The 115343-nt window shown below is 36.7% G+C and carries 93 protein-coding genes and 1 pseudogene (2 of these 94 cut by a window edge); 34 read left to right on the top strand and 60 right to left on the bottom strand.

What is annotated here, in order from left to right:
• From H4J56_RS09165 to H4J56_RS09150, 4 genes are all read left to right on the top strand, one after another.
• A protein-coding gene (locus tag H4J56_RS09165) for a putative selenate ABC transporter substrate-binding protein (protein ID WP_182214184.1) crosses the window boundary here: on the top strand, positions 1-67 show its 3' portion. Its footprint begins 800 nt before the window's first position; only the last 67 of its 867 coding nucleotides appear in the window; its start codon lies beyond the left edge, outside the window; it ends in the stop codon at positions 65-67.
• A complete protein-coding gene (locus H4J56_RS09160; RefSeq protein WP_182214182.1) occupies positions 67-765 on the top strand; it encodes an ATP-binding cassette domain-containing protein in 699 nt (232 codons plus the stop codon). Before H4J56_RS09165 ends, H4J56_RS09160 begins: the two co-directional genes overlap by 1 nt.
• A gap of 9 nt (positions 766-774) precedes the next feature.
• The gene (locus tag H4J56_RS09155) at positions 775-2274 is read left to right on the top strand and encodes an ABC transporter permease (protein WP_182259215.1); all 1500 of its coding nucleotides are present in this window, start codon (positions 775-777) and stop codon (positions 2272-2274) included.
• Positions 2275-2625: 351 nt separating this feature from the next.
• Positions 2626-5943 (top strand): DEAD/DEAH box helicase, encoded by a 3318-nt coding sequence (locus tag H4J56_RS09150; protein ID WP_182214179.1) that lies wholly within the window; start codon positions 2626-2628, stop codon positions 5941-5943.
• A gap of 201 nt (positions 5944-6144) precedes the next feature.
• Here the strand turns inward: H4J56_RS09150 and H4J56_RS09145 are convergent, their stop codons facing one another.
• Together H4J56_RS09145 and H4J56_RS09140 are read right to left on the bottom strand one after the other, a co-directional pair.
• Positions 6145-7248, bottom strand: coding sequence for a GGDEF domain-containing protein (locus H4J56_RS09145; RefSeq protein WP_182214177.1), 1104 nt, complete (start codon positions 7246-7248; stop codon positions 6145-6147).
• A gap of 159 nt (positions 7249-7407) precedes the next feature.
• The gene (locus H4J56_RS09140; protein WP_182214176.1) at positions 7408-8817 is read right to left on the bottom strand and encodes a CorA family divalent cation transporter; all 1410 of its coding nucleotides are present in this window, start codon (positions 8815-8817) and stop codon (positions 7408-7410) included.
• A gap of 402 nt (positions 8818-9219) precedes the next feature.
• Between H4J56_RS09140 and H4J56_RS09135 the strand changes: the two genes are divergently transcribed.
• Positions 9220-13590, top strand: coding sequence for a PAS domain S-box protein (locus H4J56_RS09135; protein ID WP_182214174.1), 4371 nt, complete (start codon positions 9220-9222; stop codon positions 13588-13590).
• A gap of 174 nt (positions 13591-13764) precedes the next feature.
• Here the strand turns inward: H4J56_RS09135 and H4J56_RS09130 are convergent, their stop codons facing one another.
• Entirely contained in the window at positions 13765-15003 is a 1239-nt protein-coding gene (locus H4J56_RS09130) for a response regulator (protein ID WP_182214172.1), read from the bottom strand.
• A gap of 248 nt (positions 15004-15251) precedes the next feature.
• A complete protein-coding gene (locus tag H4J56_RS09125) occupies positions 15252-15908 on the bottom strand; it encodes a PilZ domain-containing protein (RefSeq protein WP_182214170.1) in 657 nt (218 codons plus the stop codon).
• A gap of 423 nt (positions 15909-16331) precedes the next feature.
• Between H4J56_RS09125 and H4J56_RS09120 the strand changes: the two genes are divergently transcribed.
• Positions 16332-17912, top strand: coding sequence for an MCP four helix bundle domain-containing protein (locus tag H4J56_RS09120; RefSeq protein ID WP_182231314.1), 1581 nt, complete (start codon positions 16332-16334; stop codon positions 17910-17912).
• A gap of 98 nt (positions 17913-18010) precedes the next feature.
• Here the strand turns inward: H4J56_RS09120 and H4J56_RS09115 are convergent, their stop codons facing one another.
• The 6 genes from H4J56_RS09115 to H4J56_RS09090 all read right to left on the bottom strand — a co-directional run bounded on the left by H4J56_RS09115 (position 18011) and on the right by H4J56_RS09090 (position 24289).
• Positions 18011-19612: a diguanylate cyclase domain-containing protein gene (locus tag H4J56_RS09115; protein WP_182214167.1), complete on the bottom strand. Its 1602-nt coding sequence runs from the start codon at positions 19610-19612 to the stop codon at positions 18011-18013.
• Positions 19602-20033: a hypothetical protein gene (locus H4J56_RS09110; protein ID WP_259364614.1), complete on the bottom strand. Its 432-nt coding sequence runs from the start codon at positions 20031-20033 to the stop codon at positions 19602-19604. The genes H4J56_RS09115 and H4J56_RS09110 overlap by 11 nt, the downstream gene beginning before the upstream one ends.
• On the bottom strand, positions 20033-21292 hold the full coding sequence (locus tag H4J56_RS09105; protein ID WP_220465929.1) for a hypothetical protein: 1260 nt from the start codon (positions 21290-21292) through the stop codon (positions 20033-20035). Before H4J56_RS09105 ends, H4J56_RS09110 begins: the two co-directional genes overlap by 1 nt.
• Positions 21293-21660: 368 nt before the next feature.
• Entirely contained in the window at positions 21661-22512 is an 852-nt protein-coding gene (gene fghA / locus H4J56_RS09100) for an S-formylglutathione hydrolase (RefSeq protein ID WP_220465928.1), read from the bottom strand.
• A gap of 110 nt (positions 22513-22622) precedes the next feature.
• A complete protein-coding gene (locus H4J56_RS09095; protein WP_220465253.1) occupies positions 22623-23753 on the bottom strand; it encodes an S-(hydroxymethyl)glutathione dehydrogenase/class III alcohol dehydrogenase in 1131 nt (376 codons plus the stop codon).
• Positions 23754-23962: 209 nt separating this feature from the next.
• Entirely contained in the window at positions 23963-24289 is a 327-nt protein-coding gene (locus tag H4J56_RS09090) for a multidrug efflux SMR transporter (protein ID WP_146797193.1), read from the bottom strand.
• Between the two features lie 171 nt (positions 24290-24460).
• Between H4J56_RS09090 and H4J56_RS09085 the strand changes: the two genes are divergently transcribed.
• Positions 24461-25327, top strand: coding sequence for a LysR family transcriptional regulator (locus tag H4J56_RS09085; RefSeq protein WP_182214163.1), 867 nt, complete (start codon positions 24461-24463; stop codon positions 25325-25327).
• A gap of 183 nt (positions 25328-25510) precedes the next feature.
• On the opposite strand, the gene H4J56_RS09080 is transcribed toward H4J56_RS09085, so the two are convergent.
• Both H4J56_RS09080 and H4J56_RS09075 read right to left on the bottom strand, forming a co-directional pair.
• Positions 25511-26563: an NAD(P)/FAD-dependent oxidoreductase gene (locus H4J56_RS09080; RefSeq protein ID WP_070376554.1), complete on the bottom strand. Its 1053-nt coding sequence runs from the start codon at positions 26561-26563 to the stop codon at positions 25511-25513.
• A gap of 220 nt (positions 26564-26783) precedes the next feature.
• Positions 26784-28739 carry an FTR1 family protein gene (locus tag H4J56_RS09075; protein WP_220465927.1) on the bottom strand — a complete coding sequence of 652 codons (1956 nt, stop codon included), beginning with the start codon at positions 28737-28739 and terminating at the stop codon, positions 26784-26786.
• Between the two features lie 391 nt (positions 28740-29130).
• Between H4J56_RS09075 and H4J56_RS09070 the strand changes: the two genes are divergently transcribed.
• The gene (locus H4J56_RS09070; RefSeq protein WP_182214158.1) at positions 29131-29640 is read left to right on the top strand and encodes a regulatory protein RecX; all 510 of its coding nucleotides are present in this window, start codon (positions 29131-29133) and stop codon (positions 29638-29640) included.
• A 129-nt stretch (positions 29641-29769) separates the two neighbouring features.
• Here the strand turns inward: H4J56_RS09070 and H4J56_RS09065 are convergent, their stop codons facing one another.
• On the bottom strand, positions 29770-30537 hold the full coding sequence (locus H4J56_RS09065) for an ABC transporter substrate-binding protein (protein ID WP_182244964.1): 768 nt from the start codon (positions 30535-30537) through the stop codon (positions 29770-29772).
• A 461-nt stretch (positions 30538-30998) separates the two neighbouring features.
• Complete coding sequence (locus H4J56_RS09060) at positions 30999-31901, bottom strand: LysR substrate-binding domain-containing protein (RefSeq protein ID WP_310733697.1); 903 nt, start codon at positions 31899-31901, stop codon at positions 30999-31001.
• Positions 31902-32137: 236 nt separating this feature from the next.
• On the opposite strand from H4J56_RS09060, the gene H4J56_RS09055 reads away from it, so the two are divergent.
• Together H4J56_RS09055 and H4J56_RS09050 are read left to right on the top strand one after the other, a co-directional pair.
• Positions 32138-32833 (top strand): SDR family oxidoreductase, encoded by a 696-nt coding sequence (locus H4J56_RS09055; protein ID WP_182244963.1) that lies wholly within the window; start codon positions 32138-32140, stop codon positions 32831-32833.
• Positions 32834-32980: 147 nt separating this feature from the next.
• Positions 32981-33964: a Gfo/Idh/MocA family protein gene (locus H4J56_RS09050; protein ID WP_182244962.1), complete on the top strand. Its 984-nt coding sequence runs from the start codon at positions 32981-32983 to the stop codon at positions 33962-33964.
• Between the two features lie 183 nt (positions 33965-34147).
• Here H4J56_RS09050 and H4J56_RS09045 read toward each other — a convergent pair whose 3' ends face one another.
• Entirely contained in the window at positions 34148-34816 is a 669-nt protein-coding gene (locus tag H4J56_RS09045; RefSeq protein ID WP_070376549.1) for an OmpA family protein, read from the bottom strand.
• Between the two features lie 309 nt (positions 34817-35125).
• On the opposite strand from H4J56_RS09045, the gene H4J56_RS09040 reads away from it, so the two are divergent.
• Positions 35126-35443 (top strand): hypothetical protein, encoded by a 318-nt coding sequence (locus H4J56_RS09040; protein WP_182259214.1) that lies wholly within the window; start codon positions 35126-35128, stop codon positions 35441-35443.
• Between the two features lie 127 nt (positions 35444-35570).
• Here H4J56_RS09040 and H4J56_RS09035 read toward each other — a convergent pair whose 3' ends face one another.
• From H4J56_RS09035 to H4J56_RS09025, 3 genes are all read right to left on the bottom strand, one after another.
• The gene (locus tag H4J56_RS09035; protein ID WP_182221691.1) at positions 35571-36278 is read right to left on the bottom strand and encodes a pirin-like bicupin family protein; all 708 of its coding nucleotides are present in this window, start codon (positions 36276-36278) and stop codon (positions 35571-35573) included.
• Positions 36279-36342: 64 nt separating this feature from the next.
• On the bottom strand, positions 36343-37293 hold the full coding sequence (locus H4J56_RS09030; RefSeq protein WP_182259213.1) for a glutathione S-transferase family protein: 951 nt from the start codon (positions 37291-37293) through the stop codon (positions 36343-36345).
• 71 nt (positions 37294-37364) lie between these two features.
• Entirely contained in the window at positions 37365-37823 is a 459-nt protein-coding gene (locus H4J56_RS09025) for a DoxX family protein (protein ID WP_182221689.1), read from the bottom strand.
• A 129-nt stretch (positions 37824-37952) separates the two neighbouring features.
• On the opposite strand from H4J56_RS09025, the gene H4J56_RS09020 reads away from it, so the two are divergent.
• Positions 37953-38840 carry a LysR substrate-binding domain-containing protein gene (locus H4J56_RS09020; protein ID WP_182259212.1) on the top strand — a complete coding sequence of 296 codons (888 nt, stop codon included), beginning with the start codon at positions 37953-37955 and terminating at the stop codon, positions 38838-38840.
• 173 nt (positions 38841-39013) lie between these two features.
• A complete protein-coding gene (locus H4J56_RS09015; RefSeq protein ID WP_182216421.1) occupies positions 39014-39220 on the top strand; it encodes a hypothetical protein in 207 nt (68 codons plus the stop codon).
• A gap of 109 nt (positions 39221-39329) precedes the next feature.
• On the opposite strand, the gene H4J56_RS09010 is transcribed toward H4J56_RS09015, so the two are convergent.
• From H4J56_RS09010 to H4J56_RS09000, 3 genes are all read right to left on the bottom strand, one after another.
• On the bottom strand, positions 39330-40199 hold the full coding sequence (locus H4J56_RS09010; protein ID WP_182259211.1) for a toll/interleukin-1 receptor domain-containing protein: 870 nt from the start codon (positions 40197-40199) through the stop codon (positions 39330-39332).
• A gap of 66 nt (positions 40200-40265) precedes the next feature.
• Positions 40266-42638, bottom strand: a complete 2373-nt coding sequence (locus H4J56_RS09005) for a hypothetical protein (protein ID WP_182259210.1) — start codon at positions 42636-42638, stop codon at positions 40266-40268.
• Between the two features lie 35 nt (positions 42639-42673).
• Entirely contained in the window at positions 42674-44587 is a 1914-nt protein-coding gene (locus H4J56_RS09000; protein WP_182259209.1) for a hypothetical protein, read from the bottom strand.
• A 502-nt stretch (positions 44588-45089) separates the two neighbouring features.
• Between H4J56_RS09000 and radA the strand changes: the two genes are divergently transcribed.
• On the top strand, positions 45090-46466 hold the full coding sequence (gene radA, locus H4J56_RS08995; RefSeq protein WP_070376542.1) for a DNA repair protein RadA: 1377 nt from the start codon (positions 45090-45092) through the stop codon (positions 46464-46466).
• A 358-nt stretch (positions 46467-46824) separates the two neighbouring features.
• On the opposite strand, the gene H4J56_RS08990 is transcribed toward radA, so the two are convergent.
• Positions 46825-49728, bottom strand: a complete 2904-nt coding sequence (locus H4J56_RS08990; RefSeq protein ID WP_182259208.1) for a UvrD-helicase domain-containing protein — start codon at positions 49726-49728, stop codon at positions 46825-46827.
• 667 nt (positions 49729-50395) lie between these two features.
• Between H4J56_RS08990 and H4J56_RS08985 the strand changes: the two genes are divergently transcribed.
• The 4 genes from H4J56_RS08985 to H4J56_RS08970 all read left to right on the top strand — a co-directional run bounded on the left by H4J56_RS08985 (position 50396) and on the right by H4J56_RS08970 (position 56298).
• Complete coding sequence (locus H4J56_RS08985; protein ID WP_182216409.1) at positions 50396-50956, top strand: RNA polymerase sigma factor; 561 nt, start codon at positions 50396-50398, stop codon at positions 50954-50956.
• A gap of 30 nt (positions 50957-50986) precedes the next feature.
• Complete coding sequence (locus H4J56_RS08980) at positions 50987-52048, top strand: FecR family protein (RefSeq protein ID WP_182245097.1); 1062 nt, start codon at positions 50987-50989, stop codon at positions 52046-52048.
• A gap of 453 nt (positions 52049-52501) precedes the next feature.
• Positions 52502-55060: a TonB-dependent siderophore receptor gene (locus H4J56_RS08975; RefSeq protein ID WP_259366385.1), complete on the top strand. Its 2559-nt coding sequence runs from the start codon at positions 52502-52504 to the stop codon at positions 55058-55060.
• A 263-nt stretch (positions 55061-55323) separates the two neighbouring features.
• Positions 55324-56298, top strand: a complete 975-nt coding sequence (locus tag H4J56_RS08970; RefSeq protein ID WP_182259207.1) for a transposase — start codon at positions 55324-55326, stop codon at positions 56296-56298.
• Positions 56299-56971: 673 nt separating this feature from the next.
• Here the strand turns inward: H4J56_RS08970 and H4J56_RS08965 are convergent.
• The 12 genes from H4J56_RS08965 to H4J56_RS08910 form a co-directional block, all read right to left on the bottom strand.
• Positions 56972-58285 carry an OprO/OprP family phosphate-selective porin gene (locus tag H4J56_RS08965; RefSeq protein WP_182245035.1) on the bottom strand — a complete coding sequence of 438 codons (1314 nt, stop codon included), beginning with the start codon at positions 58283-58285 and terminating at the stop codon, positions 56972-56974.
• A gap of 62 nt (positions 58286-58347) precedes the next feature.
• Positions 58348-60951, bottom strand: coding sequence for a response regulator (locus H4J56_RS08960; RefSeq protein ID WP_182259206.1), 2604 nt, complete (start codon positions 60949-60951; stop codon positions 58348-58350).
• Between the two features lie 30 nt (positions 60952-60981).
• Positions 60982-61824 carry a phosphate/phosphite/phosphonate ABC transporter substrate-binding protein gene (locus tag H4J56_RS08955; RefSeq protein WP_182259205.1) on the bottom strand — a complete coding sequence of 281 codons (843 nt, stop codon included), beginning with the start codon at positions 61822-61824 and terminating at the stop codon, positions 60982-60984.
• A gap of 458 nt (positions 61825-62282) precedes the next feature.
• On the bottom strand, positions 62283-63689 hold the full coding sequence (locus tag H4J56_RS08950) for a sigma-54 dependent transcriptional regulator (RefSeq protein WP_182216399.1): 1407 nt from the start codon (positions 63687-63689) through the stop codon (positions 62283-62285).
• 12 nt (positions 63690-63701) lie between these two features.
• Positions 63702-64037 carry an Hpt domain-containing protein gene (locus H4J56_RS08945; RefSeq protein WP_182216398.1) on the bottom strand — a complete coding sequence of 112 codons (336 nt, stop codon included), beginning with the start codon at positions 64035-64037 and terminating at the stop codon, positions 63702-63704.
• 129 nt (positions 64038-64166) lie between these two features.
• Positions 64167-64988, bottom strand: coding sequence for an EAL domain-containing protein (locus tag H4J56_RS08940; RefSeq protein WP_259364963.1), 822 nt, complete (start codon positions 64986-64988; stop codon positions 64167-64169).
• Between the two features lie 264 nt (positions 64989-65252).
• On the bottom strand, positions 65253-66320 hold the full coding sequence (locus tag H4J56_RS08935) for a hypothetical protein (protein WP_182216396.1): 1068 nt from the start codon (positions 66318-66320) through the stop codon (positions 65253-65255).
• Between the two features lie 48 nt (positions 66321-66368).
• On the bottom strand, positions 66369-67184 hold the full coding sequence (locus H4J56_RS08930; protein ID WP_182216394.1) for a type II secretion system F family protein: 816 nt from the start codon (positions 67182-67184) through the stop codon (positions 66369-66371).
• Positions 67181-68050, bottom strand: coding sequence for a type II secretion system F family protein (locus H4J56_RS08925; protein ID WP_259364964.1), 870 nt, complete (start codon positions 68048-68050; stop codon positions 67181-67183). The genes H4J56_RS08930 and H4J56_RS08925 overlap by 4 nt, the downstream gene beginning before the upstream one ends.
• 2 nt (positions 68051-68052) lie before the next feature.
• Entirely contained in the window at positions 68053-69375 is a 1323-nt protein-coding gene (locus H4J56_RS08920; RefSeq protein ID WP_182216391.1) for a CpaF family protein, read from the bottom strand.
• Between the two features lie 37 nt (positions 69376-69412).
• Positions 69413-70174: an SAF domain-containing protein gene (locus H4J56_RS08915; RefSeq protein WP_182216389.1), complete on the bottom strand. Its 762-nt coding sequence runs from the start codon at positions 70172-70174 to the stop codon at positions 69413-69415.
• Between the two features lie 73 nt (positions 70175-70247).
• The gene (locus tag H4J56_RS08910; protein ID WP_182216387.1) at positions 70248-70634 is read right to left on the bottom strand and encodes a hypothetical protein; all 387 of its coding nucleotides are present in this window, start codon (positions 70632-70634) and stop codon (positions 70248-70250) included.
• Between the two features lie 839 nt (positions 70635-71473).
• On the opposite strand from H4J56_RS08910, the pseudogene H4J56_RS08905 reads away from it, so the two are divergent.
• A pseudogene (locus H4J56_RS08905) lies at positions 71474-72258 on the top strand (transposase).
• On the opposite strand, the gene H4J56_RS08900 reads toward H4J56_RS08905, so the two are convergent.
• The 9 genes from H4J56_RS08900 to H4J56_RS08860 form a co-directional block, all read right to left on the bottom strand.
• Positions 72251-72580, bottom strand: coding sequence for an SAF domain-containing protein (locus H4J56_RS08900; RefSeq protein ID WP_182216386.1), 330 nt, complete (start codon positions 72578-72580; stop codon positions 72251-72253). The pseudogene H4J56_RS08905 and the gene H4J56_RS08900 overlap by 8 nt on opposite strands.
• Positions 72581-72649: 69 nt before the next feature.
• Positions 72650-73039 (bottom strand): hypothetical protein, encoded by a 390-nt coding sequence (locus tag H4J56_RS08895; RefSeq protein WP_182216384.1) that lies wholly within the window; start codon positions 73037-73039, stop codon positions 72650-72652.
• Between the two features lie 591 nt (positions 73040-73630).
• Complete coding sequence (locus H4J56_RS08890; protein ID WP_182216382.1) at positions 73631-74392, bottom strand: SAF domain-containing protein; 762 nt, start codon at positions 74390-74392, stop codon at positions 73631-73633.
• A gap of 73 nt (positions 74393-74465) precedes the next feature.
• The gene (locus H4J56_RS08885; RefSeq protein WP_182216380.1) at positions 74466-74852 is read right to left on the bottom strand and encodes a hypothetical protein; all 387 of its coding nucleotides are present in this window, start codon (positions 74850-74852) and stop codon (positions 74466-74468) included.
• Positions 74853-75437: 585 nt separating this feature from the next.
• Positions 75438-76307 carry a M48 family metallopeptidase gene (locus H4J56_RS08880; RefSeq protein ID WP_182216379.1) on the bottom strand — a complete coding sequence of 290 codons (870 nt, stop codon included), beginning with the start codon at positions 76305-76307 and terminating at the stop codon, positions 75438-75440.
• Positions 76304-78271, bottom strand: coding sequence for a pilus assembly protein N-terminal domain-containing protein (locus H4J56_RS08875; protein ID WP_182216377.1), 1968 nt, complete (start codon positions 78269-78271; stop codon positions 76304-76306). Before H4J56_RS08875 ends, H4J56_RS08880 begins: the two co-directional genes overlap by 4 nt.
• A gap of 240 nt (positions 78272-78511) precedes the next feature.
• On the bottom strand, positions 78512-81334 hold the full coding sequence (locus H4J56_RS19900) for a PAS domain-containing protein (protein WP_182216376.1): 2823 nt from the start codon (positions 81332-81334) through the stop codon (positions 78512-78514).
• 14 nt (positions 81335-81348) lie between these two features.
• Positions 81349-81948, bottom strand: a complete 600-nt coding sequence (locus H4J56_RS08865) for a cysteine hydrolase family protein (protein ID WP_182216374.1) — start codon at positions 81946-81948, stop codon at positions 81349-81351.
• 3 nt (positions 81949-81951) lie between these two features.
• Positions 81952-82959, bottom strand: coding sequence for a response regulator (locus H4J56_RS08860; protein ID WP_182216373.1), 1008 nt, complete (start codon positions 82957-82959; stop codon positions 81952-81954).
• 680 nt (positions 82960-83639) lie between these two features.
• Here H4J56_RS08860 and H4J56_RS08855 point away from each other — a divergent pair.
• From H4J56_RS08855 to H4J56_RS08845, 3 genes are all read left to right on the top strand, one after another.
• Positions 83640-83888: a hypothetical protein gene (locus tag H4J56_RS08855; protein ID WP_182216371.1), complete on the top strand. Its 249-nt coding sequence runs from the start codon at positions 83640-83642 to the stop codon at positions 83886-83888.
• A 493-nt stretch (positions 83889-84381) separates the two neighbouring features.
• Positions 84382-85173 carry a formate dehydrogenase accessory sulfurtransferase FdhD gene (fdhD, locus tag H4J56_RS08850; RefSeq protein ID WP_182216370.1) on the top strand — a complete coding sequence of 264 codons (792 nt, stop codon included), beginning with the start codon at positions 84382-84384 and terminating at the stop codon, positions 85171-85173.
• Between the two features lie 12 nt (positions 85174-85185).
• Positions 85186-87477: an FdhF/YdeP family oxidoreductase gene (locus tag H4J56_RS08845; protein ID WP_182216368.1), complete on the top strand. Its 2292-nt coding sequence runs from the start codon at positions 85186-85188 to the stop codon at positions 87475-87477.
• Positions 87478-87853: 376 nt separating this feature from the next.
• Here the strand turns inward: H4J56_RS08845 and H4J56_RS08840 are convergent, their stop codons facing one another.
• The 12 genes from H4J56_RS08840 to H4J56_RS08785 form a co-directional block, all read right to left on the bottom strand.
• A complete protein-coding gene (locus H4J56_RS08840; RefSeq protein WP_182259204.1) occupies positions 87854-89311 on the bottom strand; it encodes a hypothetical protein in 1458 nt (485 codons plus the stop codon).
• 98 nt (positions 89312-89409) lie between these two features.
• Complete coding sequence (locus tag H4J56_RS08835) at positions 89410-89862, bottom strand: GIY-YIG nuclease family protein (protein ID WP_182216366.1); 453 nt, start codon at positions 89860-89862, stop codon at positions 89410-89412.
• Between the two features lie 128 nt (positions 89863-89990).
• Positions 89991-90959, bottom strand: a complete 969-nt coding sequence (locus tag H4J56_RS08830; RefSeq protein ID WP_182216364.1) for a hypothetical protein — start codon at positions 90957-90959, stop codon at positions 89991-89993.
• Complete coding sequence (locus H4J56_RS08825; protein ID WP_182216363.1) at positions 90952-92937, bottom strand: DUF2779 domain-containing protein; 1986 nt, start codon at positions 92935-92937, stop codon at positions 90952-90954. The genes H4J56_RS08830 and H4J56_RS08825 overlap by 8 nt, the downstream gene beginning before the upstream one ends.
• Before the next feature lie 78 nt (positions 92938-93015).
• Positions 93016-94176, bottom strand: a complete 1161-nt coding sequence (locus H4J56_RS08820) for a WYL domain-containing protein (RefSeq protein ID WP_182216361.1) — start codon at positions 94174-94176, stop codon at positions 93016-93018.
• Positions 94169-94489 carry a hypothetical protein gene (locus H4J56_RS08815; RefSeq protein WP_182216360.1) on the bottom strand — a complete coding sequence of 107 codons (321 nt, stop codon included), beginning with the start codon at positions 94487-94489 and terminating at the stop codon, positions 94169-94171. The genes H4J56_RS08820 and H4J56_RS08815 overlap by 8 nt, the downstream gene beginning before the upstream one ends.
• 85 nt (positions 94490-94574) lie before the next feature.
• A complete protein-coding gene (locus H4J56_RS08810; RefSeq protein WP_182216358.1) occupies positions 94575-94895 on the bottom strand; it encodes a hypothetical protein in 321 nt (106 codons plus the stop codon).
• Positions 94896-94907: 12 nt separating this feature from the next.
• Positions 94908-95660 (bottom strand): nucleotide pyrophosphohydrolase, encoded by a 753-nt coding sequence (locus H4J56_RS08805; protein ID WP_220465926.1) that lies wholly within the window; start codon positions 95658-95660, stop codon positions 94908-94910.
• Positions 95661-95814: 154 nt separating this feature from the next.
• On the bottom strand, positions 95815-96297 hold the full coding sequence (locus H4J56_RS08800) for a hypothetical protein (protein WP_182251689.1): 483 nt from the start codon (positions 96295-96297) through the stop codon (positions 95815-95817).
• A gap of 54 nt (positions 96298-96351) precedes the next feature.
• The gene (locus tag H4J56_RS08795) at positions 96352-96807 is read right to left on the bottom strand and encodes a hypothetical protein (protein WP_182216355.1); all 456 of its coding nucleotides are present in this window, start codon (positions 96805-96807) and stop codon (positions 96352-96354) included.
• Positions 96808-97067: 260 nt separating this feature from the next.
• Complete coding sequence (locus tag H4J56_RS19995) at positions 97068-97364, bottom strand: Arm DNA-binding domain-containing protein (protein WP_182216431.1); 297 nt, start codon at positions 97362-97364, stop codon at positions 97068-97070.
• 293 nt (positions 97365-97657) lie between these two features.
• Positions 97658-99868 carry a hypothetical protein gene (locus H4J56_RS08785; RefSeq protein WP_182259203.1) on the bottom strand — a complete coding sequence of 737 codons (2211 nt, stop codon included), beginning with the start codon at positions 99866-99868 and terminating at the stop codon, positions 97658-97660.
• Between the two features lie 169 nt (positions 99869-100037).
• On the opposite strand from H4J56_RS08785, the gene H4J56_RS08780 reads away from it, so the two are divergent.
• The 6 genes from H4J56_RS08780 (at position 100038) to H4J56_RS08755 (ending at position 103283) form a co-directional block, all read left to right on the top strand.
• Positions 100038-100685 (top strand): hypothetical protein, encoded by a 648-nt coding sequence (locus tag H4J56_RS08780; protein ID WP_182259202.1) that lies wholly within the window; start codon positions 100038-100040, stop codon positions 100683-100685.
• Positions 100685-101137 carry a hypothetical protein gene (locus H4J56_RS08775; protein ID WP_182259201.1) on the top strand — a complete coding sequence of 151 codons (453 nt, stop codon included), beginning with the start codon at positions 100685-100687 and terminating at the stop codon, positions 101135-101137. Before H4J56_RS08780 ends, H4J56_RS08775 begins: the two co-directional genes overlap by 1 nt.
• Complete coding sequence (locus H4J56_RS08770; RefSeq protein WP_182259200.1) at positions 101128-101877, top strand: hypothetical protein; 750 nt, start codon at positions 101128-101130, stop codon at positions 101875-101877. The genes H4J56_RS08775 and H4J56_RS08770 overlap by 10 nt, the downstream gene beginning before the upstream one ends.
• Positions 101878-101979: 102 nt before the next feature.
• The gene (locus H4J56_RS08765) at positions 101980-102876 is read left to right on the top strand and encodes a viperin family antiviral radical SAM protein (protein ID WP_182259199.1); all 897 of its coding nucleotides are present in this window, start codon (positions 101980-101982) and stop codon (positions 102874-102876) included.
• Complete coding sequence (locus tag H4J56_RS08760) at positions 102869-103123, top strand: hypothetical protein (protein WP_182259198.1); 255 nt, start codon at positions 102869-102871, stop codon at positions 103121-103123. The genes H4J56_RS08765 and H4J56_RS08760 overlap by 8 nt, the downstream gene beginning before the upstream one ends.
• Positions 103124-103145: 22 nt before the next feature.
• Complete coding sequence (locus H4J56_RS08755; RefSeq protein WP_182259197.1) at positions 103146-103283, top strand: hypothetical protein; 138 nt, start codon at positions 103146-103148, stop codon at positions 103281-103283.
• Positions 103284-103348: 65 nt separating this feature from the next.
• Here H4J56_RS08755 and H4J56_RS08750 read toward each other — a convergent pair whose 3' ends face one another.
• Positions 103349-103741, bottom strand: coding sequence for a DUF6979 family protein (locus H4J56_RS08750; protein ID WP_182259196.1), 393 nt, complete (start codon positions 103739-103741; stop codon positions 103349-103351).
• 464 nt (positions 103742-104205) lie between these two features.
• On the opposite strand from H4J56_RS08750, the gene H4J56_RS08745 reads away from it, so the two are divergent.
• The 6 genes from H4J56_RS08745 (at position 104206) to dndE (ending at position 112404) form a co-directional block, all read left to right on the top strand.
• Positions 104206-104403 carry a hypothetical protein gene (locus tag H4J56_RS08745; protein ID WP_182259195.1) on the top strand — a complete coding sequence of 66 codons (198 nt, stop codon included), beginning with the start codon at positions 104206-104208 and terminating at the stop codon, positions 104401-104403.
• A gap of 7 nt (positions 104404-104410) precedes the next feature.
• On the top strand, positions 104411-106495 hold the full coding sequence (locus tag H4J56_RS08740; RefSeq protein WP_182259194.1) for a DNA phosphorothioation-associated putative methyltransferase: 2085 nt from the start codon (positions 104411-104413) through the stop codon (positions 106493-106495).
• Between the two features lie 171 nt (positions 106496-106666).
• Positions 106667-107758, top strand: a complete 1092-nt coding sequence (gene dndB / locus H4J56_RS08735) for a DNA sulfur modification protein DndB (RefSeq protein WP_182259193.1) — start codon at positions 106667-106669, stop codon at positions 107756-107758.
• Entirely contained in the window at positions 107758-110028 is a 2271-nt protein-coding gene (locus H4J56_RS08730) for a DNA phosphorothioation system sulfurtransferase DndC (protein ID WP_259368176.1), read from the top strand. The genes dndB and H4J56_RS08730 overlap by 1 nt, the downstream gene beginning before the upstream one ends.
• A gap of 1 nt (position 110029) precedes the next feature.
• Positions 110030-112051: a DNA sulfur modification protein DndD gene (gene dndD / locus H4J56_RS08725; RefSeq protein WP_182259192.1), complete on the top strand. Its 2022-nt coding sequence runs from the start codon at positions 110030-110032 to the stop codon at positions 112049-112051.
• Positions 112051-112404, top strand: coding sequence for a DNA sulfur modification protein DndE (gene dndE / locus H4J56_RS08720; RefSeq protein ID WP_182259191.1), 354 nt, complete (start codon positions 112051-112053; stop codon positions 112402-112404). Before dndD ends, dndE begins: the two co-directional genes overlap by 1 nt.
• 64 nt (positions 112405-112468) lie before the next feature.
• Here dndE and H4J56_RS08715 read toward each other — a convergent pair whose 3' ends face one another.
• The 4 genes in view from H4J56_RS08715 to dptH are tightly spaced (at most 60 nt apart) and all read right to left on the bottom strand, a layout consistent with a single transcriptional unit that may run on beyond the window.
• Positions 112469-113689: a DGQHR domain-containing protein gene (locus H4J56_RS08715; protein WP_182259190.1), complete on the bottom strand. Its 1221-nt coding sequence runs from the start codon at positions 113687-113689 to the stop codon at positions 112469-112471.
• Positions 113682-114329, bottom strand: a complete 648-nt coding sequence (locus H4J56_RS08710) for a hypothetical protein (protein WP_182259189.1) — start codon at positions 114327-114329, stop codon at positions 113682-113684. The genes H4J56_RS08715 and H4J56_RS08710 overlap by 8 nt, the downstream gene beginning before the upstream one ends.
• 60 nt (positions 114330-114389) lie before the next feature.
• Positions 114390-115259: a phosphorothioated DNA-binding restriction endonuclease gene (locus H4J56_RS08705; RefSeq protein ID WP_182259188.1), complete on the bottom strand. Its 870-nt coding sequence runs from the start codon at positions 115257-115259 to the stop codon at positions 114390-114392.
• A protein-coding gene (gene dptH / locus H4J56_RS19660) for a DNA phosphorothioation-dependent restriction protein DptH (RefSeq protein WP_259368175.1) crosses the window boundary here: on the bottom strand, positions 115249-115343 show its end. The gene runs 6790 nt beyond the window's last position; 95 of the gene's 6885 nt are visible here — the last part of the coding sequence; its start codon lies off the right edge, out of view — the gene reads right to left on this strand; it ends in the stop codon at positions 115249-115251. The genes H4J56_RS08705 and dptH overlap by 11 nt, the downstream gene beginning before the upstream one ends.

Genomic DNA, 115343 nt, shown 5'->3' with positions numbered 1-115343 from the left:
CAATGCTGAAAATAAAGATTTTGAGCCAGTATTAACAGTGGCTAAAAAGATAGGACTTATCGATTAATGATAACCCTCGACTACCTAAACCTTTATCATCATAAAACAACCAGCAATAATACAGGTAAGCGTAAAGGGGCTGCTCAAGTCATCTTTGATCTAAGTCTGACGATAAATAAAGGTGAAAAAGTTGCGATTATTGGTCCCTCTGGTGCAGGAAAAACCTCGCTACTGCACCATTTTTATCAGTGTTTACAAACCAGCGCAGCGCTTTGTTCTCAGCGCCAAGGCTTAGTCGATAACTTAAGCATCTTCCACAATATATTTATGGGTGCTTTAGCTCGCCACCACTGGTTATTTAATCTTATTAACTTAATGAGACCTTTTAAACAAGACTTACACGATATTGGCCTACTTTGTCAGCAGTTAGAACTAGATGAGCCCTTAGACAAGTCAGTAGATAAACTTTCAGGTGGGCAAAGACAACGAGTCGCATTAGCAAGAGCTTTATATCAGCAGCAAGATATATTTCTTGGCGATGAACCTTTTTCAGCACTTGACCCATTAATGGCGTCAAGAATACTTGAAATAATATTAGCTCGCCACAAAACTGTCATTATGGTTGTACACGACCGTACCTTGGCAATGAACGCTTTCGATCGTGTTATCGCCTTAGATAAAGGTCGGTTGGTACTCGACAGCAAAAAACAGTCCATTAACCAACAGCAGATCAGCAAACTTTATCAAACTGACGCAGTCGCGTAGGTTTATTTTATGGCGTTGCGACAAAATACAGTTTACCCATTAGGATATTGGCAAAAAGTCACCTTATCAATAGGGTTTATCGCCTTAGTTATTATTCCTTTTGCTGATATAGAAATTGTTACTTTCGACCCTTTACTTGAGTTATCGCTTATGGCTCAAGGTTTTATTCACGCTGACTTTTTCGCCACTGAATACCTGTTTCAAGCGATAATTCAAACCCTTAACTTTGCCATTATTGGTGTATCTTTAGGACTGCTGCTCGGCGCTCCTCTCGCACTCATCTACCCACACCCTTTAGTATCTGGCTGCTGCGCTTTTTTACGCGCAATTCATGAGATTTTTTGGGCGCTGTTATTTTTACAAGTTTTTGGTCTTTCTCCAATAACAGGCATTTTAGCGATCACTATTCCCTTTGCCGCCACTTTTGCTCGGGTATTTCACGATATAATCAATCAATCGTCAGACAATCCATTAGAGAGTATTGACAGCAGAGCAGATATTATTAGCCGCTATACCTATGGCAAAATAGCTCAAGTTTTACCGCAACTTATCACCTACACACGCTACCGTTTTGAATGTGCGCTGCGCAGTAGCGCTGTGCTGGGATTTATTGGTATGCCAACACTGGGTTATTATTTAGAAACCGCTTTTAAACAAGGAAACTATAGCGAAGGCGCTGCATTACTGATGATATTTATTGCGCTTATTGGCACGATTCGTTATTGGTGCCCTCCTAAGTTATTAGGGGTTTACCTTATTATTGCTTGTATAACATTGGTAGAAATTCCTACGCTAGATAGCAGTTTACTGATACGCTTTATTAGCCAAGATATTATTCCTCCTGCGTTAGTAAACACCTTAAGTTTTGCCGACGTGCAATGGTCATTACTTTATACTTGGTTTAGCGATATTGTTACGCTACAGGCTTTCCCTGGGGCGATATCGACCCTAACTTTAGCCTTATTAGCATTAGCGGCTAGCCACTTTGTTAGCTTAAATGCCCATGTCATTGCAAGTAAGCATTTATGGCCCGCCCCGCTTGCGTATTTTGGTCAGTTCATTTTACTTATTGGTCGTTCAGTACCTGAATACATATTAGCGTTTATTTTTTTAATATTACTTGGCCCGTCGATGTTACCTGCTATTCTTGCCCTAGCCATACATAATGGTAGTGTTATAGCCTACTTAACGGTTCGACAAAGTAACGCCATAGCGCCCCCCCTGATGCAGATAAGCACGTTAAATAAGTTTAACTACTACATAATGCCAAGCATTTATCCCAATATGATGGCTTTATTGTTTTATCGATTCGAGATTATCGTCCGTGAAACTGCCGTGTTTGGTATTTTAGGTATTATGACATTAGGTTTTTATATCGACAGTAATTTCAGTGAAATACGCTACAGTCGTGCATTAATTCTTATCATCTGTACCGCTTTACTTAATGTCGTCATCGATCATATTTCAATGCGGCTACTTAACTCCCACAAACAATCGTTAACGACATAAGCTAAAACCAACACTTATCGATTTTGCCATTTTATTACAAATAATTAGCTATTCAATAGTCCTTAAAAAAAAATGATACCTGTGTTTAAATTAAACCTTGGCGCTTAATATGAGCTTCCATTAAAAATATTACCCTTTAATTACAAGTATTAAGACAAATTGAAGGTTTTAATTCTCAGTGATACTATTGAGATGATATAATAAATGATTAACGATTAGCAGTAAGTCCTGAAAGTGCTGTTGAATTAATGTATATTTATCATCCTCTTGATATTTTTATTCTATTGAGAAGTGATATCAAACTAATTTATCCATTCACAACCTATTTGAATTCTTAATAATTAAAAACTTATGGCTACAAACACTTTTACACCTGAATTACTTGAAAAACACTTTGCCAAAAATGAATGGAAAAAAGGAACGCGTATTTTTCAGGCGAATGGCATTAAAACCTGCGCCCTTGATGGTGAAATAATTCGTGGTGTCGTTTACAGTGAACGCTCTCGCCAAAGCACTTATTTGACTCGTTTAGTGCTAAATATTAAGAATGATGGTATTGCCAGTTATTGCGATTGTTATATTGGTCGAGATTGTAAGCATGGCGCAGCGTTAGCGCAGTGTTTTATTCACGAACATTTTGACCAAAACAGTATTGCGACTTCTGAAAAGGTCATTGATAAATGGCTTAGTCGCTTTCAAGCACAGCCCAGTAGATATCAGCCCAATAGCCAACAAAAATCGCTATTGTACTTTTTAAAGCCTAACAGTTATAACGAAGATGACTATTTCACTTTAGGTATAAAATCAGCTCGCCCCAAAAATAGTGGTGGATGGAGTAGTTCACTTGGCAGCGAGTTTTCTGCCAGCTCGTTAATAAATAGTGCTTATGCTAATAACGATGATGTTGCTGTACTTACCGAACTTATCCGTACTAATCAGTATGGCGATAACATCAAGTATTTTGATTTGTTCGAACGTATTATCAAAACTAATCGCTGTTTTTGGCAAACAAGTTACGACTTAAATGAAGCGATCACTTTGGGTGATCCCATAGAAGCCCAGTGGCAGTGGTTAGCCCTTGATAACAAGTTACACACCTTAAAACTTGTTTTCATGGAACCCTCGACCAATATTCTTATCATCAAAGCACAGCCACTTTGTTATTATGATGAAAAGAATAATTGCTTTGGGAAAATCAATACCAATACACAATGTAATTTTGAGGCAGACTTACTCAATTCACCTATTTTCGAAGAAGACAAATTACCTTGGGTCATGAATAAGTTATCTATGTCGTTAGGTGATGCTGTGCAGCGTTTACCTAAACCCAAAACAGAATACTCACAAGAGTTGACCAAACCAGAAGTACATTTGCACTTTTCAACCCCCCGTGAAGCAGATCCACAATCAGGTTTTGTAAAGGTTAACTTTTCCTACCAAGGAAATTTAGTCAACCCACATAATGAGAGTGTTACGGTTACCCCCAAAAACTCAAGTGAAAATGATAACGAAACTGAAACTGATAAAAAAATAAAACTGTATCGAGATTTAACGTTTGAACAAGCGGTTATCGATAAGTTGACGACGTTAAAATTTACCGTTCAGCCCAAAGCTAAGCGTTATACTTTCACCAATGAAGACTATTTAAATAAAGATAAAACGCCTAAATTTTCGATGCTAATGCAAGGGCGCTACCTTTGGCATCACTTTTTGCATCAAGAAGTACAACCACTTAAGAATTTAGGCTGGCATATAACTTTTACCGATGATTTTTATTATAAGGCGCTCGCTACCGACAGTGTTTTTGATGCTGAAGTTATTCAAACCGATGACCATGACTTTTTCTCATTAGGGTTAAACTTAACCATTGATGGTAAAAAAATGCCGGCATTTCCTATTTTGCTTGGCGCGATTGAACAACTCCCTAAATCGGCGTTAGTTGACCGCGAAAAAGAAAAACTTATTTCGCCTGATTCACCTATTTACGTTGACTTAGATAATGGTGACTTCGTTGCCTTGCGTTATCAAAGCGTACAACCGATATTGAAACAGTTTATTGAGCTGTTTATGCCCAATGCTTTAAATAAAAATGGCACTATGGAGCTATCACGTTTTCAAGGACATCAAACATTATCAATGTTAGATGACCAAGGAATGATAGCCACGGGTACCAGTAAGTTAAGAAGCTTAGCTGACAAACTCAGAGACTTCCAACAAGTGACCACGGTTCCTGTGCCAGAAGGATTGAATGCGACCTTAAGAACATATCAGCATCAAGGGCTAAATTGGTTGCAGTTCTTACGCGAGTATCAATTAAATGGTATTTTGGCTGACGATATGGGTTTAGGTAAAACGATTCAAACCTTAGCGCACCTATTAATTGAAAAACAACAAGGCCGCCTTACTAAGCCCGTGCTCATTGTGGCACCAACCAGTGTTATTTTTAACTGGGCAAATGAAATAGAGAAATTTACCCCACAACTTTCTTATCGCGTTTTACACGGCAGTAAACGCCAGCAGCATTTTGATTGTTTTGAAGGACTTGAGAATCAAGTTGATATTATCATCACCAGCTATGCATTGATTACTAAAGATTTAGCGCTTTATAGCCAGCAAAAATTTTATTATCTAGTGCTCGATGAAGCTCACTATATAAAGAACACTAAAACAAAATTATACCAAGCCTTTTTGACCCTCAAAGCGCAACATAAATTATGCTTGACCGGTACACCTATGGAGAATCATTTAGGTGAGTTTTGGGCACAATTTAATTTCTTATTACCGGGCTTTCTTGGTGGCCAAAGACAATTTACTAAACTCTTTAGAACACCGATAGAGAAGCATGGTGAGCAAGAGCGTAAGCAGTTATTAAACCAACGCATCAAGCCATTTATTTTACGCAGAACGAAAGATAAAATAGCCACTGAGTTGCCGCCAAAGACTGAAATCATTCAAAAATTGCGTATTGAAGGTCAGCAAGCTGAGCTTTATGAATCAGTGCGTTTAGCGATGGACAGTCGTTTAAAAGATATCATTGCTGACAAAGGCTTAAAGCGCAGTCAGATAGAAGTATTGGATGCATTATTAAAACTAAGACAGGTTTGTAATCACCCTAAATTATTATCGCTTGAAGGCGCTAAAAAAGTAAACCAATCAGCCAAGCTTGACTACTTAATGGAAACGCTACCTGAGCAAATTGCTGAAGGTCGCAAAATATTAATTTTTTCTCAGTTCACCAGTATGCTTGCTTTAATAGAAGATGAGTTGGTGGCAGAAGGTATTGATTTTGTTAAACTAACTGGTTCAACGACCAACAGACAGGCCGTGGTAGACAAATTCCAAGAAGGTGAAGTGCCGGTATTTTTGATTAGCTTACGTGCTGGTGGTGTTGGCTTAAACTTAACCGCTGCCGATACCGTGATTCATTTTGACCCTTGGTGGAATCCTGCCGTAGAGAATCAAGCAACTGACAGAGCGTATCGAATTGGACAAGACAAACCTGTTTTTGTTTATAAATATATTATAGAAAATTCAATAGAAGAGAAAATCCAAAAAATACAGCAAAATAAAGCAGAACTTGCTAAAGCTTTATTGTCTGAAGAAGTCAGTGATAATAAGCTGAGTTTAACAGATGATATTTTAGGCTCGTTGCTAGCACCGCTAAGCTAATTTGAAATAATAGCCATTACATTGCATAGAGTTGATGAGAATAAGTAGAGTCATCAACTCGCTTTTAATGACACGTCATTGCTTTGAATACCGCTAACTTGCTATCTTACTTATCGGGGTAAACTACTCTGTCTCTTGATATTACGGGTTTGGTTACATATTGAGCAGGGGTTACTCAGGTATTAAAAAAGCGCCTCAAAATTAAATATCATTAGACTGTCTGAGGGTAGCGTCTAATTCAATCACACTTGAAACTTGGTTTCTTCCTGCTTTTTTTACGCTATACATGGCTTTGTCAGCAGCTTCTAGTAGAATTATTCTATTAGATTGACTATCGGGAATAGTTGAAGCTAAACCAATACTTATCGTGACATTAAATGTATTACCCTCATAATCTAAAGGAGTACTTTCAATTGAAAGTCTCATTTTTTCTGCCAGTTCCTTGGCATCTTTAGCGCTATATCCTGAAAGTAATACCACAAACTCCTCACCTCCAAAGCGCGCAACGAGATCTGTCGACCGCTTAATATTTTCTTTAATCACTTTAGCCACATGTATTAAGCAAGCGTCTCCACATAAATGCCCATGGTTATCATTAAATACTTTGAAGTGATCAACATCTATCAGCATTAATGCTGTTGATATTTTATGTCGGCTACCCATTTGCCATTGGCGTTCAAATTCACTGTTAAAATATCCCCTATTAAAAATATTTGTCAGTGAGTCAATTTTGTTGAGTTGTTCTAAAATTTTGTTCTGTCCATCCAGTTGAGTTTCAATTTCAAAAGAGCGGTTATATTCACCTGAAGAGCGAATGCCCATTAAACCAATGAAGGTTACATAGACGAGGATCATAATCGCATAAGGGAGTTTATCCTCAATGATAAAACCCGCTATTATTGATGGAACTAGAAGTATCCCTAAATTCAATAAAGCTAAAGGTATTCTTGGTGTCAGTGCAACAATGGCACTGCTGGCAATACCACCGATAGCCAACATAGTGACATGTAAAATAGGGGTGAAACGCGGGTCATATATCGCTAAACCAAAGAATAGGCTTAATACACTTGCCTGTAACAATGATAAAAAAGTAAAGCAATTGCGCCACACGTTAGGAGAATAATTATAAATAGCATCGCTAAAAAACCAGTGAGCAAGGCGCACTATACTAATTGCCAGCATGCTTAACGCAAAAGCTAAGGTCAAAGCAGGCTCTTCGGTGTGAAAATCAAATGGCCAAAATACAGCCGGTAACATCACCGCATAAACAAGGATGCCTGTCATCGAACGACGTCTAAGATCCATATCAATACGTTGTTGAATGTCTGGCAGTTTTTTGATGTTTAGCTCCTGTCGATAATTAGCTTTATATGTAATCGTCTATTAATAAAAAGCTAATAGTTATTTTTTGTTAATAAATTTAAGTGTATACGCTAGGATAATAATGGCGAAACTTTTTATCATTTAACGAAACCAGCCCTTACTGGCAAAAATATAAATACCACAAGACATCGCCACACCAACAAAGAAAGTCACTTCATAAAGGGTAAAATTCCACGGGCTGTCAATTAAGTTCATTCCCATTAGACCACCAACCATGGTGGGGATTAAGGTTATGGTGGTGATAACAGCCAGTAACCGCATTACCTTATTCATTTGAAATGAAGACATATTAATGCGCAGTTCAACTAATGCTGCCAGTGTTGTTACTAAGTCATCGGCACTATCAAATAATCCATCAACGTCATCGGCTAATACCGTCAGGATAGGTCGAGGCATCAATTCAAAACTTTTAATTGCAAGAGGCTTTTCTGCAAGTTGGTGAACCACTGACGCTAAATGCTTAAGGTTACCCCTAACATTGGTAATTTCATTACGCAGTCGAAACGTTTGGTCTAAAAAGCTTTTATCACCTAATTGTTTTTGATGCTTATCTAGGTATAAAAGCGTCTGTTCTAATGTGCCAATAACATCGGTGTATTGTGCGACAAGAACACGAATAAGCGCACTTGTCGCTTGCATCAGAGGCGGTGCAGGTATTCTTACCTCCATTAAATCAACTGTTATTTCATCTACTAACGATGATTCTGTCCCAGACAAGGTAATAATATTATTATTCGCGCCCAATAAAAGAATAGGACTTCGTTCTATGGTCGGCACACTATCATCGGACTGTTTTACCACCTTGGGACTCCAGAGAAAAATGGCGGTGTATTCATCCATTCGCTCTATTCTTGGGTACAACGAATGTTTAAAGAGCATATCTAAGGCAGACTTAGGGGCTTGAAGAATCTCCGCAACCTCTGTGAGTTGCTCAGAGTTGAGCCCTACAGCAAATAACCAGTCATTACTTGACGACTTTAATCGCTTTACAACATTACCCCAAGTTAATTCAGTGTAGCCACAAATATTTTTATCTACTAACGAATAGGCGCTAAAAGACTGTATTGGTGGTGACGATACTGTCGAAACTTTATTGTTATCTAAGGACATAGCAAATTTCATTCGAACACCAAATAAAGCCATTCGGATGAATTTAAGCAGTCTTAAAGCAGGAATATTACGTAAATGTTCATTAGCCATAGGGATCAAAGATAACAAGCCCGTACAGATGATGAATAAATCTAAGATACGCCACGGATCCAGTAAAAACACACGGCGACTTGATGCTAAAACAAAGTTAACGCCGTATTCAACGATGAAAAGGGCCAGGATCCCCCATTCCAAAAAAACTTTCGCTTGAGAAAAGCGCTCATTAGTCGCAACGACTGTTGGCGCAAGAGCAATGAAAAGTGAAATAAGCGCTAAAAAGCCCATGACACGTTCATTGAGCAACAAGCGAATTTTTGATGTTATAAAGATACTCTCATCCACCTTAGAATTAATTAAGTGTTAATTGTATTATTAAGGCTAAAATGTGTAAACACATTTCAAAACAGAACAGTAAGTGCATTTCAAGTTCCCTCTTTTCGTTGTGATTTTCACAGCAAAGTTATCAGTAATAATTTAAATTATGGGCATCTATTTATCTTGAAATAACCTATAGTCATAGTCTTAAGGATAAAATAATGTTTATTAATTAATTGGTTAACATACATTAACCGTTTCATTAATAAATATATAACAACATCATAAGCAATTAACTAAACGATAAAGAGTGTTTAAAAGTTTTTCATCACAAAGTGATATAAACGCTAACAAAGCTCACTATTTAAAAGAAAGTATCACGGGTGAAAGACTGCCAAAATAAAGATTATAATAATGGATTAAGTAATTATGTCACGATACGCAAATTTATATAAATCTCCTCTATATCTAATCACTGCAGCCGTAGTGCTATTTTTAATTGGCTCAACAATAATAGCTTGGTATAGCCTTAACAAAGTTGAAAATACCCTAAAAACACAAGCAATAGAAATTTTAAAGGCCAGAGTGAATGTCAGTAATGACTTACTAGAGAATGGCTGGGTTAGGTCTCATTTTAACAAGGTAAAAGCTTGGTCAACCTCACCGATTGTTGTCAAACAAGTCAAACAGTTAGTTGCGGCCCAAGCAATTGGCGACTCTGCTGCGGTGACAAAAGCCACTGGTAATTTAACTGCTTTTTTAGAACCTTATCTTCTGGCTGAGGAAAATGAAGGGTTTTATGTTATTTCCCCTGACTATAATAACCTCACTGCCAAGGTTGCTGGCTTAATTGGGCAACCCAACATAATCGCTAAACAATACCCCAAAAAGCTTGTTGAAGTTTTCAATGGTCAGCTCGTTTTTATTCCTCCGCTTTTATCAGAAACCCCTTTAGTCAACATTCAGGGAAAACTACAGCAAAAATATCCAACAACTTTTATTATTGCGCCAATACTTGATAATGAACAACAAGTTATTGCTGCGCTCGCCATACGTTTAAATCCGTTTGGCGCTTTTTCTTCGACAGTACAGCAGCACAGTTTTTGGAAATCAGAGCAAACATACTTCTTTGACACCAAAGCTCGTTTATTAACCGCCAGTCAATTTGAGCCAGAACTTAGGTCCGAGGGAAGACTAACGAAAGAGCAATCTAGCGTCTTAGCGATATCATTAACGCTTCCGTTGAAACCAACGACTAGTGAACAAACGCAAGCCCCCATTTATACAAAATTGGCTCAGTCGGCATTAGAAGGCAACACAGGTTACAGCGAAGAAAGCTATTTAGATTATCGTGGCCAGCCCGTATTAGGCGCTTGGTTGTGGAACAGTACTTTAGGCTTAGGTATCGGCGCAGAAGTCAGTGAAGTGGATGTATTGCAATCTCAACAGAAAATAGTACATGGCTTTTTCTGGCAGCTATTGCAAACGGTGTTATTGAGTTTGTTTATTTTAGTTATTGCTTTTTATTGGCAAAAACGCAGCGCAGCTGCCATCTTCGATTCAGAGCAGTACCTTTATTCTATGCTTAATAACGCTCCTGATGCCATTATATCCTTTAACGCAAAAGGGGAAATAATACGCTTTAATAAAGTCGCTGGCTTACTGTTTTTGGTTGATAGGAAAGGCGCGGAGTCGATGTTTTTCAATGACTTTTTTATGAAAAACGAACAAGAAAACTTGCAGGAATGGATCAAAAACATCATTAATGATAGCAGTGTATGTGACAGCTTCAGAATTATGCGGGCTAAGGCTAGTGACAGTCGGGAATTTTCAGCTCGTGTTGCGATAAGCAGTCATAAAACTACTCAAGATAATATTTTTACTGCCATTATTTCTGATTTAAGCACAATACAACAATTAGAAGGAAGACTGCTGGTACTAGAAAGTGCTGTTGAACAAAGTCATTCAGCGATATTGATCACCAATTTGATTGGTAAAATTGTCTACGTCAATAAAGCCTTTAGCGAAACTACCGGCTATTCAAAAACAGAAGTTTTAGGGAGAAATGCCAACCTGCTAGATTCTGGACACAAAAACACCGATAAATATCAGCAGCTCTGGCAAAAAATTATTGAAGGCCAGCATTGGAGTGGTCAATTATACAATAAGAAAAAAGACGGTAGCTGTTATTGGGGCACTACCGACATTACCCCCATTAGAGACCGTAATGGTAAAATAGATCATTTTCTTGCGATAAATCAAGATATAACAAGGCAAAAGGCCAATGAAGATAAGCTACTAAAACAGCAGCTTTTTTTAAAAGAGGCTGAACGTATTGCTCATTTGGGGTGTTGGGAGAAAGATCTTAAAAACGATATCATTTACTGGTCAGACGGCATGCACAGATTAATAGGTATTGAGAAAAATTCTACGCCTTTGACTTCAGAGCTTATTGTAAACCTTGTCCATCCAGAAGACCGTTATCAATTTAGAATACACCAACTAAAAGCCTTAAATAAGTTAGAAGTTTATAACTATGAATGCCGAATAATATTAGCTGATAAGCAATTAAGGTATATCAATACATCAACTGAGGTTACCCGTGATGAAAGTGGCGAACCATTAAGTATGCTAGGTATTGTCAGAGATATAACCAACATTAAACAGAATGAAATAGAGCGTGAAATACTTGATGCTGAAAAAGAACAATCTCGTCAAGCGACACTCAATGTGCTGCTTGATGTTAAATACCAACGTAACAGAACAGAAAAGACATTAGCTGACTTAAAAGAATCTCAGCAAGAATTAGAACAAGCACGTTTAACAGCAGAAGCGGCAAGCGACTCTAAGTCGCAGTTTTTAGCAACAATGAGCCATGAAATTAGAACACCGATGAATGGTGTTGTTGGTATGTTAGAGCTACTGCAGCAATCAGAACTAGATGATGATCAATACCATTTAGCCAATGTTGCCAAAGATTCAGCATGGGCGTTATTACAAATCATTAATGACGTGCTCGACTTTTCAAAAATAGAAGCGGGGAAAATGACTTTAGAGTCAATACCGTTCACCTGGACAGAGATTATTGAAGGCGCTGCAGAGTTACTATCATCGCAATTACAAAGCAAAAGATTATTGTTGGTTTGTTCATCTAATCATCATATGACTGAGTCAATGCTAGGCGATCCCATTAGGTTAAGGCAAATTGTACTTAATTTATTAGGTAATGCGATTAAATTTACTCACAACAATGAACAGCCGCAAAGCCTTATTGAGGTTAAGCTTGATTATTTAGATAATAGCCAAAACAAAAAATTATTTCGATTAACGGTTAAAGATAATGGTATTGGTATTAGTGAGGATCAACAAGTTCATTTATTCGATGCTTTCACACAGGCAGACAGTAGCACTCATCGTCAGTTTGGTGGCACAGGACTCGGCTTATCTATTTGCTCAAAGTTAACCACTATGATGGGAGGACAAATAAGTTGTCAAAGCGTGATAGGTGATGGTACAGAATTTCATGTCGATTTACCTTTAATAGCAACTGAAAATAAAAAGACATCGACCCTGAGCGTAAAACTCTATCATTTAAATATTTTACTCATTGCTTACGATGGAATTACCGATAATATCTTGCACAAAGGTCTAACAGAGCTTGGCGCACATTGTCATTTAGCACCAAGTTCGCCAACAGAATTAAGCAAGCTTATTTCTGCTGAAAATTATGATCTTATTATTATTTCAGCAGAACAAGTTATTAGCCTTTGGCCAGAAGTTAAAATGCAGTTACCCAACAACAGTGATGAGGATATTAATATACTGATCCTTGAAAGGTGGCATGACTTCGACTTACCCTTTTACCCTGAACACGCGACAACTATTGCCAGTAATCCGTTTTTACCACAAAAAATATACTGGGCCATTGCCCGTATTATGGATCAAAAAAATCCACTTATAAGTTGTCTAAAGCAAGATATTAAGACGTTATCTATACCCAGTGTTACTGAAGCACAAGCCAGTAATAAACTAATTTTGATTGTTGAAGATAATGTCTTTAATCAACAGGTATTAGAGCGTCAGCTAAATCTATTTGGTTATGCTGTGATCATTGCCAACCATGGTGAAGAAGCCTTAACTAAAATGACGCAATATTCATTTTCCCTGATCATGACAGATTGTCAAATGCCGATCATGGATGGTTTCGAATTTGCCCAAAAGGTGCGAGAGAATGAACAAGGCGGCACAACACAGATACCTATTATAGCAATCACCGCTAACGCGATGCGAAATGAAGCCGAACACTGCATTAAACTTGGCATGAATGACTACGTGACTAAGCCAATGAAGCTAGATAGCTTAAAAGCTTTACTCAGTAAATGGTTAGTTGAAGAAGAACTCGAAGATGAATTTAAAATAGAATCACCACCTGAATTGACCGATGAACAAGTCACTAAAATGATAGCAAAACCGGCAATAAACATCTCAGCATTGGTTGAATGCTTTGGTGATGATAAAGAAGCGCAACAAAGCTTTTTACAATTTTATCAACAACATAGCAAACCATTATTCGCTGAATTAGCCGTGCACATTACCGATAAAGATTGGCAGAGTGTAATGGAACTGGCACACAAGCTTAAATCTTCAACCCGGGGCGCTGGAGCGATATTACTAGGTCATTATTGTGAGCAATTGGAACAATTCGCTAAAGAAGAAAATACACAAGAAATTATAACGTTAAGCCATAAACTTTATGCTGAGTTTATTCGAGTGTCTGACGAGATAGCGGCAAACTTTTAGGCCATGTTATGGCGTTTGTCAGTGATTATCTATAGCGGTGACTGAAAATATTGTTATAAACGTTTTCATCAATCACACGTCGCTACTGAATACTCTTATTATTTAGCGTATTAATTGCTGAAAACGTCGGCCACTTACCCACGGCACGAATAGTTAACTGAGGGTTGTGATTGTTTATCTTTTTTCAATTAAAGGAATGTTATTTTCCTTAAATAGCTTAGCAACAACGCCTTGCGTTAAAGGTTTAATGAGATAACCTTTTGCGCCTAGTTCAATAGCTTTTTTTACTATTTGTTTATTTTTATTACCGGTTAACATAATAAGTGGCGTATCAAAATTTTTGCCGTTGCCCTGTTTCATTTGTCCTAAAATATATAAACCATTGGTATCGGGTAGACTTACGTCGAGTAAAACGATATCAAAACGTATATTATTAAGACAAATTAAGGCCGTTCTACCGGTACTAGCGGTTTGAACGTTGAGTTTATACTTGTGCAACAGTGTATTGGTTAAATGTATGCTAATGGGATCATCTTCAACCAATAGAATATTAATAGCGGCTGATTTATTATCCCCTTGTATCTTATCTAATTCTTTTACCGCATCGGCGTTACTTGCATTATAAAGCTTATTAAAAGAAGTTGGTGGATGTACTTGCTCGCTTTTATCAGATTGAGCCGCTTCATTACTTTCTTGTGCTATATTTTCCACGTCACTGATTAATCCACTGAGCAAGTCTAATGCTTTACTTTGCAGTTCCACCAGCCTAGGTCGAATTTCGTTTGAACGTATCGACGCTAAAATATTCTTGACTACATCAAGATTAATATTAACATTGTGTTTGAGTTTAATTTGCTCTGTTGCTTTACTGATAGAGTGTTCAACGTCGGTAATACTCTCTTCAAAAGACAACCTAAGTCTTTCTTTCAGCTCTAAGCCGTGCAGTACCGTTTCTCTAATTTCTTTTGCATATGACTCTTTGTTATAAATATAATCTAAGGCAGCATTTTTTTTGAGACCAATGCCCAGCTTAGTCAGTAAATTAGAACAAACAACAACTGCACGTTTTTTCTCATAAAGCGGATTGGTAATTATATAGTCATCAATAATATCGTTATCATAAGCTTCATAAGCTTCGTTTTCTTCCCTTGCAGAAACAACAGAAACAATAAAATGTTCGCACGTTTGTCCTACTAAAACTGATTTAAGCGAGCTGTAATAGATCATTAAAGATCGTTGAAAAGAGGTTGCGTCGATTAAAATTATTTTAGGCGTTTCATCTTTAAGCTGTTTCTCAAGCTCCGGCAAAGCAGTAACAACAAGTACTTTATCAAAATGTTCAATCAACACCTTAATTAACAGCTCGCTATCTTCACGTTCGGTCGTGTATAAAATAATATTATGATGCTGCACTATAACTCCTTGACTCAACTATCTAATGCTAACCTTGTAAGAGTGTAAAACTTGCTTAGCAATATTGGCCACTCGACTTTATCAAAGTATAAGTGAGTATGTAAATTTCCCTGCTCAGGTCAATACAATCTAACACTGTTGAGCATGCTTTGGATACATTTCATCTTATCAATTAGATTAATATATAAATAAGCTAAATCAAGGATATAAAAGAAGCAAAAGTGTGATTAACAGCTAAGGTGTACGGGTTAATTTGAAAACATCACTTTCATCAGCAAATTTTTAATAACATCATAAGATTCATCTTCAAATTTAACGCCAAAATAATCAATCGTCGGCGATGACTTAATATTGCAAACAATACCTTTTATTGATGTGATGTCACTTAAGGCCTTGTCAGTAATAGCGAAGGTAATGGTATCTTCTTTGGTGATAACAACATTTTCTTCCTTCTTGGCACTTAATAAACAGCCTTCTAATGAAAGATTAACCATAATACCTTTTAATAACGAATTATTGACCGAAGCTTCAATATTTAATTGTGTATCAATTCGCGTTTCTTTTCGTAGCGGTCGTACGGCCACCTGTTGCGGAATGTTCAAGACAATCATTTTTGCTGGAACAGTTATCGTGCGCTCTATACTGGTAACAAAAGCAACAACCGCGCCTTCATGCTTTTCTACGATACTTCTAACGGTGCAGGCTACCCCTTGATTAATATTGCCAGTAAGCTCAACATGACGATTTAAATCGGGTAATTGGATCAACATAAATTGCTTGGGTAAAAAACCAACAAAAACACTTTTAAATTTTATTTTTTTACTGGGGGGAATTGAGACTTCGACAATAATGGCAGAGCCAGGGGTTAGCATTGATAATGACTTTGTTACATCTTCTCGAATCATTGATAGTTCTCCTAGTAAGCCATGCCCTGTAGAGGTTTAAATTGATAAGTTAACTTATCAACTCATTCATTGCAGGTTATTAATTGTGTTAAAATTAAATATATCATCGATTTTCATACTATCAATATTTATTAGCCACAAAGCGATAAAGTTTTAATAATAATATAATTGACTGCAAGTTTTTAACGCTATTAAGCGCAGCAACACTTTATAAATAGGCTTTATAGCCTATTGTAACCGCTGGTAGCTTTTAAACTATCGGCAAAAGGTTATTTACTGATGTTTTTAACCTTCATATTAAGCTATTGTTAAAAGGTAATGAGCACGCCACTATCGGCTTTTAATAAGCTAATTAGTTAATATTTATTAGTATTTTTATTAGCTAAACCGTGAAACATGTAAATTTTATAAAGAGTCTTATTGATGATTGAACTTTTTCGCAACATGAAAATTTCACAAAAAATCCCATTATCTATTAGTGTTTTTATTATATTACCTTTAATCATCTCCCTTATTGCAATAAATTCAACGAACACCATTAACAAAAACGGTCAAGATATTTATGATAATTATTTTGTCAGTTTTGTTAATCTTACCGACGCTCGAAAATATTTATATGAAGAGTTTGTACTAATAAAAAGTCATATTCTTTCTCCTGACGATAAGTCTATGAGAGACACTGAGCAAAAAATCAGTAATGCATCAGTCAACTTCCGTGCTTCACTGACTAAATTTGAACAAACATTAGACAGTGGCGAAGAAACCAAACTACTCTATAAATTCAAAACTCAATTAACAACGTTTGAGTTGTTAACCGAGCGAATTATCACTTTAAGTAAAAGCAACCAAGATATTGCTGCAGATAGACTAGCTAATGAAGAATATGGCGTGCTTTTTAATGACATGCAACTCAATATGGCAGGTATGCTAGAAACTAATATTGATGGAGCTCAAGCCCTATACAACAGTAATCATCAACATCATCAAACTACGCGTTCTCTTATTATTTTGGTTACCGCTATTATTATTGCCATTGGCTTATTTATTGGTTGGCTATTGATCAGCACAATATTAGAGCCACTGCTTAAAATACAGTGCCATATAGCAAGTCTTACTCATTCAGGTGATCTTCTCCTTCAACTCGACATTGAAGGTAAAGATGAAATTAGCGAATTAGCTGAGTCATTTAATACTATGCTTGAGTCATTATTTCATGCACACAACAAGCTCATCCAAACAGAGAAACTAACCTCTTTAGGTTCACTAGTTGCAGGAGTTTCTCATGAGATTAATACGCCATTAGGCATAGCTGTCACGATAGGCAGTACAATCAAAGATAACTTTCAAAAGTTTTCAATTCGTTTTAAAGAAAAAAAAGTAAAACGTTCTGACTTGGAAAGTTTCGAAATAGAAGTCAATGAATGCTTAGATATTTTACTGAATTCTTTAGACCGAGCTGTTGTTCTCATTCAGAGTTTTAAGCAAGTGGCTGTTGACCAAACGAGTGAGGCAAGACGTATATTTTTCTTATCTGATGTCGTGGACGAAGTGATCCGTATACATCACCATAAAATAAAACGCCTAGGGATAACCTTCGACTGCGTAATTGATAAAAATATAGAGATGGACAGTTTTCCAGGTCCTTTGGGGCAAGTGATGACTAATTTATTTAATAACGCCATTATTCATGGTTTTGAAAGTACAGACTCTGGCATTATCGCTATATCAGCTTATCTGAATAATTCAGTTGTCATTATCAAAGTAGAAGATAATGGTAAGGGCATCCCAAAAGCGTTTATTGACAAAGTTTTTGAACCTTTTTTTACCACTAGGCTTGGTGAAGGAGGTTCAGGTTTAGGCCTGAGCATCATCTTTAATATTGTCGTCAATTTACTCGGTGGTAAAATTAGAGTAGCCAGTACATTAGGAAAAAACACCTGCTTTACCTTAGAATTACCTTTGGTTTCGCCCCAAAAGATAACAAAAATTAATGATAAAGATTAACTGTACTCGCTATTATCTTAAACACGTTTAAAATAATCAGCTAATTTTTTCTCTATCTAAAACAAGTTAACCGCACAAGATTATCAATGGCACGCTTATTATGGTTTTTGATAAAATGCTACTTGGCCTCGTCCTGAAGCTTTAACTTGGTACATCATGTCGTCTGCCTTAACCATCAATTCGTGGAGTACCTTAGCGTCTTTAGGGGCAACAACAATACCAATACTTGCGCCTACCTGGCATTGCATATTATTTGAAATATGAATGGGCTGCTCTATCTCAACAAGAATATTATTGGCTTGTTCAAGCATTAACTCTTGGTCAAAGTTCGTCAACTGACGGGCAACAATAAATTCATCCCCTCCCCATCGAATACAGAGGTCTGTTGCCAAGTTAAAATGCGCTTTAAGACGTTTTGCTATTGCTATTAATACCTTATCCCCCGCTTCATGGCCATAAGTGTCGTTAACAGGTTTAAATTTGTCTAAATCAATCATCATCAACACTAAACTTTGTTGATTTTCTAAACAATAAAGTAAGGCATTATCTAATTTTTTGTCGCCGGAGCGTCGATTAAGTAGATGGGTTAAAGGGTCATGATCCGCTTCAAAACGTGTTTGAAATTCTCGTTCTGCTCGTTCAGTAACGTCATGTATTATCACTTCAACTAAATTACCTTGTTCACTTCTGCGCTCATTGCTGCGCTGTTCGGTTAATTTTGCGAATAAACAGTGCAGCCATAGCGTTTTATTGCCGATGCGGCATTCTATGTCTAGAGTGACTTGTGGACGATTCTTGTCGGCGCGAATACTCAATAACAACTCTTCGAGTTTGTCGACATTATTTAATAAAGTTGGAAAGTGTAAAGAGGCCAAGTCTGTCTGTCCTGCAACACTGAAGTATTGTAAAAATGCTGGGTTGAAAGTGGTAATGGTGTTTTTTTCATCGAGCAAACAAATTCCAGCACTCGCTTGTTCAAAAATAAGCCTGAATTTACGCTCTAACTCTTGAGTTTTTTCGCGCAATGCTCGCTCATTACTAATAGTAAGATGTAACTCATGCATTAAAGAGTTTATACCTTTTGTTAATTTACCAATTTCATTTTTGGCACCTTGCTTCACCAACAACATCCGCATTGTTTTAGGTATACTAGGGTTGATGGTAGTAAAGCTATCGGTTAACTTTTGAATAGGCTTAGTTAGCCATCTGTGCACGATCAGAGAGACAAAAAAAGCAATAATGATGGATTGTATTAGTATCAATGCCACTTCTTTTTTAAGTGAATTTTCTACCTGTTGTTGAATATAATTATTGTCTGGATAAACAGTAAGTGTGCCAACAAGGGTATCATCAATAAAAGGATGGATTAATTGGATAACTATGCCATCTTGTGGTTTGTTAAGAGCACCACTGGAAATGCTCATTTCGCCCTCGCCGGAGAGTCTAGCCCCTTGAACTAAATCATTACTCAACAAACCACTAATAATTTCCTGTCCGAGCTCGCGATCATTTAAATAGGCAGATATCGTCGCAGTTTTTGCCATCGTTTGGGCTAATTGTTTAACAAGCAAATAGTTAGTATCTTTCTTTTCTTGAAGGCCAGCATAATAGGACAACGTTGAAGAAACCAACGCAACTAGCACGGCAACAATAGCGATCGCCAATGGAACTCTGACATAAAGATTTTGACTAATTTTCATTAAATCGATAAACCACTTTTACAGCATCAGTGAGCTGGTCTTTAGGTATATAACCAATTGAATATGGTGAACTGTATAACTTGTTCAAAGCGTCTTCAATTGAAATAGCCGCGATCGGCGGTTTAGCTCGCCCAGAGAACAGTAACCTTGCCCAGTAAGCGTTTATTTTTTGCTCGTTTTTATTAACTAATTGCAGATAAAAGTCATTCTTCAATAGTGATTCAGAGGGCAAATCTAGTGGCTGTGCCATTTCACCGTCAGGAAAAGTTAAATAACGCCCCATATAAATGTCAATCACTTCGCGCTTAGATAATGAGTTAATCGCATTGTCTTTATTGACCACAACAACAAACTCGGTACTCACAGCATCAAAGTTGAAAATAGCCAATCCAATCATTAATAACAGGGGGTTTTTCATCATTAAAACACCATGTTCGCACTAACAGTAAACACATTAATTCTATGCTCTTTTTCAACATTTTCCGGATCACTTATCCCCCATAACCCACCACCAAAAGGTTGAATATCAAAGTGATCAATTTGCGCTTTAACGATCAAATTTTCTGACGCCTGCCATTTTACGCCAACATTAATTGAATGTTGGTGCACCACTAATCGGTCAACAGCCTCTTTTGAAGCAAGTGCTAACTGTTGTAATGGAAAGGTTACTTGTATTGGCGTACCAGGAAGAAATTGGGGCGCAGTAACTGTGGTTATCTTATGGCGGTTCTCTGAAATAGAAACACTGGAAAAAAGCGTCACTTTATCTAAACGATAACCAACACTCACATAGCCATTAATATTTGATGAAGCAACCAACCAAGGAGACTCTGAAATACCTATTTCAGATTGAATTAACCAATTATCACTATCGTAGGTTAATCCTAAAGCAGCATATTCAATACTATGGTTTTTTGTGTCAAAACTTGCTGATAGCGACGCTGCTTGCGGCCACACAGGAGCTGGCACAGAGTTTAATAAATCAATAAACTCATTTAATGCCTCGAACTTATAGTCCCCGGCATCGGCTTGTGATACAGAAAATCGCATGGTCCAAGCATCAAGTACGTAGGTTGCGCTAAAAGTCATTAAATGGTCAAAATCAATAAAAAAGTCTTGGCCATTCGCTTTTAATTTTGCAGTCGTGTTACCCGCAGCCAATTTTAACCGTAAAAAACCATCATTAATTGATTGGCTGTATTCAATATCTACACCATCAAATTTTCCCGCTGTACTTGCAAAAGAGTAATACTCATGTGGCGGACGTACCCACAAATAAGCGTATCCCACGTGCGGGTACTCTGAAAGTAAATAAAGGTCACTGTTTAATCTGCCCGCACGAATAGCCCAATTACGAGAAGGACGGTAGCGCAGAAAAGCTAATTCGAGGTAATTTTCAAAGTCTGTATTCCCGTGATCTTCTAGGACAAATTGCACAACAGAATCCCAGTTTTTATCTAAGGTTATATTAGCTTGCCCACCTAAAATTGAGTCACGGGTAGCTGACCAGCCTGTATCGTCAATATTCAAATAATTGGGACTAAAAGCAATATCAGGATCGTCACTATAACTAAGGGCTAAAGAGGCAAAACCACTAAATTCAACTTTTATGTCATCGGCACAGGCATTATAAGTAATGCCTGTGAAAACTAAAGCTGTGGCGATAATAAATCGATACAAGGTAGCAGCCTTTTTTCGTTTGATAATATTGAAGATATTAATGATAACAGATAGCTCATTTATTTGCCTATTGTTCGACCATAAAATACCACGACTTCTTTAACGAGTGCTAGGTTAACGTCTGTGTTTTGAATTAATAGACTTTTGAGGTTCGTCTCAGGAGGATAACGCATAAACCTATGCTTAATCAGCAAAATAAATGGCGAATCTTGGACTGCGAAATAATGGCTTGGATATCGGCTTGGCTATTGGCTTGGCTAATGTTGGATAATATATTTAACAAACACTTGTCCTAGCAAGAACAACATTATTTTGGTCTGGTTAAGTGTAATCAACCGATTGCCCCTTAGGGCATTTTCCCTTAATACTTATCTTTCTAAGTGCTCGGCATGAAAACGCAAATGCGCTTCAATAAATGAAGAGATGAAATAGTAACTGTGATCATAGCCTTCATGAATAGTTAACTCTAATGGGTAACCACTCATTTTTGCTGCAGCCTCTAGCGTTTCTGGTTTTAATTGCTCTTTCAAAAAGTCATCTGCACCACCTTGATCAACTTTGGCAGGAATAAACTGTTTTGCTATACGCATTAATTCACTGGCATCATGCTGGTACCAACTTGCTTGGTCTTTCCCCAAGTAAGCGCTGAAAGCTTTTTTGCCCCAAGGCACCTTAATCGGATTACAGATAGGACTAAAGGCTGACATTGAACGATAACGTTCAGCGTTTAACAAACCAATAGTTAGTGCCCCGTGTCCGCCCATGGAATGTCCACTAATAGCGCGCTTATCTGACACTGGAAATGTGGCTTCAATAATTGCTGGCAGTTCTTTAACCACATAATCATACATCTGATAGTGACGGCTCCAAGGTGCTTGGCTAGCATTAAGATAAAATCCTGCGCCCTGACCCAAATCATAACTATCGTCATCAGCTACCTCTTCACCTCTTGGACTAGTATCAGGAGAAACAATAGCAATGCCTAACTCAGCAGCTACTCGCAGTGCGCCGGCTTTTTGCATAAAGTTTTCATCGGTACAGGTTAGACCTGAAAGCCAGTAAAGCACAGGCACTTTTTTGCCATTATTAGCCTGTGGAGGCAAAAAAATGGCAAAGCGCATGTTAGCGTTTACGGCTTTAGAATGGTGGCTATATTGCTTGTGCCAGCCACCAAAAATTTTATTTACACTGATACTTTCAATTAAAGGATCAATTGTCATAGGGTAACCTCAAGACGCTCCCCTGCTAATTACTGCAATAAAAGGGCAACGCCATACTATTAATGTGAGTGACTATCTTTCTAAAGACAGATGCTGGTTATTTATATCGCCTATTTATCAAAATGAATAACACTGCGAATACTTTCTCCTTTGTGCATTAACTCAAACGCTTCATTAATGTCTTCAAGACTCATGGTATGAGTAATAAAATCGCTCAAGTTGAATTCACCGGCTAAATAACGTTCAACATAATCTGGCAACTCAGTACGACCTTTAACACCGCCAAATGCAGAACCACGCCATACTCGCCCCGTTACCAGTTGAAATGGACGGGTTGATATTTCTTGTCCGGCACCGGCAACACCAATGATCACTGATTCTCCCCATCCTTTATGACAACATTCTAAGGCAGAGCGCATTAGGTTAACGTTACCAATACATTCAAAAGAGTAGTCAACACCGCCATCGGTCATTTCGACAATCACATCTTGAATAGGCTTGTCGTAGTCTTTGGGGTTAATAAAATCGGTAGCACCCAATTTTTTCGCAAGTTCGAATTTACTTTCGTTAATATCGATAGCAATAATTCGACTAGCTTTCGCCATGGTCGCGCCAATCACTGCAGACAATCCAATACCGCCAAGGCCAAAGATAGCAACAGTTGCGCCCTCTTCAACTTTTGCCGTATTCATGACTGCGCCCATGCCGGTGGTAACACCACACCCTAGTAGACAAACCTCTTCTAATGGTGCTTCTTTATTAACTTTCGCTAATGAAATTTCTGGCAAGACTGTGTATTCAGAAAAAGTTGAACAGCCCATATAATGAAAAATAGGCTGACCATCTTTGTAAAAGCGGGTCGTGCCATCTGGCATCAAGCCCTTGCCTTGTGTCTCACGAATTTTTTGGCAAAGGTTGGTTTTACCCGATAAACAGAATTTACATTCACCACACTCTGGTGTGTATAATGGAATAACGTGATCGCCTACCTTAACACTGGTTACACCTTCACCTATTTGTTCAACAATACCACCGCCTTCGTGACCTAAAATAACGGGGAAAATTCCTTCTGGATCCTCTCCAGATAAGGTAAAGGCATCGGTATGACAAACACCAGAGGCAATAACCTTAACTAACACCTCTCCTTTGCGAGGTAGCATGACATCGACTTCTTCGATAGATAGTGGCTGATTAGGGCCCCAAGCAATAGCCGCTTTCGATTTTATAAATTTATCTGACATCGTTATTCTCACTTTTCAATTAATAGGTATTTTGATGGGATTAGCATCTAGTCGAATTTGTTACAGTAACATTAGTTTACTCAACTTATTTAAAGATGATAATACGCCTAATGCGTAATTAACTTTTACCCCTTGGTAACAATCTAAAGGACATAGCTACCAAGGGGTAAAAGCATTTTGGTTAAAAATTTTGATCTACATTATTCATCTTAATGACTGTGTCCTTGGGCAAGATTTATCATAGCAATACCAACAGCAACTAACCCCATGCCTAGCCATGTTGTTAAATCAAGATGCTGACGGTAAATCAAAGCAGACAATAAAGTCACGGTTATAATGGCAAGCCCGGCCCATAGCGCATGGACGATACCAACTGGCATGCCTTTCATTGCTTGACCTAAAAAAATGAATGCGGCTAAATGTCCAAGTAAAACTAAAGCACTTGGCAGTGGTTTACTAAAACCATCAGTCTCTTTTAATGCTACATGAGACATCGCCTCAGCAGCGACACCTAAAAAAAGGAATAACCAACTCATCTTTATTTCCTATAATGTTATACGAACGGTCACTGTCAAAGGTCTAAAGTAATTTTAAATAAGCTACTTTTGTGGCCACTAACAATGTCTTGTTGGCGGCTAGTATAGTTATTTCTATATAAATGATAATATGCTAATTTGTAAATTCACTTGTACATATAGGTAATAATCATGCAGTGGGATGGCATTAGCGAATTTGTTTACGTTGCGGAAAATGAAAGTTTTACCCTCGCCTCAAAGAAAATGGCGATATCTACCGCACAGGTGAGTCGACAGATAAGTGCATTAGAAAAACGCCTTAATATTAAGTTATTTTATCGAACAACTCGCAAAGTATCATTAACAGAAGAAGGCCGTGTTTTTTATCAGCATTGTCGCAGTGTTCTCGATGGTCTCGATGCTGCTGAGCGGGCTATCACAAATTTGCAGTCAAAACCCCAAGGCAAAATTAAATTAACAGCGCCTGTTGCCTATGGTGAAAAACAAATATTACCGCTAGTGAATAATTTCATAAAACAATATAGCGATGTTGAAGTGTCGGCTTATTTAAGCAACCGCCAAATAGACATTGTTGAAGAAGGCTATGACCTAGCAATTCGCCTTGGTAAGTTAAGTGACTCGACCATGATGGCAAAAAAACTTGGTAAAAGAACAAACTACCTTTGTGCATCACCGCAATACTTAGAAAAACAGGGAGTACCCCATTCTATATCAGAGCTTAATAAACATAGTTGTTTGTTGGGTACATTAGACTACTGGCATTTTAGAGAGTCTGACCGAGAAAAAAGTATCCGCGTAACCGGTAGATTAAGATACAACAATGGCTACAGTCTGATGGACGCCGCATTAAAGGGCTTAGGGATAGTTCAGTTACCCGATTATTATGTTCAACAACGCATAGAAAGTGGTGAACTGGTGACCCTATTAGATAATTACCGTGCGCCTGATGAAGGAATATGGGCAATTTACCCTCAAAATCGCCATTTATCGCCTAAAATAAGACTGCTGGTTGATTACTTAGCTGAACAGTTACTTTAATCTTCAGCTTTATTAAATTACCGAACAAGACTGTAAAGCTTAAGTCATAACATAAAATAATAACGGTTAGGTTTGCCGCTATTATCTTACATACACTCCACCTAAGCTTCCAAAGTCACGCCGCGCAGATAAAGAGACAGCAATAAAAGGAAAGTAGTAATGATCAATCGCCTGTTTTATCCGTTAATCATCCAACAGACTTTCGAGTGAATGTGTAACGCCCATTCGTTGATGTACTACTGGACTTGTTGTGGTGTATAACGTTGGAATACGGTCTTTTTCTAAAACAGTTTCCGCAATCGAAAAGGCCGCTAAGGCCGTTTCGTGGAAGCCACTTAAAATCAACTTTCGTTTACCCGGGTAATAATTAATATCACCAACGGCATAGATACCCGGCACTGAGGTTTGAAAAGATTGTGTATCTACTTTTATCTGGTGTTGGTGCATGGCAAGTTGCCAATTTGCTATCGGGCCAATCTTGGGTGACATACCAAAGAATATAACAAGTTCATCAAGTTCCACTCTACGTTTGATGCCATCTTTTGAATTTACTGTTAGGCCAGTTAGCTTATTATCTTCTTGCTGAAAGTCGCTCACTTGACCACATAAAAATTGCATTTTGAGTTCTTCACACAAGGCGTACATTTCATTCACGCTACTTGTAGCGGCTTTAAATTTTGTACTACGATGAATAAGCAAGACACTATTAGCCGTTTTTTGTAGGCTTAAACTCCAATCAAGTGCGGCATCTCCGCCACCTAGCACAACGACGTTTTTATCTTTAAAGTGTTCTATATTATTGATTCGGTAGAACAGTTGTTTATCTTCAAATTTATCAATTAAGGGTATTTTTAATTTAACGGGTGAGAAGGCACCATTACCAGCAGCAATAATCACCGCGCGACAGTGAATAAGCGTATTCTTGTGCGTGGTAACTGAAAAAGAAACATCCGACAATTTATTAATGTCTTCGACCCGCTCGCCCAATAAAAAAGTTGGCTTAAAGGGAGCCGCTTGCTCATAGAGATTTTCTATAACTTGGCTTGCCTTAGCATTAGGCAAAGCAGGAATATCATAGATAGGCTTATCTGGATAGAGTTCAGTGCATTGGCCACCAACTTCTGGCAAGCTGTCAATAACAACCGATTTTAATCCTTGTAAACCAAGCTCAAATACTTGAAACAAACCAACAGGGCCTGCACCAATAATTACAACGTCTGTCGTTAAGGTTTTCATAAGTACCTCCTCAGTACCATTAGCTTATATTTATGGCGGATCTAGCGCCTTGAAATATCAGTCTATTGTCATTTTTATAATCAATATAAATCACTACGGGCTTTATTGATTTACCCTTAGCAGGGTTAGCATTTAACGAGTCAAAAAATCACTTATCACCCATACTCAAAATGGTTCGCTACTGCTATTCTATAAATTTTTTTTCAAGTTGATGCTCAATTTATTCATCTACCCTGCTCGTCTTTTTTAACCAAGGTTTAAAGAATAACGCACTGGAAAAAAACAAGATAAAAGCTTGCGTCGTGATGCCTTGCCACGTTGAATTAATACCTAGCCACGCTAAATGAAAGTCAATAGGAAAGCGCGTAATACTAATAATAGCGGCTTCTTGCAGCGCTGTTATCGCTTTACCTGCAAGAATAAATGACAAGGCTAATAGTAAATACGTTGTTATTGAAAAGAATCGCGCTATTGGTAATTTAATAGAATATTTAATCATTAACCAGGCCACGACAACTAGCATAGCCGCTGCTGCCCCAAAGCCACTAAAAAGAACAAATTGCTGTGAGGGGTTTGTCTGGGTTAACAATGATTGATAAAACAGTACTGTCTCAAAAACCTCACGATAAACCGCAATAAACGCTAAGCCAGATATTCCCCATAAAGCACCTGATTTTAAACTTTTATTAATATTTTGTTGAACATAACGTTGCCATTGATCGGCTTGCGTTTTGCTGTGCATCCAAAAACCAACATAAAAGAGCACAATTGCAGCTAACAGCGCGGCAACCCCCTCCATGGTTTCACGGCTAGCACCGCTAATAGTCACTAATTTTTGTGCCACTAACCAAGTTAACCCACCCGCAATTAAGGCTGCTATCCAGCCAAAATGAAGATATTTAATGGCTTCTTTTTTATTGGACCGTACCAGTATGGTAAAAAGTACCAGCACAACCAATAGCGCCTCTAAGCCCTCTCGTAACAAAATAATAAAACTGGCGCTAAATAAAGCTGTGTCTGATATAGCTGAGTCATTGAGTAAAAATTCAGCTTGTTCTATTTGCAGCAAAATTGCAGAAACAGATACAGCAACGTCACCCGAGCCTTCCTCGTTGTTAATTTCATTGCGCAAGCCTAACAAGTTAAATTCAATCATTTTACGTAACGAACTATCATAAGCGTCGAGGTTATTTTCAACAAGCTCAAACCCATCTAAGTAGGCACTCACCGCAAATTGTTGGGCAAGTATAACGTCATTATTTTTGTAAGCGGCAAGTGCTTTTTTAAGTTGATCACGCGCGATTGTTAATGGCGCCTTAGTTGCAGAAAACAGTTCCTCAGGGTTAGATCTAAGCTGCTCAACAAAACCTTTTTCCAAGTCAGTTTTCGCCCTATACAATTCGTTAGGGCTATACTGAACAAGTTCGGCGAGTGAGAGTTCAGGTGCATTATTTTCTTGTCGTTTTTCATCAAAAACAAAAGCTAAACTACCCGTATAAAATGCTAACGACCAACGTTGTTTTACCGTTAAGTTATTAAATGAAGGCATAGCAGTGCCGTCAAGACCGCCGGTTACCACATCATATAATCCTAGAATAGAACGGTCTAAAGCACGTGTTCTTTCGTTAAAATTAGTAGGCTGTGGACTTAGTTGCCTTGCAAGCTTCCCGTCTCCTTTACCCGTTACACCATGACAACTGGCACAATTATTTTGAAATAATTGCTTTACCCTAGATGCTGAAAGTAAAGATGTTGGTAACGATAACTGCGGAGAGTTTTTTATCAGCAGATTTTTTAATTCACTGGTCAGCATTTGTATTTCGACAAGTGTTTTTTTCGCTTGTACCGCAGAGAGAAGTGATTTCGATAACGTAATCATGGCTTGTTCACCCGGCTCTCTCTCCGATCTTTCAGCAATAATGTTCGAAAAATCAAGCATTTCTTGATACTCACTTTGATCAATAACTTTGCCATTACTGATGGCAGAAGCATAATCAACACTAATATATTCGGTGAGTTGTAAAAGTTGACGTAATCCTTCTGTACCGTTGCTTGCCGATGTTTGCGTTGATATAAGATAACCAATAACAAAAAAAATATGAATAAATTTGCGCTTAAATGAGCGCATTGAAAAAGTCATTAATTTTTGAAAATAGCGAGAAAAATAATAAGTCATAAATAACTCTGTAACGCAATTGAGAATGATTCTCATTATACTACATAGGATAAGGATAATGTTAAATATTTATAAAAATAAAGTACTATAGTATCGGTTTAAGTTCTAACGGTTAACGTATGTCCCCTTAAATTAAATGTTCGCTTTTAATAAAGCACAATAATAGTTTATCGACTAATGAACCTCCCCCTTTATAGCCAATAATCTCCTCAAAGAGATAACAGTAAAGTTTGACCCTAAAGCAGGTCAGGCGTTACTATGATGAAGTTCTAGTAGGCTTTAGCTAAAATAGCTTGGCCAATTTACTCACCTAGTCGTAACATAAACATCCATATTTGAAATATTTACACCAACGCTGAACGGTTATACGTTCCTTAACAAAAGTGGCCGTATGTACAAAACTAAAAAAAGCACCAAACCCCAAGAAATTTCTTACAAACGTGTTCAATCATACATGATGTGGATGATCGAGAGATACGGTGATTACTCAGCAAAATCTTTATTGCAAAAAGCCAATTTATTATTCAAAGATGATACTCAATATAATCAAACTGCCTTAGATTATTTAATTGAACACGAAATTATAGATGATGCTCGTTATGCTAAAAGACTAACGCTTAGTCTGGCCGAAAGTAAAATAGGCCCAAATAAAATAAAAGAGAAACTTTATGCTAAGGGTTTTCAATCAACAACCATTAATGAGTGTGTCAATGAACTTGAAACGTCAGAAGATGACTATTTTGATAAAGCGTTGGCGTTAAAAATAAGAAAATTTGGTGAAGAGCCTATTACCGATATAAAGTTGAAGCAAAAAGCTTTACGCCATTTAACGGCAACCAAAGGATTTTCATATGCCATTGCCAATAAAGCGATTACTTATAACCCTGAACAAGAAGAATAGGTAGTCTGTCATTAAGGCTTTATTTTATAACAAACAATAAAATAAACTTAAGACCCTGTGCTTTATATACAGCTTACACCACAAGAATAGTGCGTTAATATAAGATCAATATCTTCGCCAGCTTTATTGTTAGTAATCATCAAATACTTTTTTAAATTGACCATTATTTTTCAATACAGAGATGGCTTGGTTGATTCGAGGAAGTAAATTTTCGTGTTCTTTTCTTAATCTAATAACGATATCACCTTTAGTATGTAAAGAAGCGAGTGCTATAGACGTTTGATGCTTTTCAGCCCAATATTGAGCCGCTCTTTCTTCTATAATGGCAACCTTAAAGCGCCCTTTTACCAACCCTTTGACTAATTCACTTTCTGATAAAAAATCAGCACGAATAAATTTGTCATCATCAAAATAAGCATAACCTGCTACTGTGCCGACTAACTGCCCATAAGCCATTTCTGGTTGATTGAACTCTATTGCAACATTAGGCAATGTAACAAAGTATTCTGTTACTTCAAATAAAGGAACACTGCTAACATAATCAACACCAATAATTTTATCTTTAAACCAATTGGGGCTAACAACATCGAAGTCAATTTGTCCTAATTCCAATGCGGTAACCGCTCTTTTTCCCGGGAGATAACTGGTATCAGTAGGAATGGCTGCTTGCATCATAATAAGCTCAATTAACGCGATAATAATACCAGGTTTTTGTTTATTTCCACTATAACCAAATGGCACCCAAGCCTTGGTGCTGCCTAGATCATATTTTAAAGGACTAGCAACAGTTTCTGTCGCACTAGAGACAAAAGATCCAAGCGTCATTGAAGCAGCGATTAAAAATATCGCCACATTAACCGTACGTTTCATCTTTGGTATTATCAATTGAAAATTCACTAAGTAGCCCCCCAAGAAGAGTTGTTTTAACTAAATAGAGTGTAAAAAACAAATCAGATACATTTTTAAAATTAACAGATAAAAAATCCAGTAGGCTAGTCGCGTAACCTTCATCGTTTTCGCAGCGCTAATAGCGTTAGCTATAACATAGCGCGATTTACGGTCTATTTCGACTGTCTATTTACATAGTCAAACTATAACGATTATTCACAGAAACGCTTATCCAAGAGGCGTAATTAAATGTTAATAAAAATCTGAAATACGGTTAATAAGATGAGCTTATTAACATTAGTTTTAATGATTTTATCTCTTTATTAAATATTGTTAATTATCCAAATAAGTTAATAATATTTCAGACCATAACTTTAATTATTTTTAAATCTTAACGTAATGTTAGGCACATAAAAATATGCCGTAAAGGTAAAGACTTCTTGTAGAATTTAGATTATTACTCATATAAATCAAGGTCCATAAAGAGAATAATTTAGTTTATTAAAATACTCTTTAGTAAACTCAATAAAAGCGTTCAGTTTATTCGACTGGTGAATTAATTGTGGATAAATCATAAAAATGGTCTGCCCTGCTGGCATTTCACTTTCAAGTATAGCGACTAACGTTCCCTCCTTAATCTCTTGGTCGACTAAATAGTCAGGCACCCTAATAATACCTTCGCCATTTAATGCTAATGTTTTCAGCATATGGTTATCGTTTATTTTTAACCAACCATCTACAGGCACCTCAGCGTTTAAGAATGACCAAGTTAATTGCTCTTGTCCCCTTAAACATTGATGCGTTTTTAAATCGCTGGGCACCTTTGGTTTACTGTATTTATCTAAATATTCAGCAGAAGCACAACAGCAATGTTTATAGGGCAAAATAGCTTTTGCAACCATATTTAAAGGCGGGGAGTTTGTGGCACGAAAAGCCAAGTCAAAATCACTACGATTTAAATCAAAACGGGTGTAACTGGTATCGATAGAAAACTCAATGGCGGGATGTAAGGCGCTAAACTTAGAAAAAATGTCGAGTAAAAACCTTTTAGTAAAGAGGCTTGGTGCTGTAATTTTTATAACACCTTCAATAGCATTGCCCTTATGACCAGCATTTCGCTCTAGTTCTAAAACAGAATGACGAATTTTATTTACACCCGTTAAAACACTTTCACCTTCTGCGGTTAAGCGAACACTCCGTGTCGAGCGGATCAACAAAGCAAAACCCATCTCCTTTTCTAATCGACGAATTTGAGCAGATAGATGCCCTCTAGATATTTGTAAATGTTGTGCCGCGACCGTAAAGCTTAAATGGCGGGCAACTTCACTAAATAACATTAATCGCTCAAGTTTTTTATGCTCTTTATTCATCATCTTTTGCGCTTATTGTGTGTTATATAAAACAATGAATTTTATTTTGTTATATATTCATTTGCAAATTTTTAGTGAAAAATACCTAGTCTTGTTATTACCTGCTTTATGCATGGCTGTAATTAATTTCACCAGCAGACGCTAATGCAGTAACTAAAGTATTACGGCATAAAATAGTAAAACAAAAAACGACAAATCAATAACTTGATTAACCAATTTGAATAAAAATAGGCATAAGAATGTTAAATATAGAAAATAAATGGGCGCTAGTAACGGGAGCTAGTCGAGGGATCGGTCTTCGTGTTGCGAAAGAGCTTGCTAAACAAGGCTGTAAACTCATCATTCATTCTCGACAATTAGCTGGTACTAGAGATTTACTTAATGAATTAACCACAGCGGGTCATGAAGTTTATGCTGTAGCGGCTGAACTTAATTCAATCTCTCAAGTAGAGCATTTAATTACCGAGGTGAAAGCCTTGAGTAATAACCACCTAGATATACTGTATAATAATGCAGCAATTATGACGACATACCAGCCGCTCTTTGCCCCGACGGCAGAGGAATACCTTCACAGTTTTATGGTTAATAGTATTACTCCGGCTAAATTATGTGATGCTTTTCTTCCAGGAATGCTAACGCGTAATTGGGGACGTATTGTTAATGTTTCTTCAGGTATTAGTAACCAACCTGAATTGATGGCATATAGTTGTTCAAAAGCCGCTCTTGAAAGGTATGTGCGCGACATGATGCCAACGCTATTAGGCACTAACGTCTTAATGAACTTGCTCGACCCTGGTTGGTTAAAAACAGACCTTGGCGGCACATTTGCCCCTAACGATGTCGATTCAGTAATGCCCGGCGCACTTATTCCCATACTATTGGAAAAAGAGCAAGGGAGTGGTATTTTATTTTGCGCTCAAGATTATGTTGGTTAACATTATACTTAGTATCGAGCTTAACTATCGAGCTTAAGCATCGATGGGCTAATGACGCTTTATTGTAGATAGCTAGTCAGTGGAACAAAGAGCATGAGTTCGATGAAAAAATAATTTTATTTGTACTTTTATCTTGAGTAATAGTTAATGAAATCACTAAAAAATAGAAACATACGTTGGGGAATTATCGGTTTAGGTAACATAGCCAATAAATTTGCAACCGACTTATTAACGCTGAAAGATGCTGAGCTATATGCCGTTGCTTCAAGAACACAGCAAAAAGCCAATGATTTTGCCGATAAATATCACGCGACTAAAGCTTACAGCAGTTATAAGGCGCTCGTAAATGATGAAAATGTTGACGCTATTTACATAGCAACACCACATTCAATGCATAAAGAAAATGCGCTGCTGTGCTTAGAGCAGGGTATCGCGGTGCTATGTGAAAAACCTTTTGCCATGAATACAGATGAAGTGCAATGCATGATTGATGCTGCAACGGCAAATAATACTCTGCTAATGGAGGGGCTCTGGACCTATTTTCTTCCCCATTATAATTTTGTTTTAAATAAACTGACTGATAAAACTTACGGCAATCTACGTAAAGTTGAAGCAGATTTCGGTTTCGCAAGAGAGTTTAACCAAGAAGCTAGGCTGTTTAATAAATCATTAGGCGGAGGCAGTCTTTTAGATATTGGCATTTATCCTATTTTTGCAGCACTAACTACCCTTGGCGTGCCCGAGACCATGACCGCTGATGCAACATTTTTTGCTAATGGCGCAGATTCTTCCTGTTCCATGGTCTTTAACTATAAAAATAACGTGGTAGCCTTGTTAAAATCGACACTCTTGGAGTCGACGCCAAGTGAAGCTGTGTTTTATTGTGAACAAGGCAATATTAAAATTAACAGTGGCTTTAACAGCCCTTCAACCGTCACTTTAATAACTGATACAAAAGAAGAAGTTATCTCTTTTAATGGCAAAACATTTGGCTATGATCACCAAATCAACCATTTTAATGAACTGTTACGTCAAGGGAAAAAGGAAAGCCATATCATGACCTTTAATTTTAGTCGCCAGCTTATCGAGACTTTAGATAGCGTTAGAAAACTTATTGATTTGAAATATTAATTGTAGATATTGATTGTAGATATTGATTGTAGATATTGACTGTAGATATTGATTTGAAATGTTGATGGTTAGCACTAATAAAGTCATGTTAATGGTATCGCCCTTTTAACGCCAAGCGTCTTAAGCAATAAGCCATTATCAATGCATATAACACGGTGATAATGGCTTTATTTTATTGACGCTTTATGACTGTTCTATCGGTAACAAAGTTATTTCAACACGGCGGTTAAGCTCGCGACCTGCAGCTGTTTTGTTCGTTACTGCCGGTTGTGTTTCGCCAAAGCCAACAGTTTCTAAACGATCACTAAGGATTTTTTGTCCACGAAGATAATTAGCGACTGAGCCAGCTCGGTCTTCAGACAATTTCTGGTTATGCTGGGCAGAGCCACTAGAGTCAGTGTGACCAGAAACAACAATAATGGTTTGGTTATATTCTTCAAGCACCAAAGAAACAGAATCTAATACGCTAGTAAAGTTGCTGTTAATGTTTGAGCTGTTCGAAGCAAAAGTAATGTTGCCTGGCATAACAAGGTTAATTTTGTCGCCGTCACGCACAATACTCACGCCACTGTCGCGTAATTGCTTACGCAATTTAGCTTCTTGAGTGTCCATATAGTAGCCAATACCACCGCCGATTGCAGCGCCACCTGATGCTGCTGCTAAAATACGTTTGTTACGTGTTCTGCTGTCTTTGTCTTTATTGTCTATAAAGGCAATGACTGCTGCTAAGCTTGCGCCTGCAGTTGCGCCTATAGCTGTTTTACTGGTTTTACTTTCACCTGTGTAGGGATCAAATGTTGTACAGGCTTGTAGCAATAATATCGCAGATGCGGTGGTGATTATTTTTTTCATGGTGAATTTCCTTTATTGGCCTTATTGCTTATTGTACAAAGCTTGGGCTATTAATAAATTACTGCAGGGGCAGTCTTGCCATTATTGCTTTTCGTCTATGTATTTTAAGGCACAAAAAAACCCGATGGAGACTCGGGCCTGAATATATAACGAAAATACACATATCTAAAACAGCACTAATTTTATACTTAATATTTATAACATTCAAGCTACCTAAATTAATTACTGATGTTATATTTACTGAGAAGTGTTGTACCAATAGCGTTAACTACTATATCTTAGCGGCATGAGTATTCTATGGAAAAACCGATGACGTTAGCAGCAGATTTTAGACATTTTATTGACGACGAGGGCAACGTACTCGAACTTACTGACCAAGCAAAAGTAGTTTTTGTTTTTCTGAGTAAAATTGTATTAGCCCTTTCTGAAAATATTGAGCAACCGCTCGTTCACGTTAACTTAAAATGTAATACTCGTGCTAAACAACTCTCGTGTACTGGAGAAATTGAAGCTAAATCAATAACCTTAGGGCTAATTGAATGGCATTGCGACACTTGCCAAGCTTGTGGAACGATTACTCATTGGCAAGGAAGTCGTTGGGACAAGCAGCAACGCGTTATACATTAGGTCTACTTTAGTAATGAAATATTGCTAGATAATAAAAGAGCTAATGCTAGACACGAACGCCAGCGCTTAAAATGTTCAGAATATACGATTTTAAGAGAACGTTCGTGGTTTACATTACTTGATTTAGCTAATTAATCGTGTCGATAATAATCACTTCACAGTCAATTAACGCCCTGAGTAAAATTGTCGTTGACTGAGTGACTTCAGCGCCATCTCCTGCGTTCATGGTGATAATTTTTGAGCTATCCTCTACTTTAAACATACCTGCTGAAGCTAATATATAAGCTTGATGGTCAATGTTATGCTCAATAACGGTTCCTTTCGCTAATTTCCCTCCATATATGCGCGTTTCTTGGTTAATAAACAGCGCCTTATTTTTATCTGCTGGGTAGCCTGATACTAACAATGTCAGTGCTGATAGCTGCTCAGTAGGAAATCTCTTACTTTCCCAGCGAGGTGCCACATCGATTTTATTAGTTTCAATCCAAATTTGATAAAAAGTTAATGGATTTTTAGTGCGATTATATTCTGAATGCACAAGACCTGTACCTGCACTCATCACTTGAACTTCACCTGCTTTCGTTGTGCCTTTATTGCCGGTACTGTCTTGATGAGTGAGCGCACCTGAACGAATAAAACTGATAATTTCCATATTACGGTGTGGGTGCGAAGGAAAGCCCATGCCCTGTTCAACCCAATCATCATTAACAACACGTAACTTTCCAAACCCCATCCGGCTTGGATTGTAATAATTAGCAAAGCTAAAATGATGTTTAGATTTAAGCCAGCCATGGTTAGCGCTACCTAAGCTTTTATAAAGATAATGTTTTATCATCAAATTTCCTCAGTATTTATTTATCTAGCTTTATTTACCAGTCAAACCTTTAACCTATTAACCCTTAGTATTGACGATTACGGTCATGTGGCGCATCAAAGTGTTCCGCTGCGCCCAAAGGAACAATACCTGTTGGATTAATCGTTAAATGACTCGCGTAGTAATGAGTCTTAGTGTATTCCAAGTCAACCGTCTCTTTAATGCCAGGTACTTGATAAAGTTCATTAACATAGTTCTTAATATGATGAAATTCGCTGATTTTTTGGCGATTACACTTAAAGTGCCCATGATATACCGCATCAAAACGGATCAGTGTGGTGAACAAGCGCCAATCAGCTTCGGTTATTTTGTCAGCCACTAAATACCGCTGTTTTGATAAGAGTACGTCTAGCCAATCTAAGCTGTCAAATAAGCTGTGGTATGCGTCATTATACGCCGCTTGTGTCGTCGCAAAACCTGCTTTATAAACACCATTATTAATAGTGTCATAAATACGCGTATTTACCGTTTCTATGGCTTCTCGTTGCTCAACGGGATAGTAATCATCAACATTACCTGTTAACTCGTTGAATGCTGAATTAAACATTCTACTGATTTCAATGGATTCATTATTAACAATCGTCTGAGTTTTTTTATCCCATAAAATAGGGACTGTCACGCGTCCTTCATAGCTAGGATCTGCTTTTAAATATAATTGGTAGGCATAATCTAAGTGATAAAGTGGATCTCCCTTATCACCAAACGTCCAACCATTTTCCATCATTTTAGCTTCAACAACACTCACCGAAATAATTGTTTCAAGTTGTTTTAACTTTCTAAATATTAGTGTTCTGTGTGCCCAAGGGCACGCCAACGAAACATATAAATGGTAACGGCCCGCTTCTGGTTTAAATAGACTATTAACATCTGATGAAATTTGACTTCTAAAGCGGCTATCTTGACGAACAAACTGCCCTTTACTTTTATTGGTGTCATACCATTGGTCGACCCATTTACCGTTAACGATTAATCCCATAACAAACTCCTTAAATTTATTGATTTAGCCATTATTACTGTTACTGGCAGGTGATTTAGCTATTTTACATATTAAGTATTTTTAATTAGCTTTCGGTATACGTGACGATCAATAGAGTATTTTCCGCCACCTTGCACAAATAGCGCAAGCGTTATCGCTAATAACGATAAAGCAAACTCATAACCGTTATTACTCATAAACAGGCCATTACTGATGTGAACACTAAAGATGGCCACTATCATAGTAATAGCCAAGACAAAACTGACAGGTCTAGTGAGAAAACCAATCAATAATAATATCCCACCAAAAAACTCAGCACTACCCGCCATTAATGCCATAAAGAAACCCGGCTCAAGCCCTATAGATTGCATCCACTGTCCCGTTCCCTCTAATCCATAACCGCCAAACCAAGCAAATAACTTTTGCGCACCATGAGCGGTAAAAATTAACCCGGCAATTAATCGTAGCGGTAAGCTTGATAAAGATTGTTCAGTTTTAGTGATACTATTGATGGTATTTATAAATGACATTTTAATAATCTTTAATGACTAATGATTTAATATGTAGCCATTGTAAAGGTTGAGTTACCATTGAATAACCCCTATTATTTGTTTGTTATGTTCAAATAATTTGAACAATTAAATATCTGGATAATAGCCATGAAAACGCCACCTATTAGTATTGAAGCATTACTTGTATTAGATGCTATTGAAACGCGTGGCACTTATGCGGCCGCAGCAGAACAATTGAATAAAGTTCCTTCAGCGCTTTCTTATATCGTTCAAAAGCTAGAAGAACAGTTAAACGTGACACTCTTTCAACGACAAGGCCGTCGCGCCGTGCTAACGCCAGCCGGCAAGCATTTATTATCAGAGGGCCGTAAAGTACTAACGGCCATTAATACCCTTTCAGAACAAACTCAAACAATTGCTAATGGCTGGGAACCCAAGATCCGCATTGCTTGCGATTCCATTATTGATATAAAAACTATTTTTAAAGGCATAGAAGCATTTTTAATCGCCCATCAAAATATTGAAATTGATGTGCGAGAAGAAGTTATGAACGGCACGTGGGAGGCATTAATTGAAGACAAGGTCGACTTAGTTATTGGCGCTCCTTCACCGGTGCCCAATCAAAAAGGTATTAGGGCAATAAAAATTGCAGTGTCTGAAAATGTTTTAGTGGTTAACAAAGTACATCAATTAGCCTTTCTTAAAGGGCCGCTTGAATCAGCACACTTATCAAAATATAGAAATGTCGTCGTTCATGACTCAGCTCAACATGAGATCCCCTGGTCAGTTAATATTATCCAAGGCAGTCAACATTTCTTTGTTAGCTCGATTGCGATAAAAATTGAAGCGATTATTGCAGGGATTGGCATCGGATACTTACCCAAAAACCTCATCCAACATCATATTGAATCAGGCCAGCTGGTAGTTATTAAGTTAGCAGAAGAGCGCCCACTGCAAGACTTATTTATGGCATGGAAAATAACCAACAAAGGTAAAGGATTAAAAAAATTAATCGCTATCTTATCAGCACAATAAACTAGCAATAATAGTTAACCTTAAGCCTTTAATTATTAATATAAATATCATTAATACAAGAGTAGACGTTTTTATCTATTTCATTTAAAGTCGCCTCCACAATTTGTAGCTTAAAAGCTAATTTTTTCTGCCGATAACTTTATTTACGGCATAAGTGTGTGAGAGACCTTTCGATGAATAATAACCTTTGGGAACAACTATTTTCTATCAGCGATACCTTAAATGAATCTGCAGAATCAAAAGAAGAAAAACTCAAAATATTAATCAAGCATTTAGCCTCTATTAATATCACCCATGAACGTTCATTTGATCCAGCGGAAAATTTTGAAGCCTATGTCGCAGTAAATTTATGTGAAGCTATACATAAAATTTTAAAGTAAAACTAAAATGTAATGCAGTAATGTGTGCTTGCAAATTTTTATTAACTGAGCCTATTTGTTATTTAAGAACAATTAGGCTCATGTTGCTCATCTTTTGATATGAAAGTAACTATATTAACCATTCAACGGCAAACTGACTATCTGCTGGTAATAATTTATCTGCGACAAATCTATATTTAACATCTATTGGTTTACATGACTTCACTGAATTTTTTAAAGTAGCGAAGTCTTCAATATCATTTTTAAACCCCTTTGGTTGATAACAATATAGTTTCAATATCGCCAGCATATATGCTGCAGAAGATGCCATATGGGTATTACGTAATCGTTGGAATTCAGAAGTGAAGTCGTCTGCTTCACTAATATTAAGGTTTTTTATACCTTTACGTAATAAGTTTGAAATTAACCTTATAAATTCTACTCGCGGAACATATTTATCTAAAAAGCTGTATTCACCCAATGCTCGAACAGATTGCTCAAAGTCACCGATAATCAAATCGATTTCCGCTTTTTCTATGTACTGCATATCCAAACTTTTAGTTTCAATGTTATCCGCTGTTGCTATGATTTGCTCTACAATTGGAGCAAAGTCACCAGATTCTAATGAGACAATAACATCGATCCATTGCTTACGAATAAAGTGATAATTGTTTCCACCTGCAGCCCCTGAAACTATACTGTCATCTAACTTTAAAGGTATTTGTTTTAAGCCATGTTTTTTAGCGAGTTGTATTTCGTTACTAACTTCTTCTGAAGCTGCGACCTTTAATAACTTATTGCCAATAGAATGCTTTGAAGCTAATAATACAAAAAGCTCGCACTGCTCGATACCCTCTTCAATATTTTCAGCATAATTCTCGCCACCTAAAATTTTATTGGGTGCAAACCAAACTTTATGACCTGCTGCTTTTAAGCCTTCTACAATCTTGGTTGCTGCGTCTGAATCTTTGGTGCTGTAACTTAAAAATATGTTTCTCATCTTTAATTTTCCGTATTTAAATTTTTAAAATGTTCCGATGCGGTTAACTTCATGTGTTGTAATAAATTAACTTAAGACGGCTTCAGATCTTTTATGGCTTTCTATTTGTGTACGGATATTCTTATAAGCTAAATCAACTAAACTATCTTTAGATTGAGACTTTGCTATTGAGTCACCTGGATCATAGTTCTTGGCAATATCACATTGTTCTTCGATATAACTCATTAATTTTTGCTGAGTGATATCTAACAATTTCACTAACTCGCTCTTGTTTGCTTCTTTAGCACGAGCGATTTCTGCTTTGTAGTATACGGTTAACTCTTCTGATTCAACTGCAAGTCGTTCTTTAACAGCAGCAATTCCACCTGCGGTGTCTTGCTCGATACTATGTGCGTCATTTTCAGCTAAGGTTTCAGAAAACTCTCTAATACTCTCATCATTCATCAGTGTTAGACTGATTTTTGCCCCACTAGTGACTGAAAGTGTAATTTCACTTCCCGTTAATTCTTGGCCAAAGCGATTACGATGAACGTCTTTACGTGTGACATTGCTGACATCTTTGTAGTAAAAAGAGTTTGACTCACGGCCAATGTATTTATCAGCAATAAAATCATAGTAGGTGGAGAAAACATCAACTTTTTCTTTAGTTAAGAAAATATATTGTATTGATCTTACCGCACAAACTAATTGCCCATTGCTATCAAAACGAACCGCTTGTTCATTTTGCTTATTAAGTCGAGGATGACTATTTTCTTGGATATACGACCAATCTTGCAGAACAATCGACTCACTTTTTTGACCATCACTTCGTTGATAAGTAATATCTGACTGATCGATATTACACTCTTGCATGGCCGCTTGCTGAATTTCATTTTCGATTTTTTGTTCAATAAGTTTATTTATTTTAACACCGCTAAATAACTCATTATCTTGATGACTAGGTAAATTATTGAGTATCTCAGAGCGGTGTGTCTTAATTGTTTCAATCAAATTACCGTAGGTTGTTAACATCACTTCAATAAGCGAAAGGTTACCCACGTTTTTAAACTGCTTACTTTTCTGACGTCGATTGCGAATAAACCAGAGCAAGGAAATGAACAGTAACGCCCCTGTACCTGTAGCAAATATAATTTGTAAATCTAGTAGCTTGATATGTTTAAGTGTGTTCTTGGACTCAAGCATTTTATCTACTATTGGACTGGTTGATTTGACAAGCATGTCAAAGTTATCAGTTAAAAACAGTGCTACCACACCAATTCCGCCGAGAGTAATGGCGAGAAAAAAGAAAAATAAAGCTGTAAATTTAGCAAATTTTCGCTTACTACGATGTTTTTCTATGCTTTTTTCGGTTTTAGATTTTTGTAGTGTTAACTCTTCTTCAGCTTGACGCGCCAAATCAATATTTTCTTTTAATGCCGTTTTTATATTTCTTTCTATTGGCCGGTAAAAGAAATCCCAAATGATGCGATTACCGCTACTTTTTTTGAACAACAATTCTTGGTTTTCAATCTCTTTTTTACCACTTTTTAAGTGGAAGTCTCCAAATTCAAAACTATTACATGTTAGTGGATAATCATCAGTACTGGCATGTGATTCAATCCAATTCTCGCTTTCCTTACTTGCGGTCACTAACTTATCGAAGTAATCTGTAATACCAACATCTTTAACATGTTTCTCTAACAATTCCCCATCTTTAGACCACAACTGAAGTATATTATGAGTATCCTTAATTAACAGTTGAAGATTATCTAATTCAAGTACATCGGTACGAGGAGAAAAAGAGAATTTATATTGATGAATCAATTCACCCTTAGCAGACCATTGACTTGGATTTTCATTTTCAGGTTTGACAATCCAAGTGTCTGATTTAAACCACTTGATGTACTCTACAGTTTTAGTAAATCCCGTTAATTCAGCGAGTAATTCACCCGTTAATCGCCAGATTTTTGTGTCCAACTTATTCTTAATAATAAGTGTTTTCGCATTAGCAAAATCAACATCATCTAAGCAGCTAACATCAGCCTCAATGGTTGCAATACATTTATAACTTCTCATGTCCCAATGCTTAATCGTTCCATCTAAGCTGACAGACAGTAAGTTACCATTAGGAAGTTCAATTAAACCAATAACTTTACCCGTATGACCATTAAGCCTTTTAACTAATCGACCATCTTTGTTGCTCGAAATTTGAATAGCATGCTCTAAATCAACAGTCAAAAAATGATCTTTATACTCTATATTTATTAGCGCCATAGTACCTATGATACGTTCATTGTGGCGAGCAATGGTTTGCTTTTCATCTTGTTCTTTACAAACCCAATTAAAGCTATTGTCTAAGCCCCACTCTATCTCATAGATACCCAAGTCTAATCGTCTAACTTCTTCTGTTTCTAGCTCTTTATCCGTAAGGGTTTTATAGCGCTGGTAACTATTGGCCATTGAATTAACATCCTATTTTATTCTTTATTATTGAGTTAGTTACGATTTTTAATATCGTTATTCGATTCTGAACTAGACCAGTTTACATGTTCAAACATAGCCTCTCTCGCTAAGGCTAATAGCATTAATTCTTTTGCTGATGTCATATCTCCTTTTAATAAAGATTGAGCTCGAGCGTAAAGTTCTTCCATACTGCTGTAGCCACTGGCAGTGCTTTCATAACCAAATAATTCACTCCACAATGCAACAACACCACCTACCATAAGGCTATACTGCACAATCATCATCAGCATGTTATTAGCATCATTTAAGGTCGAAAAATTGAATATCTGCTGAGCTAACATAGAGCATAAAAGAATCGCGCCAAGACCAATCGCTAGAATAAAGCACTTCTTTGAGAACGATGAGCATAGCAATGCCGCATAAAGTGGTCGTTTATAAAGAAGCTCAACTAAATTTTTAGCACCTAGTTGTAATCGGCTTTGAAGAAAGCTTCGCTGATCACCTATCCAAGTATCTCGAATCTCATCGAGGTTTTTATCAGCGGATGAACGCCACCAATCGATTTCGGTTATCGCAATAGCATGATTAAATAATGGTAAGTGGCTCCGATAACGTCTTGGAATAATAGGCTCTCCCGATGGCGGGATATTAGACAAGTTTAAAAACCCCCTAATACGCATGGCTTCTGCGACACCTCGACTAAGCTGATACTTCCATTTCAATTCCTTTTTACCGGCGTAACGAATAACTCGCCAACAAGCGATAATAGACAATAAGGTCACTAGAATGACCCAACTTCCCTCTTCTGAATTAACTAAATTACCCGCTAATTCATAACAAGCAAATCCAACAATGGCAAACCAAAAAAACAATTTAATAAGTTTTCGATACTTTTGCTGTCCAATTAAGGCAAGATCATCGGCTAACGTAAAAATAGGGTTTGAAATTGAAAGGCCATTATCGACGTCTGGGGCAGTAAAGGTATTAGCAACGTCAATCGACTCTGATGCGCTATAACTATTATAAAATCGTAGCTCAGATAATAACTGAATAAACTCTGTAGAGATAAAGTCGGTCAATGCGTTTTCATTTCCAGCATAGCTATATGCATAGAGCTCGCCCACTTTGGGTGTTAAATGCGCTAATGCATCACTCTGGGGGTGATCCGTTAATAATAACGGAGATATATTATTAGTTACGCTACCTCTTTTGACAAAAAGGTGATGAACAAGGCCCGCAATTTGACCATCAAATTCAGAAACGGCTTTTAATGATAGATTTTCAGTATTATCAGGCCAATGAACTTCCATACCCAGTTTATATTTAACAATATCAGCGGTACCGCCACATCCATTTGCATCACATCCATCCCATAAAGCAACTAACACATTGGCATATTTTGCAATAAATAATCCCTGATTAAGATACAGGCTATTCCTGAGATCGCCATAATCTAGATCATCAATCGCGATTTGATAGTCACTATCAACCAACGAGTGTTTAATTTCGAGTAATTCATTACCATTTTTCTGGAGGGCTGAAACCATTTTTTTAAGCTGGTGGTAACTATTACTATTGGGTTGAAAGTCTTGTTCAAAATTTATCAGCGGCATAGGTAAACAGCCAATAATTTTTATCGCCTCACAACCTAATTCAACTTGTAATTCTAATGCCACTTCAATAGATAATAAATCTGCTCCTTCTGCTAGACCAGACATAAGCCAAATTGGCGTGACTATTTGCCTTTCGTTAACAGAAGTTGTATTAAGTTTAGCTACTGAGTTTAGCTGGTGATGCCAGTGAAGTAGCGTTGCTCGAATGGTAGATTTAAGTTCCGCGCTATTGTCATTTACTGCGTCTGCATTATTAGTCAGTATGTCTCTATGGCCAGTAATACCAATAATAAAGGGGAGTTTTGATGTTAAATGACTAGCAAGTAATTCCATTTTTTGAACTCGTACTTCCATTGTTATATGATTGTGATAATACCTATAAAATTAATAAAATCAAACGCTTTATAGGTATAACATGATCTAAAGCAAGGCTAAAACACTCTTTTTTAGTGTTTGTCTACGCGCGATATATTAATTGCAAATAATAAAAAATAACTTTAATAATATTTTTCATTTGAAATCAACAAGCAGATTTTTCACCAATAAATGAAATAACTTATGTTAAATTAAAGTTGTTTCATCATCTATTAACGACAATACATATTCCATATAATAGCATTAATAAAATAGCTATAACTTAGTCTGAAAAGACTCCCAATGGGACATAGACTATATTTTTGCTTCTTCACCAGAGCTTATGGTTAAATGTGCGAGAGCGATATGAATATACTCAAAACTTGTCAGTCGATTAACTGTATTGATTCAAGTAACTGGCTAGTTAAACAGTATGACTAGCGCGATATAATAACCCCACAAATAAATTATTAAGAATATTATGGCAAAAGATAAAACAACTTATGTTTGCACCGAGTGTGGTGAAAATCATCCTCGATGGTTAGGTCAATGTTCAAGTTGTTCAGCTTGGAACAGCATCACAGAATTTAAAGAGTCCAAGGTAATAACCCAGCGCACACCAAGTAAAAACGCTCACCGAGGTTACTCTAAAGAAGATGCAAAGATAGATAAGTTGAGTGAAGTCTCTGATATGGACTTAACTCGATTTGACACCGGTAGCTCTGAATTCAATCGAGTGTTGGGCGGTGGTATTGTTGAAGGTTCTGTTATTCTTGTAGCGGGTGACCCTGGTGCGGGTAAAAGTACATTATTGTTAAAAACATGTGCTCATTTAAGTCAAATAGGTAAATCTTTATATACCTCAGGCGAAGAATCTAAAGGGCAAGTAAGAGACCGCGGTTTAAGGCTACAAGCCGACATTTCTAAAATTGACATAATGAACTCCGGTGACGTAGAGCTTATCTGTAATGTTATGGTCACCGATGGTTATAAATTCCTTGTTGTTGATTCTATCCAGACGGCATTTATTAGTTCACTGCCCAATTCTCCTGGCGGTGTTACTCAAGTCAAAGAATCCGCTGCTATGCTAAACCGACTAGCGAAAGAGCATGGCGTTACCGTAATATTAGTTTGTCATGTTTCTAAATCCGGAGATATGGCTGGGCCTAGAGTACTTGAGCACATCGGCGATTGTATGTGTAAAATAGAGCCAGAAGCTGACAGTAAATACCGAACGCTTAGAACCTCTAAAAACCGCTTTGGTGACACCACAGAAATAGCCACTTTTGCCATGACAGCCAAAGGTATGCAAGATGTTGTAAACCCATCGGCCATCTTTTTAGATAAAGATGGTGCTGAATCGAGTGGGAATATGGCCTATGCATCAAACGATACCGGAAGAACTTTATTAATCAATATTCAATCGCTGGTCACCGAATCTCAAGCTGAAAATCCTATTAGAGGTGGTGTTGGCTTTGATTATAAACGCATGCAAATGCTGTTAGCCATATTGAGAAGTCGCATGGGAGTCAATATTGGCGGTAATGATATTTACGTAAACGTGGTATCAGGTGTTAACTTAACCAAAGATGTTGGCTCAGATCTGCCTTTGATCCTCGCAATGATATCGTCATCAAGAGAGCATAAGTTTTCGGTCAATACTATTGCCTTTGGAGAAATAGGGTTAGATGGCAGTGTAAGACCTGTACCTTCAGGTGAAGAACGCGTCAAAGAAGCAATTCGTAACGACTTTAAAGTCATCATATTACCCAAACGTAATTACAATAAACGTTTAGAAACTAAAGGGGTTACCTTGATACCCGTATCTCATGTTAAAGACGTGCTAGAAATTTTCTGACACTAGTCTTTGTATGTAAAAATGAAGGTCAGCAACCTAGTTAACTAATAATTAAGTTTGTTGACCTATATTTTTGTGATGAATAGTAGATGCTGCATCTTATACAAACAAAGATGATGACAATGACTGGAGTATGAGAATTTTTCAGTATTTCATCACGCTATTTATAACGGCATATAACTTTTCAGATATCCTGGAACTAATAAAGTGTTAAATTAAAAAGGATTTTAATGAATCAAACTGGACTCTATGAACAGCTATTATCATTATTAAAAATATGATGGCTGACTAAATAGAGAATTCATTGGCTTTATCTGTATCCCATTTAACAACTATTTCGCGTTAGTTAACTTACCAATTATGGCCATTTTATTTTGTCGGTATCAAGGCTATTTTTACAGCTCATTGGTTCATTACCTTTATAGTTTCTACATCCCCAAAACTCACCACTTTTACTTGAGCGTAACACCATTTCAGCATGACATTTTTCACACGTCGGTATGACGCTTTTACAGGCGTCATTCAAACAAAACTTAAAACCTGGATGACGTTTTCGTGTCATCGGACTTTGGCAGCTAGTACAGGATTTCTCTTTATGCTCGCAGCGAGGAAAGTGTGAACATGAATAAAAATCGCCAAAACGCCCTGTTCGTTTCTTTAAGGTGCCTGTTTCACAAACCAAGCAGTTGATCTCATCTATAAATGATTGACTGGCTGTGCTGTCAAATTCATCAAGTTCGATGTTATGATCGCTAACAAGCTCTTTAACAAAACAGCTTGCTTCAGTCATATCGGCAATAACATAAACCCTATCTTTAGCCCTCGTTAGGGCAACATAAAATAATCGTCGTTCCTCGGCATAAGCAAAGGCTTCTTTTTTCGCGAGTAAGGCGTCGAGTAATGCTGGCGTTACTTTTTCTGAAGGGAAACCATGAGCACCTTTTTTGAGTCCAAGAATAATGACATAATCGGCTTCCTTTCCTTTAGAAGCATGAAAAGATTGAGATTCAATAGTTAATAGCGGATATTGATTATTTAATCGATTTAGATCGACTTTGTCTGGTAATTGAAACCAAAAACGCGCTAATAAATAAACACTCACCGGCTTACACGCTTTAGCTGAAATAGCCGCTAAAACATCATCGATTGCACCATTGGCCATTTCATCAACAATACCTTTTTTTGAAGAGTTTAATGCGCCATTCTCTCGTTTAAGTAATGAAACTGCAGGTGCTTTAACTTGTTTTAACGATTGTATTTTTTTCTTAATTTGAGCTGGATTTTGGCTAATAAAATCTGTTGCCACCTTGCCTATTTGATTATTAAATCGAAAGGTTTGGTCTAAAGCTGATTGAGTGGTAACGCCAAAGTAATGAGCAAACCCTGTGGTTAAGGTAATGTCAGCGCCACTAAAGCGATATATCGCCTGCCAATCATCACCAACAGCAAAAACTGAACAGGCTTTATTATTGTCACGTAAGGCTTTAACTAACCGTGCTCTTGGCTCTGATATATCTTGAAATTCATCGACCATGATGTAACGCCATGGCGAATTAAATTTCCCCTCTTGCACATACCCTAATGCTTTGTTAATCATATCTTCAAAATCAATTTCAGCGCGAGATGTTAAGTGTTCATCATAAGCGATTAAAATCGGTTTAAGTAACGTTAATGCTTTCGTGGTCTGTTTTGGATCAGAAGAATTGATGATCACATTATTTTCTAACGAATGGTCTAAACACGCGGCTTTATAAAGTCCTACTAGCTGACAAAACATTTGGGCAAGTGTTGTTATCCGCCCACTTTTTTTTAAATTTTCGAGTATCACTTCATCAGGGAGTAATTCAAATTTAACTTGATGAGCATTAAAAAATGCTTCTAAAGCGCTAATTAACTGCCCTTTTTTATGCTGAGTATAGGTAAATTCAAGACAATGAGTGTTAAATTTCTTATGGGTGTCTCGTTTCCACTGGATAGATGTGTGATATTCACTTTTATTGATGTAAGACGCTGTATTCCCGTTCTCATCTACCCCGTAATATTCAATATAAACATTAAGTTCAGGTAGAAAAAAGTCTGGTTGGTATTGTCTGCGCTCGATTGTTTTTACATCATGAACGTAGCTAGCTTCATACTGGTATTCTATTCCGTGGTTAAATAACCAATTAGCAATATAAAGCTCACCAAAACTTTTAACCTTCTCTCCTTTTAAACTACGAATATCATTATCGTTTAAATATTGGTAATACTCACCTAGGCTTTCAAAGTCAGAATCATTACGTTCAACGTAATAGTATTTACTGAAATACTCTATGATAAGTTGACGATATTGGGCTTGCTCATTAATCAAGGTTTCAAAACACCTTTGGATCCACTTAGCTTTTGCTTTTTCATCTTCGGCGAATACCGATAAACTAGGCTTTTTTCCCTCAACTTGAGCAATAATATTAAGACCTAAACGATGAAAGGTCGTTGCACTAATTTTATCAGTCGATAATTTTTCTTTTATTCTTGTATCCATTTCATCAGCCGCTTTTCGGCCATAAGCTAATAATAAAATGTCACTATGCTGCGCTTGTTCGCTGTTAAGTAAATAACCGGCTCGGCCAACCATCACACTGGTTTTACCTGTTCCTGCGCCAGCTAACAACAAGTTATTATCATTGTCGATAATACAGGCGCGCCGTTGACATAACGTTAAAGGATTAGACTCGACACGATCAAAAAAGGCTTGGTGGGCTTGAAGCTGTTGCTTGATATAACGTTCACGACAATCGTCTATAGTTTGCTCTTGCCAGTTATGGTAATTCGACAACTGCTGCAGCTGCTTAGCAACCATCGGCTGTGTTTTGCTGGTGTTAATCCAAGGAAACCAACGTTTGAGTTCTTGATTGACTAATGACTGAATAACATCAATATTTGACTGACGTAAATAGCGAGTGGTGATAATTTTTTTGATGGTCGTTAATAAGGCATTAACTGGCTTAATGTTGGCTAACGCCCAAAGTTTCTCACACTGGCTCTTATGTTCGCGTTTAGCATTGAAGGCAAGCATACTATAAGCATAACTTTTATCTGCTGTTTGCAATGTCATTATGTGCCCAAAAAAGCTGATATGAAACATTGGCGGTTTTATAAGTTCTTGCCATTTAATTTGGCTTAAGGTGTTTTCAACATCAATAGATAAGCCGATTTCAGTAATATTAATTTTCGTAGTTTTACCAATAAAGCGCCCAAAAACACTTGAAGATATACATTTCATTTACAGCACAAACCTAGATATAGAAAAATTCGACTTACCCTAAGCTGCAATTCTACCACTAGTGTAAAGGTAATTCTGTGTTCAGCAGACCAAATTTCATATACGCTCAACAAATACTCGCGTTTAAATTTTATAAAATAATAATCTACCGCTGATCTGTTTATTATTTATCCTTCTCCATTAACCATATAATTATTTTATCTACTAGGGCCTGCGTATAGTAGATAAAACAATTAACAAGACACTCATCCTAAACTGAAGAAGCTTGAAGTTTATTATTATTATCAAAAACAAAAAATAATTAACGAGACCTTATTCTAAAATGAAGAAGATAATTAACAAGACACTCATCATAAACTGAAGTAGCTTGAAGTTTTTTTTATTATTAAAAACAAAAAATGACATACTTTCCTTTAAGCTCAAACCTTAATTGGCATAACTTTCTAGGTAAGACATGTTTAATATCATAGTACTCAACCTCTGCCGTTCATGTAAGGTATTCAAATTTTCCCCAGTTTTTTTCTGTAAATAGATCAAGGTGTTCAACAAGAGTTACAAATTTGTCATCACTTAATCTACAAACTAAATCTTATTTAATGTCATTGTAATTCTTTGCTTCCCGCCCTACACTCGGTTTCACAATAAAATAAGAATAACAAGAACAACAATGGCTCAGAATAATAAATTCACTACGCTGTTTGTTAATTACACGGCTAATATTAAGCGCTATATCAATAAAATCGCCAGTCCTGATGACATTGATGATATTATACAAGAGACGTTTATTCGAACTTATGAAGCCGATCTCAAAGAAGAAATAAAATACGCTCGTAGTTTTATTCTTAAAACAGCTAAAAATCTTGCGCTAAATCACGTAAATAAGTGGGATAATAAATACAGTGATTCATTAGATGATTCTGCTGACGCTTTGACTGGATTAACCTCACTGAAATTTGAAGAACAATTTGAGAGTAAGGAACGTTTCTTATTATTTTGCCGAGCGACAGAGCAATTATCTATCGTAGTCCGCAAAACATTTATATTAAAAAAAGTTTACGGTTTCAGCCAAAAGGAAATAGCTAACTATTTAAACCTTAGTGAAAGTACGGTTGAGAAACATGTCGCTAAGGGCTTATTAAAGTGCGCTGAATATATGGAAAGGATTGAGCAAAATAGTACACCAAAAGCTTCAACCTTAAAAAATAACGCACGTTCAATTATAAAATAAAATAAAATATAAATTAAAAAAGAATATTGTATGACAACAGTTAAACCATTCACCAGTAAAGCCGACATCAAAGCACAAGCAAGTCTTTGGGTAAGCAAAATTGATCGGGGTCTTTCCAACAAGGATAAACTCGATTTTCAACTATGGGTGAATCAAAGTGATTTTCATCGTAAAACCTTATTTTCTTTAGCTGCACTTTGGGATGATTTAAGTGTACTCAATGAGTTAAGTGCACTATTTACATTAGAAAAGCCGATTCAAAAAAAGCATAATGTTATCACTAAATATGCCGTTGCAGCAGGCATTGCCTTTATTCTGTTATTTGCGGGTAACATCTTTGTGAACATCACACCTTTTATTGATGACAATATCGAAAAAAGATTTGTTGAAGTAAGAACGTTGCAAACAGAGATAGGACAGCAAACCCGGTTTTCACTGTCCGATGGCTCCAGAATTAAACTTAATACCAATAGTTTAGTTGAAGTCAGTTATTCAAAAAACAATCGCTTATTAACATTGATTAAAGGCGAAGCAAACTTTGATGTTGCCAAAGATAAAAGTAGACCCTTTACCGTAACAGTTGGCGAAAAATCATTTACCGCGTTAGGCACAATCTTTAATGTAAAAAGAAAATCTAATGAAAACATGGAGCTTGTTGTCACCGAAGGTCAAGTATTAATGACCAAGTCGAACCAACCATTAAATAAAATAGCAAAGATGTTATCTACTTTACCTAAAGAAAAATTACCTGGTTTATTGATAACATCTGGTGAAATTGCCACCATCGAAAATAATATTCAAACATCAAATAAAAAAACTTCATTTGAGCAAATTCAACGAGAACTTGCTTGGCAACAAGGTATGTTAGTTTTTAATGGCAAACCACTCGATGAAGCATTAGCCGAAATCAGTCGTTATACCACCACAACCTTTGAAATTAAGGATGTTGAACTCAATAACATAAAAGTGGCCGGTTACTTTAAGGCGAATGATATTGATGGACTCCTTAAATCGTTAAGTAGTAACTTCAATATTCAATTTGAAAAAGTAAATGAAAACTCAATTCATTTGAGCTTAAATACTACGAAATAACTTTAAATACTCCCTATCTTTTAACTCAATATATTTTTTATAAAATATTATAGAGGAATTTTCCTTCTGAACTGTTTATTAACACTGCAAGGTTGGCAAAAGTTATTTTGTCGTTTTCAACTTTCTGTATTTCGGCCGTTAACAAGCGCTACATTTTTTATATGTACCTGTCTTATATTCACGTCTGGAGCATTTGCCGAAAGCTTGATCAACTTTACAGTGAAGGAACAGCGTGCTGATAAAGCGCTCATTTCATTTGCATTACAGGCAAATAAAACGATTTTATTTTCCTATGACTTAACAAAAGAACATTATGCAAATGAGTTAAAGGGCAAATATTCGGTTAAAGACGGTTTACAACAACTTTTAAAAAACACCAACTTAACCGCTGTTATAGATAACGCTGGTCAACTGAGCATAAAACTACATAAACATCTCAGGAGTAATATAACAATGAATAAAAGCACAATGCTCAAAGCCGCTTTAGTTCCACTAATGCTAAGCGCAGCAAGTCAAACAGCACTTGCCCAAGAGCCTGCTCAAGTCAGTGAGCAAGAAGTAGAAAAAATTTCGGTTATAGGAAGCCGTGTTGCTGGTCGTTCTGCAGAAGACTTACCTGTTCCCGTAGACATTTTGTCTGCTGAAGCTTTGCTTAACACTGGGCAAACAGAAGTCGGTAGAATGTTACAAGCCATAGCCCCATCATTTAACTTTTCAAGCTCATCGATTAGTGATGGAACTGATGCATTGCGCCCTGCTACCTTGCGTGGTTTAGGTCCTGATCAAACATTAGTGTTAATCAACGGCAAACGCCGCCATCAAGCGAGTTTAATTCACATTAACACCTCAGTTGGACGTGGTACTGCTGGTACAGATATGAATGCTATTCCTGCCGCATCTATTAAGCGTATTGAAGTATTACGTGATGGCGCCGCTGCGCAATATGGTTCAGATGCAATTGCCGGTGTCATTAATATTATTCTTAAAGATCAGAGTGAAGGTGGAAGCGTCGGTGTTTCTTATGGCGAGAACTCAGCTGGCGATGGTGAAACTACGAATATCGATATTTCTAAGGGTTTTGCACTTGGCGATAATGGTTTCCTTAATACCACGTTAAATATACGTGATAGAGGCTACTCTGACAGAGCAGGCTTACATGGCTCATGTCAATTTTCAGGTTGTACCCAGCTTGATAATGGCGATTTTTTATTAGGCGATCCGCGTGAAGCTACCGCCACTCGTGAAACATTTCGTATTGGCGACGCAGACTCCGAGCAAATAGGGCTAACGATAAATACTGGCTACGATTTAGCTGATGGTCATTTGTATGGTTTTGTGACTTATTCAAGCCGTGATAACGAATCAGCAGCTTTCTTTCGCCATAATGCGAACGGCGGAGGTAACGCACAGCTTCAAGATGGTGATGCAACTATTCCTGCTGGATTTTTACCTAAAATCAATACTGAAATAAAAGATGTTTCATACAACTTTGGTTATAAAACTGAATTTAGTAATGATTCATCATTAGATTTATCATATACCTATGGTGAAAATAATATTGATTACACGACTCGGGATACAATAAATTCATCTTATGCTAATTCACTCATCTACACCTCTGCACTATCCGCTAATGAGATTCGTAGTTCAATTCCTCGCGAAGCGTTTGCTTACGGCTTAGAACTCACCTTACAAACAATTAATATGGATTACACTCAAAATTTTGATTGGTTTTCTTTAGCTATGGGTACCGAGTTTCGCACGGATGAATTCAGAGTAAAAGCAGGTGATGAATATTCATACCGAGACTATGATACCGATGAACTCGGTAATAGCATATATGAGACAGACCGCAGTGCAGGAACACAAGGATTTGGTGGTACAGCCCCACTACAATCTGTTGATGAATCTCGAGATGTAATTTCTTTTTACATTGACACAGAAGCAGAAGTCACTGATAACCTAATTATTAGCACAGCGGTTCGCTATGATGATTACGACGGCTTTGGTGATAGCACTAATTTCAAACTTGCTGCTAATTGGTCAATTACTGATGATGTATCGTTGCGTGGCGCCACAAGTACTGGCTTTAGAGCTCCGTCAATGCAACAACTTTATACTGATAATATTAGTACTCAATTCCAGACAAATCCTAATGGTGGGGACCAAATTGCAGTACAAATTGGTACTTTCCGAAATGACAGTATTCTAGCGCAAGCTATTGGTATTCCTGAGCTAAAAGAAGAAGTATCAACCAACTTTAGTATTGGCTCTGTTGTAAGAGTTACTGATGATATTAATTTAACTGTTGACTTTTATTCTATCAAAATTGAAGACCGCATTGTGTTGAGTAATTCATTAGGTAACGGTTTATCGTCAGCGCTTGATGCGGCATTAGCTTCTTCTGGAGCAGGTGCAGGGCAATTCTTTTTAAATGGTGCTGACACTAAAACAACAGGTGTTGATATTATAGCAACATGGAATACAGAAGTAATGTCTGGCACATTAGACTTAACATTTGCCGCAAACTTTTCAGAAACAGAAGTTACCGATACTTATACTCCAGCAGGTAGTGCATTAGGTGGAATTTCACCTGAGGATGTTTTTTCAGAGCAGGCGATTTCTATTATTGAAGAATGGCAACCTCAAGACCGCATAAGTTTAAGTGGCTTATATAAAATTGGCGATTTCACAGTTAACTTAGCCTTTAATCGTTACGGTGAATACACGGTTCTTGATGGTGAAAGACAAACGTATGGCGCTGAAGTATTAACAGATTTACGCGTGAATTATCAATTTAACGATGAGCTTTCATTTAACTTTGGTGGAAATAACATTTTTGATGTGTACCCTGATAAAAATGAAATAGGAAATTCTCGCTCTGGCACTATTGTTGACGCCAATGGTAATGTTGTTGTCAGTAGTCCTGGTGTGTTTACTTATTCACGCCGTTCAGCACCTTTTGGTTTTAATGGTGCCTATTTCTACGCCGGTGCTGAATACCGTTTCTAGTTGTATACTTAAACCATATACATATACTGGTTTCAAATAATTTAGCTATAAGTAAATTATTACAATCAAAAAAGCAAAGTGATCACACTTTGCTTTTTTTAATTTATTTAATACACAAACGAAACAACTTAAAACAAATACAAATAACCTCCCCAATCGCTGTTTCTTTAAATATCAAATTAACAGGACACTCATCCTAAATTGAACAAATTTTACCTTTCTACTAAGCTAAAGTAATCAAGCTACTTTATCTTAGGTGAGTTATGGCCACGCCAAGGAAGCAACAAATCAGTTTAGTAGACACACCTTATTATCATTGTGTGGCGCGTTGTGTTCGACGCGCTTTCTTATGTGGTGAAGATACCTTTTCAGGTCAAAGCTTTGAGCACCGGCGAGGTTGGGTGGAAGACAAAATCCATTTTCTAACGCAAGTCTTTGCGATTGAGGTTTGTGCCTATGCGGTGATGAGTAATCACTATCATGTGGTGTTATTTATTGATGAAGAAAAAGCGAAGCAGTGGACAATGACTGACGTACTTGTGCGTTGGCACCGCATACACAAAGGCACGTTACTGACCAAACAGTATTGCAACGGTGACCGCTTAGCTCAACCCTTACTTGATGAGGTTAATGCAACCGGAGAGGTCTATCGAAAGCGCCTGATGAAAATCAGTTGGTTTATGGGGTATATCAATGAAAGTATTGCAAGAGCGGCTAACCAAGAAGATAACTGCACCGGTAGATTTTGGGAAGGACGCTTTAAATCCCAAGCGTTATTAGATGAAGCAGCGTTAGCGTCTTGTATGGCCTATGTTGATTTAAACCCTATTCGAGCCAATATCGCAAAGACACCAGAGAGCTCAGCCCACACGAGCATAAAGCGTCGTTGTAAAGAGGCAAAAAAGGGCCAGCAGCCCAAGACCCTGCTTCCCTTTATTGGTAACCCCAGGAAAAATATGCCAAAGGGCCTACCTTTTGAACTCGCCGACTATCTTCAATTAATTACGTTAACTGGCCGCTGTATTAGCGGAGATAAACGGGGTTTCATCGAACAAAAACAACCAGAGATACTCAAGCGATTGAATATCTCTGCGGACAACTGGTTAATCATCACCACCGAATTTAGAACACAATTTCATGGTGCTATCGGCCACGAAGGTGTGCTGAGTGATTACTGCGAGCATCAGCAATTAAAGCGAAGACATAACTTAAGCCATTGCAATAAACTCTTTGCTTGAAAACATTAAAACAGGTGTGAATTATGGATCCATGATTTTGGAGAAATAGCCTTGCCAAAAAATTGTTATTTTGGGAGCAAATTGACTACATCTTTCTTTAATACATGAATATATTGTCAAAATATCACTTATCGGTGAGGACTCCATAAATGTTAAAATATATTTGTCATATATTTAGCTATTTAACATGAGTGTCTTATTAATTCTTTTGTCATCTATTTAGTTTTTTAACATGAGTGTCTTATTAATTCACTTATCGGTGAGGACTCCATAAATGTTAAAATATATTTGTCATATATTTAGCTATTTAACATGAGTGTCTTATTAATTCTTTTGAAACCAAGTCTCAAAACATTCAGGATGCTTTCTAAATGTTAGAAGAATGTGTGGACTATCCATCTATCAATGTTAACGATATTGGAGAGCAGGTCTCGGAGATCCCTAAAACCATTATTGATGATGAAATTTATGATGCAGGAATAAAGGATTAAACTTTTATAGAGAAATTTTGAATAGCATTACTTCTCAATAGTTATTATTAATCCACGGCGAGAATGCAGCTTATATATTAGTTGAGATATATAAGCTGTTCGACCTCTTAAAGTCACACAAGTCCAGATTATTGGCCTCTTGGAGCGATCCAATCTACATTCAATTTTATTTTTCATCCGACTTAAAATACCCACTCCATTCTTACTTGGCCAATATCCACGCTTGCATGGTCTGTCGTTGGATTATTTTTACTAACTTCCAACACTTTTAAGTATTCTGCAGTAAAGCGTATTTCAGGTGTCGCATATAAATTTAATGCTAGCGTCATATTTCTTTCAACGCCACCTATAACACTACCGTAACTTAAGTCTATTTCACTGTAACGCATAGCAAGTTCCCATGCTCCGCTACCATCTTGGCCAAGAATACTTTGCGGTTTCACGATACCAAACTTACCTTTTTTGTACGCTCGTCGGTCATTGGTTAAAAATAAACTCGATTGAATATACCAACTACTAAAGTCTAAGATTTCTGGACCTGTCTTTACTGAGCTTTGTATATATTCACTCTGAACATTAAATCGATTGTAGTTAAAAGCGAGTTCGAATCCTACTTGCGAGTAATCTTCAACCTCTTTAATGCCCCCCGTATCAACTAACTGAGTATTAGCAACATAACTTTCCGGATTAGATTTAAGTCTTAATGTGTCATTATCACCATTATTAGAGTACAAACCCGCGATACCTATATGAACAAAATAATCATCTTTCTTAATGGGTAACCAGACAAATCGTCCTGCAATGAGAGTCTCTTCATCTTGACCTTCACTACTTAGATGTATTTTGTTACCAAAAACGCCAGCTTGCACAGACCAATTATCCTTAAAAATATTTACGCCTGCCCCCAAGTGCCTACCTGGTGATAATGCAAAAGCCAGTGAACGTTCGATAAATGTATTTGCATGAGAACTGGCCTGGAACTCTAACGAGAATGGCACTTTATAGTTACCCGCAATTAATTGAACTGAATTATTAACTTTATATCCTAGGAAAGCATCTTTTATGCCTTTAGAGCCTCCAGCTACAAAATCATAATCCAATTTATATTGCCAGTCGTTATATAGGGTACCCTTTAAAAATAGTCGAGCTCGACGAATAGCCGAACCATCAGCTAAATCAAAATCATCACTACTATACCAAGCTGCGTGTGCTTCTACACGCCCACCAAAATGTGTTGAAAATTTCTTGTCAGCACTGCTCACTTTTAAACCATTTTTAACTAAAACTTCGGACTGATTTTTAACCCGTTTTTTAACCAGAGGTAGTGCTTGATTTTTTGGTTTTTCATCTTGTTGTTCAGCCATTAAGCGCTGATATTGTTCGGTACTTATGGTGCCGTTATTTTTTAAAACCTCAAGTAACATTGCCAGCTCTGATTGCGCACTAACCGGTGTTGCTAGCAGCATACTTAAACTTAACACTAATGCTTTTTTCATGATTTCTCCAAATACAGTTTGAATATTAAAATCTATTTTTATCTAATGATAAAATGAAAGACTTATACATATTTAGCGCTAAAGTCGATATATCTTTTGAGCGTTAACTCACTAATAGATTTTAGTTCTTTGCATATAACTTCAGCTTCCATAAGTTTTTTTTCTAAACTGGCTTGTTCTAATCTTTTACAAAAATTATACATGGCCGTTGCCCCTAATGAACCCGCAGAGCTTTTTAAGGCATGGGCATGATCCCCAAGTGCTTCAATATCCGACTTCTCTAACGAGGTTTCTATCATCTGCACTCGTTCTTCAATATCAATAATAAATAGGTTTACCAAAGTTAAAACTGCGACTTCGGACAAATCCTCTGCCAAAGTTTTAAGTACGCTTTCTGACAACACTTCATCTTCATTTAAAGGGCTATTAGCTTTGCTTTTTTCTTGTGTTTCGGTGCTGTAGATACAATGATTAATACTTTCGATTAGCACTTGTGTATCGAAAGGTTTACCGACAAAGCCTTCCATTCCTGCAGCTTTACATCTCGCCATTTCAGATTTTTCTGCGTTTGCTGTCATCGCAATTACTGGGGTGTCTTTATTAATACCACCGCTTGCTTTTAAATGTTCTACTGTGACTATTCCATTCATTTTTGGCATACGAATATCCATTAGAATAACATCAAAAACTTGTGTTTCTAAAATATCGAGCGCATCAAAACCATTACATGCAAAAACAACTTGGTAGCCACGATTCTTTAATGTTTCACCCGCAATAAATCGATTAGCTTCCATATCATCAACTAATAAAATATTTTTTTTATCATTATGAGCACTATAAGTTAATTGAGATTTCGTCACTGAAAATGTATTGTTTTTATCGTTCAAAGAACATATATCGTTAAAGAGTAGTGGTTTATTTATACGATTAAAGCCTAGGTATGAACTTGACAAAGTTTCACCTAAGCTAGAAATACAGTGAACATTAATACCAAGCGAGTCTAACCAAATCTTATTGCTGTTGTTAACAGTCGCTCCATCCTCTATTAGCCACACCGATTTTTTACTTAATAATTGCGGCGTTGCCTGCTCACGTAACATATCTACATTGCTAAAGCCGAAGAAAGTGCCCCCTATTTGTTTAATTTTATTAGCAAAAACTTCCTGTAAATTTTGATTATCCGAAACAAGTACCATTGGGCCTTCAAATTGATGTTTATCTATTGTTTTATCTTCAACAAACTCTACGGGCATCGTAAAACAAAAATCGCTGCCCTGATTTAATTTACTACTAACAGTAATTGATCCCCCCATTAAGGTAATAAGCCCTTTGGCTATATTTAAGCCTAATCCAGTGCCGCTGGAATTTGCCTCTAATGTCGAATTAACCTGTTCAAATTCTTCGAATATTTTATTTAAATATTTTTCTCTAATCCCTATACCAGAGTCTTTTACATTCAACTGCAGTGTATCTTTACCATCTGCTATTTGGATTCGTTGGATAGTCACCAAAACAATCCCACGGGGAGTAAAATTACAGGCATTATCGACTAAAATAGTCAGTATCTGACGTAAACGTGTTGCATCAGTAATAACTCGCTCAACAGTCCCTGGTGCAACATCACCCAATATCGTTAAGTCTCGATTAGCTATTTTAGCTTCGGCGCAATTCAATACATCTTCAAGTAAAGGTAAGAGTTCTACTTCACTATATTTTAGTGACATATGACCTGCCTCAATTTTAGAAAAATCGAGTATGTCATTAACAACCTCTAATAGTGCTCTGCCACTACTTTGCGCTGTGTTTAGCAAGCGAATATGCTCAGGGGGCTCTTTAATTTTTTCCGATATTAGATTAACTGCACCTAACACTGCATTCATTGGTGAGCGTATTTCATGGCTCATTTGTGATAAAAATCTAGATTTAGCTTGGGATGCATTCTCTGCTGTTTGTTTTGCTTTGGTGAGATTAATAGCGTTTTCATTAAGTTTCTTCTGATCATCATTAATCTTATCTAACATCACATTAAACGCTTTTGCAGTGACACCAAGTTCATCTTTTGATTCTGTATCCGCCCTGGACGACATATCACCTTTTGTTACAGCAAGTGCTACTTTTTGTAAAACAAGTAAACCTTTGGTTAAGTAACTACCAAGTATTAGCGAAATCAGTCCAACCATTACCAATTCAGCTAAAGCAATACCAAATAAACGATAGCGCGCTTCACTTACAAATAACAATAAGGGGTCAACGGGTAAACCTACTTGTACTTTGGCAAATTCAGTTCCTGACTCCATTACTAAAACCTGCGTATCAAATATACGGTCATCTACCTGGTAAATTAGAGTATCTTCGAAAAAGCCATCCTCTAAACTACTTGTATCTCCAGATTGTGCAAGAATACCGTCACTGTCTAATACACGAATATATTGAACACCTCCGAGCACAGCTATTTGCTGTGTAATTTCGTCCAATGCAGCAATATCTGATGAGATCACTGCATTTTTAGCGAGTAAGCTAAATAAATGAGAGGTCTCACTGGCTCTTTTATATAAAGCCTCTTCACCTGATTGCTCAAGATATGCTAGAGATTGCCAAAGTAACAATAACAAAAATAGAGTTTCTGTAATGCCTATGAATAATATTGTTTTAACTCGAAATGACATAGAAATTCCCTGAGCCAAAAAGTAAGCTTTTTAATTTTTACCAAGTAGAAGATTAATATCTAAACTACGAACATCATTCCACTCTTGATCGTTTGCTTGTGTAAAACCTTTCATTCTTAGTGGCACTAGTAATTTCACACTAGCATCAGAATTTTTAATATCTAAAAAACCACGAAGTAGTTTTTGTCGAGTATCTTCAGTAACCCGCGGATGAGTAGCAATTGCGTGTGGTGTATAACCGTCTGATGTCCAGATGATTTTTAATTGCTTTCGAAAGCGCTCTGGTAATGCATTAAACGTGCGTATTATTCCGCCGCCTGCTACCAAACGGCCCATGGCAACATTGCGATATACAGCATCGTGTGAATTAACGTATTTACTTTGAAAGTTAATGTTTTTCTGTGCTAAGTTTGCCTTGGGGATCAATGTGGCGGCAAAAGATGCTGGCGCTGGAAAAGCAATTGTTTGCATCGATAAGTCTTCGATCTTGTTAATTTCACTATTTTTATTAGCAACTAAAATGCCTTTAATTTTTTTCCCTAGTTCATGTACAAGTGCTTTAAAGCCTTCTTCCTTACTTAATACAGCGTAGTGGTATGGGTTCATATACGCAATATCATAGTCACCTGCAATTAATCGCTTTTCAAACGTTGGAATATCGGGAGCTGTCGCAAATTTGAGTTCAATACCTGTGTTCTTACTGATCAGTTTAAGTAACGGAATCCAGTTACGAGCTAACTTAGCTGCTGATTGCTGCGGAACTATCCCAAATACTAGAGGCTTAGCTTCAACAACCTCAGCTGTATCCGCACTAGCAAAGCCAATAAAACATGTAATATAAATTATTGCTAAAAATTGAATTAATATCTTCATCTATTCACCTATGCTTTTTAAATTTGTTCATGCACTTAACAAAAGCAAGAAATACTCCAGCATTTAACAATATCAAAAAAAAACTTAAATTATTGATAAATAATATTTTTTATACTTATTCACTCAGTGTAATTTGATGGGAATTATTGAACATGCAATTTGATTCGCAATATGCAAGTCAAATTGCTTTGCATTTAAGAATATATAAATTAATTGATACATTTTATTTAAAGATTATATAAATATATTACAAGTATCTTGAACTAACTGAATATGACTTCACTAAAAATTATATTTTAGATTTAAGAGTTTCACTACTCAACGGCTATTTGTTAAGTTATCCATGGCTCGATTAAACTCAAATATTACCCATAGTACAATCATATATAGGACTACAACTTACCAGTTTTTATTACTTAGTAAAGTCCCAAAATTAGCAGGTTAACAAAGCTGGGCAACTAGTCCCAGTTTTTCATTTTTCTATAAATTGTTGACGCACTTACGCCTAGGTGTGCGGCGGCCAGCGGGATGTTACCATCACAAACTTCGATTGCCTTTTCTATAGTGTTTTTTTCAACTATCCACATGGGAACAATCTCTTGAATACTGGTAGGGCCAACAGAAGTACTTGCCTTGGTTTCTGATTTAATTACACTTGGTGTAGTTGTAACTTGAAGGTTAGTTTGTCTGAAACTCTCTGGTAACATGTCAATTGTAATCTCAGTACCAGTATTGATTACGACCATATTCTCAATCACATTTTGCAATTCTCGAATATTACCCGGCCAGTCATACTTCATAAATAATGTCTGAACATCTGATGAAAACTGTTGAAATCCTTTATCATTAGCTTCATTTTTATCCAATAAAATAGCGTTAGCCAACAATAAAATATCTGGACCTCTATCCCTTAAAGCAGGTAACTGAACTGGAATAACATTTAATCTATAATATAAATCTTCTCTAAAGCGACCTTCGCCAACTTCGGCTGCTGGATTACGATTAGTTGCACAAACAACCCTAACATCACTTTGTATTACGTCACTACTACCAACACGACTAAATGTACCTGTTTGCAAAAATCGAAGTAACTTAGATTGTAAATTTAAATCCATTTCACAAATTTCGTCTAGAAATAGCGTTCCACCATTAGCGACCTCTACAGCTCCTTTTCTATCGGCCAGAGCGCCACTAAAAGAGCCTTTCATATGACCAAAAAACTCTGATTCAAATAAATCTTTTGGTATCGCCGCACAGTTAATTGCAATCACGGGACCATTTTTCCGAGCACTGGTGTTATGTAAGTACTGAGCACAAACCTCTTTACCTGTTCCACTTTCACCGGTGACAAATACGCTTGCCTTGCTACGAGCAGCACTATCTAGCAAGCGAAAAACAGTTTTCATCGCTAATGATTCACCAAGAAAACTCGTATCTGGTTGATCTGAAACTTCATCTTCAACTGCAGGGGGTTCTGTTTCCAGATTAATCTGCTTTATTGCATCATAAACCGAAGTCACCATTCTTTCTCTAGTAAACGGCTTCTCTATAAAGTCAAAACCGCCCAAGCGCATAGCATCAACAGCTACTTCAATAGAACTATTAGAAGTGATAATAATAACCCGTGCAGGTGACTTCTGACGCTTGACAAATTGCAGTACATCTAAACCGCTAATATCTGGTAAGCAAACATCTTGAATAATAACACTGGGCATTTTTTCTTTAATCGCGGCTAAGGCAGAATAACCATCTACAAAATGCCTAGTTTCATAACCTATACTTTCAAGTTGAGAACTGTAAAGGGCTCCACTTGATACACTGTCTTCTACAATATAAACCAAGGTTTTTTGTGAATTTTTAGACATATTATTCCCTTACTAAAATTCTTTGCCATATTTGTTGTTATACAGTTTCAGAGTTTGTTTGATCAAATCTAATAGCTGGTTATCTGTATCCCTAAAGAGCCTTGAGGTTGAGCATAACCTATCATTTATTTCACTGGCCATTGTTGCTACAGTCATAGCCCCATAAAGTGCTGCCGAGTTTTTAAGTTTATGTGTCACTTCTTCAATTTTCTTCAAATCCATCGAGATAAATGCATTTTCTAAATCGACTAAAGACATGGTCATCTCGTCTATAAACAAACCAATCAATTTATGACAAGTTAGTTCATCTAAATCTTCGATCATTTGTTGAATGACCTTTTCATCCATTAAACAGCTCATACTCTACTCACTGATTAAAAATCTGCTCACTATTTAAACACTATTACAAAATGCGTTGCAAATTGCAAATTAGACAAATCTTAATATTCATCATCTAAACTACCTATGAATATTGTTTTAACTCCAACGGCGTAAATTATCTTCAAATGATGCTGGACGTCCTAGTAAGTAGCCTTGCGCAGTATCACAACCTAATTGGTTAAGTATTTGCAGTTGCACTTCATCTTCAATACCTTCAGCCACAATATGCATGCCTAGTCGTTGTGCCATTGCTACGATTGCACTACATAGAGTAAAATCTTCGTTACATGTCGCGATACCATCAACGAAGCTTTTATCTATTTTCAAACCATTAACTTTGAATTCTCTTAGTAAACTTAAAGAAGCAAAACCAGTTCCAAAGTCATCTACCCATATTTCGATCCCTTCTTTTTGAAAGGCGTCAAAAACCTTAGCGATAACTTTGGGATTTTGGATCAGTGCAGTTTCAGTCAACTCCAATTTAATACAACGTGTAGGTATTTCTAGTTTATCCACTAAGGTCATAATTTGCTCAAAAATATCAGTATTTGCTATCTGAACAGCAGATACATTAATTGAAACGGTAATATCTTTTAAACCATATTGAAGATAACGTTTAAGATCCAACAGTACTTGTTTAAATATCCAACTTCCCAGTTCAATAATCTGACCATTTTTCTCGGCATGTGGAATAAACTTATCAGGAGAAATAAACCCGAACTGAGGAGAGTGACATCTAACCAAAGCTTCAAAACCTGTTAATTTACTATTTTGCATACAAAAAAGTGGTTGATAAACCATAGAGAAGTGCTGATTTTGTAATGCGTCTTCAATAATGCAAGTCAAGTCATCTAACTTTGATGGCGTGTGAACAATTGTTGTTTCAAGTGTATCTATTGGTGAAAGTGACATATTCATATTATTTCATTCCTAATTTACTTTGAGTCGATAGTACTAACAAAGCAATTCGTAGACCAACGTAAACCCCAAACCAAAAAAAACACATAAGCCACTGAAAAATAAAACCTAATAAAACATAACCACTAGTATTTACATTTATTAAATACTGATAGTTGCAAAATGCAAATCAAATTACTAAGACTGATTACCAAATTGCCATTTGTAAAAAAAAGGGAAGAATGTAGTTATACATCCTTCCCTGCTTTTTCTTAACAACCTTTATCAGTTATTGCCTTCACCCTTTGGCGCAGTGTTGTACCATTGGTCGCCATCAACTCTACCGCCTAAGACTGGTAAGTTAACCTGGAAAGGGGGTGTAAATTGCTCTAACGCATTTTGAGTAGGATCATTTATATTAATGACAGATTCTGCTTTTTTCAGGCTCAAGCCGCTACAAAATGAAGGGTCGTCATAATTTGTACCCGTCGGGCAGCACTGGCCATCGACAGAGCCATCAGCAACAGAATAATATCCAGATGGACAACTACATTGCAATTGTGTATTAGTGCCACAGCCTGCATCACAAATACCCAATTTGATTTTTTTTTCAAGAAGATTATCTGTTACGTTATTAATTGAAATATCAACCTCAGATGCTTGGCAAGTTAATGCCGGTTGCCCCAGCGAAGTAGGTAAGATGAATGGTGATTCGCATGGCTCACCGGTTAACACTTTTTGTGAAATATAACGTGATCCAATAGGAGAACCAATTCCCCCAATAATTTCTAGCATCGGGCAAGCTTCAAAGGTTTCTTTATATAAAAATCCTGGCAGCCCATTAGGTGAGCGACCAATGGCGTAATTAGGAGCGCCCTGCAATGCTTGAAAGTAGCTCACTGAACCCGTATTAGGTAAACGGCTAATGCCTGTATTATCTAAAGTCTCAGCACTGGTTGGCTTGATGCAAGGAGGGCCTTGGCAGTTTAGTTCAGTGTAATAAATTGGCTCTCTACTGGTGAAACGGTCATCACGAACACCTATTAGTGCTCGGTAATTTGTTGTGCTGTCTGTAGAGGTACGGTCAATAAAAAACAATTGTGGTGCATCATGTTCATCAAAATTTATCACTTCGCCTAACACCTGACTATTACTATCTGCCACCAACACGGTTCGGTCTTGTTGCTTAATCTTTTGTTCAAATAATGCATTGCGAACAGCAGCTATGCCAACAAAGCTTCCTATGACTAAAATAGTAATAATCAGGATCAGCTCAATGGTTAAAACAAAACCTGCTTGTTTTTTTAATCGAGAATTTTCCTTCATTATTTTTGGCAATCTAACTTCAATCATTTTACTTCCTTTTATTATTTAGCACCGCTAAAACAGCATATCTTATAATTATAGGATATCACCCAACAATTTCATTATTTCGCTGATCTGCTGTCCAGCAGGAAAAAATACTAGCACAAAAAACATCGGGAAGCAGACCATTGCCATCGGCAAAGTAGATTCGAGGGCTTTGCGGTTAATTCTACTTGTTAGTTGTTGGTCCTGTTGTAACCTCAGAAAGTCAGCTAATGATTGTAATCCGTCACCAACGGGGCTACCTACTTCAATCCCAGCCTTAATTATTACCGATAATTTATTTAACGCCTCTACACCAGTCCTGACAGACAAATTATCAAAGGCTGCAGTGCGATCACGGCCAGCATCTAGCTCGTAAGCAATTAACTCAAGCTCTGCTGCCAAAGGGTTGTCTTTTTGCAAGCCAAATTGAGCAGCTTTTCGAAATGCCTGGCTTAACGATAAACCTGACTTCAAAAAAACAATCAGTAAATTGATAAAAAAGACTAATGACAGATTAATTCTACGTCGACGATTACTCCGGTTTATAAGTAGATACATGTCCATCAATAAAAAGGACACAATACCCGTACTGATAATAATCCATAAATTAAATGACAACTCAATAGCAATTATTACTAGTACTACAGCAGTGCACCACTTTACTGACCAGTACCATAACCAGAAACCAGCCACTGAAATACCACATTGGCGGATCAATTTATTTGGATAAATTAAATAAGCTTTTTTGGACTTATTAAAGGGATCATCAATCAATTTATTCTCTTTGGTAAGACTTTGTTTTAAAAAGTAGAGAAAAATAATTAACATTAGTAAAAAAAGTAAATCCAGCCAGTTGAATATATTCATTGCTCTATCCTCGATATACGACGTAACCATAAATAACCAGTAAATTGTAAAAATAGCGCCCCGCCCAAGTATGTTGGTCCAGATGGATGCTTTAATAAGGTGTCGAACCAGTCAGGTTGTTGCCATAGTAAAATTGGAATCAATATATAGGGTAAACCACCACATAATATTGCAGCATAACGAGTACCGGATAAGTGAGTGTCAATTTGTAACTGGTGACGTTGTCGATCTCGAACAATGCGGTTAACAGAATCAAGCATAAAAGTGAGATCACTTCCTGATTGATAGCGTGCAATAATAACTTGTGCAAATAGTCGAGTTGCAATACAGTTGTATTTGGTTGTTAGATGATTAATAGCCTGTTCTGGCGAACAGCCCATATCCAAGCGTCCTAACATTTCTGTTAGTTGATGCTTAACAGTTCCTTGACCTGACTGTGCAGCTAAAGCAATAGCCTGGTGAGGCGACTGGCCACTCGTTAAAGCCGCTTTCATCATATCCATAGCTTCAGCTAAACCTTTCTCTACTCGTTTTATTTTCATTTTCGCCATATCACTGATGCTATTAAAGCAAAACACCGTTACCGCCATTCCCGCAATAGCCGCCAAAGGAATATGCTTGGGGAATATCTCAAGCAGTAACATAAAAATAGCGAAGGCAACGATTGCTATACCCGCAATAACAAGTGCTGGAGGTAGATTCAAATTAAGCGTTTGCAAATGATTATACAATGACGAATCAGGTTTGCTCTTAACAGCATATGAAAAATTGGCGTTGCCCCTTTTAGATTCACGAAACCAATGCAATACAATAATTAGCATTACCAATAAACTTAGGGATAAACCGATAAACTCTATATTTATCATCACTAGTCCACCTTTAATAATCGATTGAATTGTTCACTTTTATAGCCTTTTACTGCTACCTTAGCCGCTAGTTCAGTACTATTACCTGTTGCAACATGCTTACCATGTATATGGTCTGGTTCACTGTTTGCTGCGTGCTTAAAACTAAACAACTCTCGAATTTCATCTTTATCTTCACCATGAACTAACTCGCAAATGCTTACGACTCTGCGGCTGCCATCTTGGAAGCGCATAACTTGAATAATTAATTGTAGAGAAGAACGAATCATCTGCTGAATAGCTTCTTTTGAAAAGCCTCCACCCATTAACGCAAGTGTTTCCATGCGGCTGATTACATCATGTGGGCTATTAGCATGTAAGGTAGTTAAGCTACCGTCATGACCAACATTCATCGCTTGCAACATATCCAAAACTTCAACCCCCCTGACTTCACCAACCACTATACGGTCAGCCCTCATGCGAAGTGCATTTCTAACTAAATCACTAAGATTAATTGCACCACTGCCTTCGCTATTAACATGTCTAGACTCGAGTGAGATAACGTGGGGATGCTTTAGCTGAAGCTCAGCCGTTTCTTCAACGGTTACGATACGCTCTGTTGTAGGGATAAAACCTGATATAGCGTTCAATAAAGTGGTTTTTCCTGCTCCTGCGCTACCCGCTATTACTATATTGATACCTGTTGATACGGCAAGTTCTAAGAAGTCCATCATGGCTTTACTTAGAAACCCCCTATTAATTAGTTGCTGAGTAGTCAAATCCTCGGTATGAAAACGTCTAATTGAAACGATTGGTCCCGACTCACAAAGCGGTGGGATCACTGCATGTAATCGACTACCATCAGGCAAGCGAGAATCTACCATAGGTTGACGTGCATCTAGCTGCCTACCTTGAGTACTTAACACTCTGTCCAAAAAGCGACGTAAATGACTTTCGTTATCAAAACGTAACTTAGTTTTTGTTAATCGTCCGTTTCTATCAACCCAAATTTCATCTGGACCGTTTATTAAAATATCGGTAACACCAGGTTCTTTCATTAAGTCAGAAATTGGACCCAAGCCCGTTAACTCTTGCATAATTTGCAGGGTTAATGCTTGTCTCTCATATACGCTTAAACCTGGATTTAATCTTGGACGTATTTCTTCAATCAATCGTTCAAGGCGACGTTCAACCTGCGAAGTATCTTTTAACAGATGTATGTTCTGCTCTTCCATACCGTCAATTAGGCGATTATGTAAAAAACGACGTAACTCACGAAAGCGCTCTGATTCTATATTCTCTTTGTCTAGCGCAGTAAATCCTAAAATTTTATTTGAGTTATTCATGATGTGTTACCTTTACTTAATACCTTGTTAAGGCATTTTAATTGTTCACTCGCACATTTGAACGACGAATACCTGCTACCATTTCAATATTGCGATAACGTTGTTTGGGGTCAATACTATATTGAGTACCTTTTGCCCTATCGTGTGCACTGTGAAAGATCATCGCTATCGAATCGCTGGCTTTGATACTCGCTAATGGGTATACATCAGACGGTCTTATCGCCACAACTAGAGACACCCCAGAGGTAACTCCTGCCTGCTTATTTTTTGGCATTAGCATATTTTTTAAACCACTGTCTGCAGTCTTTTTAGCAGCTGGGTGGTTAATACCAATTAACTGCACATCACGGGCAACGGTTCTTACACCATTCCTGCCTCTGACAACCACATCAAAGCGGTCACCGTCACTCAACTGCTCGTAAGGCATACCTTTTTGGATGTGCTCTAGGGTAAACAAAACACGACCAGCTGGAATAGCATCAGATAAAGATTTCTTTTCTTTAGTTTTCAAGTCGCTTGGGTAAATCGAACTCCCTGCTCGCTTGCTAACCTTTAATGTTTTACCCATCAAATGACGGGGGTTTTGTATAGTGCCTGCAAGATTGTCTTCATCAATACGCACTTGTTTAAGGAGTGATGAAGTCAGTACTTGACCCGGTTGTAGATTACTACTGACTATCCATGCCGGCTCCGTTGTCATATTTTCAAACTGGCGAAGTCCTAGCACTGAAGCTAACATACTTGATGCTGCAAAGAGGATCATGGCACCCGTGGCACTACCGGTTAATTTACTTTTCATATGTCACCTCATTTATCAAGTTAGGAATATTTTGGACAGGTGCAATGGCTGAACCTGCCCGTGAAACGCCTGATTAGTTCAAACTGCCGGTATTACTAGCAGAAGCAGCAGCTGTACTCGCTGTACCACTAATAGAGGCGGCAGATTCAGAAAAGTCAGTATTAATAAATTCAAACTTCTGACCATCACCTGCATTTATATCAACCGCATCAATAAAACCAGAGCCACTTATCTCTGACGTTCCTTCACCATTTTTCATACCATCAAAAGCGTAGCTCTGGTCTAGTGAGCCAATTGCTTCAGCAACATCTTCCATTTCAGCCGTTACAGCGTCACGCATCGTACTTAGACCTACGACTAGGCCAATGACTATCGTAGTCGATAACAATAACAACTCTGAAGTCATCACAAATCCGCCTTGTTTTTTCTTACCTAGTTTGTTGTTTATAAGAGTTTTCATAATGTTTACCTTTAATGTTGTGTAAGTTAGTAATTAATAAACCCAAATTATTTGAGCTTACATAGACTATTGCGATTGCTGTGCCAGCTTTTAAACAAACCAAAATAAAACCAAATAAATCCTTATAAAACAATAAAATAAATTTTAATTAAAATTAAATCATCACTGTATTGGTTATTAGCTAAAAAGCTTAGTTCACAATCTGATTTGCAATTTGCAAATCAGATTGTATTATTTATTTACGTACCCTCATTTGAGCTATTCAAAAAAGAAAATCTTTTTTTTGCGAAAAATATAGCCTATTAAAAATGAATGCCCATACGCTTAAAGAGTCAGACTCATATAATTTTAAAATTTATGATTATTGATTCTAAACCGACAGCTTTGTTTAAAATGGAGATGTATCGCTTGTTTCGTAATAGAAACGAGAAGAAAACTAACTTTTTATTGTGGAAGTAACTTAGAAAACGGAGTTAAAGGGTCTATATGTGGCGCATTGTATAGCTAAAAATTAGTAGTTATCAAAAAATAAATTAACAGTTAAGCAATAATTATCATTTTGTTAGCAATATTTTATGGCAATAAAAAGTTAATAAATACTAGTGTTTGAACCAACCAACGACCCTGTAGCAAAATCTGTGTAACTGCCTATCATTAGTACCCCAAAAGGGGTTAGGATTGGCAGACTATGAATAAGAAAGAACTAGGGTATTTGCTAAGCAAGCAGCCAAGATAACCGTTGAAGCCTTTTTAAACGCAGAGATTGAAGAGCATCTTGGTTATGCACTTCATGAGAAAATCAACACAAAAATAGCCGCAACGGCTACTATTCGAAGCCCATTCGCACTGAAGACGGCCAAGTAGAACTTGAAACACCACGTGATAAAGAAGGTAGTTTCGAGCCTTTATTGGTTAAAAAGAATCAAACGCGATTTACGTCGATGAACGATAAAATCTTGTATCTTTATGCCAAAGGTATGACGACGAGAGAAATCGTTAAAATGTTCAAAGAAATGTATGGCGCAGATATTTCACCCACGTTATATCTCTTGTCACTAATGCCGTAATAGAACAAGTCACTGAGTGGCAAGATCAACCTCTAGATTCAGTCTACCCTATTGTTTATCTTGACTGTTTAGTGGTTAAAATCAGACAAGATAAACAGGTTATCAATAAAGAGGTTTACCTGGCCTTAGGTGTTAACATTAAAGGTAAAAAGAGTTATTAGGTATCTGTTGATGGTCTTAAAGGCTTTGCTGAAGCGATTAATACCGTATTTCCTCCGGCACAAGTTCAGCTCTGTATTGTTCATATGGTAAGAAATTCGATGAAGTATGCACCCTGGGGGAATTACAAAGCAATAACGGGTGATGTAAAGCGAATATATCAATCAGTGACAGAAGAAGAGGTATTACTTGAACTCGATAACGTCTGCGTACGCTGGGATGATAAATACCCTCAAGACATTCGCAAACGATTTCCCTCTGATGACTCAGCGAAGAAAGTAGTTAATCTTGCAATAGATTCGGCATCCAAGAGATGGACAATCTCAATAAGAAACGGGAAAACGGCCTTGAATCGATTTATGATTGAATTCGAAGACCGTTTAAAGGACTTTATTTAAAACTGGAAGTTACACAAAATCTGTTACAGGATACAGCCAACTCATGCCAATAAATTGTACTGCTTGCCTCTTTATTCACCACTAACATTTTACCAACGAGTGCATCAGGGTTCTGAACTGAACCATAGATATTATTAGTAGAAACTCTAGTTTTAACTAGCAAATCTGACGTAATCAATTGACCTGCTGAGATATTTACTTTAGTTACCCAAGCTGAAACTGTGAACAAATGATTTAATGGTAGTAAAAAATATGCTATGGATATTAAAGTAACGAATGCGAATACGCTCCAGGCAAAAGGTGTATTTAATTTGTATTTCATACATCACCTCATTCATTAATTTAAAGATAAAAGAGCCAGTCAGGTGACTGACCCTACTATTTAAGTATTTTAGTTTATCAAACTACCAACATTGGCAGCAGAATTAGCACCACTACTAGCGCTACTACTAATAGAACTGGCTGTTTCAGAAAAATCACTCGCGATAAATTCAAATTTCACTCCATCCCCAGCGTTAGTGTCTATGGCATCGATAAATCCTGAACCACTGATTTCAGCAGTACCTTCACCGTTTTTCATACCGTCATAGGCATAACTTTGATCAAGTGAACCAATCGCTTCAGCGACATCTTCCATTTCAGCAGTTACAGAATCACGCATTGTTGTTAACCCTACGGTTAAACCAATAACGATAGTCGTAGACAACAACAATAATTCTGACGTCATCACAAAACCGCCTTGCTTTTTCTTCATGTTCTTTTTATTGATATTAGCTTTCATAGTGTTTACCTCTGGTAGTGTTAAAAAGATATCGGCTCATCATTTGTTATTAATTTAATGAGCCTATTAAGGTTATTGCCATTGCTGTGCCAAATATAAAAAAAAACAATAAAATCACACAAAAAACATAAAAAACCAATAAAAAACAGTGTAGTAAGTTGGAAGTAACAAAAACATTTAGTCATACATATTTACGAAGATTACCGCAATAAGTAATTTGATTTGCAAAATACAAATCAAATTATAACGAGTTACCTCTATCAAAAATGATTTATAAATTTCACTTATGGTAATGCTGTAGATCCAGATAAGAAGTTTCGATGGGTCAATAAGTACCTGTTAGGGATGTGCAAATAGCCTTTTTGGTTCCAAACAAAACCTAAGTACTCACTTCCCTGTGAGCACAGGTTTTTGGTTCCAAACAAAACCTAAGTACTCACTTCCCTGTGAGCAATAATTTATGAAATGGGTATAACGATTAAATATAAAAAGGTGTACTAGTATTAAAAAAAATCCGATTCAATCAATGTAAGACTAAACCGGAAAATTACTCAGGAGAGAGTAGAAATATTATTGTTACTACAAGTTTTGTTAATTAATAACCTGCACTCTTGTGCGGTGCACACCTGCTACCATTTCAACATTACGAAAACGTTGTTTAGGATCAATACTATATTGAGTGCCTTTTGCCATATCATGTGCACTGTGGAAAATCATCGCTACAGCGTCGCTTGCTCTAATACTGGTTAAGGGATACACATCCGATGGTCTTACGGCAACAACCAACGACAAACCGGGTTGATTACCTGCTTGTTTACCTTTAGGCATCAACATATTTTTCAGACCACTATTATCAGCCTTTCGGGCTGCAGGATGGTTGATACCAATGAGCTGCACATCTCGTGCAACCGTACGTACACCATTTCGAGCTCTTACAACCACATCAAAACGATCACCATCACTTAACTGTTCGTAAGGCATACCTTTTTGAATATGCTCTAGGGTGTATAACACCCGACCTGGTGGAATAGCATGAGATAAAGATTTTTTTTCTTTGACCTTTAAGTCACTCGGGGAAATTGTACTACCCGCACTCTTACTAACTTTTAATGTTTGGCCCATCAATCGACGGGAGTTTTGAATCGTCCCTACAAGGTTATCCAGATCAATACGTACTTGTTTAAGCAGTCCTGAAGTGATCACTTGACCTGACTGTAGATTGCTACTTACTATCCACGCAGGCTCAGTTGTCAGCTTGTCAAATTGACGCAGTCCTAGCACTGAAGCTAGCATACCCGATGCCGCAAAAAGGATCATGGCACCTGTAGCACTACCGGTTAATTTAGCTTTCATATGTCACCTCATTAATCAGATTAGAAAAACGAGGACAGGAGCGAAATACTTATCCTGCCCTTTGAGCCACGGATTAATTCAAGCTACCAACATTGTTAGCAGAAGCCGCGGCGGTGCTTGCAGTGCCACTTATATCATTAGCTGATTCAGAAAAGTCAGTATTTATAAATTCGAACTTCTGACCGTCACCAGCGTTAGCATCTACTGCATCGATGAAACCTGAACCACTGATTTCAGCAGTACCCTCACCATTTTTCATACCATCAAAAGCGTAGCTCTGGTCGAGTGAACCAATAGCTTCTGCAACATCTTCCATTTCAGCCGTTACAGCATCACGCATAGTACTTAAACCAACCACAAGACCAATGACTATCGTAGTAGATAACAACAACAACTCTGAAGTCATTACAAATCCGCCTTGCTTCTTTTTACTCGGTGTATTGTTTTTAATCGCTTTCATAGTGTTTACCTCTAAGGTTATAAAATTAGTCGTTTATAAGCCCAATTAATTTGAGCTTACATAGACTATTGCGATTGCTGTGCCAGCTTGTAAGTAAATGTAAAAATCAAATAACAACACCTTAATAACTCCTTATTAAACAACATGTTGAGCAAAGACCATATTCAGACTATTTAAGTTTACAATACCAAGAGGATCACTATCTAAAGCTGAAGTGACAAATTGATTCGCAATTTGCAAAGCAAATTTAATGAATAAATACCATGAAGTTTTGATCTTGATGTATGAAGAAAAAATAAATCAAGATTATGAGCTAGAATGATCTCTCACGATTTACGGTGATTGAGCCTTTAGTTCCAGACAGAACTTAAGTACTCACATTCACGCGTGCAGCATTGGTTGGCTGGTCTATCTTAACCAGTTCACATGAGAAAAATTTTATGAAATTAGTATGAATAACTTGAAATTTATCGACAATTATTGTGATGACTGTGCGCTAAAAAATAAAAAACCCAAGCGCTTAATAAACGGTTTGGGCTTATTTAATAAGTGGTAGTATTAGGGGGTTACCACCAATTTCAAATGCTAAGCTGGATTAACATAACAACCAATATGTTCTCTTAGTAACAGTATTTTTGCACTCATCATCTGGTTATCTGGCTGTTCTCTTAGTACACCGGTATACTCCTTACAAGCTTTATACCACTGCTGCTGCGCTTCATAAATTATGCCTCTGTGGTAATTAATACGCCAATCACTTTCCATAAAGCGTTCGGCTGATGTTATAGCTTGTAATGCTTTAGTATATTTTCCTTCAAGATAATAGTATGCCGCTTGAAGTTCATAAAGGTGCGGATTATAGGGTGTTACACTCAACTGTCGTTTGACTATTGTTCTGGCTAAAGTCAAGTTCCCTTCTTCCATTGCTATTCTACTGCGCAAAATAGCCGCTTCAGGAAATGCACCACGCTTAGACAAAATCAAATCTAATAACTGCTGGCTTGTATTAGTGTTACCAATTTCAAATTCCACTAATGCACTAGTCATCATAATTCGCTTATGATTTGGATATTTCAGATACAAGGCGTTCAATTCAGATGCAAATCGAAAACAATCAACTATCGGTTTGCTATTATCATGACAGTTAAGATTAATCATTAACGCTTTAACATCGATTAAATTATGATCTTTCGCTTTTTTACAATTAGAGTTGCTTGCGAGGTTATTCAAACACATTTCTTCGCGGTTAAATGATGTCATTCGACACTTTATTAATTGTTGCGTTCGAGTTTGACACTTAGGCTTAGGTACTTTTATTTTTACATACCTAGTTAAAAGCTCATCTAACTGCTCATTGGGCGCATAAACTTGGTTACTTGTACTCTTGTTCGCACAGCCAGTGATAAATAAACCACTGAATATCATACAAATTGAAAATAATTTTTTAATATTCATTTTACTGTCTCCTTTTCTGAGGCATTGAATGCCTGGTTGACATTAAAAACCGATTTTTGTAGTAGAAACTCAGTTGAAGGGAACTGCCATAAGTTGACTTCATGCTTCATCTCACGAACGATGGTAGGTGTAACAATGATAAATAGCTCACGTTCTGTATCTGAATCGGAAGTTGACTCTGCTAATTTTCCAAGTACCGGCACGCGACTCGCACCAGGTATAAAGTCTCGATTATTGTTAATGTCACGACTGACCAGCCCTCCAATAACCATAGGTTGTCCATCACGCAAACGTGTTGATGTGCTAATACTTCTAACATTAAACGCTGAGGTATTTAATCCGCTACCTGTACTACTCGAAATTTCCTGAGTTAGAAGCGTATCAGGTGTAGAAATTGTCGGGTTTAAGTCCAAAGTAATACGGTCATGTTCGTCGACCATAGCGCGAACCTGTAACTGAACGCCGAATGATTTAAATGTTGTCCCACTAAAAACACCAGAAGTATTCGCCCCAACTTCATCACCACTTACAATGCCACTTGGTGCAAATGCAGTTGGTACAGGCACTTCACCACCTGCTGAAAATACAGCTGATTCACCAGCTAATACAGTTAAAGTAGGACGAGATAAGGTTTTAGATATTCCTTCCTCTTCTAACATTGAAAACAATAAATCAAAGGCAAAATCTTTACCTGCTACTTGCAAATTATTTACTAGCCCGCCACCTAACACCTGCAAGGCATTATTAACTTTTGTCGATGATGATTCATTAGGGCTAGCTCCTGCTAAGCCAAAATTACCACTCGTTTTATCATAGCCCTTACTAAGTACTGAAAAATCTGGACGCCACTGTTTCAAGCGACGATGGTTAACTTCGTACATTTGAACCGAGACGCGAATTAGCGGTAAATCTCGTACTTCAATCACCGATAATAATTTACCTCCAGCAATGGACAATAATTTCGCGCGGCCAATATTTGAAGCAAGGTTATTATCTGAACTTCCGCTGGATCCAGACGCACCACTAATACCAAGTCCTGCCGGGCCAGCTGAGCTTTTCTTGCTATTACTCGTAAACAGCCCACCTGACTCGTTCGCTAGAATCGTAATAATGGCTTCTTTAGATTTTTTGCTTTCTTCTCCGGTCACGAGTCTAGATGCAACAGTAAGTACTCTAACTAATTCAACTTGGTTATCTACATAACCTTTTAGTAATAAAGTGTCTTGATTAGCATTAGGAACATCTCCATGCTGAACACGTGTCACAGTGACAGACTCGCCCCCCACTAAGTTAATATTATTTTTCACCCGAGTAACAATATCTTCAGGTAATATTTCAACCTTGATTAAGTTTATAATAGCGGCTGATTTAGTCTTTCTTTTTAGCGTATGCTGAACATCTTTGTCCTGCATACGCAAATTATTAACCAATGATGCAATTGCCGATGACTGCAGCAAAACATTATCATTGTCTCCTTGACCTGCTTCGAAATAGTTACGGGCCGCCGCTTCAGCTGCTATTCGGTATTTAATAGTAGGTACTTTTCCACGTAACACTAGCGCATTACGATCAGGAGCTAGTGTCAACGAGATGTTAGGATGAATATCTTTAATGGCGTGATGTAATACACTTAAATCTGAAGTAACAGTAAATAGAAAAGTTTCTGATGTATTATCAGTATACCAAACCATAACACTAGTTCGGCCCACTTTTTTGGCCAATGCTAAAGCTTCATTTTTACTCAGTACTTCTACTTGTAAAGTTTCTTCTTGCCCAACAGCAATTCGCTCAAGCGGTTTATTGAAGACTAATCGACTGTGTGTCCACTGCACTAGTTCCCTAGTTTCTTTGGACTTTTTACTGTCTGCGGTCTCTACAAATTTCAGGCCATCAGCTGCACATACCGTTGAGAATAAAGCTAATAACCAAATATAATTAATCAAAACTAATTTAAAAAATTTCATAATGCTCTCCTGTTACATTCGTCCGCAGCTACATACTTATGGTGTTTGTTGATACGGCGGTTACTAGCTATATCGCAACATTTAGACCAAGTTGGAGATTAGTTTAAGGATTTAGATTTAATTATTATAAAACAGTAGGTTATAAATTATATTTAAAATTTATTATCAGAAAGGAATTTATCTACATGGAAAATGAAATTGAACATTCTTATATTGAATTGCGTTTTGCAAATATGTAGATTATAAGAGGCATTTTGCAACAAGTGTGCGCATTTCTAACAATCGTTGAACTTTAGTTTCATTATTTTTTTGCTTTTTATGTTCAGGTAAGTATTTAATTAACAAGCGATGTAATTCTTTGCGAATAACAGGTTTAGGCAAGAAATCATTCATACCAGCTTTCATATAACGCTCTTTGTCACCATAGACTGCGTCAGCAGTCACCGCAATAATAGGTACATGCTTAAAGTGCTCATCGCTTGAGCGTATATGAGTAGTCGTGGTTAGACCGTCCATTACCGGCATTTGGATATCCATGAGCACTAAATCAATTTCAGAATTTTTCAACATGCGTAACGCTTCAACGCCTTGGTTAGCGATTAGCACCTGACATCCGCAAGATATTAAAAATTGTTCTATAATAATTTGATTTTGTTGGTTATCTTCCACAACTAAAATAGTCGCATTACCAAAATTAATATCACTCTTATTAACGCTGAGTGCGTCATATAACTTGATACTAGCCTTCCCTAACATCTCATGCAACTGCTCCAAAATCCTACTAATGTGAGAAACTTTGATCGGGCCATTAACCAGTAATTCATTTTTACTGTGCCAATGAGTGAATTTACCACTGCCCAGCAGATCCAATATTATCAAACAAGGTGTGGAGCCATCGCTGAAGTAAGGCTTTAAATACTTTCTACAACTATCGCTTTGAGCCGGCTCAGTCACTACCAAAAAGTCAGCTAACCCAATAGAAGGATCAGGTAATTCTGAGGTGGACCTAAACACTTTATATGTTACTTTGTAACGTTTGAATATCTGCTTAATTGCATCGTTTAGATTATTATCATTCCCAATTAACCAAACAATATTGTTGCAGTTATCTGGTAGTAAAGGTAATTGATTTTGTGGAACAGAAATATCAATCTCAATTGGAATTTCAATACAAAAAGTACTACCTTTATCTAATTTAGAATTGACTCTAATTGTTCCTCCTGCAGCTTCACAAATTTGATGACAGATGGCCAAACCTAAACCACTACCGCCAAATTGACGAGTGGTAGACACGTCAGATTGCATAAAAGGTTCAAATAACTGAGACATTTTTTCTTCAGCAATGCCAATACCCGTATCAATAACCTTGATTGAAAGAACACCTTGGTTATTTTCTGTGGGTTTGTATGCTACATGAATGTTAATTTCTCCAATACTCGTAAACTTAATAGCATTGGCCAGAAGATTAATTAAAATTTGGCGAAGTCTAACATTATCACCTATGACGTTCATTGGTACATTAGCATCAATACACAAAATCAGTTTCAGCTTTTTCTTAACCGCGCTGTCAGACAAAATATCAATAGCTTCATCTATACAAATACCTAAGTCGAATTTTCGATGCTCAAGTGTGACTGCATTAGCTTCAAAACGTGAATAGGTTAACACGTCGTCAAGAATACTTAATAATGCACTTCCACTCGATTGGATCATATCAGCAAAGCGTTGTTGCTCTTGATTAAGCCCAGTATCTTGTAATATTTCACTTGAGCCAATCATGGCATTTAGTGGGGTGCGAATTTCATGGCTTATATTAGCCAGAAAACGACTTTTTGCAACAGCAAGGGTTTCAGCATGCTGCTTGGCCTCTTTTAATGCATATGCTGCTGCTACACGCTCATCAACATCAACAAGCGTAGCGGCAATAGCAATTAAGGCACCATTTTGATCAACAATTGGCGTCATACTCATTTCTGCCCAAGTATGGGAACCGCCAGCGCATCTCATCTGTAATTCTAATCTGCATGTGTTGTGCACGCCATTGGCAAATTGGTTCAAAGCCTTAATAACAATTGGTTGGTTAACACCACTAACAAATTCAGTGATCTCTTTACCCATACATTGACTTTCAGGCAACTTGATTAAATCACTCCATGCATGATTCATAAAAGCAATGCGTCCGTCTGGTTGAAGGCGCAGAACAACTTCACTAATATTATCGACTACTAGTCGATAACTGTATTCAGCAGCAGATGCCAACTGTTCAGCTTTTACTCGTTGGGTAATATCAGATTGGACCGCAATATAGTGGCTAACTTGACCATTTTTACTTTTTACTGGTGATGCATCCATTGCGATCCAATAAGGCTCACCATCGCGATTATAATTGATAATTTCGACGTTAAAATTCTCCTTATTTTTAATGGCTTCAGACATAACTGTAACAACGTTCTGATCAGTCATTGGCCCTTGTAGTAACTTTCCTGGTCGCTGGCCTTTAATTTCCTCAAAAGAGTACCCAGATAGTTTTTCAAAGCTGCGATTAACCCATTCAACTTCACCACATTCATTTGTTATAATCACCAAGTTGTTGGTGTGACTTGCAACCAAAGATAATTTTCGTGCTTCTTCTTTAAAGCGTAAGCGGGTTTCCATATCTTTATGAGCTTGAATATCGAACAAAGATCCTATAAACCCCTCTTCAGCGTTTCTAACCATACGCATTTCAAACCATCGGTATTCACCAGATTTATCTCTAAGTAAAACCTCAACTCGCTTAGGATCACTTTTTTCACATGCTGTTTCAGCCATGTTATTACAGAAAGATTCTTTACTTTTTTCATGCAAGTAAGTTGGTAAAGCACAACCCAATAATTCGTTATCGGTATACCCTAATTGCCTATTCCAGGCTGAGTTTAAATAGGTCAGCGTAAAGTTATTATCGCATTCAAATATACATTCATCTAACAACGACAGTAATTTAGCGTGAGCTTGCTGGCTTTTTGATAGCTTCTCAATTAGGGCATATTGGATTTGTACTTGGAGCTCTTTGCTGTTATCCACGCTGACATCCTATGCTATTTAGTTGAAGCTAATTGTGACCAGTGACAAACATTGGCATATAAAGGAAAAACTTCGGTGCAATAAAAGTTCTGTTCAAAAGGTGTTCGACTAGAGGTACAATCATCCAGAACTGTTACGTTAAAGCCCAAATCTATTGCGGAACGCGCAGTGGAATCGATACAGATGGAAGTAACTGTGCCTGCAAACACGATATCGGTAATACCTTTATCATGAAGTAACTTCGCTAAATCTGTATTAGAAAATGCATTCAATCCTCGCTTACCTGGAATTATAGTAACAAAATCATCAAATTTAGACAGTTGAGGAATAACTTCTGCTCCAAACGTATTTTCTTTGAAGGCTCCAACATCTTTGATGACTTTAAGAATACCTATAGGATTTGCTAGCTCATTGTAGTCAGCGGTAAAATGAATGGGCGTGTTGATCACCATCCCAAAATCACGCCCATACTCACTAAGTAACGTAAGCGTATTTTCAAGTACTCCCGTCACTCTTGATGATTCTTCAATCACACTATATAAAATACCTTGTGGTGAAAAATAATCATTTTGATAACCTATCAAAACTAGTGCGGTATGGGATAAATTATTCATCTTTTAAACTCCAATAGTTTCATTTACTTGTGCAAGTTGAATTTTACGATATTGTTGTAAAAAATTTTCTAACACTAACTTTGTAATAGGCTTTTCAATATGATGAGTAATACCTTTTCTATATAACTCAGCAACAGAATCTCTGTCGGTGATCCCTGTCAGCGAAATTTTCGGCGTATTAGCATTTACGCCATTACCATCACGTAACTGGCTTGCAACATCACTACCAAGTAAACCGGGCATCCGTTCATCTAAAAATATAAGGTCAAATGGCTGTTTGCTGGTCAACTCCAACGCTTCAATACCATCATCTGCACCAGTAAGAATACAACCTAGATGTTCTAGCATGATTATTGTCGTCATTTTACTGGGTTGACTATCGTCTGCAACAAAAACTCTAAGTTTACGTAAATGCTTAATGTCACCCAAAAGGTTATGTAAATCACTATCAAAAAATGGCCAATATAGTGAAATTTCGTCCGTACGCTCACGCTCCTGCAATTGTTGCATAGTACGCAATACAATCGTTGAATGACTATTTGTTTTAGTTAAGTTAGCATAAACGTCAGACGTAGCTCGACAATCTTTAATTTCGATATGGCAAGGTGAATCAGCTGTTTCATTTGATGATTGCGCTATACATTCAATATTAAGGCCTTGTTCAAACGAACGAAAACAATGTTGTAATGATCTGTCGTCTGATTGAATACGGACTTTAATTGGCTCACCAATCAGCTCTGGCAGGCTTTCTTCTAGTTTAGGTTTACCAGAAATTATAGTGCTAAAATATTTTTCACTTTGGTCATCACAGTAAAAATCAAAATGCATGTGATCATCAACAACACTGAATTTTATAGTGACACCATATTCGACACTATCTATAGCCTGTTGAATGTCTTCTGCAAGCTGTTTTGTCAGTTTATTTGCATCAAGGTCAACCATAGCTCGACTAAAACTGGTTTGGTTTAGCAATCGACAACAAACGGGTCGCCCCATTTGAGCTATCAACATAGCTCCTACACATTGAACCAATTCTAATATATCAATTCTTGAATTTTCCAAAATGATGTTCACCTTTAATGAAAAAACGATATTATCCTTAATCAAAGCAATTAACGTTCCATTATAAAGCCTATTATTTAACGTTTAAAATCAATAATTAAAAATTATTGATTTTAGATATAATCATAAAAGTCAATTTGAGTTGCAAATTGCAAATCAGAATAAAAACCAAATTGCTAAAAGTAATATATTAAATTACCCATACTAAGTTTTCCAAATAGTGTAAAAACAACTTCAAAAAATCCATCAATTTTTTGTTCTAGAGAAAATAAGCCGCTCGTTTAAGCAAAATATAAGTATTGAGATTTAATTCACAGTTATTAGCTCCTCCAGTATCTTTGTCGACTGTATAAATATCGATTAACATCAAACACACAGACTCTAACTATTAGCTATACTTTATGAAAAAAGCTAATAATCAGTCACACAATACTTTAATAAAATACATATTTGACAAATATTTACTCGATAATAAAAGAAAAAAGTATATAAGTGACGCCTGTCAAAGCTATCAAGAATTATTAACACTTCACCTTAATAATTCTTGATATATTATCTGGCATAAATAATGCTTTGTAATATTCACAGCCCATAGCTAACAAAGAATATCAATTCAGGGGTGAATTACTATGATTAATATTAGAAAGCAGGCAGGTTTTGCAGTTACCGCTGAAATGGTATTTTTGGCAACAATTATATTTATTGGTTCAATCATTGGATTAGTTGTGATCCGTGATGCTCTTGTTCAAGAGCTACTAGATGTGGCTGAAGCAATAGAAATAAGCGAGCAATATGCCTTTGATGGTATTAAAAAACCTGTTGAAGAAAGTCAAAGCACAGTAGTCATTGTTAATCCAGAATTGGAAGGTATCCAATAGTCGTGTTTGGCACTAAGCACATTAAAAATAAAATGACAGTGTAAAGTATATTATCAAATCATTTTGGATATAAAAAACTGAAAACCCTATATAACTTGGAGCTTTCAGTTTTCATTGGTTCTTATTGAACCTGTATTTGGTGCAGATAGAGAGACTCAAATTCTACCCCCCTAATGCCCCCAAAGATGGACGTCAAAAAAAATTATAAATTTTTATATCAACTACTTAATTAGATCACTAAAGTAACTCTCCCATACATTTAAGTACGATTGGGTACATTAAAATACAAAGAATTTACTGTTGAATATGGTATTGAAATTGATGATGATGTCTGTAGAGAAATTAATACTACAGATTTAAGTGTAATGGTTTAAAACACTGAGTGTTCGAGAAAATATGCTGGAGGTAATTAAAAACCTTACGGTCCTATTGTATAATAGAATGGCTTTGTCGATAGTATGGCAAAGCGCCACTATTTTAAGATAAAAACACTTTGGAGAATGTTATTATAGAGCATCTTAACTGCACTAAAAAAATTGCTGAACTTCCTCAGAAAGAGTTGCATCAAGCGCAGCTTACTGAGGCAGCTATTGCAATTAGTATTAATGGCATTAGCCAAGCGGTAATGATGGCATCTCCTGAGCATTTAAAAGACTTTGCACTTGGTTTTAGTTTAAGCGAAGGCTTAATTCATTCGGCTAACGAAGTTTTAGATATCATTGTTCATTCACATATCTCTGGATGGCAAGTTGATATTCTGGTTTTAGCACGAGTTCAGCATCGATTGAAGCAACGACGCAGAACGATGGCTGGGCCAAGTGGCTGTGGCCTTTGTGGTCTAGACTCTATTGAAGCTGCTATGTCATTAAATCAGCCTCATCAAAAAGAGGTAAAATCGTTTCAATTACCCTCTGAGAAAATTATTATTCAAGCAAGAGATGCCTTACCTAGTATTTTAAAAAAATCGGGGAGTATCCGAGGAAATCATTGCGCTGCATTTTTTGATTTATCTGCTAAAATGATCGCCTTTCGAGAGGATGTGGGTCGTCATTCAGCGTTAGATAAATTGCTAGGTTGTTTGTCGCATAAAAAATTACTGACTCATGATGGTTTTGCTTTGATAACAAGCCGCTGCAGTCATGATTTAATTGCCAAGGCTGCTCGCTTATCTCTGACAACGTTAGTCACGCTAGCACAGCCGACTGACTTAGCTGTTAATTCAGCTCGCAAATCTCAAATAGCCTTATTTTGCTTCCAACATGGGCAACTAAAACGTTACGCCTAATAAAGGATTTATATGTCTAAGTCATCAAAAAACAATCCTGCCTATTCTTCACCTGCTGGTGGTTGGGGAGCACTAAGAAGCTCAGCTAAACACTTAATTCAAAGTGAAAATGCCGCGAAAAGCGTTAAAGCATTACTCAAAGCAAATCAACCAGGTGGTTTTGATTGTCCTGGTTGTGCATGGGGTGATTCTACCACTGCCGGGAAAGTAGACTTCTGTGAAAATGGCGTTAAAGCCATTGCATGGGAAGCCACCAGTAAACGTGTTGATAGCAATTTTTTCAAACAATATTCAATAACAGAATTACAACAATGGGATGATCATTCACTGGAGAAAAGTGGCCGTTTAACCCAACCAATGTATTACGATGGAATAAGTGATCACTACCAGCCAATTGATTGGCAAGAAGCTTTTAAAATCATTGGCACTAGCCTGCAGCAACTTTCCTCCCCCAATGAAGCATTATTGTATACCTCTGGTCGAGCGAGTAATGAAGTGGCCTACTTATATCAGTTATTTGGTCGAGTATTAGGCACAAATAACTTTCCTGACTGCTCTAATATGTGTCATGAAGCCTCTGGCATAGGCATGACAAATAGTCTAGGTACAGGTAAAGGTACGGTGACTATGGACGACTTTTCTAAAGCTGACGCCATTTTTGTCTTCGGCCAAAACCCAGGCACTAATCATCCTCGTATGTTGGGAACCTTGCGTGAGGCAAGTAAACGCGGAGCTAAAATTGTCTCCGTTAACAATTTAAAAGAACGTGGATTGCAAAAGTTTTCAGACCCACAAAGCCCAAAAGAAATGATCTTCTTAACGGGGACTACCATCAGTCAATATTATTTCACCCCTCGCTTAGGCGGAGACATGGCGTTATTACGTGGCGTCGCTAAATGTTTATTTGAAAGATTTGAGCATGATAAATCAGTACTCGATATCGAGTTTATCAATAAACATTGTCATGGTTTTGAAGCATATCAACAAAGTGTTGCGGCAAGCGAATGGGACAAAATTCTTGACCAATGTTGTTTGACTCGAGAAAATATTGAACAAATAGCAACAATATATGCCAGCAGTAATAAGGTTATTTTCACTTGGGCGATGGGGATTACCCAACACCGCCATTCTGTCGCTACAGTACGAGAGTTATTGAACGTACTAATGCTCAGGGGTAATATTGGCAAAGCAGGGGCTGGCGCATGTCCGGTACGCGGTCATTCAAATGTGCAAGGTAATCGTACTATGGGGATCAATGAAAATCCGTCAATGGACTTTCTTGATGCACTAGAGAATCGTTACTCTTTTAATGTTCCTCGTGATAATGGTTTTAATACCGTTGAGTCTATTCATGCCATGCTTGAGGGTAAAGCTAAGGTATTTATTGCCTTGGGCGGCAATTTTTCTGCGGCAACACCTGATACCACGCGTACTCACAAGGCCCTAAGAAAGTGTGACTTAACCGTACAAATCAGTACTAAATTAAATCGAAGCCATGTAATAACAGGTAAACGTGCGCTAATTCTCCCGTGCTTGGGCCGTACAGAAATAGATCGCCAATCTAGCGGCGAACAGTGTATTACGGTGGAAGACTCAATGAGTATGGTACACAGTTCAACGGGTCAAAATGAACCAGCAGCTAACACTCTTCGTTCAGAAACAGCTATTGTTGCTGCAATAGCCATGGCATCAGTAGGCGATAAAATAGTCGATTGGAATACGCTGGCCGGTAATTACGGGTTAATTCGTAAAGAAATAAGTGCTGTCATACCCGGTTTTGATGACTATAACTCCCGAATAAAAGCAGGTAGAGGTTTCCACCTAGAAAATTCAGCAGCACAACGTCATTGGCGTACTCCAATAAAAAAAGCCATTTTTAGTGATGCTAGATTACCAGACCAATTAGTACATGAGCGTGCACAGTTAATGACTAAAAAGCCGGTACTAACGTTGCAAACACTGCGTTCACACGATCAATACAACACCACTATTTATGGAATGGATGATCGTTACCGTGGTGTATATGGTGAACGTAATATCATATTTATGAGTGCAAAAGATATAGATAAACAGGCATTAAAAAATGGAGATTATGTCAAAATAACAACGGTATCAAACGATGGCATAGAACGTTCGCTCTCTAATTTTAAAATTGTTGAATACCTTATCCCCCCAGGCTGTGTGGCTGCCTATTATCCAGAAACAAATCCCTTAGTGCCGTTAGAAAGTATCGCTGACGAATGCGGTACCCCAACATATAAATCGATACCAATATCTATTGAAAAAATGGATAACCAACAATAGGTCTTAACTAGATATATCGGTTACCTATCAAGAACGATAAAATACGCTTCTTGATTAGTAACCGACAGAGTTAAATTTATATCGCTGAATTAAAACTACGTGACGCGACTGGAGTGGCCTAATAACAAACCTTTAAGTGGTGTACTTTACTTCGTACATCACTCAATGACATGCTAGGGTAATATCCTAATGTTAAGCGAATAGGCTTATTATTAAATTTATATCTATATTGCTAAACAACTTTACCTTTTTAAATACCCTATGTAGTGGCGTAATATTTAGAAAGCCATTGAGCATTGAGGTATATCATCAGCCAAAAATAAAAATACCAGCATGAAGCTGGTATTTAATTAAAGCCACCTAAATAAAAAAGCGATTAAGGACAGTCTCCCCAGTTAACGCCGTCAACACTACATTCATAAAAAGTTGTGCCGTCCTCTTGCTTCGTTTCTTTACGCCACTTTCCTTCATCATTTTTATGTATCACTACATTACCTGTTGCCTTGCTTTTACGCCAGTAACTAACATCAACTGCAACTTCATCATCAAATCGATAAGGCATTGCATCAAAAGCAGTAAAGAAATCTGCTGGATCTAGATCTGCAACCTTCTCTTTAACATTTACCCAATTAGATAAAGTTTGAAAGTCAGCATTCATGTCTCTGAAATAGAACTCTGCACCATACTCATAATCAGTTTCAGAGTAACGTAAGTTAAAGTTACGCTCATAAGGGTTTTCTAAACTGGTATTTATACACTCTTCAAGTGTTGGGAAAGTGACTGTGGGTATTGAATTCCCAAGCTCATAGTGAATTCCCTCTTTTTCAAAGCTAACACGCTCAATATTGCCACAGCGATATGTTTGGTCTGCATTGATATATACATCTTCTCGAATACTTAGCCAACCTTTGAGTGACTGGTCGCCCCAGCTAATTCCCACTTCATGAAATTTAGCTAAAACAACATCAACTTTTTTTAATGACCCTGTATCTTTAAGCTTCACAAACTCAATAAAGTCTTCAGTGCCCATATAAATAATTTCATCGCGATACCAAGCATCAGTAAAGTTGTACTCTTCATCTTTATCTTTGTCTTGATAGATAACAACTCGAATTTCGGCAGCAGTTGGATATTCTTTTTCCAAGGCTTTTTTATGTTTATAAGCAGCTTTTAAGCCCGTAACAATAGACTGAGCTTTGCCATAAGCGGCGCTGTCATTATTCGCAATAAAATCTGAATAAATTTGATCAGCCGATAAATTGTAATGAGCAATCAGATTTAGTATTACATCTTCAATTTCTTGCTTAAGCTCAAGACGTAAATCAGTATCAGCCTTAAGTTCATCACAAGTTAAGTTTCCCTTGCCACTCCCTTTTAATTGACGTCGTAATTGCCCCCAAATAACAGACGTTAATGGCGATATATTACGAATATCATCATCTGATAAAGGCTCTATAGATGGAGGAAAAGACATCTGATATGCCTCAGTAACCTCGCCTAAATCTTCATCTATAGCACCAACAGGCACATCGACATACATAGTAGAGTAAGGTACACAAGAAGCTTGTTCTTCAGTGAATTCAAAACTGTAATTACCTGATTCAGTTGAAACTACTGACGGCTCAGTTTGCTTATCAAACTTACTATCACCATCTAAATCCAACCAAACCGTAGCACCTGACACGTACCCATCAATAACTTTACCTGTAAGAGAGATTGTATTCGCTACTATTGGGTCAGGCTTGTCAGGTGATGAACTTCCACCACCTCCACAACCAACAAGGGTAGCTGTTATAGCTAAAGAAATAAGAAATTTACTTTTTTTAAACATCATACAAATTTATCCTTTTTTGTATTTAAAAATTAATGCCATAAATAACAGGTCGCTGAGGAGACGTTTCCTGTACAAGTTAGTCAAACTAATTAGAAAACTTACTTATTGTTACCGCCCTTCTTTCCAAATGCAGGAGATAAACGTTCTGAAATGTCATCTTCAATGATTTGAAGCACATCCCGTGTTTTATCAAATTCCATAATCGTAATTTTATAGTCGCCTTTAAACCAATGCTTAAGGTGCAAAGCATAAGTGCCTTTATGACCATCACCAATATGTTGTTTTATTCTACTTTTAACTCCTGTTGTAGAAGAACCAACATACATAATTTTCGATGGAGCATTTAATGCTGGGCAAGCTCTATCTTTCGTTGCCTTATAATTTGAAAGTGAATTGAAAGCATCACTGATATCGCCAGATACTTGTTCAATAACATAAATTGCTGTTTTTATTCTATCTAAATCTAAAAGCCCACCTAAAACAAACTCTCTTGTTGGTTTTGCAACTTTCGCTTCTTCACAGTTTGCTATTAAATTATCGATATAACTCATAAATTATCCTTGTTGACTTGAGAGAAATGAATATACCAAACAAGCTAGACAAACTTTGTCTTACAAAAGCTACTTATTATATAAATTAAATAAATTAAATAAATTTTTCAGAAAAACATAAATAAGGACTAACTAAAATTAACATCCCTAATGCAATCAACGTCAAAACCAATCATGAATAGAGCAGCTTCTAAGGCATGCATTTTAGCTACTCGAGTATTATTTAGTAATGTTGCCTCGTGAAACATAAATAGTTCCTTTTTTTCCGAGACAGAGATAATTTCCTCCATTATCCAGCCAAGCCTAATTTTTGAAGAAGCCCAATCGCAAGATCGTGTTTCAATTGCTGCTGGATTTGTTGCTCTAGTGATTACCCCAGGATCTACTACAGGACTCCGCAGATTATTCATCCCTAGAACTCTTCTACGATCTGCATAATCTACTGCCTTAAAAACCAGTAATTCAGGTATTTGATTCCAAGGAGTATTCATATTTTGTCTATATATTTCAACTAAGCACGCAAATGCACCAGCAACTCGAGAGTCGTAAATAGGAAGGCCATCATCTGCAGCTAAAGCGTGAACTTTTGTTAGCATTGAATTCATTTCACAGATTCCATCTAACTCCCTAAGATCGGCTACCTCTAGTGAGAGTTGGCTTCTAGCATCAATCAAGTAATTTCGTATCTCATCCTTAAGTGTTCCTAGGAACCTTCCGGCACCAACAGCAGGGTTTCTATCCCCTCCCCAAATTAATATTTGCTTACAACATTCAATTACTTCAATGGAGCTTCCTGCTTGAATATTATTTCTGAGCCATTGACTCAACTCATTTAACGAATTCTTGGTGGAATGCCAATCACAAGATTCAGTGTAATTACCATCTGCATCCTTCCACCTACCTAACCATTGGTAAGCACTTGTTATAGCGTCCACCCCGACAAACATGCCTTGCACACCAGGTCCATTTGTACCTATAGCTCGTCCAGTTCCTTTCCTAGATATATTAAGATTTACCTCAAGCGACGGTAAAAGATTTACAGCCCATGCAACAAAGTCAATAACTTCAGGGTTAGTTACAAATTTATCTTTATTCATTAATCATTTCCTTCCATTCAAGATACAACAACACCATTGCCCACGTGTCTGTTTCGCAATAGCACAACAGCGCCTTTTTCAATTCTTCACGTTCATACTCACTCATTTGAGTAAACTGTAATCTTGCATAGGCGGTTAACGCTAAACCACCGTTGTTTAATTCATCCCCCTCTGATAGCAATTCAACATCATGATCTGTTATATCAGCAAACATTTTCGGTAAGTGTTTGTATGGGTCTTTTACTTTACCTTGTTCATCAAATTCAATCCAAACTTTTTCTTTAAAGTTCAAACTGTTAATTGACTCAGTGCCACCTTCACTACCATAAATGGGCTTACTGTATTTTTCTTGCAAATACTTAGAGCTATTTAAGATGGCTGGTAATACATATTTAATCGAATTTGAACCATTCGTTGCTGGGTCGTAATAATATTTTTTAACAAGGTCAAGCATATCCACCATACAACGGTCGCCATGCCAGTTTTTTTTACTACTCTTTGTTGAGCGAGTAATTGACTTGATAAACTCACAAAGTTCGTCTTTGTCTAACTCATTTGAATTATTTAATTGTCTATAAATCATATTCAAATATGAGTTCTCATGTGGTGAGTACATGAATATAGTGCCCTGATCGTTTTCAAGCTGTGCTTTTAAAGCACGAACAAATTCAAAGTTAGGAAACTCACCTTTTGCGGTATTTAAAAATTCACCCGCATGTTCAACTCGCCCATCAGCATGAGCTATATGATGCGAAAATTGAAATGCTATGCCCTCGTAGGGACTGATACCTTTATAAAATGGAATAGCTACCGCACTGGTTTCAAAATCAATGAAGTGTAACGGGTAAGTCCAACTAGCCATCACGTTACGCATACTGTCGGTATCAAAATAGATACTAGTGTCTTTGTTCTGTTCTTTCTCTACTTGCAGCCATTGGCGTTCTTTGGGTGCTAAAGCGGCATTTTTATTTTCTACTTCACCAATATGTTCAGGCTCAACATCAACAAGCTTGATTATGCCTTGTTCGATAAGTTTATCTGCACCTCTAAAGTTCCAAATATCTAGTACGGTCTTATCATTGAAATCAGCATCAGACCAATGAAGTTGTTCTTTCCAGCAGGATTTAAAACCACTTAGCTTGCCCTTTTGTTCATCACCCGTAGAGCATTGAAACTCACAGGTTTTGCATTTTTTACCGATAACAGGTGCTATTTTTTTATCTTCTTGATAATACTTAGCAAGTGCTGTGATGTTGTCTTTAAAAGAATAAGCTGGCATTCCTGTTTGTAGTTCTTTGCGATAAACAAGTTCAACAACTTTATCGACATTAAGTTTGGTAAGTAATTTATTGGTTAAATCTTCAGCATTAAGGCTTGATGATATCGTGACACCTTTTCGATTATGTTCATCTTTAGCCAATACAAACTTTTGATTAAGACCATCAGTTGCACAAATCGCTGACTTATCTACAAGCATTAGATAGCTGCTAACCGTTGATTTTGGAAAAGCACTTTTTAAAACATGTTTTTGAAACGCCACATCGAAAATATATGGTCGCCATTTAGATGAAACATTTCCCTTAGTATTAAGAAAGTCTTTATCTTTTTGGCTTGAGTATGATTTGGCCTTCACTTCAATTAATTCAAAGTGATTACCTTTTTTAACTAATACATCTACACGAATAAACAAGTTATTAAAACGAATAGCGGGTTCAAATATTACCACTTCATCAAGTGCTAGTAGCTCTAGTGTTTGCTTTTCGGCTTCATCATAATCAAGTGTGGTAATGTCAAAACCATTAGGGTAATACTGCTTAGCTAATTCACCAACCTGATGACCACCATCAGCAAGGGCTGCCAAAAATGGGTCATCAAGCATGGTATTGGGGTATTCTTTTTTACCTGTATAAAAAAGCTTAGTTGGGCATTCCGTTGCCATTTTGAAACGAGATTTAGTTAAGTAACGAGGTTTAGTCATTTGTACATCCATTTGTAGTTAACAGTTCAAGCATCATTATAATGATGGGTAAGACATAACTTGCCTTACCCTGTATCATTATCTTCCCTCGTCTATTTCTTTAAGCTTTTTAAGGTTTCCTGTTTGCACATGATGGCTTTTTTTGATTATAGGAGTGCTGTCGTGTTTATCAGAATACAACTTAGATATGTTATCTGCCCTTCGTTTCATTTCTTCTCTTAAAAAATCAGGCTCAAGAACCTCCATCGAGTCTGCAAAAGTACTAAGAAAGTTAGCTATTGCAAAAGGGTCTGGTTGCCCTTTTTTAGATTCAGAAAAATGATCTGGAACTTGTATCTTTGCTTTTACTAAATATACCCCATTAATTGATGGAGTTGATTTAAGTTCATTACCAAACTTCACACTATCGAAATAATTTTTAACACCTAAATTAACAAGCGCTTCGAATTCATATTCTGTTTCAATATCATTAAAATTTACTGTCTTGAATTTATAATCTGCAGATTTTTTAACATTCATCAATCTTGAAACTTCATATGATTTAACTTCCCCTGAATCATGTATATAACAAAGAAGCACAACTTTATGGTTTGCATATTGAACACGTTGAGGTGATAAATGTACTCGTTCAATCCCTGAGTTAAGACTCGAATTATAATCAGCCTGTATAACAAACTCTTCCATTAATGCGTGGTAGGCTAAATTCCAATCTTTCGGGTTTCTTTCATCAATATCATAAGAAGGCCACACTTCCACACCTGAAGGAATAAATTTCATTTTCCCTGCGATTCCGCCAAGGACATCGAATTCATTATGGGCATTATTTAAATCATCTTTTAACGATGCCATAATTTCTGGAGGAAAAAATTCTCTTAAGTTTTCTTCAATAAAGCTAAAAACAACTGCTCTGGCAAAATAACCTTCTTTCGATACTCCTTCGCCATATAACTCTTCCTCTCTTACTTCATATGAGAACCAATAATAATAATTAGCTTTACCACGTTTTGTTTTTTCTTCTACTAATTTGCTCTTGTCAGTATTATGTACTTTACCTATAGTCTCTATCAGGTATCTGATTTCTCGTATTATAAATTTATTAAAGTCAGCTAACTCTGCGTGTTCTCTTTTTATAACAAAATCCGAGTGTTTAATAATCGCCGCTAATGTAATTTTATTAGACTCTCCGTCTTGGATTATTGTTTTTATAGCTTCATGGTAACAAGCATATGTTCTAGGCATTTTCATTTCCCTTTATTAACAAAGAACTAATAACCTGATTTTTATTAGTCTTTTTACTTAACAATTCATGTACTTTTGAATAAGTGATAATTGATAAAACAATTCCGATACCACTGCCTAATGCTGAACATAAGTAAGTCAGCATAAATTCATCGCTCATCACAAACACTTTTATATAAAGCATATTGGACAATGAAATGAACCAAGCTAAAGAAAAAGCCCCTATACAGTTTTTATCTCTAACCAATTGAGAGTTTATTCCAAGCATGTAAACCGTTAATAACGAACCAAAAAACACCGTAATATATTCCATCGCAACCTCAACAATAATGATTTATATGTTCATTGTAAACACCAGCTAAGACATCTTTTGTCTCACGATGGAGTTGAGCATGAAATTAGTGAGTCTCAGTGCTCACTTCCAAGAATGATACGAATTTGGTTATATCGTTGAGCACTAAACCAAGCTCATCTTTTTGGATGTCGTCTGCTTTATCAAATGAGGCTAAAGTTGCTTCTAAAAGGGCATTAGTAAGTTCTTGAGTGAGACACAATTCTCGCTCAGATAGTTGAGATAAAGACTGTTCGGTCAGTTTTTGAATTACTTCTTTGATTTCAGCAAATAGAGCCTTATCTTCCCACATATCAGGAGTAAGCCAAAGGCTTAGCATGTAAATGACCTTTGCATTCCCTGTATAATGAGTCACATCACTTTTCATATAAATGTCACCTTACTTCAACTTACTGTTGTTTTTATGTCGAGTAGTATCACGATTGGTCTTTTTATCCATATTTTTAGCAAAGGCTTCATCTAAGTTAATACCAAGCTGATTTGCTAAACACACGACAATAAACAGCACATCGGATAACTCGTCAGCAATGGCGGTTTTAATGCACTCTGGTTTTTCACCTTTCTTAAAGCTTTGTTCCCCATACTCACGACCTATTAAACGAGCTACTTCTCCCACTTCTTCAATTAGGTTTGATAAGTTAGTTAACTCGCTAAAGTAACGGACACCCAAGGTATTAATCCATTCATCAACTTCTTCCTGTACCACTGATAATGATGATTGCTTATCAATTGAGACTTGTGATGGCTTACAGTTCTCAGTGACTAGAATGTCATCTAGAGTTAATTCAGCATGCTGCTTTAAATAAATTTGATCTTCGTGCCCTGTTAGCAATTGTTCAAAACGATGTGCAAGGTATTCAAAGCACTGATTTGGAGAACCCTCACAATTAAATGTATCAACGACAACATCATCTTGATTAATCACTGATGCTTTATAAAGGCAATGCTGATGATTCATTGAAGATAGTGCTACTGGCTTCATAGTGCAGTTGGAAATGGCTAAAGTGTACTTGCCAGAAAAACTGTTAAGAACACCAGTAGTAGCCAGCAAAATATTAGCTTCTTTTTGGTACTCAGGTTTAATGCGGTGTATAAAGTAATCTTCAGATACTTGATTATTGACTGTATTCATAAGTGCCTTATTCGTAGTTATAAACTAATTTGAAATCATTATACTCACCACTAAGTCATTTTTTGTCTTAGCCTTCTAATTCCTCTATATCTCTCCAAACTAATTAACTCACGACAAATTAACGGCAATCTATTTTCTAACTCATATAGCCTTACTAAGTCGCCCCAATAACATATATCGTAATCAGTTTTTTTTTACCTGAAAAAGTTTCATTAATAAATTTATATAAATGGAACTTATATTCACTGTAAGAGCCAAGTGTCTTATATTCAGCAGGTAAACGAGACTTCAAGACAATGATATCTTTATTCAAATCAATCAAATTTACATCTTTATGTTTATTATTAACTTTAAGATCTAAGTCAAATCTCAATTGGCTCAACCTTCTAGGTAAGTCATGTTTGATTTCGTAGCACTCAACTGCTGCCATCCATGTAAGGTATTCAAATCCCTCCTGTTTGCCTTCAGTTAGCTCTTGTTCTAACAAGTATTCCCCACTAAAGACATTCAGGTGCTGAACAATGACTTTGTATAAGTGCTTCTCATAATCTTCGGTACTGTTAATTTGCTTATCTTCGGCTCTAGCCTTAAAAAAACTCAGCATTTCTGCTCTCGCTACATCATTTGAAATTTGCATAGTGCTCACCTTTTTTTAGTAAATGAGTTTTTAAATACTGCTATTTGTAAACATTCAGAACATTGAATAAAAATGTGCTGAAAATAAGGTATGCGGAACAAAGTAAAGGATATAACTTAGCAAAACATGTGACGGTCTGTTTTGAATACTCAAAGCAAGTTTATGCATTTCAGCTTCTGATAACTCTTTCCAACTGTATACCTCTGCGATATCAAGTTCGCGTATCTCTTCGGCTCTGTCTTCCCACATTTCATACCACTCTTTCATGCTGAAATATAAAAAAGTCACAAAACTAATAATCACTCCTGATATTTCACTTTCTAATGGAGTTAATGCAAATATAATTAGCCCTATTACCAAGCAGCCATAGCAATAGAAAAAATTAGCAACCCAATGTAACATTGGCGCAAGCTGTAAGTTTGCCTGTGGTATTTTATTGCTACGTCTCTCCATTGCCCCTAGACGTTCCAACGCTTTAACTGTGTAAATTGTTTGAATAACTTTATTCATGCGACTCTCCTGCTTAACCATTAATAACAAATAATTCGATGTGATATGTGACAAATACATAAACATGTCGAATTGATGAGGTCATTATAAGAAGTAGTGGGACATATATTGTCTTAGGTACACAAGTTCATGCTTGGACACAAAAGTAGTGATAGGAAGGTATGAATAATATTCAAAAACACATAACTCAAACAGATATCTGCGGCAAGGATAAGATTACTGTGTGTCCATGAATTAATTAATGATCTAAAATTGTACTGTCAAAACCAATCAATACATTCCTCTAACGTTGCGTTTCGAGTTTCTTTAGAGCGTTTTTTTTGAACAGCTGGGTTAAGACCATCATTTAACAATTGTCGTAACTCTGGTATCTTCTCACCCGCTTGTTTCAATGAAATATCAGGATAACGTCCCGATGCAATACGAGATGGTTTATCATGGTAATGGTAACTATATTGAAAAGTAATGGTACAGAACTCCGAAACACGTACACTTAAACTATCACGGTCAGCTATATCGAAACGTTTGGATTGTTTTTTATTTAATAAAGATTTAATTTTGAATCACTTAGTGCCATTTTTATTACCTTGTAATTTTTATCATGGGTACACAAATGGGACACTTTTATTTATAACGGTAGAAAACACGATGATATCCAATGTTACACAACAACACATACAACAGAGTTAAATAGTTGATTTATATGAACAACAAAGAACGTAACGTTACACAGAGTGACACTATGAACCAGCCAACGATCCTCTGGCACGATTATGAAACCCTATTGAATTTAAAGGGGTAGAGGCAAATATTATTGTTTTGTGTACACTTTAGGGTACTCAATAAATTATTACTTAATCTTTTTTAATATCCGCTCCCAAACTTTAGAGCCTCCAATAACAGCAACAAAAGAATCTACACTAAAGCCTTTTTGATATAACGAACCAGCCTCTCTATCATTTTCGTCATCGCCACATATCTCAGTCATTTCCATTAAAAGACTAGCATCATCGTTTAACGCTATATGTAGTTCTTCAACAGAAACTTTTAAAAAATCATTAAAATATTCATGATCAAACTCCATACACGTATCAGCAATCCAACCAATAACTGTGCAATGTGTATTTTCACCAATTCCTAGTGATGATTTAAAATGATTATCAGTTAATAAAAGGTACTTAACTGCATCAGTTTTACGCTTTATTTGTAAACCTGCTTTCCTTAATGCATTGTTTTTATAACCTATAGCTTCCTTTTGACTATTTCTTCTATAAGTTGATTTCACCTCAATAACGAGTACAAGATCATCTAGCTTACATATCAAGTCTATTTCACCGGGATTTATAGAGTCACATCCGGAAGGCATATAACTAGCTAACACTGTAAAGCCACGTTTCCTAAAAGATTTTGCTAACCGCCCTTCAATTCTAGAAGTTTCATCTTTTAATTCAGGTCTGGTATTTGCAAAACGTCGAAGATTATTAATAGCATTAACACTCGTTAATTGGCATGCCATCATCCATGGTAGTTGCACGCTATAATTACCGATTTTGAAAATTGGACGTTCGGGTAATTCTGGGATTTTTTGATTATCATCACCTTTAAGTTCACAGCTCCATTTTTTAAAGTCAAGTGTCCAAAAATCTAATATAGCTTCAGCTGCTTTTAAGTTTCCATTTGGAAAAACATCAGATATTGTCCAGCCAACTATGTTTTTAGCTTTTTGCTTCCAATTAAGCCAGGTAATTGGGAATCTATTTTTAAACTCACTATTGCTACGATCAAGCAAGCCCCCCATTGCTAACATACCCAAAGCTCCCTGCCATTGCCCTGTGTTTTCATACTCTCTAAAAAACACATCTATATAATCTTTATTATAAAAAGCAATCATCAACTCCAGCGATAACAATGCTTGGAAAACATCAACGCTCATACCATTATCAGTTGATACAGTTTTATCTAAACCGTAGATTTCATTTAACTGTAAAGCAGAGCCAAGGGCTTTGATATAAGCTGTTTGGTTCCATTGGTGATAATCTTTTGATCCAATTTGTTGTTCTGCCATCCCTAAGTTTATAAACTCGTTAAGTCCACGATTAAACCAGTAACCCTCGAGTTGATTGATTTTTATACCGTTTAGCTCCCAAGCTCTATTTCCACTGTCATCTAGAACAGTAAGCTCAAGCTGTGTGCCGTTTAAAGAGTAGCTTTTGTCATCATTAAAACAAAAGGGCACAACACTTCGTAACAAAAACTCATTGAGTTCAACTTGAGCCTGAATTAACTCAGAGAATTGATACAAAAGTGTTTCAGAAACTACTGAACTTTCATCAGATGGAAAGATAATTGGTGATAGATGTATTTTCAGGGATTCGGTAATTCGCCTATCAGTTAGCTTGAAAGACATTGTGTCCGCACTACCAAGCTTCCACTCTACTATTTTCGTCAAAGCATTAAACTTAGCATTTATAGAAATCACTTCACCATCCAAAGAATAATTAGGCTCCACAAAACCTTTAAATGCATATAAACTTGAATAGGTTAATATCTCAAAAATTGATAGCTCTTCAAAAGGCTTTTGACATTCAGCAAGCAAAGTTAGCCTTTGCTTATGAGCCAACTGAAAACTTTCACAGACTTTAATCAACTCAATCAATGCATCTGGCAAACACTTACCTAATTCCGTTATCTCAACCCACTTGTCACTTTTTGGCCTTAATACAACTTCAGATTGTCGTATCCCCTTACAAACAGCTTCTGGTGAAGTTTTAGTAATATGCCTCATCAAGGTAAAGTTAGATGTGTAATTTTGAGTGAAATATAGAGATATTGCGAGGACAAAAGAATCAGAACCTAAAACTTCAATACTGAAATCCCATATGAATTTTGAAGACCAAAATAAATGTGCTTTGTTAACTTTCTTCGCCGTTTTTGCTCTTAGTGGTTTTCCAGCAAGGTATGCATCAATTACTTCCAATGATGCTGCGTCACAACTACAGCCTTCCTCGAGTAAGGATGAATATTTCTGCTCAAAGTAATTTAGTGCATTTTCAGAACTCATATATTGTACCTTATTCACTAATTTCTTTTTTAGTGATAATCGAATCTTAAAGATCCCCCCTTAAGTAAATCACCTCTCACTTTTTATAATTATCTTATCATTGTCAAACAATTATCACATTGTTATCATTAGAAAAGTTCAATACACGCAAAATAAAAGGATTTAAATTGTGACATTTAGCAGTACAGTTGATGACGAATCATTTACCAAAGAAGTAAAACCAGTAGAGCACACAATAAACAGGCCCATAGAGTTAAACAAACATGAAAACAGCTATATTTTTGCAAAGCGCAATGCTTTCTGGATTGCTAATCCCCAAATGCTATACATATTTGGTGCATTACCTAAAAGTAACTTTTATCTTTTAGGTCAAACCTTACTGCTATTAATATCAATTTCAGCATTATTTTTTACCAATTTTTATGCGGTATTTACTTATACAGAAACAGTTGTTGGACTTGGCGATATTTCAGGTCAAACATGGGTGGATCGCTTTTCAGCTTTAATTACTGTTTTCATAATATTTAGAGCTAATAAACACCTAAAAAACAATCTAAAACAAAAGCCTATTAAAGGTTATCAACTGACTATGCTTTCAAACAGTATGATGAAAGCTTTAGTAAACCAGTTAAAACTACTTCTACTAATATTTATAATATCTGCGGCTTATGGTTTACTGAAATATCAAGAAACCTCACAGATGTTTTCTGAAATACGTGATGGAAGCTTTGCTGATAACTTAGGGGTTTTATGTTACCTAATCGGCCTAATCATTACCTATCGCGCTTTTCGTTTTTGTAAAAAGGAGCTAGTGTAATGAGATGTTTTGTTTTATTTCTACTCTTAGTTTGCTCGACAACTGTAAACGCAAAAAAAACATTATTTAAAGAATGTACTCAAAAAGAGGAAAGCATTAGTGCATTTAACCTTATTCTTTTTAATAAAGCTGAACTAATTAACTTAGGTAGTTGTGTTGGAGTAGCCTCTATTAAACATGGATCCCCCCTTGATATTGTTGAGTCGTGCAAAGAGGTGGTTGAAGACAAAGTAAACCTTTTAGGTGTGCTAACACTAAGCAAGGCTGAAGCTATCAAAATTGGCCAATGTTTAGGCGTTATACAGTACATAAATAATAAATACCATAATGAATACACTTATAACAATGGTATATATCAATGCAAAAAAGGCATGACTGCAGTTAAAATCCTAATCAAATTAAGTGATTCAAAAGTGAGTAAAACTATGTTGCGTGATAGCTTATGTCATTAATAAGGGATATAACATATGAAGCCGATCCAATAACAATTAACAGATATGCGAGTGTTTTCTTAAAATCCGATAAACTGTCCGATAAACTGCCCGATAAAATTCATGATTTATTACAAACACTTTTTACTAAACGTGAAGCTAAGTTTCGTCAACACATAATGATGACTGAGAAAGGTTATCACAATGAAAAACACCTACTTAAAAAAGGGGTTTCAGCCATTGTTGGTAACAGCTTAATATTACTGACTCTACTTGAGAGTGCACAGACTAAAAAATTACTTAACTATTACTACGATACAATAAACTCGACGAAAACCCGAAACTTTACCCAGTTTTTTAAAAAACTTGATAACAAGTCCCCTGCATACTTTTTCTGTGGAATTAGTACAGAAGATATAAACAAAGTTAGAGCAAGCTTAATGGATGCTAGTTTTGATTTATTTACTCAAAAATTGCCGCTTCCTATTAGAGACAAAAACTATATTTTGCATTTATTAGCCCAAGATATACCTTGGCAGCAATATTTAAAGACTTACCATGAAGCTGAACAATACTTTTATAATAAAGATATGTTCCGCACAAAAAAAATACTAGTAACACTTAACAGTATCACTGTTATCAAACTTATCCCGGTCGAACTTCTACTCGCTAAAGTAAATGCGGAAATTAAAGAGGCAGAAGAAGCATCCGATTTAATACATGATTTATTAAGTGAAGCGGTAATAAATAAAGCCATTTAGCAATAATTCAAAACTATTTAATATTATTGCTAGGTTGTGCCCGGCACAATTTCATTATGAATCTCGAAGTCACACATAACGTGTAATTGATAGAGGTTCATAATGAAAAACAAAAATGACTTAGTCATAAACTACCATATTACTGAAAAGTGTAATTATACTTGTCAGTTTTGCTATGCCCAATGGAATAAACCAAATGAGCTACATGCTAATGGCAATAAAGCTGAAACTTTATTAGCCTTTTTAGCAAGTTACTTTATAGAAAATTCTAAAAATCGTATTCAACAGCAAATACAATATCAAAACGTGCGCCTAAATTTTGCTGGTGGCGAACCAATGTTATTACAACAACGCTTTGCGAGCTTATTAACAACCGCTAAGAATCTTGGATTCGAATTATCTCTAATCACAAACGGACATTTTTTAACTGATAAATTCATAACACAATACGGGTCCCTATTCTCAATGATAGGGATCAGCTACGACAGTCAATTAACCCTTAGCCAAAAAGAAATTGGTCGTGTAGATCGCAAAGGTGAGTCAATATCGTCCGATAACTTACTTCATAAAGTGACGCTTTTACGTCAAGTAAATCCTAACATTCAAATCAAAATTAATACCGTCGTTAACTCGGTTAATCAGTATGAAGATTTTACTCAATTAATTTCTGCCATTGCCCCTACAAAATGGAAAGTACTCCAAGTACTCCCTGTAGAAAACAATGCATTACAAATAACAAACAAGACCTTTAATAGCTTCTTAAATCGTCATAAAAAAATAGATAATTTTATATCTGCTGAAGATAACAGCTCCATGACCCATTCATATTTGATGATAAACCCTGAAGGAAAGTTTTATCAAAACAAAATCAACAACAATGGCTACAACTACAGTGAAAGTATTATCGAAACAGGTGTAGATGAAGCACTACAACAAGTAGAAATAGACTGGACCGCCTTTTTAAATCGCTATAAAAAGCAGGAGGCTATTTGTGCGTAAAAGAGAAAAAGTAGCCTTCATTATGGAGCAAATTACTCAGGGTACTCATCCTCAAGCTTTAGGAGCAAAAAAAATGAAATGTTGTAAGAACCTATATCGTATACGCATTGGTAAAAATTACCGCTTACTCATCAGCTTTGTTGGGCATAAATGGCAAGCGGTTGATTTGTGTACACGACAAAAATTAAAACACAAACTAAAACAACGAAGGCGGCATTCAAACTTAGTCGCAAAAAATAATTTATAACTTAACAATTTAGGAGACATTCATGTCTAAAAAAATAGCACCAAAAGATAATACAGCTAACCAAACCAACAAGAACAAAGGTTCAAGTGGCACGAATAAACAACACGATCAAAATCAAGGTAACCGTGGAAAACAACTTAACCCTAACAACAAAGGCTAAGAGATAATAAGGCTGGTCTTATTCCTAAGACCAGCCTTAATCCGTCCTACTTATTGGCTTTGACCTTACGCGATTAAGTGCCCTTCATGAAACAAAGCGGCAACAACATTCATTTGGCTATTATGGGCTTTAGGCTCAGCGTTACTAATTACCTTACCCCATAATTCTTTTGTGGTTAGCTTAGGGCTATTTTTTAGCAACTCAGCGGCATCGTTTGCATAAGCTTTATTAGCCTTAGAGCTGGTATAATTGCCAGATTTAACACCTTTAACTTTACCCTCTTCACATAAGCCTAAAAATGAGGAACGCGGACACCCTTTCTTTCTTGAACTTAACTGAGTTGGAAATACAAATGCAGCAGCTTCATCCCATGCGTTACTGGGGGCAATTTCTTTCATGCTGTTAAGTTTATTAACAGCGTTTAAAGCAACTAACCCGTATTTACCATAATTAGACATATTTACTCCATTTAAATCTAATAAATAATGATGACCTCAAAACTATAAGGTATATTTTCATTGTCCAAACGATAGCATGTTAACTTTAAAAGTAATACTCAACAGATTAACTAAACCATTAACTTATAATGACTTTTAAAAGATTCCAAAGGAATGAAAGTGGCAATTTTTGATAACGACGACAGGTCATACTTAACGTTGGTTAATAACTTTCCCCAAAGCTTTGTTGCAAATGTATTACGGGCACTAAACTCTAATTACGTTGCAATTCATAAAACTACCTGTATTACCATAAACGGCACTAAAAAAGACTATACTGAAAATAGCTTTACCAGAAATGACTATATAAAGATTGCCACTCATAATTACCATGAATAATTAGAGTGGGCACAAACTAACAGAATAAAAAGTGAGCCAATTAAAAACTGTGGTATTTGTAAACCACAGTCTAATATCTAAATACCATGACAAATAACGATCTAAATTGCACCTGGCTAACCAGTAAAAAAACACAAAAACTACTGAATATTTCTGGCTGTGAATTAATGCACCTTAGAGAAAACGGTAAACTAACGTTTAGAAAGCAAGGTAATGCCTTTTTTTATCAAATAGATCAAAGTCAAATTGAGCAGAATCTAATAGACATGAACCAAGGTAAATAGCCTACTAATGAAATTTGTTGAATACCGCGAGCAAGTTAAATCACTACAGCACGGAAAAAAGTTACCCACTGCTATTTACCTGCACCGCTCTGCAATTGAATCAGTATTATCAGACACATTGCTAAGTTATATTTTCGACACCATCAATAAACTGAACATTACCGAGCAGTGGAACTTACTAAAGTTATACAAACGTGATTTTAAAATAACCCTGCTCCACTATCCCGACTTTGATGCATACGCCTACCCTGCACTCAATACAAGCATAACAATCGACTTAGAAGAGCTAACTAAACGGAAAGCTAACTACCAAAAATCAGATAACCCACCTATTTTGCATCGTAAAGAGACTTTTGTTTTAGCAAACTATCCGTTAATAGAATCCTTCAAAGCAATAACCATGGAAGGTGAAGCAATTGAGCTATACAAAAACACCAAAACAATAGGTTTTAAACAACAATGGCAAAACCTTATAAACCGTAAAGGTTACCAACTTAATACCGAAGGCAGACTCAAACCTCTGGCAACAATTTCCTCTTCAGCAGATGAGAAAGAGCAAATAGATAATATTGAGCCCAACACCATTGCTAGACACTTAACAGCAATAAACAGAGACAAACTTTCGGCCCCTTTTCAAAGACTCGCACGACATAACCTTTTAGAGGGTGATTACAGCATATTCGATTATGGTTGTGGCAAGGGCGACGATGCTAAGGAGCTTGAAGCGCATGGTTTAAATATCAATAGCTGGGATCCAGTTCACAAACCTGAAGGTAAGAAAATTAATAGCGACATTGTTAATTTAGGCTTTGTATTAAATGTTATTGAAGACGTGAACGAGCGTACACAAACCCTTAAAAATGCATGGCAGCTAAGTGATAAATTACTGGTTGTTTCTGTGATGGTAGCGGGCGCAGCCAAGTTAGAGCAATTTACTCGCTATAAAGATGGGGTGATAACTAAATGGAACACTTTTCAAAAGTATTATAACCAAGCCGAAATTCGATCGTACATTGAACAAGCACTAAAAGCTAAAACGGTTGCTTTAGGTCAAGGCATATTTGCCATTTTCAAAGATAAAACACTCGAAGAAGAATTTTACTTAAATAGACAATATCAAAGTAATGAACAACCTGCTGATACACTTTGGCAGCAATTAACGACTAGACCTTCGCCAACAAAATTACCGTCAAAGGCACAAGGAAAATCACTCTATGAAAAAAATAGTGACCTACTTGATGACTTTTGGAGACAATGCCTAGCATTAGGAAGAATTCCCGCTAACGATGAATTTGAATGCAGCGATAATTTACGTCGCGTAATGGGTAGTCATAAAAAAGCGTTTGAATTAATGGCTGCCAACATGAGCCCTGCGAGCTTCGAACAGGCACAAAAACAGCGGCGCAGCCATGTACTGGTATATTTTGCCCTGAGTTTATTTGAAAAACGTAAAGCAAAATCTCACATGCCTGCCAGATTACAGCGAGATATCAAAGCACTCTTTGAATCATATAACCAAGCCATAGTCCTAGCACAATCACTACTCTTCTCAGTAGGAAATCCAGAAAACATCGCCGATGCTTGTAGACAAACATACCAAGAGTTTAATTGTGGAAAACTAATACACAGTAAGTCATACTCGTTCAACCGAGCTTTACTTAATCAAATGCCTGCCGTAATAAGAGTATATGTTGGTTGCGCCATTCAACTCTATGGTGACATAGACGATATAGATGTGATTAAAGTCCATATTCGTTCAGGTAAAGTTACCCTACTCAAATACGATGATTTTAATAACAAAGCGTTGCCACTACTTACCGAGCGTATTAAAATCCGCCTGCTCGATTTAGATATCGACTTTTTCTTTTATGGTGATGAATACCCTTACCCACCGCTATACGATAAATCAACTTACTCACCAAGTAGCAGCACTGAATATAAAAAACAAAAAACGTTTGAAAACCGAATAACTAAGCAACTTAAAGGGTTACCGCTAGAAGAATTACCTGATTGGGAGCTTTTACAAAAAATATTCCAATACCAAGGAATAGAACTAAAAGGGAACAAGTTTTATAAATTGAACAAGCTTTAACCAAAGTAACGTATAATCATCTATTACTATAAAAAGCACTGGTTTTACTCACAGTTAAACGTTATTATTCCGAATAAATATAACGTTAGTGTTAATATTAACAAACGATATAACGTAATAATTATTACGTACTACACTTAACATAACGTAATACATATATAGGTTGCTAGCATGAATAATACGCATGATTCCGGATATTGTTTCTCATTTCCCGCTGTTAGGGGTACTCAAGCTGGACGTCCATTTTATATTGCGACATGCCCACTACGCACAATCCCCAAAATATTTGTCTTTGATGAAGAAGAAGTGCCGCCAGAGTTAAGAGCTCAACGAACACTTAATAAATCGCGTATACCTGCAATGGTGAAATACCTTGTTGATAATCCTGATGATTATGTTTTTTCAGCATTAACAGTCTCGGTAGACGCTAGTGTGACGTTTGAAGATAGTGGTCTTGAAAACACACCAAATTTAGGTACCTTAAAAGTACCTCTAGATGCCCAAATCCTCATCAACGACGGACAGCATCGACGAAAAGCGATTGAATTAGCCTTAAAAGAAAATCCAGATTTAGGATCAGATAACATCCCTGTACTCTTTTTTGTTGATGAAGGCCAAAAACGAAGTCAGCAAATGTTTGTTGATCTAAATAAATATGCCGTAAAACCGAGTACCTCTTTAGCCGATTGTTACGATAAACGAGACCCAAGCTCAGAAGTTGCCCGTCAACTTTCTTCGAATATTTTACCTTTCAAAGGTTTTACTGAAATGGAAAAATCGAATATCAGTTTAAAAAGCGGTAAATTATTTACATTAAGTGGCATAAAACAAGCGACCCGAGCGCTTATGGGAAAAGGTCCAAAAGAAAGCTATACCGCAGAAGAGTTAGCGTTAGCAAGTGAATTTTGGAGCACAGTTTATAAGTTTACTCCCGAATGGAATATGGTTTGTAATAAAGAGTTGTCGCCCTATCAATTTAGACAAGATTTCATTCATGCACATGGCATAGGCTTACATGCATTAGGGGTTATGGGGCATACGTTATTAACCGAACAACCAGAGCAATGGCAAAATACTCTATCAAAACTAGAAAAAATTGACTGGCGTAAAGCAAATACCGCATTTGCAAGCCGTTGCATTAATCAGCAAGGTCGACTTTCAAAGGCAACAATAAATATTCAACTCATTGCCAACGCTTTAAAAACTGAACTTGGTTTAGTGTTATCTCCAGAAGAACGTGCATTAGAATTACAGGCAAAATAATGAACAATATATTTCAAGCAGACAACTTAGATGACGAGCAACTCGACTATATAAATAACGAGTATTTCTCTGGGTTTAAACGATACAAAAATTGGAAAACTTTACCGCCTAAATTAAAAGAACATTTACCGAAATATATGGCAGATAAAATTTTATTAAAGAGCAAAGTCGAAGCGAACGAATTTAAACTTAAATCATTAATAAGTATTGTTTATTCATTGTTTTCTGAAATAGCTAAAAACGATAAAGTTACTGATAATATTAAAAATTTATCAGAAATCAGTAAAGAGAACTCAGATAATTTACCGTTGAGTAAACAGCAACAAAAAGCTGTGTCGGCATATTTAGAGCTAATTAACGATTCAAAAATTGAATCATTTTTTTCTACAAGCGATATTTATAATAATTTACAGCAGCAGCATCAAAACGCTCTCAATGCTGAGCTGCATTTAAGACAAGCTGAAAACACCTTAAGCCTGTGCGTAAATTTAATAAACCAATATATTGATGACAGTGAAGGATCATTTACTAAAAAAGTAAAAAAAACCACATCTGAAATTGAAAAAGAAGCTTTAGAAAGTAAACTTGATCTCTGTGATGTTAGTGAATACAAAGATGTCAAAGTTGTAAGAAATGCGCAAGAGTGTGAAAAACACCTAGATAAGCTGATATTTCAAAATGGTAAGGTCGCTGATTACGAACCTCATTACAGTCAAAAGTTAATCGATATAGTTCATCGAGTACAATCTGCCTATACATTAGATAATCGCCCTTGGGTAATTGGTTATAGTGGTGGTAAAGATTCATCGGCTGTTGCGACGCTTGTATACCTGTCTGTTTTAGCGTTAAAAAAAGAAAAACGCACTAAAAACATTTACCTCGTTGCATCAGACACCTTAGTAGAAACGCCAAAAGTAGTCGACCATATAGATAATTCATTAGCAGCCATACATAGGCAAGCAAAGCTTGATAAATTACCTATTACCACGCACAAAGTATTACCTGAAGCGAATCAGTCCTTTTGGGCGTGTTTACTGGGTAAAGGTTACCCAGCTCCAACCAAAAGTTTCCGTTGGTGTACAGAGCGCATGAAAATCAATCCTGTGAGTGATTTTATTAAAAGCAAAATATCACAACATGATGAAGTTATTGTAACACTAGGCTCTCGTAGTGAAGAAAGCGCATCTCGTGCACAAGTTATCGCAAAACATAAAATAGAAAACTCACGTTTTGCTCGCCATACCACCTTAGCAAATGCTTATATATATACTCCCATAGATACATGGAGTATGGACGATGTTTGGAAAATACTTAGAGCCTGTAGCCTTGAAGTAACCACATCACCACTGGGTATTGGTAAAAAATGGGCTGATAAATACGACCTCGAATGGCAAAACCCATGGGCGGCTAAAAATCTTACCCTTTGGAACTTATATAAAGATGCTTCTGACCAAGGCGAATGCCCTATGGTTATTGATGATAGCACGCCATCTTGTGGTAACTCTCGCTTTGGATGCTGGACTTGTACGGTAGTAACAAGGGACCGCGCAATGGAGAGTCTTATTCAAAATGGTGAAGGTTGGATGGAGCCGCTTCTTATCTTTAGAAATATATTAGCCAAAACAAATATTATTGCCAAAAAAGATAGATACAGAAATTATAAACGCCGCATTGGCCGAGTTAACTTCCAACGTGCTAAAGATGGCGACGATATAAGTTTGGAACGTGCACATGTGCCTGGCCCTTACTGGTTAAAATATCGTAAACGCTGGCTGAGAAAATTATTAGTGCAAGAAAAGCAGTTTAATGAAGCTGGTCACAAAGTTGAGCTAGTCACAAAACCAGAGCTTCACGCTATTCGTCAAGAGTGGTTAAACGATCCAAATGAACCAGACTGGGATGACTCATTACCAGCAATTTACCGTAGCGTTTATGGAAAAGACTTAAACTGGGTTTATAACGACAACTCAACGTTTGATAAACAAGGTGCTCATATTCTTACCGACTTAGGCCAAGAATATAACGTTGTACCACAAATGGTAATGAAGCTATTAGATCTAGAAATATCAATGGAAGGTCTTAGTCGACGTAGCGGCGTACAAAATAAAGTAGCCACCATCTTAAAACAAGATTGGGGCACGCTAGACGAAATTAAAGAAAAACTACAAGGTCAGCAAACTAAAGCGGGCTATGATGTTTTTCAAGAAGAAATAAGTTCACTCAATGACAAACTATCAACTGTTGAACAGTTATTAAAGAAGGAGTTTTAAGATGATAATCAAAAGCCTTACTCTAAATAACTTCCGTGTATTTAATGGCGTAAACGATATTAGCCTTGCACCAACCTCAGACGATAAATCTATCATTTTATTTGGTGGTTTAAACGGCGCAGGTAAAACATCAATACTTACCGGTGTTCGTGTCGCACTTTATGGTCGTGCAGCGTTTGGTTTTAATATGACCACAACAGAGTACCACGAGCAATTGGCAGCGTTGATTCACAAAGGCAATGGCATGCAGCACAATAATGCCTCCGTTGAATTAGTGTTTACCTATAGCCAACAGGGTGAAGAAAACGAATATAAAGTTATTCGTAGTTGGAAAAAAGGCCAAAAAGACAAATTATCGCTATACAAGAATGAAGTACAAGAAGCTGCATTAGGTTATGAACAATGCCAAGCCTTCTTAAACGAATTAATACCAATTGGTGTTGCTGATTTATTCTTTTTTGATGGTGAAAAAATTGCTGACTTAGCGGAAGATCAATCTGGCGCAGTATTACAAACAGCTGTTCGTCGGTTATTAGGCATTGATGTTATCGAGCGTTTAAAAAATGACTTGAACATTTTTCTAAAACCACATCAAAGCCAGTCTATGCCAGACAAAGTTAAAAAAGAAATAGCTCAGCTAGAGCAACAAAGAAAAGACCGAGAAGAAAGTTACGATACGCTTGTTAATAAAGCTGATGATCTAGTAAACCCAATTAACGCGATTAATAACGACATTCAAAAAGCACAAAACGATGTGATGAGCCTAGGTGGCGCTTGGGCTAAAACAAAATCACAAGAAGAAGCCAAAGTTAAAGAGCTACAACTCACTAAATCTAATCTTGAGTCGAATATTCGTAAAGAAATGGAAAGCGCCCTACCGCTTACCTTGGCAAAAAACACGTTAAGCAGATTACTCAAAACGTTAGACGACGAAGCCGAAAAAAAGCAGAAGCAGGCCTTTATTACTGAGTTTGAAAAATATAAAACACAATTATTAGCAAGTTTATCGGGTGAACCTTCTGCCAAACAAAGTGCTGAAAGCGCGATAAAAGCCTGTTTAAGTAGCTATCAAAAAACAGAAAATTCATTAGAAGGATCAGCATTACAGCTTGACTTATCAGAACGAGAGCGTGGCCAAATTGTTCACCAAATTGAAGTTTTAGCGCCTAAATCACGTAAAGAATTTGAACAACTTAAGTCACAACTTACCAGTATAGAATTTGCCTTAGACGGTGCAGCAATAAATATTGCTCGTGCGCCTGATGAGTCTCGTGTTGCTGATAAACTTAAAGACATAGCAGATTTAAACGAAGCTAAAACAAAAGCAATATTAGCGCGTAATAATAAGCTCACTGACGCGAAGTCTGAAATAGAAAAGGCTGTTGAGTTAGCTAAAAACATTCAGAAAATTCACGACAAATATAAAACAGCCAGTAATGTATCTGAAGCAGTAACCAATGCACAGAATACCAATTCATTACTTGAAAAATTTGCTAAAGAGTTAACTGAAATTAGAGTTAAACAACTTGAGTCTGAATTTATAAAAAGCTATCAAAAACTTGCCCGTAAAGATGACTTAGAAATTTCAGCACGTATAAACACCACAACGTTTGATGTTGAATTAATAGACGAACATAAAAATACCATTAACCGTAAAGAGCTTTCTGCCGGCGAAAAGCAAATATACGCTATTGCTATTTTAGAGGCGCTAGGTAAAACATCGGGTCGTAAGCTGCCTATCATTATTGATACACCATTAGGCCGCTTAGATTCGCATCACAGAGACAAATTGATAGAACGATACTTCCCTGATGCTAGCCATCAAGTAATTATTCTTTCAACCGATACTGAAGTTGATGAAAACTACTTTACCCAAGGTAAATTTGCTGACAGCATATCTCACGCTTTTGAGATTCAATTTAACGGTGAAACTAAAGCATCTAAATTAGCTGAAGGCTATTTTTGGGAAACTCAACAAAGTGATACACCTAAAAACACAGAAAACTACGTGGAGGCTGTCTAATGTTACCTAATCGTATGCAACTAACTAAAACCGTTGAAGAGCAACTTAAGCGGCTAAAAAGTAATACTGATATTACGCCTAATGTATCAGCTCGAATCGCCTTTTTCCGCTCAGTTGAGTCAGGCTTTACTTTCACTGAAAGTGATGAGAAGAAGCTTGATGGTTCTTTAGTTTTAGATAAAATCACTTGGCTCGGCGAAACCCAGTTAATTACCGAGCAAGTGTTGAAATTAAAGTACCCTGAGCTGGAAGGTAAAGCCCTGCAATCAGCTTGGGCTGCGCATGTAGAGGATGGTATTGCTGCGTTAAGGAATCATAAATCGCTCTCCGAATTTTCTAAAAGCCTCATATAAACGAAATATCGTATGCAAAATCTGTATTCATTGCTCTTGCATACGCTAACTTTCTGTTAGTATTTCAATCTAAATCTAGTTCGTCTTTATATTCAGCTAAAACAAAACCTCTTTGAGAAACTTCTAATTCCTCGAGTGTTACTCCTAAAACTTTATGCTTTAAACAATTTAAAAGCCTTGTTTGCCCCTTAGTACTAGATGCATAAAACTCAGTATTATCAAAATTAATTGTTGTAGCTTTAGATAACATTTCAGGAAATGAAGCTAATAATCTTTTATTGACTTCATTTATGAGTAATATTTCATTTAATAAAGAAAATAAGGCTTTAATACCTATTGTTTTAACTAATACATTTTTAGAGTCATCATCAATAGAAAATACAGTTCGTACAGCATCAAAAAATGCACCTATAACCTGGCTAATAGCTTCATCATTACCTTCTATATAGAGATTTCTTAACGAAAAATCAGCGTCTGGACTTAAAGTTTTTCTCCCTGCAAGTGTCAATAATTCTTTTTTATTTATACTATACCTATCTTCTTTAGGCTTTTTACTAATTAAACTAATAACTCCATCAACAAAAGATGCGGTAGATATCACCCAATCACCCTGTTTAACATTCCTAGTTTTCAAACGATAATTTATATGAGAATAAAAGAATGAACCTTCTGTTTCCGCAAAATGCCTACACAAATTTACAGCCAATAAATCAGGGGACCAATGCTTGCTTTCGAGGTTATCCAACTGATAGCCAAAAAGATTATATGCTAAGCTTTTATCAACCGGCTTTTGATTGAAGTTGATTGTTGCAAATACTGAAGCTTGTAGAGATGGAATTAGATCTAAGTAAATAGAGCAAGTTAACTCTATTTTTTTAGCTCTGGATTGTTCAAATGCAAATAGTCTGTGCTGTCCATCAACTATTGAACACACTTTGTCATCCGATGGAATTCTTATTTTATATAAACTTAGCTTTTCATCAATCACGGTAACAGTCCAGCTAATATCTTCACTAACCCTTATATCATCTTCATCATAATTAGCAGCAACAATGATTGAGTTAGGGAAACTTGCTTCATCGCTATCAATAAAATCACTGATCTCATTAAGTCTTGCTTTTCTAATAGATCTTTGTCCCCCTGAAATATCTTTTCCATAAAAATCTGCTGTTTTAGAGAATGACCTCTCAAGTAAAAAATCAGCATTCAGTTTCACACTATAAAACTCACCAAAGGGTTGAGAAACTTTAATTGCAAGAAACTCATTTTCTTTAAGGTTAATCACTTAGACCTCCTCCATTAAAGTTTGGCTTAGACTCTGATTTAGTACCATTTAATTCCTTACTTGTCTTCTTTATATCTAAAAAGTGGTCGCTTTTCACTGATATACTCAACCACAAAGAAACAGCTAAGCCAAAACTACAAATAAGCTGCCATGATAATATTTTAGGTTCTTTTAGTGCCCAAAAAGACAAGACAAATGCAACAAACCAAATAAATAAAGAAAATGAATGTAATGCTTCTGAGTCCTTACCGTTTGGTTTTTGATGCTTAATAAAGTTTTCTGCTGCTATTACCCCTAAAATACTTATTACGTACATGAAGATAGAAAAGTTTTCAAAAGTTATTTCTTTGAGATCTCCAATATATTCGATATATAGGGAGAGTGGCGTATTATCCTTCAAAGTAAAAGTCACCTCTTTTACCTGCCCACTTATAGCTAAAGTTTTGTCTACTACAACCTGCTTTAAAATATAGGCAGGCTCATTTAAATTCAATTCAAATGCTACAGGCACCCAAATACCCATAGTACCAATACCCACAGCTACAATTGCAAAAAAGAAAAACTTTGCATTTATCATTTCAGTTAATGTTTCCAGGCACTCTCGAATAATATAACCATACCTTTCAAACGCAATTTTCAAATTATCCCACAAAATTTTTCACTCCATGTACATATTATTAATTTTAAATCCAAGTAATATCTACTTAAACACTTCTTTTAGATGCCAATTTAGGTACCCTAAATTAGGTATCAAGTTATCCTTCTTCGGTAAACGTATTTGATTATCTTCATAATCAAAAAATAAGCGCTGTGCCTGTTCACCACCATTTAGACTCTCTGACAATTTAACTTTAAAATTCTCTGTTATTGAAAAAGCTCCTTTATCAAAAGCCTTATGATGTAACGAACATAACGTTAACCCGTTATTTACATCACATGGGCCATGAAATTGCTTCCACTTAATGTGTGCAGCTTCAAGGCCAACAGAAACATCATCCATCCGTAGGTCATAACCACAAACAGCACATTGATAGTTATAAGCTCGTAATACATTTTTTCTAAAGTTAGGATCACGTTTTTTTACATGGAGTGTATTAAGTTCAATACCTAACTGTGCGGCTATATCGGGAATGATGCTTTCAGGAAAGTTCTCACTTAAGATTGACTCGATCAGTTCAAGTATTAATTGAGCATTGCCATTTAAAATTGAAAAAGCGTCATCATCAAAACCAGCAGTCACCCCATATTTATATAGTTCTGATTTTGCTGGATCAGTATTACTTTTACGAGATTTACATTCGTCATCATTATTTACCGTCCAAAAACCATCATTTTTCAAACGCCAAAAGGGATATTCAGGATGATAAATAGATCGTTGCGGTCCGAATCGTTTAAGTAAATCGTGTACATCTTGATGTAAACTTTCTTCGTATAAAAAGAATTGTTCATGCCCATCTAAATAACGGGATAATGCATAAGCCATCATTATGGGCTTATTAGGTGCACGCTGATCATTACGCTGCCAACACTTTACGCCTAAAATGGCAGTTTTAAGTTCATCAGGTGTCATTCAATAACTCCCAAAACGCTTTATCTTTAATTTTTTGTACTTTTTTATCACCATCAACATAAAGGCTGTAGTGCTTATCAAGTT

This window comes from Colwellia sp. BRX8-4 (genome assembly GCF_014077345.1).
GTDB lineage: Bacteria > Pseudomonadota > Gammaproteobacteria > Enterobacterales > Alteromonadaceae > Colwellia_A.
This window is presented reverse-complemented; position numbering and strand designations above follow the sequence as displayed.

Coding starts and splice junctions, on each gene's coding strand:
- H4J56_RS08900 (WP_182216386.1), bottom strand. CDS start 72,580: ATGAAATACAAATTAAATACACCTTTTGCCTGGAGCGTATTCGCATTC.
- H4J56_RS08765 (WP_182259199.1), top strand. CDS start 101,980: ATGAAAAACAAAAATGACTTAGTCATAAACTACCATATTACTGAAAAG.
- H4J56_RS08950 (WP_182216399.1), bottom strand. CDS start 63,689: ATGTCTAAAAATTCACAAAAAACCTTGGTTTATATTGTAGAAGACAGT.
- H4J56_RS08935 (WP_182216396.1), bottom strand. CDS start 66,320: ATGATTGAAGTTAGATTGCCAAAAATAATGAAGGAAAATTCTCGATTA.
- H4J56_RS08835 (WP_182216366.1), bottom strand. CDS start 89,862: ATGAGTTATATCGATAATTTAATAGCAAACTGTGAAGAAGCGAAAGTT.
- H4J56_RS08815 (WP_182216360.1), bottom strand. CDS start 94,489: ATGGAATATATTACGGTGTTTTTTGGTTCGTTATTAACGGTTTACATG.
- H4J56_RS08740 (WP_182259194.1), top strand. CDS start 104,411: ATGAAATTTGTTGAATACCGCGAGCAAGTTAAATCACTACAGCACGGA.
- H4J56_RS08940 (WP_259364963.1), bottom strand. CDS start 64,988: ATGAATATGTCACTTTCACCAATAGATACACTTGAAACAACAATTGTT.
- H4J56_RS08825 (WP_182216363.1), bottom strand. CDS start 92,937: ATGACTAAACCTCGTTACTTAACTAAATCTCGTTTCAAAATGGCAACG.
- H4J56_RS09120 (WP_182231314.1), top strand. CDS start 16,332: ATGATTGAACTTTTTCGCAACATGAAAATTTCACAAAAAATCCCATTA.
- H4J56_RS09145 (WP_182214177.1), bottom strand. CDS start 7,248: ATGGATCTTAGACGTCGTTCGATGACAGGCATCCTTGTTTATGCGGTG.
- fghA (WP_220465928.1), bottom strand. CDS start 22,512: ATGACAATTGATCCTTTAATTGAAAGTATCAGTGTAAATAAAATTTTT.
- H4J56_RS09060 (WP_310733697.1), bottom strand. CDS start 31,901: ATGATGAATAAAGAGCATAAAAAACTTGAGCGATTAATGTTATTTAGT.
- H4J56_RS08830 (WP_182216364.1), bottom strand. CDS start 90,959: ATGAATAAAGATAAATTTGTAACTAACCCTGAAGTTATTGACTTTGTT.
- H4J56_RS08865 (WP_182216374.1), bottom strand. CDS start 81,948: ATGAATAATTTATCCCATACCGCACTAGTTTTGATAGGTTATCAAAAT.
- H4J56_RS09075 (WP_220465927.1), bottom strand. CDS start 28,739: ATGACTTATTATTTTTCTCGCTATTTTCAAAAATTAATGACTTTTTCA.
- H4J56_RS09005 (WP_182259210.1), bottom strand. CDS start 42,638: ATGGCCAATAGTTACCAGCGCTATAAAACCCTTACGGATAAAGAGCTA.
- H4J56_RS09050 (WP_182244962.1), top strand. CDS start 32,981: ATGAAATCACTAAAAAATAGAAACATACGTTGGGGAATTATCGGTTTA.
- H4J56_RS09125 (WP_182214170.1), bottom strand. CDS start 15,908: ATGATTCGAGAAGATGTAACAAAGTCATTATCAATGCTAACCCCTGGC.
- H4J56_RS08925 (WP_259364964.1), bottom strand. CDS start 68,050: ATGATAAATATAGAGTTTATCGGTTTATCCCTAAGTTTATTGGTAATG.
- H4J56_RS08920 (WP_182216391.1), bottom strand. CDS start 69,375: ATGAATAACTCAAATAAAATTTTAGGATTTACTGCGCTAGACAAAGAG.
- H4J56_RS09090 (WP_146797193.1), bottom strand. CDS start 24,289: ATGAGTTGGTTATTCCTTTTTTTAGGTGTCGCTGCTGAGGCGATGTCT.
- H4J56_RS09040 (WP_182259214.1), top strand. CDS start 35,126: ATGACGTTAGCAGCAGATTTTAGACATTTTATTGACGACGAGGGCAAC.
- H4J56_RS08910 (WP_182216387.1), bottom strand. CDS start 70,634: ATGAAAACTCTTATAAACAACAAACTAGGTAAGAAAAAACAAGGCGGA.
- H4J56_RS08885 (WP_182216380.1), bottom strand. CDS start 74,852: ATGAAAGCGATTAAAAACAATACACCGAGTAAAAAGAAGCAAGGCGGA.
- H4J56_RS09095 (WP_220465253.1), bottom strand. CDS start 23,753: ATGTCAGATAAATTTATAAAATCGAAAGCGGCTATTGCTTGGGGCCCT.
- H4J56_RS08805 (WP_220465926.1), bottom strand. CDS start 95,660: ATGAATACAGTCAATAATCAAGTATCTGAAGATTACTTTATACACCGC.
- H4J56_RS08930 (WP_182216394.1), bottom strand. CDS start 67,184: ATGAATATATTCAACTGGCTGGATTTACTTTTTTTACTAATGTTAATT.
- H4J56_RS08810 (WP_182216358.1), bottom strand. CDS start 94,895: ATGAAAAGTGATGTGACTCATTATACAGGGAATGCAAAGGTCATTTAC.
- H4J56_RS08800 (WP_182251689.1), bottom strand. CDS start 96,297: ATGCAAATTTCAAATGATGTAGCGAGAGCAGAAATGCTGAGTTTTTTT.
- H4J56_RS08860 (WP_182216373.1), bottom strand. CDS start 82,959: ATGTTGATAGCTCAAATGGGGCGACCCGTTTGTTGTCGATTGCTAAAC.
- H4J56_RS09080 (WP_070376554.1), bottom strand. CDS start 26,563: ATGAAAACCTTAACGACAGACGTTGTAATTATTGGTGCAGGCCCTGTT.
- H4J56_RS09160 (WP_182214182.1), top strand. CDS start 67: ATGATAACCCTCGACTACCTAAACCTTTATCATCATAAAACAACCAGC.
- dndB (WP_182259193.1), top strand. CDS start 106,667: ATGAATAATACGCATGATTCCGGATATTGTTTCTCATTTCCCGCTGTT.
- H4J56_RS09025 (WP_182221689.1), bottom strand. CDS start 37,823: ATGTCATTTATAAATACCATCAATAGTATCACTAAAACTGAACAATCT.
- H4J56_RS09045 (WP_070376549.1), bottom strand. CDS start 34,816: ATGAAAAAAATAATCACCACCGCATCTGCGATATTATTGCTACAAGCC.
- radA (WP_070376542.1), top strand. CDS start 45,090: ATGGCAAAAGATAAAACAACTTATGTTTGCACCGAGTGTGGTGAAAAT.
- H4J56_RS08915 (WP_182216389.1), bottom strand. CDS start 70,174: ATGAAAAGTAAATTAACCGGTAGTGCCACGGGTGCCATGATCCTCTTT.
- dndE (WP_182259191.1), top strand. CDS start 112,051: ATGTTACCTAATCGTATGCAACTAACTAAAACCGTTGAAGAGCAACTT.
- H4J56_RS08880 (WP_182216379.1), bottom strand. CDS start 76,307: ATGAATATTAAAAAATTATTTTCAATTTGTATGATATTCAGTGGTTTA.
- H4J56_RS09030 (WP_182259213.1), bottom strand. CDS start 37,293: ATGGGATTAATCGTTAACGGTAAATGGGTCGACCAATGGTATGACACC.
- H4J56_RS09155 (WP_182259215.1), top strand. CDS start 775: ATGGCGTTGCGACAAAATACAGTTTACCCATTAGGATATTGGCAAAAA.
- H4J56_RS09110 (WP_259364614.1), bottom strand. CDS start 20,033: ATGATGAAAAACCCCCTGTTATTAATGATTGGATTGGCTATTTTCAAC.
- H4J56_RS09010 (WP_182259211.1), bottom strand. CDS start 40,199: ATGAGAAACATATTTTTAAGTTACAGCACCAAAGATTCAGACGCAGCA.
- H4J56_RS08985 (WP_182216409.1), top strand. CDS start 50,396: ATGGCTCAGAATAATAAATTCACTACGCTGTTTGTTAATTACACGGCT.
- H4J56_RS08770 (WP_182259200.1), top strand. CDS start 101,128: ATGTCATTAATAAGGGATATAACATATGAAGCCGATCCAATAACAATT.
- H4J56_RS09085 (WP_182214163.1), top strand. CDS start 24,461: ATGCAGTGGGATGGCATTAGCGAATTTGTTTACGTTGCGGAAAATGAA.
- H4J56_RS08795 (WP_182216355.1), bottom strand. CDS start 96,807: ATGAATAAAGTTATTCAAACAATTTACACAGTTAAAGCGTTGGAACGT.
- H4J56_RS08820 (WP_182216361.1), bottom strand. CDS start 94,176: ATGCCTAGAACATATGCTTGTTACCATGAAGCTATAAAAACAATAATC.
- H4J56_RS08980 (WP_182245097.1), top strand. CDS start 50,987: ATGACAACAGTTAAACCATTCACCAGTAAAGCCGACATCAAAGCACAA.
- H4J56_RS09115 (WP_182214167.1), bottom strand. CDS start 19,612: ATGAAAATTAGTCAAAATCTTTATGTCAGAGTTCCATTGGCGATCGCT.
- H4J56_RS08705 (WP_182259188.1), bottom strand. CDS start 115,259: ATGACACCTGATGAACTTAAAACTGCCATTTTAGGCGTAAAGTGTTGG.
- H4J56_RS08990 (WP_182259208.1), bottom strand. CDS start 49,728: ATGAAATGTATATCTTCAAGTGTTTTTGGGCGCTTTATTGGTAAAACT.
- H4J56_RS08785 (WP_182259203.1), bottom strand. CDS start 99,868: ATGAGTTCTGAAAATGCACTAAATTACTTTGAGCAGAAATATTCATCC.
- H4J56_RS09015 (WP_182216421.1), top strand. CDS start 39,014: ATGAATAATAACCTTTGGGAACAACTATTTTCTATCAGCGATACCTTA.
- H4J56_RS08960 (WP_182259206.1), bottom strand. CDS start 60,951: ATGTCATTTCGAGTTAAAACAATATTATTCATAGGCATTACAGAAACT.
- H4J56_RS08955 (WP_182259205.1), bottom strand. CDS start 61,824: ATGAAGATATTAATTCAATTTTTAGCAATAATTTATATTACATGTTTT.
- H4J56_RS08775 (WP_182259201.1), top strand. CDS start 100,685: ATGAGATGTTTTGTTTTATTTCTACTCTTAGTTTGCTCGACAACTGTA.
- H4J56_RS09150 (WP_182214179.1), top strand. CDS start 2,626: ATGGCTACAAACACTTTTACACCTGAATTACTTGAAAAACACTTTGCC.
- H4J56_RS08750 (WP_182259196.1), bottom strand. CDS start 103,741: ATGTCTAATTATGGTAAATACGGGTTAGTTGCTTTAAACGCTGTTAAT.
- H4J56_RS08730 (WP_259368176.1), top strand. CDS start 107,758: ATGAACAATATATTTCAAGCAGACAACTTAGATGACGAGCAACTCGAC.
- H4J56_RS09070 (WP_182214158.1), top strand. CDS start 29,131: ATGTACAAAACTAAAAAAAGCACCAAACCCCAAGAAATTTCTTACAAA.
- H4J56_RS08965 (WP_182245035.1), bottom strand. CDS start 58,285: ATGAAAAAAGCATTAGTGTTAAGTTTAAGTATGCTGCTAGCAACACCG.
- H4J56_RS09035 (WP_182221691.1), bottom strand. CDS start 36,278: ATGATAAAACATTATCTTTATAAAAGCTTAGGTAGCGCTAACCATGGC.
- H4J56_RS08840 (WP_182259204.1), bottom strand. CDS start 89,311: ATGATGTTTAAAAAAAGTAAATTTCTTATTTCTTTAGCTATAACAGCT.
- H4J56_RS08855 (WP_182216371.1), top strand. CDS start 83,640: ATGATTAATATTAGAAAGCAGGCAGGTTTTGCAGTTACCGCTGAAATG.
- H4J56_RS08755 (WP_182259197.1), top strand. CDS start 103,146: ATGTCTAAAAAAATAGCACCAAAAGATAATACAGCTAACCAAACCAAC.
- H4J56_RS09055 (WP_182244963.1), top strand. CDS start 32,138: ATGTTAAATATAGAAAATAAATGGGCGCTAGTAACGGGAGCTAGTCGA.
- H4J56_RS08895 (WP_182216384.1), bottom strand. CDS start 73,039: ATGAAAGCTAATATCAATAAAAAGAACATGAAGAAAAAGCAAGGCGGT.
- H4J56_RS08975 (WP_259366385.1), top strand. CDS start 52,502: ATGAATAAAAGCACAATGCTCAAAGCCGCTTTAGTTCCACTAATGCTA.
- H4J56_RS09000 (WP_182259209.1), bottom strand. CDS start 44,587: ATGGAATTACTTGCTAGTCATTTAACATCAAAACTCCCCTTTATTATT.
- H4J56_RS09020 (WP_182259212.1), top strand. CDS start 37,953: ATGAAAACGCCACCTATTAGTATTGAAGCATTACTTGTATTAGATGCT.
- H4J56_RS08745 (WP_182259195.1), top strand. CDS start 104,206: ATGACAAATAACGATCTAAATTGCACCTGGCTAACCAGTAAAAAAACA.
- H4J56_RS08970 (WP_182259207.1), top strand. CDS start 55,324: ATGGCCACGCCAAGGAAGCAACAAATCAGTTTAGTAGACACACCTTAT.
- H4J56_RS09135 (WP_182214174.1), top strand. CDS start 9,220: ATGTCACGATACGCAAATTTATATAAATCTCCTCTATATCTAATCACT.
- H4J56_RS08945 (WP_182216398.1), bottom strand. CDS start 64,037: ATGGATGAAAAGGTCATTCAACAAATGATCGAAGATTTAGATGAACTA.
- H4J56_RS08890 (WP_182216382.1), bottom strand. CDS start 74,392: ATGAAAGCTAAATTAACCGGTAGTGCTACAGGTGCCATGATCCTTTTT.
- H4J56_RS08875 (WP_182216377.1), bottom strand. CDS start 78,271: ATGAAATTTTTTAAATTAGTTTTGATTAATTATATTTGGTTATTAGCT.
- H4J56_RS08845 (WP_182216368.1), top strand. CDS start 85,186: ATGTCTAAGTCATCAAAAAACAATCCTGCCTATTCTTCACCTGCTGGT.
- dndD (WP_182259192.1), top strand. CDS start 110,030: ATGATAATCAAAAGCCTTACTCTAAATAACTTCCGTGTATTTAATGGC.